The organism is Massilia sp. LXY-5, assembly GCF_059801075.1.
On the sequence record NZ_JBNNEH010000005.1, the window covers coordinates 55,942 to 171,023 of the forward strand.

The following is a 115,082-nucleotide window of genomic DNA, read 5'->3' on the forward strand; positions in this document are numbered from 1 at the left end:
GGATAGGTGAGGCCGGGCTTGTAGATGCGCACGCCCAGCTCGTCCAGGCGCGCTGTCGTCAGGCCCATGCGCTCGAGCGCCTCCATCAGGTCCAGGTAGGCCTTGCCGGCGCTGAGGATGCCGACCCGTGCAGCGGGCGCGGCGACGATCGTGCGGTCGACCGAGTTGGCGGCGGCAAAGGCGGCGATTGCGCGCAGCTTTTCCTCGGTGCGCGCCTCGAGGGCGAGGCTGGGCAGGTCGGGCCAGCGCATGTGCAGGCCATCGGGTGGATACACATAGTCCGGCTTGGCCGCGAAGGGCGCCGGCGGACGCACCTCGATCACGGCGCCGCCTTCGACGGTCTCGGAGATCGCCTTGAAGCCGACCCAGGCGCCCGTGTAACGCGACATCGCCCAGCCGTAGAGGCCGAATTCCGTGTATTCCTCGATGTTTGCCGGGTTCAGTACCGGCATCGACCAGGCCATCAGCGCCTGTTCGCTCTGGTGCGGCATCGACGAGGAGACGCAGCCGTGGTCGTCGCCGAGCACGACCAGCACGCCGCCCAGGGGCGAGCTGCCATAGGTATGGCCGTGCTTGAGCGCGTCCGCGGCACGGTCCACGCCCGGGCCCTTGCCGTACCACATCGCGAACACGCCATCGACCTTGCGCTGCGGATCGGCGCCGACCTGCTGGGTGCCCATGACGGCGGTTGCGCCCAGCTCTTCGTTAATTGCAGGCAGGAATTCAATGGCGTGCTCCTGCAGGATCTTGCTCGCGCGCCAGGCTTCCTGGTCGACCGCGCCGAGCGGGGAGCCGCGGTAGCCGCTGATGAAGCCGGCGGTATTCAGGCCGGCGCCGGCGTCCAGCCGCTTCTGCATGATCGCCATGCGCAGCAGGGCCTGGGTGCCCGTGATGAAGACGCGGCCGGTCTCGCTGACGAGGTTGTCGTCGAGGCGGTAGTCGGGGTAAACCAGGTCCGCATCGAGCGGCGGGCTGAGTTGCTGGGCGTGCTTGGGGATGTCTCCCATCGATGTCTCCATTGTTTTCTTGTCTGCGGCGCATACGCCTGCGGGCTTGCGACAATCTTAATGACTCGTCAGGAACAATTTTTCCTGTTTTTGCGCTTTTGGCGCTAGAATCGGCAAATCATTCCTGAAGTGGCGGTCAAAATGGCAAATTCTTCCCTCGACAAGGGAGCGCTGAAAATACTGCGCGAATTACAGGCAAACAGCCGGATTCCTTCGGCCGAGCTGGCCGAGCGGGTGGGCATGTCGACCTCGCCCTGCTGGCGCCGCCAGAAGGAACTCGAGGAGACCGGCGTCATCGAGCGCTACGTCGCCCTGGTGAACCGCCGCAAAGTCGGGTTGCCGGTATGCTGTTTCCTGCACATCTCGCTGACCGGGCACACGGAGGGCACGGTCAAGACCTTCGAAGACGCCATGAACGTGCGTCCCGAGGTGCTCGAGTGCTACGAGGTGACCGGCACCTTCGACTACACGGTGAAAATGGTGTTCGGCTCGATGGACGATTACCACGACTTCCTGCACAACGTGCTCGTCAAATTGCCCGGCATCTCGCAGATCAACACCAGCGTCGCGCTGCGCGAAGTGAAGTACGAGACGGCCTTGCCTTTGTAGGGTGGGCCATGCCCACGCGGTACGGCGTCTGTACCTTGGTATGCATGCGTACGACCGCGTGGGCGGAGCACGATGAAACCGGAGAAAAGCCCGTCGGGCACAAGGAAAGCTCATGGAGAACAACACGATGACCACCCCCGCCGCGACCGTGGAGCAGGGCATACGCCTGGCAGGCGTCGGCCGCTTCCAGTACCGCCTGTTCCTGATCTTCGGGCTGGTGTGGATGGCGGACGCCATGCAGGTGCTGTCGATCGGCTTCAGCGCCCCCTCGATTGCGAAGACCTTCGGCATCGCGGTGCCGCACGCACTCGAGACGGGCACCCTGTTCTTCGTCGGCATGCTGGTCGGCGCCTTCGTCTTCGGCCGCCTGGCCGACCGCATCGGACGGCGTCCGGTATTGATGATGGCGGTGCTGATCGACGCCTGCTTCGGCGTGGCATCTGCCTTCGCCCCCGATTTCACCTGGCTGCTGGTGCTGCGCTTCCTGACCGGCATCGGCGTCGGCGGCACGCTGCCGGTCGACTACACGATGATGGCGGAGTTCCTGCCCAGCGAGCGGCGCGGGCGCTGGCTGGTGCTGCTCGAATCGTTCTGGGCGGTCGGCACCATCCTGCTGGCGGTGCTGGCCCTGTTCGCGCTGTCTTGGGGCGACGACGCCTGGCGCGTGATCTTTTTCGTGACCGGCATCCCGGCCCTGGTCGGCATCGTGCTGCGGCTCTCGATTCCCGAGTCGCCGATGTACCTCAATCGCAGCGGGAATGCCGAAGGCGCGCGCGCGGTGCTCGAGCGGATCGCCCGGGTCAACCGGCGCAGCGTGACGATCCCGGCACTGCATCCGGAACTCGCCGTGAAACGCTCGCTCGGCGACCTGTTTGCGGGCAGCCTGCGCCGCCGCAGCATCGCCCTGTTCGTCGCCTGGGCGCTGATCTCGATCGCCTATTACGGCGTGTTCGTCTACCTGCCGGTGAAACTCGGCGCGGCGGGATTCGGCTTCATGCGCGGCCAGGAATTCCTGATCGTGCTGGCGCTGGTGCAGCTGCCCGGGTTCGCGCTGTCGGCCTATGGCGTCGAACGCTGGGGACGCAAGCCCACCCTGGTCGGCTTCCTGCTGCTGAGCGCCGCGGGCTGCCTGTGCTACAGCCTGGGCAGCACCACCGCCGTGGTGGTGGGATCGACCCTCCTGATGAGTTTTGCGCTGCTGGGCACCTGGGGCGCGCTCTACGCTTTTACGCCCGAGGTCTATCCGACCGAGCTGCGCGCGAGCGGCATGGGCATGGCGGGCGCGGTGGCGCGCTTCGGCGGCCTGTTCGCGCCGATGATCGTGGCGCCGGTGATGGCGACCCATTTCACGCTGTCGCTGGGCATGCTGGCCGCCTTCCTCGCATTCGGGGCGGTCGCGATCCTGTGCGTCGACGTCGAGTCGCGCAACCGCGCGCTGGAGTGAGCCTTCAGCGCAGGTCGGCCGTCTCGTAGTAGACGGTCCCGGCCACCGGCGCCTGGCGCGCCAGATCGGCCAGGTTTTCCTCGACGCCGTGCTTCGCCACCGCGACCGGCGCGCCTGCTGCACGTTCGAGCAGCACGATATGGTCGAAGTCGGGCCGGCTGTCGACCAGCTTGACGAGGAAGGGGCCGACCGGCACGTAGCGCGCCAGCGCCTGCACCGCCGGCCGCGGCGACAGGGGGCGGTACAGCACGACCCGTTCGACGACCAGCTCGGCGCCCTGCACGCGCGGCGTCCCGTCGCGTTCAAAATGGCCCTCGACGACCGTGGCCTTGAATCCACGCAGGGGCGTATCCGTATCCGGCGCGAGGCGCCGCAGGGCGAAGCTTTCCGGTTCAAGCGTCCACAGCGCGGTCTTGCCGTCGAGGCGGGCGCGCATGGCGCGGTCCAGTTGCGGATCCTTGAAGCGCAGCTGGAGCACGACCTGGGCGTCGTGCGGCGCGTGGAACAGCGGCAGGTGCGAGGCGTACAGTCCGCCCTGGCCGCCGAACAGCACCATGCCGTGCACGCCATGGCTGGCTTCGGCCGCAAGCAGGTGCAGCGGCAGCAGGAAGGCGAACAGGGCGAAGCAGCGACGAAGCGAAGGCAGGCGGGCGAACATCATGGTTCCAGGAGGAGGGGGAAGCCGTGCATGGTAGGCGTCCTGCGCGCGGGCGTAAAGCAAAAAATGGCGCCGGAGGGAGCGGCGTTCATGCGTTTCCCCCTGGCGGCGGTGTTGCTTATATAATCAGAGTTTCGGTCCCTCAGCACGCCCGGTACAAGCCGATGACTTCGCGACCTCACCGCCCCAAGCCCGATGCAGCGCCGTCCGCCAGCCCCGGCCTGGGCGCGGACGCCGAGGCCGGCGTGTTCTCCTTCCTGCAGCACCGCATCCGCGACGTCATCTTCGTCCTCGAGGTCCAGGCGCCCGAGCGCTACCGCTTCATCCACGTGAACGCGGCCTTCGAAGCCACGACCGGCATACCGGCGGCGGCCGTGGTCGGCAAATGGGTCGACGAGGTGATTCCGCCGGAGTCGATCGCGCTGGTCCGTTCCAGGTACCGGCATGCCATCGAGACCGGAGACAGCGTGCATTGGGACGAGGTTTCGAACTATCCGACCGGGACCAAGGTAGGCGAGGTGACGGTGACCCCCGTCACTGGCCCCGACGGCAGCGTGACAATGCTGATCGGCACCGTGCACGACATCACCGAACGCGCCCAGGCCCAGGAGCGGCTGGCCGAGCTGGAGGAGCGCTCACGGCTGGCGCTGGAGGCGTCCGGTTCGGGCTCCTTCGACTGGCATGCGGACACGAACCGCGTCTTCCTGTCCGACCACTGCCGCCAGATCCTCGGCTTCATGGCCGACTCCTTCGAACTCGATACCGGCCGCCTGCCGCGCCTGGTGCATCCGGACGACCTGGCGCTGGCGCGCGAGACGATCGTCGGGGCCACCTCCGGCGCGGCCACCAGCTTCTCGGTCGAACTGCGGGTGCGCCACCTGTACGGGCACTGGGTCTGGCTGCGCTGCCAGGGCCGTGCCGTGGTGGCGGGCGGCGCCGCGAGCCGGGTGTTCGGCGCCTGTTCCGACATCACGCGCGCCAGGGAAGCCGAGGAAGCGATGGAACGCGCCTCGCTGGTGTTCGCGCACAGCAGCGACGCGATCGCCATCTCGGACGCCGCCGGCCGCATCATCATGGTCAACCCCGGCTTCACGCGCATGCGCGGCTACGGCAGCGACGAGATCATCGGCCTCACCGCCGACGTCTACAACGCCGGCATCGAGCGCGAGGGCGGCCACGAGGCATTGCGCTCGGAGGCGCGCGCCACCGGCCATTCGAAGGGGGAGGTCTGGAGCCGGCACAAGGACGGCCACCTGATCGCGGAGCAGCGCTCGGTCACCGCGGTCAAGGTCGCCGACGGCGCGGTGCGCCACTACATCGAGATCGCCAGCGACATCACGCGCGCCAAGAAGGACGAAGAGCTGCTCTGGCGCCAGGCGAATTACGACAGCCTGACCGGGCTGCCGAACCGCCACCTGTTCCTCGACCGCCTGCGCCAGGCGATCCGGAACACCCACCGCGGCGAGCACCCGGCCTTCTCGCTGCTGTACATCGACCTCGACCAGTTCAAGGAAGTCAACGACACGCTCGGCCATTCGGTCGGCGACCAGCTGCTCAAGGAAGCGGCCCAGCGCCTGCTGTGCTGTACCCGCGATACCGACACTGTGTCCCGGCTTGGCGGCGACGAATTCACCGTCCTTCTGGTCGACATGCACGACCAGGGCAACGAGGCGCCGCAGGTGATCGAGCGCGTCGCCCGCGAGATCATCGACGCGATGTCGCAGCCCTTCCACCTCGAGGGCGAAACCCTGCACCTGTCGGCCAGCATCGGGGTGACGCACTTCCCGGGCGACGCCGGCGACGCCGACAGCCTGCTGAAACACGCCGACCAGGCCATGTACGCGGCCAAGCAGCTGGGGCGCAACCGCTTCGCCTACTTCTCGCCGGCGATGCAGGCGCGGGCCCAGGAGCGGCGCCGCACCAGCGAAGAATTGCGCCAGGCGATAGCGCGCGGCGAACTGCATGTGCATTACCAGCCGATCGTGGAGATGGAAACGGGTAAGATCGTCAAGGCCGAGGCGCTCGTACGCTGGCGGCATCCCGAGCGCGGCTGGATCAGTCCCGTCGAATTCATTCCGCTGGCCGAGGAGACCCGCCTGATCTTCGAGATCGGCGAGTGGGTGTTCCGCACGGTGGTGACCGACAGCGCGCGCTGGATCCTCGAGCAGGGGCGCGAGATCCAGGTCGGCGTCAACGTCTCTCCGCTCCAGATCAGCAAGGGCGGAGCCAGCTTTGCGCGCTGCATGGACTTCCTCGAGACACATGCCTTGCCGCGCCATTCGATCGTCGTCGAGATCACCGAAGGCTCGCTGCTGCAGCACGACCGCACGGTGGAAGACCGGCTGCGCGAGCTGGGCGAGCGTGGCCTGGCGCTGGCGCTCGACGACTTCGGCACCGGCTATTCCTCGCTGTCCTACCTGCAGCAATACCGCTTCGAGTTCCTCAAGATCGACCGCGCTTTCGTGGGCAACATGAAAACGGGCAGCCGCCAGCTCGCCCTGTGCAAGACCATCATCGCCATGGCCCACACGCTGGACATGCGCGTCATCTCCGAGGGGATCGGCGACGCGGATGCGGCCGAGCTGCTGCGCCATGCCGGCTGCGACTATGGCCAGGGTTTCTTCTTCCATCAGCCGATGCCGGCCGAGGCTTTCGAGGCGCTGCTGCGGGCACGCGCCGCGCCGCCGGCGCTGCGCTAGGCTACCCGGCCGCGGGGCGCGACTGGAACAATGGGCGCCGATGCGCTATGCTCGCGGACTTCGAACGATGCGGACCGGGTGCAATGGTGGATAAAAACGACGCGGGCCCGGGGGGCCGGGAGCTGGGCCCGGCAAGTGCGCTGGAGCGCCTGCCGCCCTTGCTGGCGACATCGCTGGCGAACGGCGACGCGCAGGCAAAAATCCAGGCGCGCGCCCGCCGCGATGCGCAGATGCGCGGCGTGGACTCGATCGAGGCGCTGCGCGAGGCGGTCAAGGAGGCCGCCCGTGCGCTGCCGGTGCTCGCCGCGATCCCGCGCCTGGGCAAGCTCGATGCGGCCGGCTTCCGGCGCCAGGCGGCGCTGGGCTTGCCCTTCCTGGTCCCGGGCCTGGCGGCGCGCTGGCCGCTGGCCGCGCTCACCCCGCAGACCCTGCGCGAGCGCTTCGGCGCGCTGCCGGTGCGCGCCCGCGTGGGCGATTATGTCGGCACCGCCTTCGCGCCCGATCGCGCGATGCGCGACATGTCGATGCTCGACTACCTCGAGCTGGCCGCGGCCGGCACCGAGGGCCTGCCGCCCTATCTCGGCAACCTCGAACTGCGCGAACTGAATCGCTTCTGCCACTGGCCCGCGTTTTTCGACAAACCCGGCCCGCCGCGCTTCTGGCTCGGCCCCGCGGGCACGGTGACGCCGCTGCACGCCGACTACGACGACAATATCTTCGTCCAGGTCTGGGGCGCCAAGCGCATCTTCCTGGCGCCGCCGCACCACGACACCTTCCTGTATCCGCGCGAGGCGAACCCGCTGCTGTTCGGCTCTCCGTTCGACCCGGAAGCGCCGGATTTCGCGCGTTTCCCGCTGGCGCGCCAGGCGGCGCTGCTCGACTGCGTGGTCGAGGCGGGCGACCTGCTGTACGTACCGGCCGGATGGTTCCACCAGGTGCGCTCGCTGAGCTTTTCGCTGTCGTCGAACCGCTGGTCGCGCACCCGGCCGGTGGTGCTCGACCGCGCCTGATCAGCGGTTGTCGTCGCGCTCGTCCGCTTCGCGCTGGCCGCCGGCTTGCTCGGGCACCCGCGCGCGCGGCAGGTGCCAGTCGTAGCGCACCGCCGCCATGCGCAGGCCGAAGCACAGCGCCGCTCCTGCCACGGCGGTGGCCGTCGTCGGCAGCTGCAGGGCGTCGCCGATCACCACCACCGCGGCGCCGGCAAGCGCGGCGACCGCATAGATGTCCGACCTGAACACGGCCGGCACGTTCGACAGCAGCACGTCGCGCGCGATGCCGCCACCGATCCCGGTCAGCATGCCGAGCAGCGCCGCCATCACCGGCTCGAGGCCATACACCAGCGCCTTCTGCGCGCCGGCCACGCAAAACAGCGCCAGCCCGACGGCATCGAAGAACAGCACGGGACTGCGCAGGCGGTTGATGAGCGGGTACCAGAAGAAGATGACGATTCCGGCCAGCATCGAGACGGCGAGGTAGCGCCAGTCGCTGATCGCGGCCGGCGGGGTGGCGCCGATCAGGAGGTCGCGCACGATGCCGCCGGAGTTCGCCGCCACGAACGACAGCACCAGCACGCCGAAGATGTCGAGCCGGCGGCGCGCGCCGGCGGTGGCGCCGCTGAGGGCGAAGACGAAGGTGCCGACCAGGTCGAGCGTCAGCACGAGGGTCTTCATGGCGGCCCCCATATCGAGGGAAAGAACATCAAACACGGTGACTTGCCTTTGTAATTCGGTTGCCGCCTGGAGCAGGGCGGCGAAACCCGACATGATAGCCTGCCGCGGGCGTTTGCATTCCCGGATGCGAAGAAGCCCCTGCAGGCAGGGGCTTCCACGATCGATGCGCCGGCTTGTTTCTGCGCGACGAAGGCCTTCAGCCACTCCTATTCGACCCAGCTGAACCCATCACGCGCCAGCAGCGCGAACGACTCCGGCGGCCCCCAGGAACCGGCCGCATAGGCATGCGGCTTTTCGCCGAGCGTCGCCCAGCCGTCGATGATCGGGTCGGCCCATTCCCAGGCCGCTTCCAGTTCGTCGCGGCGCATGAAGTGGGTCAGGCGGCCGCGCACGACGTCGATCAGGAGGCGCTCGTAGGCTTCGGCGCGGCGCTGCTGGAAGGCCGATTGCAGGTCGAGGTTCAACGCCACCTGCTGCATCTGCATCCCGGTGCCGGGTTCCTTGGCCATGATCTGCAGCTTGATGGCTTCCTCGGGCTGCAGCTCGATCACGAGCCGGTTCGCCACGCCGCCGGGCGCGCCGGGGAACAGCGGGAACGGGGGATTGGCGAATTCGACGACGATCTTCGAGGAGCGGCGCGCCATGCGCTTGCCGGTGCGCAGGTAGAAGGGCACCTTCGACCAGCGCCAGGTATCGATGTGGGCGCGCAGGGCGACAAAGGTTTCGGTGCTGGTATCGGGCGGCACGTTCTTCTCTTCCAGGTATCCCGCCACTTCCTGGTTGCCGCTCACGCCATGGCCGTACTGGCCGCGCACAGTGTCGCGGGCGATGTCGGCCAGCTTGAAGCGGCGCAGCGAGCGCAGGACCTTGAGCTTCTCGTCGCGCACCGCGTCCGGCGACAGCGAAGTCGGCGGCTCCATCGCGACGATGCACAGCAATTGAAGCAGGTGGTTCTGGACCATGTCGCGCATCGCGCCGGTGCCGTCGTAGAAGCCGGCGCGGCTGCCGACGCCGACTTCCTCGGCCACGGTGATCTGCACGCTCGAAATGTTCGGCGCGCGCCAGATCGGTTCCAGGATCGAATTCCCGAAGCGCAGCACCATCAGGTTCTGCACGGTTTCCTTGCCGAGGTAATGGTCGATGCGGTAGATCTGCGACTCGGCAAAGTGCTTGCCGACCGCCTCGTTGATCTCGATCGCCGAGGCGAGATCGGTGCCGAGCGGCTTTTCCAGCACCACGCGCGCATTCGCGTCGACGAGGCCGGATGCCGCCAGCTTGTCGCAGATCGTGGTGAACAGGGAGGGCGCGGTCGACAGGTAGAACACGCGCTCGGCACCCGGGCGCGAGGCCGCGGCCAGGGCCGAGAAGTCGGGCGCGCCCTGGACGTCGAGCTCCACGTACTCGAGCAGCTGCAGGAAGCCGTCCCAGGTCTTCTCGACGAAGTTTTCCTTGGCGATGAAACCGCGCGAATGCGCTTCCACATGCGCCAGATAGGCTTCGCGGTCGATGTGCTGGCGGCCGGTGGACAGGATGCGTGTCGAGGGCGGCAGGTTGCCGTGCAGGTAAGCCATGTACAGCGCCGGGAGGAGCTTGCGCATGGCGAGGTCGCCCATGCCGCCGAAGATGATCATGTCGAGGGGCAGGGTGTTCTCGGGTGCGGATGCAGGTGCGGATGAATGAGTCATGGTCGGGTTCGAGCAGGTTTCGGTGGCGCTTACTATAGCCTAGATCGGAATGCACGATCGCCTGGCGGATCGGTTATGCTTTCGGCAACCGAACGACAATAATAGGAGACCCATGGAATCGACCATCCTGAACCGCCGCGACATCGACTTCCTGCTCTACGAATGGCTCGATGTCGAGTCGCTGACCAGCCGCGAACGCTACCAGGACCACAGCCGCGAAACCTTCAGCGCCGTCCTGGACACGGCCGAGCAGATCGCGACCGACCTGTTTGCCACGCATAACAAGCTAAGCGATGCCAACGAGCCGCACTTCGATGGCGAGCGCGTCGCCATCGTCCCGGAAGTGAAGACTGCGCTCGACGCCTTCTGCGCGGCCGGCTTCATGGCGGCCGGCCATGACTACGAATACGAGGGCATGCAGCTGCCCTACCTGGTCACGAAGGCGGCCGGTGCCTGGTTCACGGCAGCCAACGTGGCGACCTCCGCCTACACCTTCCTCACCATGGGCAACGCGAACACCCTGCTGAAGACGGCGACGCCGCGCCAGGTCGAGCGTTTCGTGCGGCCCCAGCTGGCCGGGCGCTTCTTCGGCACCATGTGCCTGTCCGAGCCGCAGGCCGGCTCCAGCCTGTCCGACATCACGACCCGCGCCGAGCCCGATCCCGTCGAGGGCCCGGAGGGCGAGCGCCAGTACCGCCTGCGCGGCAACAAGATGTGGATCTCCGCCGGCGAGCATGAGCTCAGCGAGAACATCGTGCACCTGGTGCTGGCCAAGATTCCCGGACCGGACGGCAAGCTGATCCCGGGCGTCAAAGGCATTTCGCTGTTCATCGTGCCCAAGTACCTGGTGGGCGAGGACGGCGCGATCGGCGAGCGCAACGACATCGCGCTGGCGGGCCTGAACCACAAGATGGGCAACCGCGGCACGACCAATTGCCTGCTCAATTTCGGCGAAGGCAAGTTCACCCCAAGCGGGAAAGCCGGCGCGATCGGCTACCTGGTCGGCGAGCCGCACAAGGGCCTGGCCAACATGTTTCACATGATGAACGAGGCGCGCATCGGCGTCGGCCTCGGCGCGACCGTGCTCGGCGTGACCGGTTACCTGCACGCGCTCGACTACGCGCGCAACCGTCCGCAGGGACGCCATCCCGCCGAGAAGGATCCGGCAAAGCCGCAGGTGCCGATCATCGAGCACACCGACGTGCGCCGCATGCTGCTGGCCCAGAAGGCCTATACGGAAGGCGCGCTGGCGCTGATCATGTACTGCGCGCGCCTGGTCGACGAACAGCGCACCGGCGCGTCGCCCGAGGCCCAGGCGCGGGCAGGCATGCTGCTCGACTTCCTGACCCCGATCGCCAAGTCCTGGCCATCGCAGTGGTGCACGGAGGCCAACAGTCTCGCCATCCAGGTCCACGGCGGCTACGGCTACACGCGCGAATACAATGTCGAGCAGTTCTACCGCGACAACCGCCTCAACCCGATCCACGAAGGCACGCACGGCATCCACGGCCTCGACCTCCTCGGACGCAAGGTATCGATCCAGCAGGGCGCCCTGTTCAAGGCGGTGAGCGAGGAGGTGGCGGCGACGGTGGCGAAAGCACGTGCGGCCGACGCTTCGGACTTGACCGCCCATGCCGGCCAGCTCGAGGCCCTGTGGGCGCGCATCGGCCAGGTGACGGCGACGCTGTACGCCGCCCGCGACATGAACAAGACCCTGGCCAACGCCAGCCTGTATCTGGAAGCGGTCGGGCATGTGGTGATCGCCTGGATGTGGCTGGAACAGGCCCTGGTGGCGGCGCGCCACCAGGAGGACGACTTCTATCGCGGCAAGCTGCAGGCCTGCCGCTATTTCTTCAACTGGGAATTGCCGAAGTCCGCCCAGCAGCTCGACCTGCTGGAGACCATCGACACCACGACGCTCGACATGCGGGATGCCTGGTTCTGATGGAGCCGCTTGTCATGGACAGATTCACGCTCAACGACATCGAGATCGGCGCGCGCCTGGTCGAGGCGCTGCTGCACCACCTGAAGAAGAACGGCGCCACGCCGATCGCGTATGCCGAGCTGCTCGAGCTGGGACGATTCCTCGATCCCAAGGATGCGGCCATGGACCGCGCCGAGGTGCTCGGCATCGGGATGAAGCTGCGCTTCGTGGCCGAGTTTTGCAGGCAGAACGGCTATCCGGACCTGGCCTGCCTGGCGGTGCATCCGGCCACCATGCGTCCCCTTGCCTGCGAGGGCGATTGGGGCGCGGCGCGCCAGGCGGTCGCCGCTTTCGACTGGGCGCCGGCCCTGGCCCGCCTGCCCGAGTACGCGCAAGCCGCGCGCGCCGCGGTGCCGCTGCGCTTCAAGCCACGCAAGGAGCGTCCGGCCGAAGTGTCCTGGTATGCCTGGTTTTGCGCGCACAGGGAGGCCTGCAAGAACATCGGTTCGGGCGACAAGAGGGAAGTCGTCAACCTGGTGATGGCAGGACTCGACCCCGAAACGGCGCTGCGCCGCTTCCTGGCCGCGAAAGCGGCCTTCGAGGCGGCCTTACCGGCGGCCTGACCCGCCTTCCGGCCGGGCGGATCAGTTCAGGACGCCGACGACGACACTGGCCTCGTCGATGGACGCCATTGCCGGGCGTCCGGCTTTGAGTGCGCCTCCGGCCGCGGCAAACCCGACCAGCTGGACGCCGCTTGCCAGGCGCAGCGTGACTTCGCCGCCGCTCGCGGACCGGCTCGCACGCACGATCTCCCCAGGTAATACGTTGCCTGCGGCCGACGCCTCGATGCAGTCGGCGACCCGCACGGCCGTCGCCTTGCACAGCGCCAGCACCTCGCGCCCCGGCTCCAGCCCCAGCAACTCGACGCTTTCCCGGGTAATGCGCGCATGCAGGGCGCTGCCGTCGACCAGCAGCAGCTGCACGCGGACCTGGCCCTTGTACGCCTTGATCGTCCCGACCGTGCAGGGAAACTGGTTGCGCATGCTGGTGCGCAGTGCCAGGGCCGCGCGGCCGCTGGCGTCGCCGTGCTCGAAGCTGTCGAGGATGCGCCGGCGGGCGCGCGCCATCTCGTCGGCCGCCTCCAGCACCCGACGGCCGGCCGGGGTGATGGTCGCGCCGCCGCCGCCGCTGCCGCCCACCGCTTTTTCCACCAGCGGCGTGCCGGCCAGGTTGGCGAGCGTTTCGAGGGCCTGCCAGGCAGCCTTGTAGCTGACGCCCGCTTCCCGCGCGGCCTCGGAAATGGAGCCGGCCTGGCCCACCCGGCGCAGGATGTCGATGCGCTTGTCGCCGGCCTGGAAGCCGAGCACTTCGTTCAGCGGGAGAGTGTGCTTGCTCATCCTTCCATGGTAGCAGGGCGAAGAGGTACACGCTATTCCCCATTTGAATAGCGCTCGCGGTTCTGTGCTAGAGTTTCGCTATTCGAATACGGAATAGCGGGACGGACCATGAAGCGATGGATGGGGATACTGTTTGCGCTCCTGGCGATCCCTGCAGGCGCCCGGGCGGGCGAGGTGCGCGTGGCCGTCGCCGCCAATTTCACGGCGCCGATGGAAAAGATCGTGCCCCTGTTCGAGGCCGAGACAGGCCACAAGGCCTTGCTTTCCTTCGGCTCGACCGGCAAGTTCTACGCCCAGATCAGGAATGGCGCGCCCTTCGAGGTGCTGCTCGCCGCCGACGACGCGACCCCGGCCAGATTGGAACGCGAAGGCCGGGGCGCCGGCCGATTTACCTACGCCGTCGGCAGGCTCGCGCTGTGGAGCCGGCAGGCCGGCCTGGTCGATGCCCAGGGCGCGGTCTTGAGAAGCGGCCGCTTCGCACGGCTGGCCGTCGCCGACCCGAAGCTCGCGCCGTATGGGGCCGCGGCCTATGCAACCCTCGGCAAACTCGGCCTGCTCGAGACGCTGCGGCCGAAGCTGGTCCAGGGCGAGAACATCGCCCAGGCGTATCAGTTCGTCGCCACCGGCAATGCCCAACTCGGCTTCGTCGCGCTGTCGCAGGTCCAGGCCGACGGCAAGTTAAAAGATGGCTCGGCATGGATCGTCCCGGCCTCGCTGCATGCGCCGATTCGCCAGGACGCACTCCTGCTCGGCAAAGGCAAGGACAACCCGGCCGCCGCCGCGCTGATGCGCTACCTGCGCGGCGAAAAGGCCAGGGCGCTCATTCGCTCCTACGGCTACGACATCTGACCATGCCCATCGAGAAGGAAGCCCTGCAGGCCATCTGGCTGACGATCAAACTGGCCGCCTCGACCACCGCGCTCCTGCTGCTGCTTGCCACGCCCCTGGCCTGGTGGCTGGCGTGGACCGGCTCGCGCTGGCGGGTTCCCATCTCGGCCCTGGTGACGATGCCGCTGGTGCTGCCGCCGTCCGTGCTGGGCTTTTATCTGCTCGTCGCCCTCGGCCCGGACGGTCCGGTCGGCCGGCTCACCGAAGCGCTGGGGCTGGGCGTGCTCTCCTTTACCTTCAGCGGCCTGTTGATCGGTTCCATCGTCTACTCGCTGCCGTTCGCCGTCCAGCCGCTGCAGCATGCCTTCGAGGCGATGGGCAGGCGGCCGCTGGAGGTGGCGGCCTCGCTGGGCGCTTCGCCGGTCGACGCCTTCTTCAGCGTCGCGCTGCCGCAGGCGCGCGGCGGCCTGCTGACCGCCGCCATCCTCAGCTTCGCCCATACGGTCGGTGAATTCGGCGTCGTGCTCATGATCGGCGGGAATATCCCGGGCCAGACGCGCGTCGTCTCGACGCAGATCTACGGCTATGTCGAGGCGATGGAATACGCGTCCGCGCACTGGCTGGCCGGCGGCATGCTGCTGTTCAGCTTTGCGGTGCTGCTCGCGCTCGCCGGGCTGCGCCGTCACGATGCGCGGGTGCTGCCGTGACGGGCGAACTCCAGGTCCGCCTGTCGCTGCCGCGCGCGGATTTCACGCTGGACGTCGACCTGCGCCTGCCCGCCAGCGGCATCAGCGTGCTGTTCGGGCCATCGGGCTCGGGCAAGACCAGCGTGCTGCGCTGCGTCGCCGGGCTGGAGAAGGGACGCGGCGCCCGCATCGTCGTGGGCGAGGAAGTCTGGCAGGACGACGCGGCCGGCGTGTTCCTGCCGACCCACCGGCGTGCGCTCGGCTACGTGTTCCAGGAGGCGAGCCTGTTCGCGCACCTGGACGTGCAGGGCAATCTCGACTACGGCCGGAAACGCAGCCGTTCGCCCGGAGCGGCGCGCACGCTGCAGGACGTGGTGGAACTGCTTGGCATCGGCCACCTGCTCGGGCGCCGCGTCGCCGGCTTGTCCGGCGGCGAGCGCCAGCGGGTGGCCATTGCGCGCGCCCTGGCGGCCATGCCGCGCCTGCTGCTGCTCGACGAGCCGCTGGCCGCGCTGGACGCGGCGCGGCGCCAGGAGATCCTGCCCTGGCTGGAAAAGCTGCGCGCCGAACTGAAGCTGCCCATGCTCTACGTGACGCATGCCGTCGACGAACTGGCGCGGCTGGCCGACCACGTGGTCGTGCTCGAGCAGGGGCGAGTGAAAGCGGCCGGCCCCGTCGACGAGGTGCTGTCCGCCATCGATGCGCCCGGCGTCGCGGGCGACGAGGCGGGCGCGCTGGTTCACGGCGTGGTCGCCGAGCGCAGCGATCAGTGGCAGCTGGCGCGCGTGGACTTCGACCATGGCTCCTTCTGGCTGCGCGACAGCGGGATCGCCGTCGGGCGCCAGGTGCGCTTGCGGATACTGGCGCGCGACGTCAGCCTGGCCACGTGCGAGCCGCTCGGCACCAGCATCCAGAACCATTTCCCCTGCATCGTCGAGTCGATCGCGGCGGACACGCATCCGTCGCAGGTGCTGGTGCGGGTACTGTGCGGGCATACCGCGCTGGTGGCGCGGATCACGCGCCGGGCGCTGGCCGGGCTGGACCTGAAGGCGGGCGGGCCGGCATGGGCGCAGGTGAAATCGGTGGCCCTGCTGTCCTAGGCCCGCTCAATGCCCCAGCAGCCGCAGGCTGCGCTCCCACTCCTCGCGCCACGGATCCAGGAAGTCGTGGGCGGAAAACGCACGCGACAGGCCGCGCAGCGGGACCCGGTAGACATCGTGCAGGCCGAGCGCCAGCACGACGGGGTTCCAGACGATTTTCGACTTCGCCTTTTTCGTGCTCGCCTTGACGCGCGCGCCGTCGTCGCCGAAGATGCCGCCGGCCTCCGCCAGCGCCGACTCGAGATTCTGTTTGACCAGCGGGCCGAAGGCGGCCAGTGCCTGCTCCTTGTAGATGCCGGCCGTCGATTCGGCCGCGGCCTTCGGTTCCGGCTGCGGCTGGGCCGCGCGTTTCAGGGCCTTGACCAGCTTTTCGAGGTCCTTCTTCTGGAAGCGCAAGGCCTGCAGTTCGCGCCGGAAGCCGGGCGCGGGCAGGGTGGCCACGATCTTGTACGCGTCCTTCGTTCTCGTGATCAGGACGTCCTCGCTGCCCGCCGCCAGGCGCGCGGTGTCGCCCGCGTAGAAGATCGGCGCGGCATAGCCGCCGTTGGCATCGCCGAACAGCTCCGGATAAGCGGCGTCGTAGTCGAGCCAGACATAGGGCGTGACTTCGTGTTCGATCAGGCGCGCCAGGGTCCAGGGCGTGCCCGTCTGCTGTTCCAGCCAGTCGCAGCTTTGTTCGAGCGTGGCGCGGTAGGGCAGGATGGTGATGGTCATGTGTTGGCTTTCAGCCGGCGCAGCTGCGCGGCTTGATAGGCGCCGAAGGCGTCGTTGAAGAGGCAGCGGATCAAGGGGTCGTCGACCAGCTCGGCGGTCTCGAGCTCAAGCTCGGTGGCCGCGTCGAAGCGGCCGTCGTTGATCCGCATGTACATCGAGGTGAGGGACTCGCCGAGTTCCAGTGCCGCGTACAGTTTGGCGGCCGGGATCTCGGTGGTCCAGGACAGGGGCGCGGCGTCGGCGGCGACCGGGTCGATGCTGTCCCCCTCGACGCGGTAGTGACGATGCGTGGCCACTCCCTCGTGATCGAAGACGGACAGGCGCCAGATGCGCGGCTGCTCGAAATAGCTTTCCTCGGGCAGTTGCATGTCGCGGTATTTGTCGAGCAGGCCGGTGCCGCACCAGGCCTTGACCCGTTCGGCCTGCTCTCCGGTCAAGGCGGGAAAGCGGCGCGCGATCTCGCCCGTCGATGGCGGCACTGCCTGCGGGTCGCAGGCGTAGTCGACGTCCTGGTCGCCGACGGGCACGACCCAGTCGAGGGCGGGCGCGGGTAGCAGCGCATTCCCGTCGAGCCGCATCGACACCCCGGGATTCATGCGCACCACGCGCGCAGCCGGCAGCGCGGCTTCGACCTCTTGCTGGAACTGGCGATAGCTGATCGGGAAGAAGGCCTGGTTGTACCAGGACCAGGGCTCCTGCAGGAACTGGCAGGAACTCGGCACGACGAAACGGGGATGCAGTACCTGCAGCTGCTCGATCCAATGCGGGGGCAGCGCCGGCGGCGCCGGGGCGGCCCGCGAAGGCGACAGCACCTCGATCTCGCGCATGGTCTGAAAGGGCCACAGCACCATGTCCCAGGGACCTTGGCCGGCCAGCGCCGGCAGCGTGTCCGGGTCGATCCAGGAATCCACGACGTTCAGCACCTTCAGTCCGGCCGCTTCGACCTGGAACATCGAATCGACGTCCGGATCCATGGCGATGCGCGGCGTGACCGTGAACGGACCGACGCTCACCGGCACATCGATGCGCAGGGGACGCACGTCGGCGAAACCGAGTGCGCGCACCATGTCGAACAGTTCCTCGAACAGGCAGTAGATGTGGATCGGCGTCGTGCGCTCCAGCAGGTCGAGGCTGTCGAGCGAGCAGTGGTCGTCGTGGAAGTGGGAGATGAAGACGGCGTCGAAACGCTGCCGCCGGATCTGTTCGTGGTCGAAACGCACGGGCGGAAACGCATGGCAGTTGCGGCTGAAGGGGTTCTCGAAGATCGGATCGAAGGCGATGCGCGTGCCTTCGCAGTCGAAGAGATAGCCGGCGTGCAGGATGCGGGAGATATGAAGCGGCATGGAGAGCGTGATAGTTGGGCCGGGGAGGGCGCTCCCCGGCCAGGGCGCATGTTAACACGCCGGCCCTGCCGCCAGCTCAGCTGAACAGGCCGTCGTCCGATCCGCCGTCATAATTGTCGCCGGCGAAGTCGTCCGATCCGCTGCCGACATCGTCGAGCAGGGAGTTGCCGGTGCCGCTGTCGACGCTGCTGTCGCCGAGCAGGCTGCTCGCGCTGTCCTGCCCGGCGCCGCTGTTGTGGAAATCCTCGATCGGCGAGGTCAGCGACGAGAAGGCGTCGTTATTGCCCAGGAAGCCGTTGCCGTCGTGGTTGTGGTGGCCGAGCAGATTGCCCAGTCCCTGGAACAGGAAGGCGCCCGCCGCCACGCCGGCCGCGGTCGAGGCGATATTGCCGAGCGCGCCGCCCATGCCGCCGCCCACGCCGCCGCCCCGGAAGAAACTGCTGGCGCGGTTCATCATCGACGGCTGCTGGTAGGGTTGCTGGTATTGCTGTTGCGGATACTGTTGCTGCGGCGCCTGGCCGCCATGGGCCTGGGTTTGCTGACGGGCGCCGGCGCTGTTGCCCCAGGCATTCGGATCGAGGAATTCGCCGCGCTGCGTTCCACCTTGCAACTGCCGCTGCAGGTCGGCGATCTCGGCCTTGGCGTTGTCCAGCGCCCGTTGCTGCAAGAGGGCGCGCTGCACCAGCAGGTAGGCGGCATCCGGCTGCATGGCCACGGCCTGCCGGATCATGGCCTCGGCCTCGGGATCTTTCGGCAGGTCGCGCGCCTGCACGAGCTGGTTCAGGAAATCCTGCAATAGCTGGGAATCTTGCGGACTCATGGTTTCACCCTCCACGTTGGTCGATATGGTCAATATTGCACCAGTTCGGCCAGTTTCAAGCGCGCGGGTGAGGGGCAGGTGCAGGACCGGGCGCCGGCAAGGGCAGGCTTGTGGCATGCTGCTTCCGGTTCGGCAACTTCATCGGCAAGGAGACACGCATGGCAAAGCGCCCCGGGATCTTCCCCACATTTTTCCTGTCCGGCTTCGAATGCTCCAGCTTTAACTGGAAAGAAGGCGTGCGCCGCAACCTGGTCGCGGAAACCGGGCACGACCGCCATGCCGCCGAGGATTACCAGCACCTGGCCAGCCTCGGTATCGCCGTGGCACGCGAAGGCATCCCGTGGCCGATGGTGGACAAGAGCGGCTGCTGCGACTTCTCGACCCTCGATCCCTACATCGAGGCGATGAAGGCGACGAAAATCACGCCGATCTGGGACCTGTTCCACTACGGCTACCCGGACGACCTGGATCCGTTTTCGGACGATTTCGTCACCCGCTTCGCGCAATATTGCCGCGCCGCCGCCGAATACGTGATACCCAAGTTGCGTGGACCCCATTTCTTCACACCAATCAACGAAATCACCTTTTTCTCCTTCTGCGCCGGCGAATGGGGCTGGGCCGCGCCCTTCCGCTGCAGCCGCGACGACCGCATGCGCCTGCGGCTGGCGCTGTGCCGGGCCGCGATCGCCGGCGTGAAGGCGATCCGCGAAGTCGATCCGGAAGCGCGCATGGTCCACATCGATCCGCTCGTGCGCGTAGTCGCCCCGCGCGACCGCCCGGACCAGGTCGAGGCAGCGCGCCATGAGACGGAAGAAGACACCTTTCTTGCCTGGGACATCATCAGCGGCCGCGCCCACCCCGAATTCGGCGGCTCTCCCGAGATCCTCGATATCGTCGGCGCCAACAACTACGCCTTCGGGCAGATGGAGTACCGCGAGCACGGACCGCATGCGGCGCTGCCGCCGGGCGACGACCGCATCGCCCCGCTGTGCGAAATGCTCGACACGGTATGGCAACGCTACCGCCGGCCGATGATCATCGGCGAAACCAGCGGTTTCGGCCACGGCCGAGCCGACTGGTTGAGGGATGTGATGGGGGAATCGCTGGCGGCGGTGCGCCGCGGGATGGACTTGCAGGGGATCTGCCTGTTCCCGGCGGTCGACATGCCGGACTGGCATACCGGCGAATGGCTGCACAACGGCATCTGCGACCTGGTCGAAGCCGACGGCGACCTGCGGCGCATTCCCGACGGGGCCTACATCGACGAACTGCGCCGCTGGCAGAAGGAGCTGAACCGGGTCACCGCGCTGGACGAGGATCCGTACAGCGACCCGGTCGAACTACAGGACGTGATCGATGCGGCGTACCGGCTCAATGTGCAGCCCGATAAAAATTGGAACTGAGGGACCGGAACCGGGGGCTGGGCTGAACGATCACGCGGCCCGGGCGCCCTCCAGGCGCGACACGGCGAAACGGCCCCGTCCTTCGCGCTTGGCCATGTACAAGGCCTTGTCCGCATCGGCGCCAAGCTGGTCGCTGTCCACCGGGAAGCTGTCCGCATAGGTCACGCCGATGCTGGTCGAGACATAACGTGCGCCGCCCTCGAGCTCGAACGCCGGCTCGAAGGCCTTCAGGATCTTGGCCGCGACCAGGGCGGCTTCCTGCGGCGACCTCAGGCCTTCGAGGATGACGGTGAATTCGTCGCCCGCCAGCCGGCACACGGTATCGGTCACGCGCACGGCACCCCGCACGCGCTGGGCGAACTCGTACAGCACCGTATCGCCGGCGGCGTGGCCCAGTGTGTCGTTCACCTGCTTGAAATGGTCGACGTCGAGGAACATCAGGCCGATGCCATGGCCGGCGCGCTGCGCACGCTGCAGTGCGCCGGTCAGGTGCTCCTGGTAGGCGCGCCGGTTCGGCAGGCCGGTCAGGGTATCGATGCGCGCCAGCTGCGCCAATGCCTCTTCGTGCAGCCTGGCCGCCGATATGTCGGCGCCGAGCACATAGAAGCCCTTGTACTGGCCTTCGTGGATGTCTGGAATGCGCGTGATCTCGACCGTGCGCAGGCCGTCGCCGAGCGGCAGGGCCACCTCGAAACGGACCGTCTCGCCGGCCAGGCTGCGCGCCAGCAGGGGTTCGTGTTCGCGGTACAGCGCCTCGCCCATCACCGCGCGCATGGTTTGCCCGACGATGCTCCGGGCCGGCACGCCGAACCAGGTTTCATAGGTCGCGTTCGCAAACTGGTAGCGCCCGTCGCGGTCGACGTGGCCGATCAGCACCGGCAGGTTGTCGGTAATGGTGCGCAGGCTGCGTTCGCTTTCTTCCAGGCGCCGCGCCGATTCCTTCAGCGCGGTCACGTCCTTCAAGGCGATGACGGCGCCGATGCCCGATCCGTCCCGTGCGTGCAGTGCGCGTCCGCTGGCGAACAGGAAGCGCGGCGCCGCAGCGCGCGGCTTGACGATGATCTCGGCGTTTTCGACGGTCTCGCCGCGCAGCGCGCGCAGCAGCGGCGTCTGTTCCGCGGTCATGGGCGTCTGGCCGTCGGCCGCGAACAGGCGGTAATGGGCGGCCCGTTCTTCAGGCGCCAGCAGCGAGGCCGGCAGGGTGAGGATCTCCCTCGCCGCGCGGTTGAACATGGTGACCTCGCCCGCGCTGGAGCAGACCATTACGCCGACGTCGATCGAATCGAGCACGGCGTCGAGCAGCTCGCGCTCGCGCGCCAGCTCGTCCTCGATCTCCTTGCGCACCGAAATATCCTGGATATAGGCGCCGAAGAACGAGGTCTCTCCGGCGTTGACCAGGCCGATGGTCATCTCGACCGGGAATTCATCCCCGTCGCGGCGCAGCGCGGATAGCTGGATGCGCTTGCCGACGACGCTGCCGCTGCCGGTGCTTGCAAAGCGCCGCATGCCGGCCTCGTGGGCCTCGCGGAAACGCGGCGGAACGATGGTTTCCGTAATCGTCCGGCCCAGCGCTTCCTCGCGGGTCCAGCCGAAGATGTCCTGCGCACGGGGATTCCAGTCGGTGATCCGTCCCTGTGCATCGGCGCCGACAAAGGCGTCGAGCGCGGTGTCGATGATCGCCTTGACCCGCTGTTCGCCCTTGCGCGTTTCCTCGACGGCGCGATGCAGTTCCGTGGTGCGTTCGGTCACCCGGGTCTCGAGCGTCGCGTTCAGTTCGCGCAGGCCCTGTTCGTTTGCCAGCAGCTTCGAGAGCAGGGCGTTGAGGGTGCTGCGCAGGATCTGCACTTCGGTCAGGCGGCTGCGCAGCGGCGGAATTTCGCGGGCATGGCCGGCGCGCAGCGCATCGGCGTGGCGGGTGATGGTGTCCAGCGGCCGGGTGATGTTCCTGGCGAACACCCAGACCAGCAGCGACACCAGGGCCGCGGCAAGCAGGCCGGCCCACAGGATCTTGTTGCGTAGTGCATCGACCGGCTTGAACGCCTCCGCGAGCGGCTGGCGCACGAGCACGACCCAGCCCATTCCCGGATACGATTCGTGGCCTGCGCTCTGGCTGTAGCCAACGAGGTAGCGCTGGCCGTCGGGCCAGGTTTCGATCACGGAACCGTTCTTGTCGCGCGCGGCGCGGCGCAGGCTTTCCTGGTCCAGCACCTTGTTCGCGTATTCCTTCGGGCCGAGCAGGACCGCGCCCTTGCGGCTCAGGATGACGGTATCGACCGCCTTGCGCTTTGCCAGCGTGCGCAGGACCGAGCGCTCGACGGCGGCCGCCCACTGCCAGCTCAGGTGGGTGCCGAAGACGCCGTTGATGACGCCGTCCGGGCCGCGGTAAGGGAAGGCAATGTCGAGGAAGCGTTTCGGTTCGCCGGTCGGGTTGGGCAGCAGCTTGGCGAGCAGGACGGCTTCGTGCACGTCATGCAGGTGCTCGCCTTCGTAGGCGGCGGCGAACCAGGGCCGGGCCGAGACGTCCTTGCCTTCCAACAGACCGCTCGACGCGACCTTTACCGTGCCGCGGTTGTCGGTCATCCCGATCCAGGCGAAATAGGGAAAGGTCCGCTGCATGCTGTCGATGGCGGCGCGCTTGGTCTCCGCCGGCACCGTCGGATCGGTGATGGCGAGCCGCTCGGACATCAGCTTGACTTCGCGGTAGCGCTCGAACATGCCGCGGTCGAGTTTGTCGGTGGTCTGGTAAGCCAGCTCGGCGAGATTCTGGCCGATGTCGGCCTCGGCCTGTTTCGCCAGCGTATGGCCGACCAGCTGCACGGTCACCAGGGTCAGGAGCAGCATCACGGCGGCCGTCACGGCGGCCAGCGTCGGCGCGAGCGACAGGCGGCCGGAACGGAGAGTAGAAAGCATGAATATTTATGTCTAGCAATAAAGTTGCAGCAGGGCAGCTTATCATGCGAAACCGGGCCGGCTGCACGCAGGCCCGATTGCCGAGGGGAAATGATGCCAACGATGCACGAATGTGTCGCGCGGGTGGGACAGTAAGCGGCGTTTGCTTACCAGGTGTTTCTGGACTGGCCTGGTTCAGGCCGCGCCGGCGGCTTCCCATTCTCGCGCATGGACCCGGTTGCGGCCGTTGCGTTTGGCCGCGTAGAGCAGTTCGTCTGCGTGGGCGATCAGGGCCTGGCTGGCAATGCCCGGCAGCTCAGGCGAAAGGCGCGCGCTGACGACGCCGAAGCTCGCCGTCGCGCTGATCTGTACCAGGCCGTGCTGGCTATTGGCTGCGGCAAGGCGTGTGCGCATGCGCTCGGCGAGGGCCAGGCCATCGGCCAAGGTAGTGTCGGGCAGGATCAGCAGGAATTCTTCGCCGCCGTAGCGCACAACCGTATCGATGCCGTCACGGGTCATCGACAGCAACAGGCGGGCGACATCCTGCAGCAGCGCGTCACCGGCCTGGTGGCCATGGGTATCGTTGATGGATTTGAAACTGTCCACGTCGCACATGATGATCGTCAACGAAGCATTCCGGCGGCGGGCGCTCTCGATCTCGCCATCGAGCAGCCCTGCGTTCAGGTGGCGCCGGTTGAAGGCCCCGGTCAGGGGATCGCGGACCGATTGGTTAATCAGGATCTGCTGGGTCCAGTATTGCCGGCGCGCCAGACGGGCATTGCGCCGCGCGGCAACGGCGCCGAACACGTTTGCGAGCAGCAGGAGCATGGTCATGGTCGACAGCTGGCGTGCGCTGACCGTGCCGAAGGAATACACGAGTGCGAGGAAGCTGGCGCTCGCGCAGAGTGCAACGATGGTCGCGTTGCGCAGGCGGTTCGGAATGAACAGGTAGACGATGATCAGCATGATGGCCATCGACATTCCGTGGAGCAGCAGTTCGCCCCGCGCATACACGACCAGCAGGAAGGTGAGCATCGCCAGGCTGGTGAATACGGTGGCTGCGCGATAGGCGGTTTTAGCTGGATTGGCGCTGCGGCGGGTCAGAACGATGCCCGTCAAGGCGACCATGGCGATCGCCAGGCGCGCCAGGAACAATACCAGTGTCTGGCTGCTCTGGCCCAGGTGGGCCACATCGGCAAGCGCGAATGCCAGGTAAGAGATGCCGCAAATCGAGAGCGAACGCGTCAACTCATGCCGAATGACGCCGCCCTGGTCGCGCAGGAACGCCGATTCGGTACTGGCGGATGTGAATTCACCGCGCCAGCGCGCAATGGCGCTGGGAGACTGCAGCTCGGACATTGTGGAAGCGGTGGGACGAGGACGAGCCCGACTGTAGCGACTTATTGAGTTGCTGTAAAGAACTTAGATAAAGATAGATACAATCCTTGCCGCAATGCCGCGTTGCACGGTCGGGCGGCGAGGGAGGGGGCGTTCGCCTTCATTGACCCATGCCGTCGTCAGTGCGGCGGGTCCGGGCGGACGCGGATGCCACCCCGCCTCCGCCCGTGCCACCGCCGCCGATCAGAAGGCGGCGATGCCGGTCTGCGCCCGGCCCAGGATCAGCGCGTGGATGTCGTGCGTACCCTCATAGGTATTCACGACTTCCAGGTTGACCATGTGGCGGATGATGCCGAACTCGTCCGAAATGCCGTTACCGCCCAGCATGTCGCGTGCCGTACGGGCGATGTCCAGCGATTTACCGCAGGAGTTACGCTTCATCATCGAGGTGATCTCGACCGCGGCCGTGCCCTCGTCCTTCATGCGGCCCAGGCGCAGGCAGCCCTGCAGGCCGAGGGTGATCTCGGTCTGCATGTCGGCCAGTTTCTTTTGCACCAGCTGGTTCGCCGCCAGCGGTTTGCCGAACTGGTGACGATCGAGGGTGTACTGGCGCGCCGTGTGCCAGCAGGCCTCGGCGGCGCCGAGCGCACCCCAGGCGATGCCGTAACGCGCCGAGTTCAGGCAGGTAAACGGACCCTTCAGGCCGCGCACGTCCGGGAAGGCGTTTTCTTCCGGGCAGAACACGTTGTCCATGACGATCTCGCCGGTGACCGAGGCGCGCAGGCCGAACTTGCCGTGGATGGCTGGGGCGGATAACCCTTTCCAGTCCTTTTCGAGCACGAAGCCCCGGATGGCGCCTTCGTCATCCTTGGCCCAGACGACGAACACGTCGGCGACCGGCGAGTTGGTGATCCACATCTTGCTGCCGGTGAGCGAATAGCCGCCCTCGACCTTGCGGGCACGGGTCACCATCGAACCCGGGTCGGAGCCGTGGTTCGGCTCGGTCAGACCGAAGCAGCCGATCCATTCGCCGGTGGCCAGTTTCGGCAGGTATTTCTGTTTGGTTGCCTCGTTGCCGAATTCATGGATCGGCACCATCACCAGGGACGATTGCACGCTCATCATCGAGCGATAACCCGAGTCGACGCGCTCGACTTCGCGTGCGATCAGGCCGTAGGCGACATAGTTCAGGCCGGGGCCGCCGTACTGCTCGGGAATGGTCGGGCCGAGCAGGCCCAGCTCTCCCATCTCGCGGAAGATGGAATTGTCCATGCGCTCGTGGCGAAAGGCCTCGAGGATGCGCGGCTGCAGCTTGTCCTGGCAATAGGAGGCGGCGGCGTCGCGGATCATGCGCTCGTCGTCGGTGAGCTGGCTGTTCAGGAGGAGGGGATCGTCCCAGTGGAAAGCGGCTTTGGTCATGATGGTCTCTTCAGTAGTTGATTAACGTGCAAAATACAGGTCGTGCAGGTGATCCAGGCTGACCTCGGACGCCGCCTGCGACAGCACGACTTTGCCGCTTTGCATCAGATAAACGTGATCGGCGACGCCGACCGCGCGTTGGGTGTTCTGTTCCACCAGCACGATGGTACGCCCGTCGCCCTTCAGGCGCCCGAGGATCTCGAACAGTTCATTGACCATCACCGGCGCGAGACCCAGCGAGGGTTCGTCGATGATCAGGAGTTTGGGGTCGCTCATCAGGCCGCGCGCCATCGCCAGCATCTGGGCTTCGCCGCCCGAAAGCGAGCCGGCCAGTTGCTTGCGGCGTTCGCGCAGGCGCGGGAACATCACATAGGATTTCTCCAGGTTGGCCGCCGCGCCGGCGCGGTGCTGGGGCGCGAAGGCCCCCATCATCAGGTTTTCCTCGACCGTCATGTCGCGAAACACCATGCGGCCTTCGGGAATCATGGCCATCGACACCAGGTTCATGTCCCAGGTCGGCGTGCCGTTCAGTGGCTTGCCGTCGAGGGTGATCGAACCCTGCATCACCGGTATCAAGCCCATGATCGCGCGCAGCAGCGTCGTCTTGCCGGCGCCATTCGGGCCGATGATGGTGGTCAGCTTGCCCGGCTGGACGGTCAGCGACAGGTCCCACAGCACGTTGATGGCGCCATAGCCGGCGCGCAGGTTGGAAATCTCAAGCATGGTCGGCTCCCGTATAGCTCTTCACCACCTCCGGATTGCTGAACACCTCCGAAGGCGTGCCTTCGGCGATCAACTGGCCGAAGTTCAGCACCGCCACCCGTGCGCACAGGTTGCTGATGGTCTCGATGTCGTGCTCGATGATGCAGATCCCGACCTGGAATTTCTGGTGCAGGCCCTTGAGCATGTTCATGAAAGCGCGCTTGCCGTTGGTTTCCAGGCCGGCCAGCACCTCGTCCAGCAGCAGCAGTTTCGGATCGGTCGCCAACGCCTTGGCGACTTCCAGCGCCTTCAGTTCGGTCAGCGCCAGGCCGGTGGAGGCATCGCGTTCGGCCTTGGCGGTGAGACCGGTGAATGCGAGGATCTCGTCGATGCGGCGCTCGTCCAGGCGTCCCGTGCCGAAGCGCTGCGACACCTGCAGGTTCTGGCGCACGGTCAGTTCGTGCATCGGCTGCGGGATCTGGAAGGTGCGGCCGATGCCCATGCGGGCGCGCTGGTACATCGGCGCCTTGAGCACGTCGACGCCGTCGAAGACGATGCGGCCGGCGGTCGGGCGCACCAGGCCCGAGATCGCATTGAACAGCGTGGTCTTGCCGGCGCCGTTCGCGCCCACCAGGCCGACGACGTCGCCGGTGCCGATGTTCAGGGACACGTCGTTCACGGCGATCAGGCCGCCGAAGCGCACGGTCACGTTTTCAAGCTGTAGCATCTTTTTTCCTCATGAACTTGCGCGCCAGGCCGAACAGGCCGTCGGGACTGGAGATGATCATGGCGACCAGCACCACGCCCAGCACCAGCTGGTGGCCGGTCGGCATCAGGTTCTTCACGAACAGCTGGTCGACGAGATACACCACGACCGCGCCGACCAGCGGGCCGGTGATCGTGCGGTAGCCGCCGAAGATGGCCGCGACGATCGGGATCGTCACCCAGCCGGCGGAGAATGCGTAATCCGGCTCCAGGAAGTTGATGTAGTGGGCGTTGAAGGCGCCGACCACGCCGCACATGAAGGCCGAGACCAGCAGCATCAGGCCTTTCAGCAGGGTGTTGTTGACGCCCACCACGCGCGTCGCATCCTCGCTGTCGTGCATGGCGCGCAGGGCCAGGCCGTGCGGGCTGCGCCGGATCATGTCGTAGACCAGGGCGAACACCAGCACGATGGTGAGGATCACCAGGTAGTTGCCGGTCTTGCTGGCGAAGTCATAGCCGAACAGGGTCGGCAGGCGCGGGATGCTGGCGATGCCGCCCGAGCCGCCCGTGACCGACTGCCACTCGGTGGCGAGGATGCGGAAGATGTGGGCATAGGCCAGGATGGCGAGCGCAAAATAGGGCCCGCGCAGGCGCAGCACCGGCAGCATCACCAGGGCCGCCACCACCGCGCCGACGCCGCCCAGCAGGATGCCGACGAAGACCGGCACCCCGTGCTGCATCGACAGCACGGCCGAGGTATAGGCGCCGACGCCGAAGAAGGCCGCGTGGCCGAAGCTCACCATACCGCCCAGGTTGCCGAGCAGGGCCCAGGACAGGGCGATGCCGCCGATGACGAGCGAGGCGATCACCAGGCTCATGACATAGGCGTTCGCGCCCAGCAGCAAGGGCACGCCGACATACACGAGGGCGAGGACCGCGATCAAAAGCTTGTTTGACTTCATATTCAGTTTCATCCGCGCCTCTTGGTAGCACCGAACAGGCCGTTCGGCATGACGAACAGCACCAGCAGGAACAGTCCCATGCCGGCCAGTTCCTGCAGGGCCGAGCTGGCCAGGGTCACGGTCAGCGATTCGGCGATGCCGAGCAGGACCGCGCCGATCAGGACGCCCGGAATCGAGCCGATACCGGCCAGCACCGTGATGATGAAGGCCTTCACGGTGAGCACGCTGCCGGTGGCCGGGGTGATCGTGCCGTAGCTGAACAGGGCGACCCCGGCGAAGGCCGCCAGGATGCCCGCGACCAGGAAGGAGACCAGTTCGGTGCGGCCCGGATTGATGCCCATGAGTTTGGCAGCGTCGCGGTTGCTGGAGACGGCGCGCACCGCGCGGCCATACCAGCTGCGCGACAGCCACCACCAGAGGGCGACGATCAGCACGATCGAGACGAAGAAGAACAGCACTTCGCTGCGCATGCTGTAGAGCTCACCGACCTGGAAGGCTTCCTGCATCCACGAGGACCCGGTGGCGCGCACGTCCGCGCTCCAGATCATCAGGACGATATTCGTGAGGATCACGCCCACGCCATAGGTGAGGGTGAGGGAATTGATTTCGCGGTTGGTCTTGATTTTGCCGACCACGAAGTAGAGGAGGGCGGAGGTGAGGCAGACGATCACCACTGCAATCGGAATCGCCATCGCCGGATTCCAGCCCATTTTCGTTTCGACCGTGTAGGCGATGTAGGCGGCCAGCAGCACCAGCTCGCCGTGCGCCAGGTTGATGACCTTCATCGCGCCGAACACCAGCGCCAGGCCCAGGGCGATCAGCGCATACGAGCCGCCCTGCAGCAGGCCGGAGTACACGGCCTGCAATATTAATTCCGTCATGTCTGCATTCCAATCAGTTCATGGCAATTTCGGTTTGGTGTGACAGGACCTCGAGAAACCGTAGCGAGCGGCAGGCCTGGTGGCCGAGACGCGCAGCTGTACGAGTAGTACAGCGAGCATCGCAGGCCGCCAGGACAACGCGCAGTAGGTTTATCGAGGTTCCTACCACGGCACGCCCGGGAAGACCGGCTTGCCATTGGCCGACTCTTTCGGCCACACGAGGACGACCTGCTTGCCCTGGTGCTGGCCCATGCGCTGGACGAAGTTCGGGTTGTCGCCCTTGGCGTTGAACTGGACGCGGCCGATCAGGGTCTGCTTGTCGGTCTTGCGCAGTTCCTCGATCACGCCGCCCTTTTTCAGCGTGCCCTTGTCGGCGGCGCGCGCGATCGCGTCGAACAGCAGCATGGACTGCACGTAGCCGAACTGGCCCAGGTAATCCGGCTCCTTGTTGTGCAGCTTCTTGTAGGTCTCGCCGAAGGTCTTGCCTTCGGGCGTGGTGAAGTTCACCGGGAAGGGCAGGACCGCGGTGCCGTACACGTTCGGCATCAGGTCGGGGAAGTCGGCCGCCATCTTCGGCGTGGCCAGCGACCAGACGCCGGCGATCGCCTTGGCCTGCGGTTTCAGAACGCGCGCCGCGCGCAGGATGCCGACATAGTCGTTCTCGTAGCCGACCATGGCGATGAATTCCGAGCGGTCCTGCAGCTTGACCTTGTTGATGATCGGCTTGAAGTCGGTGATCGCCGGATCGAAGGCGTGCATCGCGACCTTGATGCCTTTCGCGGCCAGGGTTTTCTGGACGTCGGTCGCCAGGCCTTCGGTGGCGTCCTTGGTCGAATAGATGATCGAGACCGATTTCACACCCAGGTCCGAGATCAGTCCGACCAGCGCCTTCTGGTAGCCGGCCGTGTTATTGATGCGGAAGAAGTTCTTGCGGCCGGCTTCGACCAGGCCGTCGTCGACGCCGCCCGAGGTCATGTAGGCCAGGCCCAGTTTGTTCGCCGCGTCCGAGGCCGGCGAGATGTTGTTCGAGCCGTAGCCGCCGGTGATCGCCACCACGCCTTCGCTGGCCAGCTTCTCGACCGCGGCGACCGCCTTGGCCGGGGCCGACTCGTCGTCCACCGTCACCAGCTTGATCGTGTGCTTGCCGTTGGTCTTGTTGAACACCTCGGCGGCGACGCGGATGCCTTCCTGGGTACCCATGCCGACCCGGGCCAGCGGGCCGGTCAGCGGAATCTGGACGCCGACCAGCAGCTCGTCGGCCTGCGCACCTGCGCACAGGGTCATGATTGCCAGGGCGATGCTTGTTGCCTTTTTCATGTCTCCACCTTTTCAGTTATGTTCACGATCTGGTCCCGTGGCGGGACCGGCGTTGTTGCGCCGGCGGCTGTCGTGCCGCCGGCAAGGTTCTGCAATACTGTGGGCGGGCCGCCCGCTACCCCAGGTTGCGGCCCATGCTCATTTCGACGTTGCGCACCAGTTGCACCAGGCGCGGGCCGAGGTCGTCGATCAGTTTTTCCTGCGGCAGGAGAAAAGAAGGGCCGCCGCAGTTGAAGGCCATGGTCTTGGCCGGGTCCGGATCGACCAGGGGCACGCCGACGGCGCTGATGTTCGCGTCCCACAGGCCCGAGGACAGGCAGAAGCCCCGGTCCTGGTAGTCGCGGAAACCCTGTTCCAGGTCGGCCTTGATCTTCGGCCAGTTGGTTTCGGTCTGCAGGCGGATATGGTCCATCAGGAAGTCGCGGTCGTTCTGCGGCAGGCCGCACAGGTAGGCCTTGCCCATCGCGGTGGTGGCCAGCGGGATGCGCGAACCGGCGTCGCGGCGCAGGGTCACGGCCGCGCTGCCGCGGCAGGCTTCCACATACACCATCGACAGGCGGTCGCGGATCCCGATCGCCACGCTGCACTGGGCGTATTCGGCCAGTTCCTGCATCGCGGGACGGGCAAGCTTGCGCACGTCGAGATTGGCCAGCAGCGTATAGCCGAGGGCCAGCACGGCCGCGCCCAGCTGGTAGCGGCCCTGGTCGGGCGAATAGCTGAGGTAGCCGAGCTTGGTAAGGGTATAGGTCAGGCGCGAAATCGTCGGTTTCGGCATGGCGGTGCGCTTCGCCATTTCGCTGTTGGTGAGATAGGTCTCGCCAGGGCGGAAGCAGCGCAGGATCTCCAGGCCGCGCGCCAGGGCCGTGACGAACTGGCGGTCCTTGGCTGCATCGTCTTCGAATGACTCGATCTCGTCTTGCATGGGTTCTTTCGTTGTCTCGGTGCCCAATCTGAGGCTGGGTCTGGGCGGATATTCACACACCGAAAACCGAAGTGTCAACAGTTTCGTGAAATGGTCGTTCGCACAGCGAAACATTTTGCCGCCGCTCCTATATGTCGCCTGTCGCGCTCACCGATGCCTCATGGAAATGCTCTGCATACCGACTGTAAAGACTCCCCAACAAGGGCATTTACACCGCCGTTGGAAATGCGGTATCGTAGTTTTTGCCGCAATCTGCAAAACATAATTCCGCACAGCGAAACGCTTGGCGAAAACCTACAAGGAGACAGGCTTGATGAATACCGCTGAAGCTGCTGGAGCCGCCGCCGTCGCGTCTGCCCGCCATGACGATATCCTCGTCGTCACGATCGACAACCCGCCCGTGAACGCGCTTGGCGTCGACGTGCGGCGCGGCCTGATGGAGGCCATCGAAGCCGCCGACGCCGACCCGGCCGTCAAGGCGGTGGTCCTGCTCGGCGCCGGCCGCAACTTCCTTGGCGGCGCCGACATCCGTGAATTCGGCAAGCCGCCCCAGGCGCCCGCGCTGCCGGATGTCTGCAACCGCATCGAAGCCTGCTCGAAGCCGGTCGTCGCCGCCATCCACGGCGCGGCCCTCGGCGGCGGCCTGGAAGTGGCGCTCGGCGCGCACTACCGCGTGGCCCTCGCCAACGCCAGGCTGGGCCTGCCGGAAGTGCTGCTCGGCCTCCTGCCCGGCGCCGGCGGCACCCAGCGCACGCCGCGCCTGATCGGCGCAGCTGCCGCACTCGAGCTGATGCTGAGCGGCCGCCACATCGGCGCGCGCGAAGCATTGAAGCTCGGCCTGGTCGACAAGGTGGAAGAGGGTGATGACCCTGTGGCCGCGGGCCTGGCCTATGCGCGCGAACTGATTGCATCGAACGCGGCGCCGCGCCGCACCAGCGAAGGCACGGCCCTGGCCGACCGCCCAGCCACCCAGGCCGCGATCGACGCCGCCCGCGCCGACACAGGAAAGAAGGCGCGCGGCCTGTTCTCGCCCCTGAAAATCGTCGACGCCGTGCAGGGCGCGCTCGACCTGCCATTCCTTGAGGGCCTGGCGCTGGAGCGCACGCTCTTCCTCGCCTGCCTGGACAGCCCGCAGCGCGCCGGCCTGGTGCACGCCTTCTTCGCCGAGCGCGAAGCGGCCAAGGCGCCCGAGACCCGCAGCGCGCAGCCGCGTGAAGTCAACAGCGTCGGCATCGTCGGCGGCGGCACCATGGGCGCCGGTATCGCCGTGGCGGTGCTGGACGCCGGCCTGCCGGTCGTGATGATCGAGCGCGACGACCCAGCGCTGGCGCGCGGCCGCGCCAACGTGGAAAAGGTCTACGACGGCCTGATCGCCAAGGGACGCATCAAGGCCGAGGCCAAAGAAGCGATCATGAACCGCTGGAGCGGCAGCACCGCCTACGATGCCTTGAGCCAGGTCGACCTGGTGATCGAAGCCGTGTTCGAGGACATGGCCGTGAAGCAGGCCGTGTTCAAGGAACTCGACCGCGTCTGCAAGCAGGGCGCCGTGCTGGCCACGAACACCTCCTATCTCGACATCGACCAGATCGCCGCCTCCATCACGCGCCCGCAGGACGTGATCGGCCTGCACTTCTTCTCGCCGGCGAACATCATGAAGCTGCTCGAGATCGTGGTGCCGGCGAAAGTGGCGGCCGATGTCGTCGCCACCGCCTTCGAGCTGGCGAAGAAACTGAAAAAGACCGCGGTGCGCGCCGGCGTCTGCGACGGCTTCATCGGCAACCGGGTGCTGGCCGTGTATGGCCAGGCGGCCCAGATGATGATGGAAGACGGCGCTTCTCCCTACCAGATCGACAAGGCGGTGCGCGGCTTCGGCTATCCCATGGGACCGTTCCAGGTCTCGGACCTGGCCGGCGGCGACATCGGCTGGGCCACCCGCAAGCGCCGCGCCGCCACGCGCGACCCGAAAGCACGCTATGTGCAGATCCCGGACCGCCTGTGCGAACGCGGCTGGTTCGGCCAGAAGACGGGCCGCGGCTACTACCTGTATCCGGACGGCGCCCGCGTCGGCACGCCCGACCCGGAAGTCGAAGCCATCATCGATGCCGAACGCCAGCGCGCCGGCGTGACGCCGAAGACCTTCACCGACGAGGAGATCGTGCGCCGCTACCTGGCGGCGATGATCAACGAAGGCGCGAACGTGGTGGACCAGAAGATCGCCCTGCGTCCGCTCGACGTCGACGTGACCTTCGTGCACGGCTACGGCTTCCCGCGCTACCGCGGCGGCCCGATGCATTATGCCGACACGGTCGGGCTGGACAAGATCCTGGCCGACATCCAGGAATTCGCGAAGGAAGATCCGCTGTTCTGGAAGCCGTCGCCGCTGCTGGTCGATCTCGTCGCGCGCGGCGCGAATTTCGCCAGCCTGAATAAATAAGAGAACACTCACAGGAGACTCGCCATGCGCGAAGCCGTCATCGTTTCAACTGCCCGCACCCCGCTCACGAAAGCGCACCGCGGCGAATTCAACATCACCACCGGCCCGCAACTGGCCGCCTTTGCCGTGCGCGCCGCGGTCGAGCGCTCCGGCATCGATCCGGAGCAGATCGAGGACGCCATCCTCGGCTGCGGCTACCCGGAAGGCACGACCGGGCGCAACGTCGCGCGCCAGACCATCATCCGCGCCGGCCTGCCGATTTCGATCGCCGGCACCACCGTGAACCGCTTCTGCGCTTCGGGCCTGCAGGCGATCGCCATCGGCGCCGGCCGCATCGTCGTCGACGGCGCCCCGGCCGTGATCGCCGGCGGCGTCGAGAGCATCTCGCAGATCCGCACCCGCGATTCGGGCGATTCGGGCATGGACCCGTGGATCCTCGAAAACAAGCCGGCCCTCTACATGCCGATGATCGAGACCGCCGATATCGTGGCCGCCCGCTACGGCATCTCGCGCGAAGCCCAGGACCGCTTCTCCTTCGAGAGCCAGCGCAAGACCGAGGAAGCCCAGCTGGCCGGGCGCTATGCCGAGGAAATCGTCGCCTGCACCACGACCATGGCGGTGACCGACAAGGAAACGAAGGAAGTCACGCAGCGCGAAGTGACCGTCAGCGAGGACACCTGCAACCGGCGCGGCACCACCTATGAAGGCCTGGCAAAATTAGCGCCGGTCATGGGCGAAGGAAAATTCGTCACCGCCGGTAATGCCTCCCAGCTGTCGGACGGCGCCTCGGCCTGCGTCATGATGGAAGCGAAAGAGGCCGAGCGCCTCGGCCTGGCCCCGCTGGGCGCCTTCCGCGGCATGGCGGTCGCCGGCTGCGAGCCGGACGAAATGGGCATCGGTCCCGTGTTCGCGGTGCCGAAACTGCTCAAGCGCTTCGGCCTGACGGTGAACGATATCGACCTGTGGGAGCTGAACGAAGCCTTTGCTTCGCAGGCCATCTATTGCCAGCAAAAGCTGGGTATTCCGGATGAGCGCCTGAACGTGGACGGCGGCGCGATCTCGATCGGCCACCCGTTCGGCATGACCGGCGCACGCCTGGCCGGCCACATTTTGCTGGAAGGCCGCCGCCGTGGCGCAAAATACGCTGTCGTCACGATGTGCATCGCGGGTGGCATGGGTGCCGCCGGCTTGTTCGAGATTTTCTAAGGGACGCATTTAAGGATACCTATGGACCTGAATTTCACCCCGCAAGAAGAAGCCTTCCGTGCCGAAGTGCGCGCCTTCCTGGCCGACAAGCTCCCCAAGCGCCTGTCCGATAAAGTCGCCGAAGGCAAGCACCTGAGCAAGGCCGACATGGAGGAGTGGCACGCCATCCTCAATGAACGCGGCTGGCTGGCGAACCACTGGCCCGAACAATACGGCGGCCCCGGCTGGACGGCCGTCGAAAAATTCATCTTCGAGAACGAGAGCGCCATCGCCCATGCGCCGCGCATCGTGCCCTTTGGCGTCAACATGCTCGGGCCGGTGCTGATCAAGTACGGCAACGAGGCGCAAAAGGCCTACTGGCTGCCGCGCATCCTGAACGGCGACGACTGGTGGTGCCAGGGTTATTCGGAACCGGGCGCCGGATCGGACCTGGCGGCCGTGAAGACCACTGCCGTACGCGGGACCGACGCCGAGGGCGAGCACTACATCGTCAACGGCCAGAAAACCTGGACCACGCTCGGCCAGCACGCCAACATGATTTTCTGCCTGGTGCGCACCGACCGCGAGGCGAAGAAGCAGTCCGGCATCAGCTTCCTGCTGATCGACATGAACTCCCCTGGCGTCGAAGTGCGTCCGATCATCACGCTCGACGGCGAGCATGAAGTGAACGAAGTCTTCTTCACCGACGTGCGGGTGCCGGTCCAGAACCTGGTAGGCGAGGAGAACGCCGGCTGGACCTGCGCCAAGTACCTGCTGACCTACGAGCGCACCAACATCGCCGGCGTCGGCTTCTCGGTGGCTGCGCTGGCGCGCCTGAAGCGCATCGCCGCGACCCAGACCCGCAACGGCAAGCCGCTGTCGGAAGACCCGGCCTTTGCCGCGCGCCTGGCGCGGGTCGAGATCGATCTCGAGAACATGAAGACGACCAACCTGCGCGTGATCGCGGCGGTGGCCGGCGGCGGCGTGCCGGGCGCGGAAAGTTCGATGCTCAAGATCCGCGGCACCGAGATCCGCCAGGAGATCACCTCGCTGGCCCGGCGTGCGATGGGCGTCCATGCACGCCCCTTCACCCAGGACATGCTCGATGCGGACTACCAGGGCCCGACTTTCGGCCCCGATTTTGCGCCAGCCGCATCGGCCCAGTACTTCAACAACCGCAAGCTGTCGATCTTCGGCGGCTCCAACGAGATCCAGAAGAACATCATCTCGAAGATGATCCTCGGACTGTAAGGAGTAGGTCAGATGAACTTTGAACATACCGAAGAACGGCGCATGCTCGCCGACAGCCTGAACCGCTTCATCGCCGAGCGTTACAACTTCGAGACGCGTAACAGGATCGCCGGCAGCGCCGAGGGCTATTCGCCCGAGATGTGGAACCACTTCGCCGAACTGGGCGCGGTCGGCGCCCTGATGCGCGAGGAAGACGGCGGCTTCGGCGGCGCCGGCTTCGACATCGCGGTGGTCTTCGAAGCGCTGGGCCGCGGCCTGGTGCTCGAACCGCTGCTGGCGAGCGCCGTGCTGGCGGCCGAAGCGATTGCAAGGAGCGGCAACGAGACCCAGCGCGGCCTGCTGGAGTCGATCGCCGACGGCAGCACGATCGCCAGTTTCGCGCATGACGAGCCTGACACACATTACGAACTGGCGCGCGTCGGCCTCATGGCGCGCCGCGAAGGCGAGGGCTGGTCGCTGAACGGCGTGAAATCGGTCGTGGCGGTGGGCGAGCAGGCCGGCGTCTTCGTCGTCTCCGCGCGTACGGCGGGCGCGGTCGACGAGCAAAACGGCATCTCGCTCTTCCTGGTCCCGGCCGGCACCGCTGGCCTGACCGTGCAGGGCACGCCGACCATCGACGGCGGCCACGTGGCCGAACTGCGCTTCGAGAACGTGCTGCTGGAGCGCGGCGCGCTGCTGGGCGAAGAGGGCGCGGCTTACGCGACGCTGGAACGCGCCGTCGGCCGCGGCATCCTGGCCCTGTGCGCGGAAAGCCTGGGCGCGATGGAAGCGGCCAAGGAAGCGACCCTCGACTACCTGCGCACCCGCAAGCAGTTCGGTGTCCCGATCGGCAGCTTCCAGGCCCTGCAGCATCGCATGGCCGACCTGCTGCTGGAGATCGAGCAGGCACGCTCCGCCGTCATCAACGCGGCCGCCGCGCTGGACAGCGAAGACCGCATTACCCGCGAGCGCGCCCTGTCCGCCGCCAAGATGTCGATCGGCCGCATCGGCACCAAGGTGGCCGAAGAGTGCATCCAGCTCCATGGCGGCATCGGCATGACCTGGGAATTGCCGCTGGCGCACTACGCCAAGCGCCTGGTGATGATCGACCACCAGCTGGGCGACGAGGACCACCACCTCGAGCGCTACATTTCGCTCGGCCGGCAGCCGGCATGAGCGGGCTGCTGATCCGCACCGAGGGTGCGGTGCGCATCCTCGTCAACAGCAATCCGTCGGCACGGAATGCGATCACGCCGGCGCTGTACGACGCCTTGCCCGCCGCGCTGAACGAGGCTGCGGACGACCCTGCGATCGGCGCGATCGTCTTTGCCGGCGACGGCGACTTCTTCTGCGCCGGCGGCGATTTGCGCCAGCTGGCGACGCGGCGCGAACTCCCGGTGGCGGGGCGCCTGGAGAAAATCGGGCGCCTGCACGACCTGATCCGCGCCTTGCGCGCCTGCCCGAAGCCGGTCATCGCGGCTGTGGAAGGCGGCGCGGCCGGCGCCGGCATGTCGATGGCGCTGGCCTGCGACATGCTGGTCGCGGCCGAGAATGCCTTCTTCACGATGGCCTATGTGAAGGTGGGGCTGAGCCCGGATGGCGGTGCGACTGCCTTTCTGGCGGAGTTCCTGCCGCGCCAGCAGATGATGGAGCTGTGCCTGCTGGGCGAGCGGATTCCCGCGCAGCGCCTGCATGCGCTGGGCGCCGTCAACCGCCTGGTGGCGCCCGGAGCGGCGCTGGCCGAAGCGGTGCAACTGGCCGAACGCATCGCCGGCGGACCCGCCAACGCGGCCGCGCGCATCAAGCGCCTGTGCGACAACGCGGGCCACGCCAGCCTGGACCAGCAGCTCGACCTGGAAGCGCAGCTGATGGCCGAGTCGCAGGGCGACGACGAAGCGCAGGAAGGCATCAAGGCCTTCTTCGAGAAACGCAGGCCGGATTTCGCTTCCCTACGCGGACGCACTGGAGACTGAACGTGACAACACAATCGAATCTGCCGCTGGCCGGCGTGCGCGTCCTCGACCTGTCGCGGGTGCTGGCCGGACCCTGGTGCGCGATGGTGCTGGGCGACCTCGGCGCCGAAGTGATCAAGGTCGAGCACCCGCAGCGCGGCGACGACACCCGCGACTGGGGCATGCGCGTGGGCGCCACCGAGACCGCCTATTTCAACAGCGTCAACCGCAACAAGCGCTCCATTTGCCTCGACCTGAAGACCCCGGAAGGCCAGCAGATCGCGCGCGACCTGATCCGTAAAAGCGATATCGTCATCCAGAACTTCAAGTTCGGCGACATCGAGCGCCTGGGCCTGGGCTACGAGCAGATGAAGGAAGAGCAGCCTGGCCTGATCTACTGCTCGATCACGGGCTATGACCGCACTGGTCCGGAAGCGGCCCGTCCCGGCTACGACCTCGTGATCCAGGGCGAGGCCGGCCTGATGGCCCTGAACGGCGAACCGACCCAGCCGCCGCTGAAATTCGGCGTCGCCGCGGTCGACATGATGACCGGGATGTACGCGGCCCAGGGCGTGCTCGCGGCACTGTACGACCGCGAGAAGACGGGCCTGGGACGCCACGTCGGCATGGCCCTGTTCGACTGCGGCCTGATGATCACGGCGTATTACGGGCTGGAAGCCCTGCTGCGCGGGAACGACCCGCCGCGCTACGGCAACGCCCATCCGTCGATCATGCCGTATGGGGTGTACGAGGCCGAGGACGGTCCGCTGGTGATTGCAGTCGGCAACAACAGCCAGTATTTGCGCTTCTGCACCGAGGTGATCGAGCGGCCCGACCTGGCCGAGGACGAGCGTTTCAAGACCAATCTCGAGCGCACGAAACACCGCGAGGAACTGGTGCCCCAGCTGCGCCAGGCCGTGGGCGCGCGCAAGCGCAAGGAGCTGCTGGAGCGCATGACCCGGGTCGGCATTCCCTGCGGCGAGGTGGCGGGGCTGTACGAGGCGATGACCTCGCCGCGAACGGTCGAGGCGGGCCTGGTCAACAAGATGCCGCATCCGGTGGCGGGCACGGTCGATGTGATGTCGTCGCCCTACCGCTTCAACGGCGAACGCCTGCCGGTGCGCAGCGCGCCGCCGACGCTGGGAGAAGGCACGAACGAGGTGCTTGCCGATTTGCTGGGTTTGTCGGAAGAGACCTTGAAAGCCTTGAAGAAACGCGGTGTCGTGTGATCATCCGGGTGCAATCGCCTGGTGAATGCGCCCGTCCCGCGACATTTTATTTTCCTATGCCGCTTACATTCCGCGCTCCGGGAGCTAGATTGAATGGAGAATCTTCTGGTTTTCCTTTGGAGCGCATCATGACATCCCGTCTGTTTGTTCCCGCCGTCGCCGCAGTGCTGGCGACGGCCTGCATGTCGGCCAGCGCGGTCGAACCGCGTCCTGACCTGCTCGGCTCGCGCGTCCCAAGCGCAGCCGCCGTCCGTACCGTCAACCTCGGCTCAGGGGTACAGTCGATCAACGTCGTCAGCGGCGACACTGTCCGCTTTGTCGGTAGCGGGGGAGAATTTGCCTGGACCTTCAATACCAGCCCCATCGTCCAGGTCTTCAACCTGAGCCAGGTGGCGCCGAACGGCACCGTGGGTCAGGAAACGCGCGTGTATGTCGCGCCCAGCCCGCTGTATTCCGAACGGGCGCAGTTCAACGACAACGACCGCCAGGATACGCGGCTCCCGGCGGTCGTCAGGTAGTGCGCGTGTTGCTTATTTTCCGGCGTTCAGGGCGCGCAGGAACTGCCCCTTGATCTTGCCGCCCTCGACCGTGCCCAGGATGGTATTGGCGATCGTGCCGCCCTTGCTGTCCAGGCCGTCGATGTCGTTCGGGTTGTATTCCGGCGGCAAGGTCGTGAAGGCCTTCTGCATCTGCGCCCGGATCGCCGTGGCATCGGTCGTGGTGCCGGCCAGCTTCATGGCGGCAACCGTGGCGTGCACGGTCGAATAGTTCAGGCTGATCTCGGTGCTCGGATCCTTGCCCGGATTGAGCTTGCGGTAGCGCTGGGTGAAGGCGACCGCTTCCGGACGGTCGTCGTTTGCCAGCGGCATCACGCCGATCGAGCCTTCCAGCGGCGCCAGGCCGCCCACGACCTTGGCCATCTCATCGATCTTGGCCTGGTCGAGGATGATGAAGCCGCCCTTGAAGCCCAGTTCGCGGGCCTGCTTGGCCACCAGCGCGGTCGGCTCCGAGGCGCCGCCGATGAACATGACGTCCGGCTTGGCCTGCACCGCACGGCTCACGCCGCTGTAGAAATCGGTCGCCTTGTTGTAGGACATCGGGTTTTCCGCGACGATCTTGCCGCCGGCGCCTTCCCAGACCGGCTTGAAGGCCGCTGCCCAGGCCTTGGCGTAATCGTGGTCGGCTTGCAGCATGGCCACGTTCTTGCCGTGCTTGGCCATCATGGCCTTGGTGAAGGGAGCGATGTAGCCGGTGAAATCGGGCGGGATGCGGATCGTCAGCTTGTTGCCGCGCTCGGTCACCTGGGGCAGGCTGGTGTACGCCAGCAGCAGCGTGTTTGCCTTTTCGTTGAAAGCCTGGACCGCGAACACGCCGCCCGAGTGCGGCACCAGCACGGCGGCCGTCTTGTGCTGCTGTACCAGGCGCTGGACGTTGATGGCGGTCTCGGCCGGGTTGTACTTGTCGTCGAGCGGGACGATCTCGACCTTGTAGTTCTTGCCGCCGATGGTGAGCGGCTTGGCATTGATTTCGGCGGCGGCCATTTCCATGCCGCTCAGGACGTTCTTGCCGTACAGCGCAGCGCCGCCGGAGAGCGGTCCGGAGTAGCCGATCTTGATGACTTCCTGCGCCTGGGCGCCGCCGGCGGCGAAGGCGAGGGTGGCTGCAGCGGCTGCCAGCAGGGTGCGGCGGGTGAACTTGGCTTGCACTTTCATGTGTGTGTCTCCTGAGAGTTGCTTGTTGTGGGTGCTACGCTTTACTTCTTCATCCCGGGATCTACGCCCCGATATACGCTTTGCGCACTTGCGCGTTGTTCAGCAATTCCTCGCGGCCGCCTTCCATCACGATGTGGCCCTGTTCGATCACATAGGCGCGGCTGGCGATGTTCAGCGCCGCGTACGCGTTCTGCTCGGCCAGCAGCACCGTCGTGCCGGCCTTGTTGATGCGCGCGATCACCTCGAACATCTGTTTCACCACCAGCGGCGCCAGGCCGAGCGAGGGTTCGTCCAGCAGCAGCGCCTTCGGGCGGCCCATCAGCGCGCGGCCGATCGCCACCATCTGCTGCTGGCCGCCGGACAGCGAGCCGGCCGCCTGCTCCTTCTTCTCATGCAGGATCGGGAACAGCTCGAACACTTCGTCCAGGGTCTTTTGCGTACCCTTGCTGTCGCGCCGGTGCACGTAGGCGCCCAGCGTCAGGTTCTTCAGCACCGACATGCCCGGGAACAGCTTGCGGCCTTCCGGGCAGTGCACCAGGCCGTCGGCCACGATCTGCGAAGGCTTGCGCCCGACCAGCTCGTGGTTGCCGAAGCGGATGCTGCCCGCGTCGGCGCGCTGCAGCCCGCTCATGGTGAGGAAAATCGAGCTCTTGCCGGCGCCGTTCGAACCGAGCAGCACCACCAGTTCGCCTTCTTCGGCGTGGATGGAGACGTCGTGCAGCGCGCGGAAGCTGCCGTAGGAGAGGGAGACCTTGTCAAGCCGCAGCATGTTCGCTCCCCAGGTAGGCTTCGATCACGACCGGGTTGGCGCGGATCTCGGCGGGCGTGCCCTCGGCGATCTTTTCGCCGTAATTGAGCACCAGGATCTTGTCGGCGAGGTTCATGATCATGTCCATCTTGTGTTCGATCAGGCAGACGGTCAGGCCGCTGTCGGCCATCTTGCGGATCAGCGCCGCAAGGCCCACGGTTTCCTCGGGATTCACGCCGCCGGCCGGTTCGTCCAGCAGCAGCAGGGTCGGATCGGTCGACAGGGCCAGTGCAAAGGCGACGCGCTTCCTTTCTTCCTGCGAGATGTCGCCGGCGATGCGGTTCTCGACATGGCCGAGCCCCACGAAATCCAGCGCCTGGCGTGCCTTCTCGCGGCAGATCCGTTCCTCGTCCTTCAGGCGTTTCGTCCCCAGCACGACGTCGAGCAGCGAGGATTTCGTCCGCAGGCGGTGGCCGACGATCAGGTTGTCGAGGACAGTGGCCGTGTCGAACAGGGTCGTGCTCTGGAAGGTGCGCGCCATGCCGAGGCGTGCCACCTGGTCGGCGCGCAGGCCGGTCACGTCGCGGCCGTCGAAGACCACCTTGCCCGAGGTGGGCGCGATCGCTCCGCTGACCAGGTTGAAGAAGGTGGTCTTGCCGGCACCGTTCGGGCCGATGATGGCGTTGATCGTCCCGCGCGCGAAGCTGACGCTGACGTCGTTCACGGCCGCCAGGCCGCCGAAGCGCTTGGTGAGCGAATCGATTTCAAGCATGGGTCGCTCCTTTCGCGGTGGAGACCGAAGACAGGTCGCGTGGTGCGGACGAGGCCGCGGCTTGGGCCGCCAGCGCTTCCTTCCTGCGCTTGCGGTTCATCCAGGTGCCGACGATCCCGTAGGGCAGGAAGATCACGAGGATCACCAGCAGCGGGCCGAAGACGACGAAGCGGTAGTCCTGCAGCACCTGCAGGTACTGGGTCAGCCAGGGCACGCCGATCGCGCCCAGCAGGGGCCCGAGCAGGGTGCCGATGCCGCCGACCAGCATGTACATCGTCATGTCGAAGGTATGCTCGACGCTGGCCACGCCGGGGCCGATGAAGCGCACGAAACCGGCATACAGGCCGCCCGCCAGGCCGGCGAAGAAGACGGACAGCATGAAGGCGAGCAGCTTGTTGCGCATCAGGTTGATGCCGAGCGCCTGGGCCAGGTCGTCGCCATTGCGGATCGCCATGAAGGTGCGGCCCAGCAGCGAGCGCACGATGCGGTGCATGATCCACAGGCTCGCCACCAGGAACAGCAGCACCAGGTAGTACTGCGGACGCGGCTCGGTGAAATCGATGCTGCCGATGCTCGGTGGCGCCGGGATGCCGATGATGCCGACCGTGCCGTGGGTCAGGCTTTCCCATTTCTCGATCAGCAGGTACATGATGTAGCCGACGCAGAGGGTAAAAATCGAGAAGAAGTGGGTCTTCAGGCGCAGCGACACCAGGCCCACGAAGAAGCCGAGGGCGGCGGCGACCACGCCCGCGAGCAGGAAGGCGATCCAGAACGGCACCTGGTGGTCGACCGTCAGGATGCCGACCGTGTAGGCGCCGACCGCCATGAAGCCGCTGTGGGCGAGGTTGTACTGGCCGGTGTAGCCCGTGATCAGGTTCAGGCCGATGGTGGCGATCGCGTAGATATAGGCGGTCGACATCACGGTCAGGTGGTAGTCGTTCCCGGCCAGGAAGGGGAAGGCCAGGGCGAGCGCCAGCAGCAGGAGCCAGCCGGTGGTGGAGTTAAGAAGCTTCATCAGTGCGCCCCTTTCGCGAACAGGCCCTGCGGACGCACCGACAGGATCAGCACCAGTAAAGCGAAAGCGATGATGTCCTTGTAGTCGGTCGAGATGTAGAAGGCGCCGAAGGCTTCCGCGAAGCCGATGATCAGGCCGCCGACGATGGCGCCCGGCACGCTGCCCATCCCGCCCAGCACGATGATGACGAAGGCCTTGGTGATGACCAGGTTGCCCATCGAGGTATAGACCAGGTTGATCGGCGCGTACAGCACGGCGGCCATCCCGGCCAGGGCGCCGGCGATCGCAAAGGTCAGCATCGCGACGCGGTTGGCGTCGATGCCGACCAGGGCCGCGCCTTCGCGGTTCTGGGCCATGGCGACGATCGTCGCGCCGGTGATGGTCTTTTTCAGGAACAGCTGCAGGAGCGCCACCAGCAGGAAGGCTGCGCCGATGATCAGGAGGCGCTGCGCCGGCAAGGTGAGGCCGCCGAATTCGAGCAGCTGGGTGTAGGGCGTCTCCATGCGGTGGAAGTCCGCGCCCCAGATCGCCTGCGCACCCGCTTCCAGGAACAGCAGGATGCCGATCGACGCAATCATGTGGTGCAGGTAGGGCGCCTTGCGCAGCGGGTGGAACACCAAACGCTCGGACAGCACCGAGATCAGCGCAACCACGACGGCGGCGCCCAGCATGCCCCACCAGTAGTTGAGGCCGAGTTTCGTCATGATGAAGAAGGCCGAATAGGCGCCCGCCATGTAGAAGGCGCCATGGGCAAAGTTCGGCACGTGCAGGATGCCATAGACGAGCGTGAGCCCGAGTGCGACCAGGCTGTAGACCCCTCCAAGGGTCAGCCCGTTGAGGACTTGTTGCAGGAAAAGCTCCAAAATCGTGTCTCCGTTATTGGTGTGATCGTGTTGATTTGGATGCTGCCGGCGCGGGACGTGTTACTGCATGGGCGCACCTCGCGGCGTGGAGCGGGCCGCTGCCGGCCGGAAGGGGGAGAGGGAAACGAGGATGGCGCGGCGGGCAGGACCGCTTGCGGCCTGCGCTGCCTTCGTATTCGCCAGCACATGGTCTGTAATCATGCGACTCCTCGAAGTGGGCGCGCTTATGCGTACCCGATGAACCCAGCGATTTTAGTTTTACTCTGCGAAACTGCAGGGTGTAAAATGGAACAAAAAAAGGATACGATACTTTCAGATGAGTAGCAACGTTTTGTTCGCGAACCGAATTTGCTGCCCAGTTCCTTGCCCGTGAGCGGCGCGCGGGGCCTGGAGGGACGGGTGATCATGGGTATGCCGCATCGAACAAAACTGCCCGCTCAGTGTGCCATGCCTCGCGCATCCCGCAAAGGCTCTTTTGCGGCGGCGGTCCGCCTCGTATTCCCAACGTCCAGACTGGGGTCCAACCATGCAGCTTAGCGACACGAACACCACCGGCCCGGGTCACGATTCCGGCGAGCTCATCGAGGGCGCGCGCAAGGGCGAGGAACGTTATTTCATCACGGCGCTGGCGCGCGGACTCGAGGTGCTGGCCTGCTTCCGCTCGGCCGACAAGGGGCTGACGAATCAGCAGATTGCAGAACGCTGCGGCCTGCCGAAATCGACGGTCACCCGTTTCACCTATACGCTCACGCGCCTCGGCTACCTGGTGCAGGACACCAGCGGCCGCTACGTGCTCGGCACGGCGACGCTGGGCCTGGGCAGCGCGATGCTGGCGCGGCTCGACATCCGCCAGCTCGCCCGTCCGATGATGCAGGAACTGGCCGAGTTCTCCGGCACCACGGTCTCGATCGCGGTGCGCGACCGGCTGTCGATGATCTACATCGAGGTCTGCCGCAGCACGGCGGCCCTGGCCCTCGCGCTGCAGGTGGGCTCGCGCATGCCGCTCGCGGTCTCGGCCATCGGGCGCGCCTACCTGGTGAAAGCGAGCGAGCAGGAACGCAAGGAAATCCTGGCGCGCTACCAGGAGCTCGACGAGATGGCCTACGAAGCGGTGCTCGAGGCGATCGCGCGCGGCCAGCGCGACTATGCGCAGTACGGCTGCACCACCTCGTTCGGCGAGTGGCAGAAGGACGTCAACGGCATCGCCGTCGGCTTTTATCCGATCGGCGGCAACCAGCTCATGTCGATCAACTGCGGCGGACCATCCTCGAGCGTGTCGAAGGAGTTCCTGCTCGAGGAAGTGCGGCCGCGCCTGATCGAGATCGCGGCGCGGCTGGAGTCCTAGGGTGGGCTCCGCCCACGCGGTGCTACGCGACCGCGAGATGGTCGAGCACGAAATCTGAACCAGTAACAATCTGACGCCCGAGCGGGACGACCAAAGCTCCCGCGCATCGGCTATTCGCGTCAGGATGGACGCCATGAGCGTGTGAACAGATTCTCATGGCTGCCTTGCATCGGCTACGGAAATTGCACGGCTTGGCAGCCGCGTTTGGACCGCTATGGGCAAGGAGGTAGAGATGCTGACGTTTCGCGTTGACGTATTCGCATGGATACCGCAGGCCGATGTTCCGAATCCAATCCAATCCACTCATTGCCGGGAGGCGTTGCGCGCTGGGGCCCGGGAGCATGCGGCCCACGCTTCGGCGGCGACGGCTTCGTCACGCCGCCGGCCACCCATGCCGGCTGGACCAGGCCCAGCTACAGGGCGAAACAGACGCTGGCGTTCAAGATACAGCGCTTCGGCGCCAGGCCCGACGCGGATGCCGGCACCGCCGTGGTGCCGGGACTGACGACCGTGTTGACCGGTCCCCGATCCGCCGGTGGGCGCGTGTGCACGTCGCTCACGCCAACCGTGACCAGATCGCAGGCGAGCGCCATGTGGATGGACAGCGACGAGTGGTATGAAATGCGCCTGCAGGGAGCGGCGCACGACCCGATACCGGAGGCCGCCCTGAAGTTTTTTTCCGGCGGTGCCGGTTCCACGGTCGGCTCCGCGCTGACGCCGGACCTGGAATGGGACCTGACGATCCGCATCCAGCTCGACAAGGAAATCAGGTCGCGCCTGACGAAATTGCGTTACGGCGTGGCCGATGTCATGAACCTCGACGTATCCGAACAATTGACTGCTCCCCAGAACTTTGGCGGAACAGCCAATCTGGTGCATGGGCTGGCGTATGTCCGCCGCTTTCCGAGCTATGTCGTGTACGTGTCGGTGTCCGGCGACGGCAGGGCGCCGGCCTGCCTTCCGGTTTATTTCGCCGATGCCAGTCGCCGCAGCCTGGGTGAAATCATCGTCGGCCAAAGCGACCTGATTCGGCAGCTGGCGTGGTGAAGCCGGGGCAGCTGCTCAATACCCCGCGTCCAGCTGCGCCGCCGTCAAGGCCTTCATCACCGCAAACACGCCGCTCGCGCGCAGGATGCGCTTGTCCTTCACCATCAGTTCGCAGTCGGCAAAGGCCACGCGCGAGCCGATGCGGCCGATGTGGATGTGCGCCTCGACCCAGTCGCCGGGACGGGCGGCGTCGATGAAGTCCGTGCTCAGGTTGACGGTGACGAAGGAGTGCCTGTGGTCGCAGGAGAGCGTCAGCCCCAGGCCCAGGGCCGAATCGGCCAGGCTGGCGAGCATGCCGCCGTGGACGATGCCGCGCATGTTGGTGTGCTGGTCGGCCATGCGCATCGCGATCGTGATCTTGCCGGCTTCGCGCCGGCAGTACAGGTAGCCCAGGCCGGCCATGTAGGGGCCGCCGCGCTTGAGGCGTTCGAAGCCTGCGGGCACGTCGGCGATATCGGTGTGTTCTCGTGTCATGTGAAACAGTATCTACTCAAATGAACACGGCGGCCAGTGGCCGCCGTGTTGCTTCAGCTTAGCTTGTCAAGACAAGCCGCGGCATCAGAACATGTGCATCACGCCGACGACGAAGCGGTTCGCGCTGTCGCTGCCCACGCTCACGATACCCTGTGCCAGGTTGATGTTGCCGGCGGCGATGCCGGCCGCGGTGCCCGACGCCGCCTCGACCACCAGGTCGGTATTGGCGCGGGTGTAGGCGGCGTACACGGTGCTGCGCTTGCTCAGCGCATAGCGGGCGATCGCATGGTACTGCTGCGAGTCGTCACGGCGTGGGCCGGTGAGCTTGGTGTTGTAGAAGGCGCCGGTCAGCGTCAGGGCTGGGGCGACAGGGAAGTCGACGCCGACGCCGGCGACGGCGATCTTGCGGTTGTTGCTGTCGACTTCGTTGGTGATGTAGGTCGCCTTGATCACGGCCACCGGCAGCGTGTACTTGGCGCCGATGCCCCAGGAGGTCAGCAGGTCGGTGTTGACGCTGTTCTTCATGCGCGCATAAGCGCCGGCGGCGCCGAACGGGCCCGCATTGTAGAAGACCGACGCGCCCTGGTAGGAGCCGCGCTGGATGCCGCCGGCCTGTTCGCCGAAGGCGCGCATCAGCGCGAAGCCGGCGCCGCCCATGGTCGGCGAGACATACTTGATGGAGTTCGACTGGCGCAGGGCGCTGTTGCCTGGGCCGTTGGCGCCGAAGCCGCCGTAGACGGCGCCGTTGTTCATGGCGCCGTACAGCACGTTCGGGCTGGTGGCGGCGAAGGCCAGGCCCATCGGGTCGGCCAGGCCGACCGAGCCGATACCCAGGATGTTCTGGCGGCCGATGTCGATCGAACCGAAGGCGCTGCTGACGCCGACGGTGGCTTCGCGGTCGAACAGGGCGGTCGAGTTGGCGGTGCCGCCCGGGGTGCCGGTGTTGACGCCGGCGCCGCCGACGTCGTTCAGCAGGGTGCCTTCGAGGGCGAAGCGGGCCTTCATGCCGCCGCCCAGATCTTCGACGCCCTTGAAGCCCCAGCGCGAGGTCTGCATCAGGCCTGCATCCACCGTGGTGCGGTCGTTGGCCGAGCCGTTGTTGTTGTCCACGTGGGCGAGGCCGGCATCGACGATGCCGTAGATGGTGACGCTGGTCTGCGCCGACGCGGTCGACATGCAAGCAGCAAGCACGGCCATTGCAAGGATGGTCTTCTTCATATTAATGCGGTCTCCTGGTTTTCGAGGTGCTCCGGCCCCGACGAGGCCGGACGGCGGGTAATTCAGGTATAGCGGCGGCGTTTCTCTTGGTGGAACTCAGCCATCTATTCTGAAACTGTATTTTCTTGCATCAATATTGTCAACGACTTCGTGGCACTTGCGACCTGTTTGTGCAATTTCGCACAGGAAGTGTGTTCAATAAGCGAAAGAAGTGGACAGGAGCGTCCGATTCGGCACGCCGACGGGCCGTGTAAGGAAGGAGAAAGGAAGGAGAGGTAAGGCGGCGGGCAAAAAAAAGCCCCCGGCATCCGCATGCCGGGGGCTTCTGGTCTGATCATTCCGCGATCAGTCTTCCTGGAAGGCTTCCTCGCGTTTCTGGCGCAGCGAAGGCAGCAGGACGACGGCCATCGCGATGGCGGCCAGGGCCAGCATCGTGGCGCTGATCGGACGCTGGACGAAGACCAGCGGGTCGCTGTGCGAGAGCAGCAGCGCGCGGCGCAGGTATTCTTCCATCATCGGTCCGATGATGAAGCCCAGCAGCATTGGCGCCGGCTCGGCACCCAATTTTGCGCAGATGTAGCCGAACAGGCCGAACAGGGCCATCAGGTAGACGTCGAACTCGCTGTTGTTCAGGCTGAACACGCCGATCGCGCAGAACATCAGGATGGCCGGATACAGGCGGTGGTAAGGCACCATGATCATCTTGACCCAGAGGCCGATCATCGGCAGGTTCAGCACGACGAGGAACAGGTTACCGATCCACATCGAGACGATCAGGCCCCAGAACAGGGCAGGCTGCTCGGTCATCACGGCCGGACCCGGCTGGATGCCCTGGATGATCATCGCGCCGATCATCAGCGCCATCACCGGGTTCGACGGAATGCCGAGGGTCAGCATCGGGATGAACGAGGTCTGGGCGCCGGCGTTGTTCGCCGCTTCCGGCGCCGCGACGCCTTCGATGGCGCCCTTGCCGAAGTTGGCCGAGTTCTTCGACACCTTCTTCTCGATCGAGTAGGAGGCAAACGATGCCAGCATGGCGCCGCCGCCCGGCAGGATGCCGAGGGCCGAACCGATCACGGTGCCGCGCAGCACCGGCGCGGCGATGCGCTTGAAGTCGTCCTTGGTCAGCATCAGGCCCTTGACCTTCTTCATCATCAGCGTGCGCGATTCGTCGTGCTCGAGGTTGCGGATGATTTCGCCGATGCCGAACATGCCCATTGCGACGATCACGAAGTTGACGCCGTCGGCCAGTTCGGGCATGTCGAAGGTGTAGCGCGCGGCGCCCGAGTTGACGTCGGTACCGATCAGGCCCAGCAGCAGGCCGAGGATCACCATGCCGATCGCGTTGAGCAGCGAACCGCTGGCCAGCACGACCGAGGCGACCAGGCCCAGCACCATCAGCGAGAAGTATTCGGCCGGGCCGAATTTCAGCGCCAGTTCGGCCAGCGGCGGCGCGAACAGGGCCAGCAGGATGGTGGCGACGGTGCCGGCGAAGAAGGAGCCCAGCGCCGCCGTGGCGAGCGCCTTGCCGGCATTGCCCTGGCGCGCCATCTGGTAGCCGTCGATGGCGGTCACCACCGAGGACGATTCACCGGGCAGGTTGACCAGGATGGCCGTGGTCGAGCCCCCGTACTGGGCACCGTAGTAGATACCGGCGAGCATGATCAGCGACGAGACCGGCGGCAGGCCGAAGGTGGCCGGCAGCAGCATCGCGATGGTGGCGACCGGGCCCAGGCCCGGCAGCACGCCGACGGCGGTGCCGACGAAGACGCCGATCAGGCAGTAGAAGAGATTGGTGAGGGTGAAGGCCGTTTCCAGGCCCAGCCCGAGGTTATGCAGGATTTCCATGTTGTCTTCTTCTTAAAAACCGAGCCAGGGGCCGAGGATGGGCATAGGCAAGCCGAGCAGCTTGACGAACACGACGACCGCGAAGACCGCCAGGCCGATCGCCAGCAGCAGCGAAGGGCCCCAGGTGAACTTGGGACTGGCGTAGGCGCTCATCAGCACCAGCACCAGGACGGCCGGCACCAGGCCCGCATTGCGCATCAGCAGGCCGAACAGCAGCACGGCGAGCAGGATCAGGACGATTTCCCTGATGTGGAACTTGCCGATGGCCTCGCCCGCACGCAGGAAGGAACGGATGACGCCGATGGCGCCGATCAGGGTCAGCAGACCGCCGAGCACGCTCGGGAAATAGGCCGGGCCCATGCGGCCCGCGCTTCCCATCGGGTAGTCGAGGCCGATGACGATGGCGGCCATGCCGATGGTGAGAAAGATGATGCCTGTCCAAAAGTCCTTCGGATGGCGGATGAATGATGGCACTGCGCGCTCCTTTTTATTGCTTGTCGTTGGCTGGCCGCGGATTCCCTGCGCCGTCGCGGTCGTACGGCGGCCGCCGTACGGATGCGCAAAACTGCCGCGGGAAGCATCCCGCGGCAGTTCCGCCACCCGTGCGGCGGCGGTGAATCAGTCGGCGTAGACGCCGGCCTTGCTGATGATCGGCGACCAGCGCTCGATTTCGCTCTTCAGGTGGGCACGGAGCGCTTCCGGACGGGCGCGCGCCTCGCTCACCGGCTCGGTGCCGAGGTCGGCGAAACGCTGCTTGACGTTCGGATCCTTGAGCGCGGTCTGCAGGGCGCCGGCAAGGGTGTCGACGATCGGCTTCGGCGTGCCCTTCGGCGCGTACAGGCCGTGCCAGACCGCCACTTCGAAGCCCGGCAGGCCGGCTTCGTTCAGGGTCGGCAGGTCGGGCATGTTCGCCAGGCGGGTCTTGGTGGTGACGCCGTAGGCCTTGACCTTGCCGCTCTTGATCTGGCTGGTGGTGTTGGTGGTCTGGTCGCACATGAAGTCCACCTGGCCGCCGAGCAGGTCGTTCATCGCCGGGCCGGTGCCCTTGTACGGCACGGTGGTGAGGTCGGTGCCGATCGCGGTCATGAACAGCATGCCGCACAGGTGCGAGGCCGAGCCGACGCCGGCGTTGGCGTAGGTGACCTTGTCCTTGTTGGCCTTGACGTAGGCGAGGAATTCCTTGAAGTCGCGCGCCGGGAAGTCCTTGCGCGCCACGATGGTCATCGGCACGTCGGTGACGAGGCCGATCGGTTCGAAGTCGGTTTGCGCGTTGTAGGACAGCTTGCGGTACAGCGACGGCGCGGTGGAGTGGCCGATGTGGTGCATGAACAGCGTGTAGCCGTCCGGGGTCGCCTTGGCGACGCGCGCCGCGGCGATGGTGCCGCCGGCGCCGTTGACGTTCTCGATGATGATTTGCTGCTTGAGCTTGTTACCCATCGACTGGGCCACCAGGCGCGCAACCGTATCGGTAGGGCCGCCGGCCGCGAACGGCACGATCATCGTGATCGTCTTGGTCGGATAGGTCTCGGCGTGCGCGAATGCGCTGCCGAACAATGCCAGGCATGCGGCGGCGCGCATCAGGGTGATTTTCATGGTGTCTTCCTCGGTCTCTGTTTATAAGTTATCTGCTGCCGTCGCACCTGATCAGTGCATCGCGTGGCGCATGGCGCCACCGTCCTGCCCTCTGCGGGGTTGGAATTTATTCATCAGGTATGTACGCAGGCTTGTTGTACCAGTAAATAGTCTCATTTGCAACTAAGGGAAAACCGCAATAGCCAGTTGTCGAAAGGCTCATCCATATTAGCGCGGCGGCTGGAAGGACGGCGCCGGATCGGCCCGCGGTGCGGCTTCCCGCGCCGGTAAGCGGCGCGTGGTGCTAGCTTGTGGCCTGGAGGCCCTCATGTTGCGCGCGCTCTTACTGTTGCTTCCGCTGGCGACAATGGTCTGGCAAGACCCGCTCGAGTTCGCCGCTGGGCGCGGCGAAAAGGGGCCGTGGCGCCAGAACGACACGCGCTACGATTATGTGGACGACGCCACCGTCGCCTTCGTTCCCGGCGGCGAGCTCGTCCTCGCCTGGGCCGACCAGAAGGGCAGGGATGTATGGCTGCGCAGCCTGTCCCGGGGCCGCCTGAGCGATCCGGTGAACGTCTCGCGCAGTCCGGACACGTTTTCCTGGTTGCCGCGCATCGCCGTCGGCCGCGACGGCAGCCATCTCTATTTGCTGTGGCAGGAAATCATTTTTTCGGGCGGCTCGCACGGCGGCGACATCCTGTTCGCCACCTCGAACGACGGCGGCAGGAGTTTCTCGCGTCCGTTGAACCTGTCGCGCTCCCGGGGTGGCGACGGCAAGGGACGCCTCAGCCGCGAGGTCTGGTCGAACGGCAGCCTCGATATCGCGGTCGGCGGCGATGGCGTGCTGATCGCCGCCTGGACCGAATATGACGGCGCGCTGTGGCTGTCTCGTTCGCGCGACGGCGGCGCCAGCTTCGAGGCGCCGCGCCGGGTCGCCGGCGACGATGCACGGCCGGCGCGGGCGCCGGCGCTGGCCGCAGGCAGGGGATCGGCCGTCTACCTGGCCTGGACCGTGGGCGAGGACCCGGCGGCGCGCATCCGGGTCGCGCGCTCGGGCGATGGCGGCGCCAGTTCGGCCCGCCGCGGCTGGTGGGCGATCCGCAAGGGCGAGCCGATGCGCCATCGCTGGCGGTCGACGGCACGGGCAGGGTGCACCTCGCGTTCGCCTTCCATCGGGCCGGGCGCGCCGAGCTGCGCTACACGGCCACGCTTGCCGGCGGCGCATTTGCAGCGCCGCGCACGCTGGCGGCGTCCACGGCGGACGGCGGCGCAGCCTATCCGTCGCTGGCAAGCGACGATCAGGAAGGCCTGGTTCTGATCTGGGAAAACCTGGACGTGCATGGACGTGCGCGCTCGCTCGGCCTTGCAAGCTCGCACGACGGCGGGCGCCGGTTCTCGGCGCCGGCCCTCGTTCCGGGCAGCGCGCCGCCCCCGGGCGGGAGCAACGGCAGCCAGCAGGGGCTGCTGGGCAGGAAGTTCGCCGTGGATGGGGCGGGAAGGATCGCGGTGGTCAACAGCAGCCTGGTGCCGGGGCGTCGCAGCCGGGTCGTGCTGATCCGGGCGGACAGCCTGCTACGGTAATTCTACGTATTTCAAATACGTCAACGATCGCCAATAATCATGCCGGCTCCGCAGTCCGTCCCGCGTGGCCCATGCAGCGGCAAGCCGCCGCGCATGCAGCAAGACGCATCAAACCGCCGCCCGCATCGCACCAGGCGCGCGCAGGCGGCACATAAAAGAGAAGAGGAGCACCCGTGTCATTTCTGATTGTTCTCGCCGCCCTGGCGTTCCTGATGTTCGCCGCCTACCGCGGCTACAGCGTCATCCTGTTCGCACCGATCGCCGCCCTCGGCGCGGTGCTGCTGACCGATCCATCCGCCGTCGCGCCGGTCTTTTCCGGCATCTTCATGGAAAAAATGGTCGGCTTCGTCAAGCTCTACTTCCCGGTCTTCATGCTGGGCGCCGTCTTCGGCAAGCTCATCGAACTGTCCGGCTTTTCCGAGTCGATCGTGGCCGCCGCCGTTCGCTACATCGGCCGCTCGCGCGCGAATGCCGTCATCGTCGCCGTTTGCGCGCTGCTGACCTATGGCGGCGTGTCGCTGTTCGTGGTCGTGTTCGCGGTCTATCCGTTCGCCGCCGAACTGTACCGCCAGTCGAACATCCCGAAGCGCCTGATGCCGGGCGCGCTGGCGCTGGGCGCCTTCTCGTTCACGATGGATTCGCTGCCGGGCACCCCGCAGATCCAGAACATCATCCCGACCACCTTCTTCAAGACCACCTCCTGGGCGGCGCCGGTGCTCGGCACGATCGGCTCGCTGTTCATCATCGTGGTCGGCCTGGCCTACCTCGAATGGCGCCGCCGCGCCGCGATGGCGGCGGGCGAGGGCTACGGCTCCGACCTGCAGAACGAGCCGGAACGGGTGCAGGCCGCGTCGCTGCCGAATCCAATGCTGGCGCTGCTGCCGCTGATCGTGGTCGGCGTCGCCAACTTCGTGCTGACCAAGATGATCCCCGAGTGGTACGGCGCCTCGTTCACCGTGGCCCCCGACATCCTGCCGGGCTTGAAGGCCCCGGTGACGACCCCGATCAAGACCGTGGTCGCGATCTGGGCGGTGCAGGGCGCGCTGCTGATGGGTATCCTGTTCGTGGTCGCCACCGCCTTCGGCCGCATCAAGGACCGCTTCGCGGCCGGCTCGAAAGCGGCCGTCGGCGGCGCGCTGCTGGCCGCCATGAACACCGCCTCGGAATACGGCTTCGGCGGCGTGATCGCCGCGCTGCCCGGCTTCGTCGTCGTCGGCAACGCCCTGAAAAGCATTCCCGATCCGCTGGTCAATGCCGCGGTGTCGGTCAGCTCGCTGGCCGGCATCACCGGTTCGGCCTCGGGCGGCATGAGCATTGCGCTGGCCGCCATGTCGGACCTCTTCATCCAGGGCGCGCAGGCGGCGCAGATCCCGCTCGAGGTCCTGCACCGCGTGGTCGCCATGGCCAGCGGCGGCATGGACACGCTGCCGCACAACGGCGCCGTCATCACGCTGCTGGCCGTGACGGGCCTGACGCACAAGCAGTCGTATCGCGAGATCTTCGCCGTCACCATCATCAAGACGCTGGCCGTGTTTTTCGTGATCGCCGTGTATTACCTGACCGGGCTGGTATAACCCGGACGCGGGACGCCTTGCGCGTCCCTTTTTCCGTTAGTTCCACCCTACGGCGCCGGCCACCTGCGAGGACACGTTGATCAGGTTGCCGCCGAAACAGGCGTTATCGGTAGGGTGGGCTCCGCCCACGCGGTAATCGCTACCGGCTCCGATTTCGTGCACGATGATCTCGCGGCTACGTATCACCGCGTGGGCGGAGCCCACCCTACGTGTCACGTTACCATTTGACGCTCGAGGAACACCTCGAAGGCCTCGCGCGGCACGGCCGGCGAGAACAGCCAGCCCTGGAGGTAGTCGCACCCGAAGGCCGCCAGGATGTCGCGCTGGGCCGTGGTCTCGACGCCTTCGGCGATCGCCTCGATGCCGAGCCGGTGCGCGAGGTCGACGATGGCCTCGGTCAGCGCCTTGTCGCTGCCGTCCCCGGTCAGGTGGTTGATGAAGGACTTGTCGATCTTCAGGTAGTCGACGTCGAAGTGCTTGAGGTAGGAAAGGGAGGAGAAGCCGGTGCCGAAGTCGTCGATCGAGACCTTGGCGCCGGCTTCGTGCAGGGCGTGCAGGCAGCGCGTGACCTGTTCGGCGTCGGAGACCAGCACCCCCTCGGTGATCTCGATGGTGATGCTGCCCGGCGGCAGGCCGGCGTTCACGACCCGGGTCAGCCAGGGCAGGCCGGAGCGCTGCTCGAACTGGACCGGCGACACGTTCACGCTCAGCTCGACCAGAAAACCGTAGGCGCGCCGCCAGCGCTCGATGCTGGCGATGCTTTCCGCCAGCACCCACTCGCCGATCTCGTGGATCAGGCCCGCTTCCTCGGCCAGCGGAATGAAGCGCGCCGGGCTGATCATGCCGTGCTCGTGGTGCTGCCAGCGCAGCAGGGTCTCGGCCTTGCGGATGCGGCCGGTCGACGTCTCGACGATCGGCTGGTAGTGCACCTGCAGCTGCTTGCGGGCGAGCGCGGCGCGCAGGTCGTTGGTGAGCGCGAGCTTGTCGCGCGCGTGCTGCTGCAGGGCCGGCGTGAAATACTGGAAGCGTCCGCGCCCGGCGCTTTTCGCGAGATACACGGCCTGTTCGGCGTTGCGCACCAGGTCGGCGGCGTCGGCGCCGTCGTCCGGGAAAACGCTGATGCCGACGCTGGCCGACACATAGGCGAGGTTCCCGGGACCCAGTTCGAGCGGTGCGCCGATCGCGCCGATCACGGCGTCGGCGGTCGTCGCGAGGTGGCGCCGGCCGTCGAATTCGCTGACCACCAGCGCAAACATGTTGCTGCCCAGGCGAGCGATGGTCGCGTCGTCCTGTACGCAGCGCGCCAGGCGCCGCGTCGTCTCGACCAGCGCGCTGTCGCCCACGGCATGGCCATAGCTGTCGTTGATCTCCTTGAAGCGGTCGAGGTCGAGCAGCAGCACGCCCAGGCCCTGGCCCGCTCCCTGTGCCTTCTTCAGGTCCTGCTCGAGGCGGTCGAGGAACAGGCGCCGGTTCGGCAGGCCCGTCAGGGCGTCGAAATTGGTCTGGCGCCAGATCAGCTCATCCTTCTGTTTCTGCTCGCTGATGTCGTGGAACTGCAGCACGTGGCGGTGCACCCGGCCGTCGGGATGGCGGATCACGCGGATGTCGGCGTACTTGGCCGAGAACGAGCCGTCCGGGTTGCGGTCGAGGATCTCGCCCTGCCAGTGGTCTTCCGCCAGCAGCGCCTGCCACAGGCGCTCGTAGAAGCCGGCGTCGTGCATGCGCGATTCGAACAGGCGCGGCGTGCTGCCGAGCACCGCGCCCAATGCGTCGCCGGTCTGGCGCGTGAAGGCCGGGTTGGCGTCGACGATCCGGTTGTCCTCTTCGGTGACGACGATCGCCTCCGGGCTGGTCTGGTAGATCAGGTTGGCCATGCGCATCGATTCCTCGAGCTCGCGGCGCTGGGTCACGTCCTGCACGGTGCCGCGCAGTTTCGCGGGACGGCCGCCCTCGAACACGGCGCTGCAGATCGAGCGTACCCACTTGCGCTTGCCGGCGCCGCTGACCATCTCGAGTTCGATCGTGAACGGCCGGCCGTGTTTCGCGGCGGCGTCGAGCGTGCGCCCGATCAATTCCCGGTCTTCCTCGGCGTAGCATGCCGTGCACAGCGCCGGCGTGATGGGCAGGCCCGGCGGGATCTCGTAGATCCGGGCCAGCTCCTCGGTCCAGTGGAAGGCCTCGGTGGCGAGGTCGATCTCCCAGGCGCCGATCTGGGCCAGCGCGCTCATTTCCTTCAGGAGCCGCTCCTGTTCGCGGATCGTGCGCTCGTGCTCGCGCCGCTCGCTGATGTCGCGCGCCACGCCCAGCACGCCGATGAAGGTGCCGTCGGGCCGGATGACCGGAGTCTTGATCGTCTCGAAGACGAGCTCCCGGCCGCGTCCCGTGGGGGCCGTCTCCTCGAAGGTCATCGGCCCGCCGGCGCGCACGGCCGCGGCGTCGTCGCGCGCGAATTGCTCCGCCGTGGCGGGGTCGAACAGTTCGCTGTCGCGCCTGCCGAGGATCTGCTCGCGCGGCCAGCCGAAGATGCTCGCGGTCGGGGTATTGCAGGCCTGGTAGACGCCTTCGCGGTCCTTCAGCCAGACCAGGTCGGGACTGTTCTCGAGCAGGGTCCGCAACTGGGCCCGTTCGCGTTCCAGTTCGCCCGTGCGCACGCGCACCGCGCGCCGCACCGAGGCCAGCCCCACGACCAGCAGCAGCACCAGGCCGCCGAGCGCCACCAGCACCTGGACCAGGCGCCTGGCGTAGCGCTCCGAGACCAGCGGCCGGCCCATCCATTTGTCGTGCAGGGCCTGGCGTTCGCTCGCGCTGATCTGCGCCATGCCGCGCTCGACCAAGGCAAGGGTGGCCATGTCTCCCTTGCGCACCGCGCGCCGCAGCTGGTCGCGGGTGAGGTCGAAGGCCTTGACATAGGTGCGGTGCAGGCCGAGCCGGTACAGCTGGTAGTCGGCCGAGAATTCGTCCAGGCACAGCAGCTTGACGTCCTGGCGCGCGGCCGCGGCCAGCAGCGCCTCGTAAGTGGGAAACACGTGCAGGGTCTTGATGCCGGCGCGGGCGAGCTGCTCGGCGCAGGCGTCGGCCGCCTGCACCCCGACCTCGAAGCCTTTCAGGCTGCGCATGTCGTGCATGCCGCCGATCGAGGCGTGGGCATAGATACTGGTCGAGACCAGGGCGTAGGAGGGCGAGAAATCGAAGCGCTCGACCCGGGCCGGGGTCAGGAAAATCGGATCGATCACGTCCGCCTTGCCTTCTTCGAGCATCGGCAGCGCCTGCGCCCAGTTGGCCGGGATCAGCTCGACCGGCTGTCCGGTCTTTTTCTGCCACAGTCGCCACAGGTCGACCGTATAGCCTTCCAGCTTGCCTTCGGCATTGCGCCAGGTATAGGGCGGGTAGTTCTGGTCCATCACGACGCGTAGCGGCGCCGCCGCCGCCAGCGCAGGCAGGACAAGACAGGCGAACAGCAGCAAGCGCAGGAGGGCCCCCGGCATCGTTTCTCCCCGAATCGCAGTTGGCGCGACGCGACCCGGTTCGAGACCGGCGTGGCACGCGCCCTGCAAGTGTTTTGGCCACGATACCATGAACCCGCTGTCCGGCAGCGCGCCGGCGGTGCGGAAACGACAACGCCCGGCCAAGGGACCGGGCGTCGATTTACGGCACTGGTGCGGGCTTAACCCGGGCTTAGCCCCTGAGCAGCTCCCCATTCTTCACGCGATGCAGCCCCAGCGGATTCGCATCCTGCAGCGCTTCTGGCAGCAGCCAGGCCGGCAGGTCCTGGTAGCTCACCGGACGCAGGAAGCGGTCGATCGCGCTCGCGCCGACCGAGGTCGAGCGGCTGTCCGAGGTCGCCGGGAAGGGCCCGCCATGCACCATCGCATGCGAGACTTCGACGCCGGTCGGATAGCCGTTGATCAGGATCCGTCCTGCCTTGCGCTCCAGGACCGGCAGCAGCGCCTGCGCCGCTTCCTTGTCCGCCTCGACCAGGAACACGGTCGCGGTCAGCTGGCCGTCCAGGTGCTCGGCCACTTCACGGAACTGCTCCAGGCTGGCGCAACGCACGATCAGCGAGGACGCACCGAAGATCTCGTCTTCCAGGGCCGGATTGGCGAGGAAGTTGGCGGCATCGGTCTCGAACAGCGCGGCCTGGCCGGCGCAGGCGGTGGTGCCGCACTGGCCGCGCGCGACCAGGCTGACGCCCGCTTCCTTGCCCAGCTTCTCGACGCCGCTGTTGAAGGCGGCGTGGATGCCGGGCGTGAGCATGGTGGTTCCGACCTTGCCCTGCAGGGCGGTCGATGCGGCCTCGCGGAAGCGGTCGAGCGCCGCGCCTTCCAGCGCGACCACCAGGCCCGGATTGGTGCAGAACTGGCCCGCGCCGAGCACCAGCGAGTCGATGAAGCCGGTGCCGATCTGCGCCGCTTTCTCGTCCATTGCGCCCGGCAGCAGGAACAGCGGATTAATGCTGCTCATTTCGGCGTACACCGGAATCGGCTCTTCGCGCGCAGCGGCGGTGCGCACCAGCGCCAGGCCGCCCTGGCGCGAGCCGGTGAAACCGACTGCCTTGATGGCCGGGTGCGAGACCAGGGCCTGGCCGATGGTGCGGCCGTCGCCGTGCAGCATCGAGAACACGCCTTCCGGCAGGCCGGCGGCCTTGACTGCCGCCTGCACGGCTTTACCGACCAGTTCCGAAGTGCCTGGATGGGCGCCGTGGGCTTTCACGACCACCGGGCAACCGGCTGCCAGCGCCGAGGCGGTATCGCCGCCAGCGACCGAGAAGGCCAGCGGGAAGTTACTGGCGCCGAAGACCGCGACCGGGCCCAGGCCGATCTTGCGCAGGCGCAGGTCGGGGCGGGGCGGGGTGCGTTCCGGCAGGGCCGAATCGAGGGCGGTGGCGAGGAAGTGGCCGTCGCGCACGACCTTCGCGAACAGGCGCAGCTGGCCAACGGTGCGGCCACGTTCGCCTTCCAGGCGGGCTTGCGGCAGGCCGGATTCCTGCATCGCGCGCTCGATCAGCTGCGGGCCGAGGTCGAGGATGTTCTGGGCGGCAAGCTCGAGGAAGGCGGCGCGCGCCTCCAGGCTGGTGTTGCGGTAGGTGTCGAAAGCCTCGCCGGCCAGTTCGCAGGCGCGTTCGACGTCGTCGACGGTGCCGCTGCTGAAAGACGGCTCGAATTGTTCGCCGGTGGCCGGATTGACGGCGCGGAAAGCGGCGGCGCTGCCCTTGACGGCGCTGGCGCCGATCAGCAGGTCGCCGTTGATGGTGATGGTCAAGATGGTTCTCCTTTTCGGATACAAGAAGGCGCGCCGGGGCTCGTTCCAGCCGGGGCGCGCCGCGAATCAGTTCAGTTCAGGTCAGCTCAGTTCGAAGCTCACTGTGGGCCGAGCTTGGCCATCAGGGCGGCCAGCTGCTCGGTTTCCTCGCCGGTCAGGTCGGTCAGCGGTGCGCGCACGGGACCTGCCGAGTGGCCGGCAATCGCCGCGCCGGCCTTGACGATCGACACCGCGTAGCCGGCCTTTTTGGCGCGGATGTCCAGGTAAGGCAGGAAGAAGTCATCGATCAGGCGGCCCTGGGTGGCGAAATCGTCGGTGCGTACGGCTTCGTAGAACTCGATCGCGGTCTTCGGAATGAAGTTGAACACGGCCGACGAGTAGACCGGCACGCCCAGCGCCTTGTAGGCCGCGGCATACACTTCCGCGGTCGGCAGGCCGCCCAGGTAAGTAAAGCGGTCGCCCAGCTTGCGGCGGATGGTGACCATCGATTCGATCTCGCCGATACCGTCCTTGAAGCCGATCAGGTTCGGGCAACGGTCGGCCAGCTTCAGCAGCGAGGCGGCGTTCAGCTTGCAGCGGTCGCGGTTGTAGACGACGACGCCGAACTTCACCGAATTACAGACGGCGGCGACGTGCTCGACCAGGCCGTCCTGGCTCGCTTCGGTCAGGTAGTGCGGCATCAGGAGAATGCCGTGGGCGCCCAGGCGCTCGGCTTCCTGTGCGTAGCGGATCGCCATGCGGGTCGGGCCGCCGGCGCCGGCCAGGATCGGCACCTTGCCGCGGCAGGTCTCGACGGCGACCTTCACGACCTGCGTGTAGTCTTCCGGGGTCAGCGAGAAGAACTCGCCGGTGCCGCCCGCGACGAACAGGGCGGTCGCGCCGTACGGGGCCAGCCACTCCAGACGCTGGGCATAGGTGTCCGGCTTGAAATCGCCATTGGCGTCGAAGTCCGTGATCGGGAAGGACAGCAGGCCGGAAGAGAGGATTTGTTTGACGTCTTGTGGAGTGAACATGCTTGTGTCTTTCAGTTCGGGTTGAAAGGATGGGGCTGTCTCGTGCCTCACCAGTTATCAGTCATCGTACAACTTAAAATAAGGGATTGCAAGCGGCCTGACCAATTTATTTGAATGGACCGTAGGGTGGGCTCTCGAGCCCACGCGGTACCACGGTTGCGTGTCGAAATGACGATTCGACGCGCGAACGCGGCGGAGCATGGGCACAAGTGCCCATCCTACGAGGACAAAGTCGAGTTATGCACCTTCCCACCCACCGTCACATTCGTCAGCTTCAGATTGCGCACGTTGTAGAGATAAAACGGCTGCGCACTATTCACCGGCGTCCCGAAATCGCAATCCGTGATCGTCACGTCACGGATCGACAGGATCTCCGCCCCCTGCGGCCCGTTGTAGTCGTAGGCCACCGGCCCCAGCAGCAGCAGCGCCTGGAAGCACGAGAAGGCCCCATCCTTCGTCTTCACATTCCCGACCTTCACCCCCGAAATGTGCACGTGCTCGACCACCGGCGGCCGGATGCGCACGTTGTCCGCCGTCGGCGCGTAGTCGCAATCGATCGTCACCACGGCCCCGGCCGAGGAGCCGACGGCATTCTTCGGGATCGGCGAACCGGGCAGGGGGTTGTAGTACTGCGGCTTCAGGTTGACGCCGTTCGGGATCGTCACGTTGCGCACGTAGAAGTGGCGCAGGAAACCGCCGCGGTTCATGTTGGTCTTCATGCGGATCGCGGTATTGAGCGGGTCGGTGGCCCAGTGCGTGTTGCGGAACTCGATGTCCTGCGCATACACGTGCTGGATCCCGCCCGACATCTCGCTGCCCAGGGTCACGCCGCCGTGGCCGCTGTTCATGATGCAGTTCTGGATCACGACGTTCTGGGTCGGCCCGAATTGCGTGTCCAGGTTCTTGCCGGCCTTGATGGCGATGCAGTCGTCGCCGCTGTTGAAGGTGCAGCCATCGACCAGCACCGTATCGCAGGCCTCCGGATCGAAGCCGTCGCTGTTCGGACCCATGCTGTCCATGTGGACGCCGCGGATTTCCAGCTTGCTGCAGTTGACCGGATGGTGCTGCCAGAACGGCGACTGGTTCACCTGGTAGCCCTGCAGCAGCACGTCCGTGCAGCCGATGAATTCGATCATGCAGGGACGCAGGTAGTGGCCGCGCCCGAAGACCCGCTTCGCCGCCGGCACGCCCGCTTCCGACAGCGTCGGCAGGTAGGCTTCGTCGGTGCGCCACTTGTCGTCCTTGCCTTCCATGAGCGCGACCTGGTCCGGGCTCAGGCCTGGCGCCACTGCGGTCACCGATGCCGGGTTCAGGGGATTGACGGCGTTCTGCGCCTGGTTCTGGTTCGGCCCCGCCTTGCGCTTGCCCTTCCAGTCCCACCAGGTGTCGCCGCGCATCGGGCCATCCTGGCGCGGCACGCCGCCCTGGCCGTCGAGGATGCTGGTCCAGTCCTCGCCGGTGAGGGCGATGTTGGTCTGGCCGTAGGCGTAGACCAGCGGCGAATAATTCAGGCAGTCGTTGCTCTGCCAGCGCGAGATCACCAGCTTGCCGTTGGCGCCGCAGTCATAGTCGCCGTACTTCGCGAAGTCGTCGGGGTCGGTGCTGAAGTAGACGTGGGCGCCTTTCGCCAGGTGGACGTTGACCTTCGATTTCAGGACGATCGGACCCTTGACCAGCCAGTTCCCGGCCGGGATCAGGACCCGCCCGCCGCCGGCCGTGCTGCAGGCCGCGATGGCCGCTGCGATCGCCGCGTAGCAGTCAGGCGCGCCCGGCACCGGCGTGCTGACCTTGCCGGACTCGTGGTGGGCGACGAAGCCCGTCACCTCGGTTGTCTTGCACGGCGCCGCGCCGTAGGCGGTGATCACGAAATCCTGCTTGCGGAAGACCAGCGGCTTTTTAAAACTGTCGACGATGCTCCGGGCGCGCGCCCAGGCATCACCCGCGGCCGGCGCTGCGCCGCGCCCGGCGCCGGCCGTCGTGCAGCCCCCCACCGTCAGCCCGGCGGCGGACACGGTGGCGGCGCGCAGCAGCGCGCGCCGTTGCGGGTTGATGTGCTTCGAATTCATCCTGTCTCCAATTGCGTATTGCTGTGTGTCGGGCCGGCCGGCGCGACCGGCCCGTGTAAGGCTGAAACCTGAAGCTCAGAACGTGTAGGTCACGCGCAGGTTGTACGAGCGCCCGATCGGATTGGCCGCGCTGCTCAGGTAACCATAGGTGTAGCCGCTGTGGTTCGTGATCGGCGGACGTTCGTCCGTCAGGTTCGTCACGCCGGCGGTGATGCCCACGTGCGGGATGCCGTTGTAGCTGGCCGTCAGGTTCCACACGCGGTACGGTTCGATGCGGCGATGGTACTGGGCGGCCACCAGGTTCTGGTCCTCATACGAGGAATTGTAATTCTGGGTCAGCTGGGCACCCATGTTCCGGTGGTTCCAGGCGAACTTCAGCGTGTGCTTCCAGCGATAGGTGATGATCGGGAAGCTGCTGGTGGTGCCGTTGCTGGCCAGGCCGAAGCGGCCGACGTTCGACTCGAAGGCGCTGTCGCGCTCGAGCTGGTTGTCGAACTGGGTCAGCCAGGTGCCGTCGAGCTCCGTTTTGAAGCTGCCGTATGCAGTCTTCGGGAAGCTGTAGCTGGCCGAGACGTCGATGCCGGCCGCCTTCTGCCCGCCCAGGTTCATCGTGATGTTCTTCACGTAGTTCAGGCTGCCGTCCGGATTGCGCACGAACAGGTCGGCGTACTTGGTCGGGTTCATGAAGATCGCCTGTTCCGGCAGGTTGGCCAGCATGTCGGTCATGCGGATGTTCCAGTAGTCGAGCGAGAGGGTCGCATTCCTGACCGGCTCCATCACCACGCCCAGGGTCCAGCCCTTCGATTTTTCCGGCTGCAGTTCGGGGTTGCTGCCGACCTGTTTCGGCAGCTGGGCATTACACACTTCCGAGGCGACGCGTCCTGGCGCCGCCGTGCCGGAACCGGCCACGCCGGGTTTGCCGCCCGGGCACAGCAACGGATCGTCCCAACGTCCATTGGTGGTGGCGTTGGCGCCCGCGGTACGGTAGCCGTAGCGGTCGAACAGGGTCGGCGCGCGGAAGCCGGTATTCGCCGAACCGCGGAACATCAGGCTCTTGGTCGGCTCGTAGCGGAAGCTGGCTTTCGGATTGAAGGTATTGCCGAAGTCCGAGAAATAGTCGTCGCGGGCGGCGAGGTTGAAGGTCAGCGTTTTGGTAACCGGGATGTCGAGTTCGGCGTACAGCGCCGAGACGTTGCGCGCGCCCTGGCCCTTGGCGGCGGCCGCATTGGCATAGGTGACGCTGTTGACGATCGGGAGTTTTTCGTCTTCGGTGGTGTCGCGGTGCAGGTCGACGCCGACCGCGAGGGCCAGCGAGCCGCCGCCGAGTTCCATCAGGCTGCGGCTGAGCGACGCGTCGACGCCGGCGAAGGTGCTCGTCGAATCGCGGTTCTGCCGGCCGTCGACAGAGATGCTCTCGAGGTAGGCCAGGCCGGCCGCGTCCTGCAGGCCGAAGGGATTGAGCGAGCCGTTGGCCAGGCCCGCATTCAGGCCGGCACCGGTGACATAGCCTTCCTTGTAGTAGTTCTTGCGGGTGCTGAGGCCGTAGACCAGGCCCGCCTTGTAGTCCCAGTTACCGACCCGGCCTTCGTCGCTCACCGCGAGGCGCTGGTTGACCTGCTTGTCCTTGGTGGCAGCCAGGCCGAGGTCGGCCACGCTCCAGGTGACGAACAGCGGCTGGCCGCTCAGGCCCGGCATGGCGGGAACGCCGCCGGCGCCGCCCGGATACCATTTGCTCGACGAGGGCAGGGTCGCGGCGGCGCCGTTCACGGCCACGCTCTGGGTCGGATTGCGGGTGGCGACGATGTATTCCTGGCCGCGCATGTAATCGATGGTCAGTTTATGGTCGTCGCTGAACTGGCGCGTAGCACGTGCATAGAAGGTGATCTGCTCGTTGGCATACAGCGCCATACCGTATTCCTGGTTGTTCAGGATACAGGTGTTCTTGCCGCCCTGGATCGAGTAGGGCGCCAGGCAGCCGCTCGCGTAATACGGGTTGGCCGCGGTCTTGTTGGTGGCGGTGGTGTAGTTGGCCGGCGCGGCGTAGCCGCCGCTGCCGAGTGTCGGCGCGCGGCCGATGCTGGCGAGGATCTCGGGCGTGGACAGCTCGGCGCGGTCGCGCGCGTTCAGGGCGCTGCGGCGATGCGCATCGACCGTGGCATACACGTTCCAGCCGTCGACGGCGAGGCTGCCTTTGCCGGCGGTGAGGGTGATGCGCTGTTCGTCGCCGCCGCCGTGCTTCTCGGGCTGGATGTATTGGGCCGTGACCTGCGCGCCTTCGAAGGTGGACCTGGTTATGAAGTTGACCACGCCGCCGATGGCGTCCGAGCCGTAGATCGAGGAGGCGCCGTCGCGCAGGATCTCGACCCGGGCGATCGCGCTCATCGGGATCACGTCGAGGTTGGCGTAGCCGTCGGCGATCGCCTCGTTGGCCAGGCGCCGGCCGTTGAGCAGGACCAGGGTGCGGTTCACGCCCAGGCCGCGCAGGTTGATGTTGGTGCCGGAGCCGGCGTTCGAGGGCGCCAGCGAGGACGATTGCGGCAGCGCCATCATGAGGTCGGCGAGGGTGGTCATGCCGCGCGCCGTGAGTTCCTGGGCGCTGACGGTGGTGACGGGGAGTGCCGCTTCGGCGGCCAGGCGTTTGATGCTGGAGCCGGTGACTTCGACCCGCTGCATCGGGCCTTCCTGGGCCCAGGCGGGGTTGGTCAGGGCCAGGACGGCCAGGGAAATCGCGGACAAGGCGAGGTTGCGGGCGGACTTGCGGGCGTGGTTCATGAAGCTGTCTCCTGAGATGATTATTGTTTTACTGTTTAAGAAGAGCCGGGCGCGAGCCGCGGCGCTGTCTGGACACCTCGCGTGTCCGGTGCCGGCGCGGCGAGGGCAGATGCCGGGGCCGCGCATGGTCAGTACTTCGGATAAGGCTGTGCTTCCAAACTCGTTCCGCTATCCGCGGGAAAAGGTCCGTGTCACCCGCTCCAGGTGGGCCCGCATCGCAGTCCGTGCGCTGGCCGGGTCGTGGGCGGCAATCGCCGAGAAGATGCGTCGGTGGTCGAGCAGGGTCTCCTGGCGCAGCTCTTCGGTCTGGAAGTGTTCCTTCAGCCGGTGCCACAGGCGCCCGCGCTGCTCCCACAGGTAATCGAAGGTGCCGACCAGGGCGCTGTTGCCGCTGGCGCGCGCGATCGAGAGGTGGAATTCGCGGTCGGCCAGCTCGTTGCTGGCGTAGATGTCGTGGTTGCGCTCCATCGCCTCGACGGCGCGCAGGATGGCGTCGATGGCGCCGTCGGTGGCGACGCGCGCGGCCATGGCGCAGACTTCGGGTTCGATCAGGCGCCGCGCGGCGAGCACTTCGAAGGGGCCGGGCCCGGCTTCGACTGGCTGGACCGGTTGAGGCTCGCAGACATACACGCCGGAGCCGCCGCGCACCTCGATACGCCCGCCGAGCTCCAGCGCGATCAGCGCTTCGCGCAGGGAAGCACGGCTGACGCCCAGGCGGGTGGCCAGTTCGCGCTCGGGCGGCAGGCGGGTGCCGGCCGCGATGTTTTCGCTGCGGACCAGGGCGTCGATGCGGTCGGCGACGACGCGGTAGAGGCGTGTCTCGACGGCCCCGGTCTCCTGTCCTGCATGCTGTCCAGTCGGTACTCTTCTTAGCATCGCTGTCCGATCGTGTTTTGGTCCGGCCATTCTAAATTGGTTTGACCAATTACGCAATGCGGACTAGCCAGATCGTTTTTTTGCTGTCATACTCGTTTCAAAAGAGGGGTGTGGCGGCCCATGTGCGCCACACCGCAACAATCACTTGGGCAGGTTTACTTATGCAAAGCATCCAAATCGTGCGCGCCGGGCAGGACAGCGGCAGCAGCAATCATGTGGGCGACACGCCGCGCTACATCCGCATGCACGCCAACGACAACGTGGCCATCGTCGTCAACGACGGGGGCCTGAAGCCGGGCGCCGTGTTCGCCGACGGCCTGGCGCTGCTGGAAGCCGTGCCGCAGGGGCACAAGGTGGCGCTGGCCGCCATCGGCGCCGGTGAGCCGGTGGTGCGCTACAACGTCACCATCGGCTTCGCCGCGCGCGACATCGCGGCCGGCTGCTGGATCTCGGAAGCGAACCTGCGCATGCCCGAGGCGCTCGAACTGAGCGGCCTGCCGATCGCCACCCGTGCCGCGCCGGTGCTGGAACCGCTCGAGGGCTTCACCTTCGAGGGCTACCGCAATGCCGACGGCTCGGTCGGTACGCGCAACATCCTGGCGATTACCACCACCGTGCAATGCGTCTCCGGCGTGGTCGACTTTGCGGTCAAGCGCATCAAGGACGAACTGCTGCCGCTGTATCCGAACGTCGACGACGTGGTCGGCCTCGAGCACTCGTATGGCTGCGGCGTGGCGATCGAGGCGCCGAACGCCGACGTGCCGATCCGCACCCTGCGCAACATCAGCCAGAACCCGAACTTCGGCGGCCAGGCCATGGTCGTCAGCCTCGGCTGCGAAAAGCTGCAGCCGGCGCGCCTGTTCCCGAAGGGGACGATCCCGATCCTGAACGGCCGCGAGCCGGCCACGGTCTGCCTGCAGGACGCCGGCCACGTCGGCTTCATGTCGATGATCGATTCGATCGTGCGCACGGCCGACGAGCAGCTGAAAGTCCTGAACGCGCGCCGCCGTGAAACCTGCCCGGCATCCGACCTCGTGGTCGGCGTGCAGTGCGGCGGCAGCGACGCCTTTTCCGGCGTGACGGCCAATCCGGCAGTCGGCTACGCCACCGACCTGCTGGTGCGCGCCGGCGCCAGCGTCATGTTCTCGGAAGTGACGGAAGTACGCGACGGCATCGACCAGCTCACCGCCCGCGCATCGAATCCGGAAGTGGCGGCCGCCATGATCCGCGAAATGGAGTGGTACGACGCCTACCTCAAAAGGGGCGGGGTCGACCGCAGCGCCAACACCACGCCCGGCAACAAGGCGGGCGGGCTGTCGAACATCGTCGAAAAGGCCATGGGGTCGATCGTGAAATCGGGATCGTCCGCGATCACGGGCGTGCTGTCGCCGGGCGAGAAGCTGAAGCAAAAAGGCCTGATCTATGCGGCCACGCCGGCGAGCGATTTCGTTTGCGGCACGCTGCAACTGGCGGCCGGCATGAACATCCACGTCTTCACCACCGGCCGCGGCACGCCTTATGGCCTGGCGGCGGTCCCGGTCATCAAGGTTGCGACCCGCGACGACCTGGCGCGCCGCTGGCACGACCTGATGGACGTGAATGCGGGCCGCATCGCCAGCGGCGAAGCGACGATCGAAGACGTGGGCTGGGAGCTGTTCCGCCTGATGCTCGACGTCGCCAGCGGCCGCAAGACCTGGGCCGAGCACTGGAAGCTGCACAATGCGCTGACGCTGTTCAATCCGGCGCCGGTGACCTGAGTTGCCTTGCCCGGCCGTTTGCGAATGGCCGGGCGATCCTTTGTTGTAACTTGTTTGTATATGCCTTACGCGCTGACGGGCGACACCGCAGAAGTGTCCCCGGCAGCCTGGCTCCATAACCATAACGACGAGACATCATGCGAACCGAGACCCGCACCGACACCCTCATGCAGCCGGCCGGAGCCGCCCAGGCCGATTCGGCTAGCGCCGCCGGCAGGATCGGCACCTACCGCTGGACCATCTGCGCACTCCTGTTCTTCGCCACCACGGTCAACTACCTCGACCGCCAGGTGCTGTCCCTGCTGGCGCCGGAACTGACGAAGGAGTTCGGCTGGTCGAACACCGACTATGCCAACATCACCGCCGCCTTCCAGTTCGTGTACGCGATCTCGATGCTGTTTGCCGGGCGCGTGGTCGACCGCCTCGGCACCAAGGCCGCCTTTGGACTGGCGATCGTGGTCTGGTCGATCGGCGCCATCATGCATGCCGGCGCGATCGGCCTGGGCACGAGCGCCAATTCGCTGCTGGCCAGCGTCGGCATCGCCGCGCTGCCGGTCTCGGTGATCGGCTTCATGCTGGCGCGCGCCGTGCTGGCGCTGGGAGAATCCGGCAACTTCCCGGCCGCGATCAAGGCCACCGCCGAATACTTCCCGAAGAAGGACCGCGCCTTCGCGACCGGCATCTTCAACTCCGGCGCCAACGTCGGCGCCGTGCTGGCGCCGATCAGCGTGCCCTTCATCGCCGCCCACTGGGGCTGGCAGTCGGCCTTCGTCATCATCGGCGCCATCGGCTTCATCTGGCTCGGCCTGTGGACCCTGTTCTACGAAAAGCCGGCCGCGCAAAGGCGCATGGGCGCCGCCGAACTGGCCTATATCACGGCCGACGACGCGCCCGCCGCCGTCGACGGCACGGCGACCGGCCGCGCGCTGAGCTGGTGGGAACTGCTCGGCTACCGCCAGACCTGGGCTTTCGCCTTCGGCAAATTCATGACCGACGGCGTCTGGTGGTTCTTCCTGTTCTGGCTGCCGAAATACCTGACCGCCCAGTACGGCATCTCCGGCACCGCGATCCAGGTGCCGCTCGCCATCCTCTACAGCATGACCATGATCGGCAGTATCGGCGGCGGCTGGTTTCCTACTTACTTCATCAACAAGGGCGCCTCGCCCTACGACGGCCGCATGAAGGCCATGCTCGTGATCGCGCTGTTCCCGCTGGCGGTGCTGCTGGCCCAACCCCTGGGCTACATCAGCTTCTGGGTTCCGGTGCTGCTGGTCGGCGTCGGCGCCGCCGCGCACCAGGCCTGGTCGGCCAACCTGTTCACCACGGTCTCGGACATGTTCCCGAAGCGCTCGGTCGGCTCGGTGGTCGGCATCGGCGGCCTGGCGGGCGGCATCGGCGGCGTGCTGGTCACGAAAGTGGGCGGCTGGCTGTTCGACTACTACGGCACGCTGGGCCACATCACGACCGGCTACACCATCATGTTCTCGTTCTGCGCGGTGGCTTACCTGATCGCCTGGGGCGTGATGAAGACGCTGGTGCCGCGCCATACCGAAATCCGCGAGCCGCAGGAGTGAGCATGGGACTGGCGATCGAACGCGTCGGCACGACGCGCAGCCTGGTGGGCGAATGCCCGGTGTGGAACAGCCTCGATGGCGCCTGGTACTGGGTCGACATCCCGGCCAGGACCATCTGGCGGCTCGACGGCGCCGGCCGCCTGCGCAGCTGGGTATGTAATGAAATGGTGGCCTGCATTGCGCCTGCGCGCGACGGCAGCATCCTGGCCGGGATGGAAACGGGGATCTTCCGCTTGACGCTTCAGGATGACGGCAGTGTCGGGGCGACGCGGCTGGCCGCGCCGCAGGGGCTGGAGGAGGGCATGCGTTTCAATGATGGACGCTGCGACCGCCAGGGACGATTCTGGAGCGGCACCATGTTCATGGATATGGCGGCCGAACGCGCCATCGGCGCGCTGTATCGCTACTGCGCGGCAGGCGGCCTGTCGGAGCCCGTGGTGTCAAGCCTGCTGACCCAGAACGGCCTGGCCTTCTCGCCGGACGGGCGCACCATGTACCTGTCCGACTCGCACCCGGCCAGCCAGCAGGTCTGGGCCTTCGACTACGACACCGATGCGGGCCTGCCGTCGAACCGGCGCAGCTTCGTGGACATGCGCGCGCACCCCGGCCGCCCCGACGGCGCCGCGGTGGACGCCGACGGCTGCTACTGGACTTGCGGGAACGACGCGGGCCTGCTCCTGCGCTTTACGCCGGACGGGCGCCTCGACCGCACGATCGCGCTGCCGATGGCGAAACCATCGATGTGCAGCTTCGGCGGCCCCGGGCTCGACACCTTGCTGGTGACCTCGATCGGCGCCGGCCAGGATCCGCACGACCCCTGGGCCGGCGCCACGATCATGCTGCGGCCCGGCGTGCAGGGTCTGGCAGAAACACCGTTCGGCGGCTAAGTCCGCAGGGGCGCCGGCGCCTCCTCAGGCGCCGCTGCGCTCCGCGTCGAGCGCGCCCTTCACCAGGTCGGCCAGCGCAGCCTTCGGGCGCACCAGGCCGCGCAGTCCTTCCACCGTGCCGAGCCGGTCGCGCACCGCCTCGTCCTGGCTCGCCTTGAGCTTGCCTTCGAAGCGTTCGACGGTGATCTCGATACCGACGATGGCGCGCAGCAGCCTGTCGATGTAGTCCGGCGGAGCGTCGGCGACGCGCCAGGGCGCCGGCTGCGCCGCTTCATGCGCGTTCGTCAGGCGGTCCAGCATGTCCATCAGCCAGGCCGGATCGTCGATCGCGCGCGCGACGCCGTGCGCGTGGACGACCGCATAGTCCCAGGTCGGCACCACCTTGCCGTGTTCCGCCTTGCCCGGGTACCAGTTCGGGGTGATGTAGCTTTGCGGACCCTGGAAGATCACGAGCGATGAAGCCTGCCCGTCCAGCATCCGCCACACGGGATTGGCGCGGGCAACGTGACCCACCAGCGTGCCGTGCGGACCCCGGCTGCGGTCGAGCAGGAAGGGCAGGTGGTTGGCGACCAGCCCATCCTTCCCCGCGACCACCCAGGCGCCCAGCGCGTGCTCGTCGATCAGCGAGAACATCGTGTCGACGTCGGTGAGCTGGTGGTCCTGCCTGATATACATGTGAACTCCTCTCGATTGCTTCAAAAAGCGTGCCGCACCAGCATGGCGCAGAGCACGAACATGGTCAAGCCGATCAGCGCGTCGAGCACCTGCCAGGCGCGCGGCCGGGCGAACAGGGGGGCGAGGCGGCGCGAGCCGAAACCGAGCAGCGTGAACCAGGCGATGCTGGCGCTGCTGGCGCCGAGCACGAACCAGCCACGCAGGGCGGCCGGCTGCCGGGCGCCGATGCTGCCGACCAGTAGCACCGTATCGAGGTAGACGTGCGGGTTCAGCAGGGTAAACGCGGCCGCTTGGGCCAGGACGGCGGTGCGCCCCAGCTGTTGGCCCCCTCCCGCTGCCTCGAGCCGGCCGGGGCGGCGCGCGCGTCCGAGTGCACGGTAGCCGTAGACCGCCAGGAACAGGGCGCCGGCGATGGCCAGGGCCCGCGCCAGGAGCGGGCTTTGTCCCAGCGCCTGTCCCATGCCCATGACGCCGGCGCTGATCAGGACCGCGTCGGCCAGCGCGCAGAACAGGACGACGCTGCCGACGTGCTCGCGGCGCAGGCCCTGGCGCAGCACGAAGGCGTTCTGGGCGCCGATGGCGACGATCAGGCCGAGGCCGAGCAGCAGGCCTTGCAGGAAGATGGGAAAGGCAGCAGGGTTCATGCAGCGATCTTGTCAGCCGGCGTGGATGAAGGCAAACTATCTTTCCTTCACACGCTTAAGCGGAACTTACGCCATGCTCGATTACGCCGCCCTCTCGGCCCTTGCCGCGGTCGTGCGCGAGGGCAGCTTCGAACGGGCGGCGCGCGCGCTGCACGTGACGCCCTCGGCCATCTCGCAGCGCATCCGCCAGCTCGAGGAGCGCGTCGGTTGCGCCCTCGTCGTGCGCGACCAGCCCTGCAGGCCGACCGAGACCGGGCGCCGCCTGTGCCAGCACGTCGACCGGGTGCGCCTGCTCGAGCAGGACCTGCAGGGCGCGCTGCCCGGACTCGATTTGCCCGGCCCGGCGCGCGTGGCACTTCCGGTCGCCGTCAACGCCGACAGCCTGGCGACCTGGCTGGCCCCGGCACTCGCCGCCTTCGCCGCGGCCAGTCCGGTGCTGATGGAAGTGGCGGTGGACGACCAGGACCACACCGCCGAATGGCTGCGCAGCGGCGCGGTGGTGGCCGCGGTCACCGGCCTGGCGCGCCCCGCCGCCGGCTGCAACAGCCGTCCGCTCGGGTCGATGCGCTACCTGGCCGCCGCCAGCCCCGCCTTCGTGGCACGCCATTTCGCCGATGGCGTCGGCGCGGGCAGCCTGGCGCAGGCGCCCAGCCTCGTGTTCAACACCAAGGACGAGCTGCAGGCGCGCTGGGCGCGGCGCCTCTGCCACCGTCACGTCGAGCTGCCGCGCCACACGCTGCCCTCGACCGAGGCGTTTGTCGCGGCCGGGCTGGCCGGCATGGGATGGGGCATGCATCCACAGGCGCTGATCGCCCCGCATCTGGCGGAGGGCACACTGGTCGAACTGGTGCCGGATGCGCCGCTCGATGTACCCTTGTACTGGCAGCACGCGCGCGCGGCCTCGACACTGCTCGATGCCTTGAGCGGCGCGATCATGGCGGCGGCAGGTGAAGCATTGCTGGCCCCGTGAGGCGCGGCGGCCGTGGAGGAGTCAGGGGATGTTGAAGACGATACGGGAATTGCTGCAGCCGCCGCCGGGCATGGCCTTCGATTTCAGCCTGCCGCCGGGCGAGCCGGCCCTGGCGCCGCAGGATGGCGTGGCCTGGCGCGTGTTCGCCAATCCGGTCTCGCTGTTCGTCGGCGGGGTGGCGGCGGTGCTGCTCGAGCTGGCCGAGCCCTCGGTACGCTCGGGCGTCTGGAGCCAGGGCGGCTTCCAGCGCGATCCCGGCATGCGCCTGCGCCGCACCGGATTCGCCGCCATGATGACCGTGTACGGCCCGCGCTCGGCGGCGGAAAAACTGATCGCGCAGGTGGTGCGGATGCACGGCCACGTCCAGGGCACGACGCCGGACGGGATCCCGTATCACGCCAACGATCCGCGCCTGCTCGACTGGGTGCAGGCGACCGCCGTGTTCGGGTTCAGCGAGGCCTATCACCGCTACGTGCGGCCGCTGTCGGCGTTCGACAAGGATCTCGCCTTCGTGGAAAGCCAGGCCTCCGCCCGCCTGTATGGCGCGACCGGCCTGCCGCGCTCCTGGGCCGCGTGGGAAGCGCTGCTGGCCGCGACCGCGCCGGGACTGGAAGGCTCAGGCATCCTCGCCGACTTCCTGAACACGATGTCGGAAGCGCCGCTCGTGCCCGCGCCGATGCGGCCGCTGCAGCGGCTGCTGGTGCGCGCCGCCGTCGAGATCAGCCCCGAACCGGTGCGCTCGCTGCCGCAGCTGCGCGGACGCGGTTTGCGCCTCGGCGAGGCTGCCGCCGTGCGTGCGCTGGCGCGCGGGGCGGCGCTGCTGCCGCTGGGCGATACGCCGCCGCGGCAGGCCGCCCGGCGCCTCGCAGCGGCAACGAAATGATCGCGCGCGTCCTCAGCGCGCGCCCAGGCTCACCCTGATCGGACTCTTCGCGCGCGCCGCGGCCTGCGCCACATGGGCCGCCCAGGACTCCTGCGACACGATCAGTCCCGCCCGGTCCCAGGCCGCGCCCGCGTAATAACGCAGCGGCTTGCCCGACTCCACCTTCGCCAGCACCAGGTGGTTCAGTGCGTCCTCGGCGAAGCCGGTGGCACCGGGCAGCACGATGGCGATGCCGATGGACCCATTGCTCTTCTGCCGGACCCACTGCAGCAGCGACGGATCGGCTTCGCTGCGCACGACGGCGATTTGCGGATCCTGCTTCTTGTCCGATGGTGTCTTGTTGAGGCCGATGCCCACGGTCAGCTGCTGTGGACCGGCGAAAGTAAAGGTGCTGTCGATCTGGTCGAGCTGGTGGCCGGCGTCGACCGTGAAGCGCTTCACCTCCGATACCTGCGTGCCGCCGGCATCCCAGGCGTCGTAGCTCAGTTCGAACACGGCGCGCACCGGGCCGTTGGCCAGCACTTTCCAGGACCGGTAATTCGTGCTGGTGAAGAGGGCGCCGCCGTCCCAGACGCCGCTGCCGCCGGCACCGCGCGACTTGCCGACGTTGTACATGTCCATGCCTTCGCCCTCGTCCTTGTGGTAGTGGTCGTGGCCCTTGTTGTACCAGCGGTCGATGATCGGATAATCGACGCGCTTGAACCACAGGTCCAGGCCACTGGTCACCAGCACTTCCTTGCCGCTGCCGGGCGGCGCGGGTGCGGCCAGCGCCGGGCCGTAGGTGCGGTGGCCGATGCGATCGTTTTCCCAGGCGAAGTCGTCGAGCCGTTCCTGCACGTAGCGTCCCCAGGCCTTGTTCGGGAAGACCGGAATCAGGGTGTCGGTTTTCTCGACCGTAAACGTCGCGCTCTTTTCGCCGGCCGCGAAGTCGTGCTGGAAAATCAGTTCGCCGTAGGCCGCACCCACGTTCTTCGGATCCTTCGCCAGCGGCGCCACATTCGTCACCTGGTGCGGCAGCACGCGCCCCTGCGCATCCTTCACCACCAGGCGCTGGATCAGGGCGCCCGGCAGGACGCGGTTCACTTCCGTCCACGGGACCGTGATCGTCTCCGAGGGCCGCGCCAGCGCCAGGTCATGGCTGACGGTCACGGTGAGGGCGTCGGCGGCGCAGGCGAAGCCCGGGACGAGGGCGGGGACGAACATGGCCGCCAGCGAAATGCGTTGCAGGGTCGATTGCATCAGGAGTCTCCAGTGGATCAGTGATGTTCGCGGTAGCTGGTCTGGCCGCCGTCCTTCGGCACGAAGTGGTAAGTACGCACCCGGTGCTCGATGGCGAAGGAGGGGTTCTGCACCAGGCGGATGATTTCGGCGCCGGCCAGCAGCGTTGGGCCGTAGCCGTGCAGGGCCGCGGTGCTGGTCGGACGGTGGTAGTAATAGACCTGGTCGCTGGCGAAGGTGGTGCCGACGCAGGTGCCTTCGACCTGGCCCTTGTCGTTGATCTTCGTGGATACGCCCGCCCAGCCGGCCAGGGCGATCGAACCGTAGGTGGTCGGGCTGATCCAGCCCTCGTTCACGGCGTGCGCGAAGACATAGGTGAAGATGGCGCTGGCCGACGTCTCGAGATAGGAGTCGTTCCGGTCCAGCATCTGATGCCACAGTCCGCTGCCCGACTGCAGCTGGGCGATGCCCTTCAGGGTCCGGCGCAGCTGCTCCAGCACCTTCGGATAGCCGGGATGGTCTTTCGGCAGCACGTCGAGCAGGTCGGACATGGTCAGCACTGCCCAGCCGTTCGCGCGGCCCCAGTAGAACTGCGGAGCGTCCGGGTTGTTGGCGTTCCAGCCGTGCGTATAGATGTTCAGCTGCGGGTTGAACATGTAGCCCGACATCTGCAGCACGTTCTTCACCGCGTCGTCGAAGTAGCTGCGCTGGCCCGTCATGCGGCCCAGTTCCGCCAGCGCCGGCACGCCCATGTACATGTCGTCGGCCCAGAGCGACACGGCTTGCGGACGCTGGCGCGCCAGGGTGCCGTCGGGCAGGCGGAACTGTTGTTTGGCGACCCAGTTGCCGCAGACGGCGATCTGTTGCGAGAGGTCGGGACCGATGCCGGCGGCGCGCGCCCGCATCATCGCCGCGCACATCGCGCCGGCGTCGTCGAGCGAGCGCGGATCGAGGAAGCGCGAGAAGCTGTTCGCGCGCTCCAGCCTGAAGCGTTCTTCCTGGGCGCGGAAATAGGGCAGCTTGTCGGCGATGAAGCCGAGGTGGCGCGCGGTCATCTCGGTAAAGCGCCTGTCGCCGGTGACCTGGGCGGCTTTCAGCATGCCGGCGTGGACCACGCCCATTTCGTAGACCTGCAGGCCGAAGTCGGCGTCGCCCTCGGCCAACACCGCGTCCTTTACCGGGGTCCTGAAATCGGTGACCGGCGCGCCGGTCGACTTGCGCACGACGCGCGTCGGCGTCTGCGCTTCCATGTAGCCGCGGATGCGGTGCAGGGCGGCGGTGATCTCGGCGGGGACCGGTTTCCTGTACGGGACCGGATAGGTGCCTTCGCCGGGATCGTTCGCGCTCTTGTTGTCGGGGTTGCGGTAGGGGCCTTCGGCGGCAGCGGTGCCGAGGACGGCGAGGCTGACGAGGGCGGCAAGCAGCTTGGCGGGCAGGGTCATAGCGTCTCTTGATGTGTTTTTTTGGTCAGGCCATTCTAATGTGGTCCGACCGCATTAGCAAGGCGGACTAGCCGGTTACGGATTGTTCATGGCATACTGGCGGCAGAGACAAGTTTTCGAACCCCAACAGGAAGAACCGGCAATGAACAACACCGTAGCGACGCAGCCAACCAAGCCAATCAAGCCTTTCAAGCGAATTCTGCTCACCGGTGCCGCAGGCGGCCTCGGGCGCGTCCTGCGCGAGCGCATCAAGCCCTGGGCCGAGGTCGTGCGCCTGTCCGACCTGGCCGAGATGGGCGAAGCCGGTCCCGGCGAGGAAGTCGTGCGCTGCGACCTGGCCGACAAGGCGGCCGTGCTGGCCCTGATGGAAGGCGTGGACGCCGTGCTGCATTTCGGCGGGATCTCGACCGAGGCCCCGTTCGAAGACATCATGCAGGCCAACATCCTGGGTGTCGCCAATCTCTACGAGGCGGCCCAGAAGCACGGCGTGCAGCGCATCGTCTTCGCCAGCTCGAACCACGCGGTCGGTTACTACAAGACCACCGACATGCTCGACGCCAGCATGCCGGCGCGTGCCGACAGCATGTACGGCATCAGCAAGTGCTTCGGCGAGACCATGTCGCGCTACTACTACGACCGCTTCGGCCTGGAGACGGTCTGCATCCGCATCGGTTCGAGCTTCCCGGAGCCGGCCAACAAACGCATGATGTCGACCTATTTCAGCTACGACGACCTGACCGAGATGCTGCGCTGCTCGCTGTTCGCCCCGCGCGTCGGCCACACCATCGTGTTTGGCATGTCGGACAACGACAGCGTCTGGTGGGACAACCGCTACGCGCGCCACCTCGGCTACAAGGCCAGGGACAGCTCGGCGCAGTTCGCGCACAAGTTCCCCGACACCGCCGCGTTCCCGGAGAAGGACGACGTCACCACGATCTACCAGGGTGGCAAATTCCTGCTCGACGGGCCGATGTTCAAATAAGGCCCATCATGGAGGCGATCTCGTTGCGCTGCGGCGCTCTCCACGCCGAAGTGCTGCCCGCCGCCGGCGGCGGCCTGGGCCGCCTCGACTGGCAACGCGGCGGCGCGACCCATGCGCTGCTGCGCCCCTGGATACGCACCGATGATGCGCCGCCGACCACGTCACAACTGGCATGCTTTCCGCTCGTGCCCTGGTCGAACCGGATCGACCCTGAGGGCTTCGTGTTCGAAGGCCGGCGCATCGCCCTGGCGCCGAACCGGCCGGGCGAACCCTGTCCGATCCACGGCGACGGCTGGCAGCATCCGTGGAGCGTGGCGGCGCGCTCGGCCACCGGCGTCAGCCTGCTGCTGGACCGGCGCGGCGGCGCGCGTGATGCGTCGCCTTTTGCGTCGCCTTTTTCATCGCCGTTTTCGTATGTTGCGCACCTGCGCTACGCGCTCACCGACTGCGCCCTGCAGGTCACGCTCGATGTCACCAACACCGGCCCCGCGCGCCTGCCTTTCGGCCTCGGCCTGCATCCCTGGCTCGAGCGGCGCGAGGGCGTGACCCTGCGTGCACGCGCGCGCGGCACCTGGACGCGCGATCCCCGCGGCCTGCCGGCGGACGAGATCGACCTGCCGCCAGAATGGGACTTTGCTGCCGGCCGGCCGCTGCCGCCGGCCCCGGTCGACCACGCCTTCTGCGGCTGGGACGGCAGGGCCGAGGTGCACTGGCCGGACACCGGTGTGTCGCTCGCGATCGAGGCCGACATGGACTACTACATCCTGTACGCGCCGGCCGGCCGCGACTTCTTCTGTTTCGAACCGGTCGACCATGCGGTCAACGCCCACAACCTGCCGCGCGGCGCGGCGCGCAACGGCCTGACGACACTCGCGCCCGGCCAGACCCTGAGCCGGCGCGTGGTCTTCCGCGTACGCGGCGAATCCTGAATCGAGGTGTGCATGACATCCCTGCGACCGAAACTGATCGCTGCCACGCTGGCGGGCGCGCTGTCCACCGCCGCGGCCCAGCCCGCGCCCGCGAGCTATACGGCCGAGACCACGTATGACAAGCTCGTCGCCAGCTACCCCTTCATCAGGGTGGCCGCCAGCGCGGTGCCGGCCTCGGTGGAGGCGGTGCGCGACATCACCTACGTCCGCCACGGCGAGCGCGCTTTACAGCTCGACCTCTACCTGCCGAAAGCACGCGCCGCCAAGGCCTTGCCCGGCATCGTGTTCGTCCACGGCGGCGGCTGGCGCAGCGGGGTACGCGCCAACTTCGCGCCGATGGCGATCCGCATGGCCGAACGCGGCTATGCAGCGGCCACGATCAGTTACCGGCTCTCGGGCGAGGCGCCGTACCCGGCTGCCGTCATCGATGCGAAGGCGGCCTTGCGCTGGATGCGCGCCAACGCTTCCCGCTACGGCATCGATCCCGCGCGCATCGCCATCGGCGGCGGCTCGGCCGGCGGACAGATCGCCAGCCTGGCCGGCGTCACCGAGGGCATCCCGCGCTTCGATCCAGGTGCCGGGCCGGGTGCCGTGTCGAGCGGCGCACAGGCGATCGTCAACATCGACGGCCTGTCGGATTTCACTTCGGAGGCAGCGCGCAAGTACGAGGACGATCCGAACAAACAGCCTTCGTCGGCCGGCGCCTGGTTCGGCGGGCGCTATGCGGAGAAGCCGGCGCTCTGGCGCGAAGCGTCGCCGACCTTTTACGTCAACCCGCGCACGCCGCCGATCCTGTTCATCGGCAGCGCGCAGGCGCGCTTTGCCGTCGGGCGCGAGGAGATGATCGTCAAGCTGGATGCGGCCGGGGTGCCGAACCGGGTGGTGCTGTTGCCGGAGACGCCGCACAGTTTCTGGTTGTTCGATCCGTGGCTTGGGCCGACGGTGGAGGCGACCGTGCGGTTTCTGGATGAGCATATGCGTGGGGCCGCGGGCAAGTAGTTGTTGGCGTCCTGCGCGGGTGTGCATGCGGTGAACCGCGTGGGCTCCCGAGCCCACGCGTTCTCGCCGCCCGAATATCGGCGCACTATCCAGGCCCGATTACGGCGCTGGATCCCACCCCTGCCCACCGTTAAACCCCGCAAACACCGCCTTCCTGCTGCCGAAGCGTTCCTTCACCTCGTCCGCACGCATGGTGTAGCCGCCCGCGCGGCGCGAGACATCCAGCGGCTTGCCCGCCAAATCCATCGACCCATACTCGCGCCAGCCCTGGCCGGCACTGGCCGTCGCCGGATTCGGCGCCGGCTCCTTGTTCACGCCCGCGCCCGCCCAGCCGACAGGCGCCACGTGCTCTCCCATCCGGGTATTGATGTAGGCAACGTTGTCCCAGGTCGACGCCGTCCCCGGACTGCGTGCCAGGTAGGTCGTCCCAGGCGGTACGCCATTGCCTTTCGGCCCCGGCCCCTGCGTCAGCACGCTGTTCAGGAACACGAACCCGGGGTCGTCCCGCGACACGGTGCGCGCCTGCACGACATAGCCGCCCGAGGCCGGGTTGCCGCTGTCGCCCACCGAACGCAGCTCGCTGTCCTCGAACAGCGCCGCCCGGTTCGCGCCCCAGATGAAGTCGACGTTGCCCTCGACCAGGGTGCGCCAGAACCAGGCATACCCCTTTACCTGGATCGTGTCCTGCTCGCTGAAGAAGCTGGCGTTGCTGGCCACCAGGCGCCCGCCGTCGCTGTTGAAGTAGACCGTCTCGGCCTGGCCGGAACGGGTATTTCCGCGCTGGGTCGTGTTGCGCAGCGTGAGGTTTTCCAGCGTCAGCATGTCGCTTTCCTCGACCGACAGCAGCGGACGTCCGCCGGAGAAGGAGGGTGAGCCCGCGCCCTGGCTGATGCCGGAACCGGGATTCAGGCCATCGTTGTTCATCTCCTCGATCACGACACCCTCGCGGCTCTCGCCGCGGATGGTCAGCCTGTCTTTGCCGAGGACGAAAAGCAGCTCCGGGTAGCGGCCCTTGCGCACGTCGACCGTCACCGGCGCCGCTCTCGGCCAGGCGCGCATCGCGTGGTTCAGGGCGCCCTGCACGGTGCGGAAGTCGGCCGGGCCGTCGTCGTCGACGGTGATCGTCGCACCCTGCGGCGCACGCGCGGCGGTGCGGAAGGTCCAGCCGGACGCCTTGCCGATCCCCCTGAAAGGCGCACCGCCCAGCGCGGCGTCGCGTACCACGCCGTCGCCGACCAGCACCTCGTATTCCTCGCCATACGCCAGCCTGCCCGCGTGCGGCCGGACCAGCAGCGTGTCGCCTTCGACCGTGATCGGCGTGAAGCGCACGTAGCGTGCGCGGGCCAGGCCGGGATCGCCGATGGCGCGCACTTCCTGGCCGAGGCGGACGATGTCGGCCAGCTTTCCGTCCGCCTTGCGGACGATGCGCACGGAACCGCCGGCGCCGAGCGTCGGGGTAGCGTCGAAACGGATGCGCAGCAGCGTGTCGACCGGCACGTCGCGCGCAGCAGCGGCCGGCGAGAGCGCACCCGCCGGTACGGCGCCGGAGGCGGTCGCGGCGAAGGGCGCGTCGACGGTGGCGTCGATCGTGCTGTGCAGGGCGGGGTCAAGCAGGCTCGCGACGACGATCTGCGCCGTGCCGGGCGCCCTCGGCGTGACCAGGATGCCGCCCGTGCTTAGCGCCACCGACGCCACCGCCGGGTTGCTGGAGCGCGCGCCGTAGGGCAGGCGCGTCACGCCGTCGCTGCCGGTGGCGCTGATGCCAATGAACTGGGGCGGATCCCCGGCCTCGGCGCTGAAGGATTGGCCAGTCAGGGCAGGCGCGATGCGCGCCGGCTGTAGGCCCGGCACCCCGGCGCGCAGGTCGTCGAGTTCGAACACGCCGCCCTGGGCCAGGAGGCCGACGCGCGCCTCGCCTGCCGTAAACGCTGGCTGGGGCGCGGTGGTGATCTTTTCGCCGTCGAGGTAAACGGCCAGCATGGCCGGCGCCATCTCGAGGCGCAGCGTGGCGAAGCGGTGTGGCGCCAGGCGCGCACGCGGCACCGTCTTCAGCGTCGTCAGGGCGCCATCCTGCATCTTCACCAGCTGGATCCGCATCGTGTCGCCGCCTGCCGGCAGGTCGATCCCGGCGCCGACCCAGTTACGGGCGTCGCGGTAGCGGCCGACGAGGAACAGCGAACGGGCCGGTCCGCCGCCCGCGGTGCGTACGCGCCCCTCGACAAACGCTTCCCGGCCTCCGGCGGAGCGCAAGCCCGCATTCCTTGACAGCGCCATTAGTCGACCGCTGCCGCCGATCTGCAGCAGGTGGTTCGCCGCGTCCGCGCGCAGCGCCAGCACGGCCGCGCCGCTGCGCTCCAGTTCCCACTGGCCGGCGCCGCGCTCGAAGCCTTCGCAGGCGAGGAAGTCGCTGGAAGGGCAGCCGGCGACGCCTGGGCGCTGCGCGATCCTGCCTGCGCCGGCCTGCGCCAGCACCCAGGCGGCGACCGTGGCGGCAGGGCGCGGCGTGAACGGGTAGGGCACGACCCAGGCCGGCGTGGCCGCCTGGCCGCAGGGCGCGATCGACGCGCCGTTGAGCAGGGAACCCGTGTCGGTGAAGAGACCGTCGTCGTGGGCCGGGTCCTCGAAAGTCTTGATGGCGTCGCGGCAGGAGCGCGCACCGGCGATCTCGAAAGCGTTCGCGTGCGAGACGATGCGCGCGCCCTTGGCCACGCCGACGCTGTAGTCGTGGCCATAGGCCGGATCGCGCCGGTCGCCGACGTGATAATTGTTGAACAGGTGGACCTGGCCGTAGCGCACCCGCGGCGCACGGCTGGCGACGCGCTCGAACAGGTTGTTGCTGATGCTGATGCGCAGGTGCCCGATGTCGCCCGTGGCCTTGTCGCCGGCGCCGATCAGCATGTTCTTCTGGTGCTGGGCGAAGCGGTTGTAGGAGACGGTGACGAAGTCGGACGCGTCGCGGATGTCGAGCGCGCCGTCGTGGCACTGCTTGTGCTTGCCGTTCTCGACCGGCAGCCGGTCGTCCGTGAACGGCGCATCGGTGAAGCTGTTGTGGTCAATCCAGACATGGGTCGATCCGACGATCGAGATGCCGTCGAATTGCGAATTCCAGTTGCCCTGGGCGCCGTCGTGCGGGTCCCATTCCGGCGTCACGTCGCAGGGGTTGCGCAGGTTCAGGTTACGGATGATGACCTGCGAGACCTTGACCACTTCCAGGTGCGCATTGACGAAACCTGCGTCCGCGCCGAGACCTACCAGGGTCGTATTGCTGGGAAGCGCCACCCGGCCGCGCCTGGCCTGGTCGGCATTGCTGGCATACGGCCGGCCTTCGCTCATGTCGATGGTGCCCGCGACCTGGACGATGCGGCTGCCGGTGTGCTTCGGGTCGAGCGCGCGCCGCAGCCCGGCGGCATCGACCACGGTGACGATGTCGGCCGCATCGGCGCCGCCGCGGGTGCCGCCGTCCTGCGCGGCCCAGCCGTCGAGCGGGGCCTCCTGGCGAGCGAAGAAAGCGGACGGCGCCGCCCAGGCGAGGCTGGTGGCGGCCGCCAGCATCAGGGCAAGGGCAGGTCGCTTCATTGGCTCACCGCCAACTGGTTCTTCAGGTCCGGGAACAGGCGCACCAGCTCGGACGCGACCATGCCTGAGAACAGCGCCGCGCCTTTGCCGCCGACGTGGGTGCGGTCGAATGCGCTCTTCGGCGTGCCTTGCGGCTCGGTGCCCGCCGGCGCCGCCGGTGCGCCGAAATTGGCGGGACGCGGCGCCTGCGCCAGGGTATCGGCCTCGTCCTGGCCCATCTTCTGGACCGCGGCGGCGCTGATCGCGTTCAGGTCGATGAGTGCCGCCTTGCGCTGCGCCGCCACCCGGCGGGTGGCGGCGGCCCAGGGCGCGAGGTCGTCCTTCAGGTAGTCGCCCTTGAAGCTGCGGCGGGTGAGCGGCGTCACCAGGACGGGCACGCCGCCGAGCGCCGCGACCTCGGCCGCGTAGCGTTCCATATTGGCCGGGAACTGCGTGACGAGGTCGGTCGAGCGGCCCGGCTTGCCCGGCTGGTCGTTGTGGCCGAACTGGATCAGGACATAGGTCTGTGCAAATGAAGCGCCATCCTTCAGCAGGCTTTGCACCTCGTCCCAGCGTCCTTCGGCGCGGAAGCTGCCGGAACTGCGCCCGCCGCGCGCCAGGTTGATGCAGCGGACCTGCGGCTTGAAGCGCGCGCACAGCGCATCGCCGTAGCCGGATTTCGTGGCCATGGTGGAGTCGCCGACAAGGATGATGCGGGCAGGCCTGGGTGGCGCGTCGGCGGCGAAGGCCGGTGCGGCGAAGAGGGAGAGGGACAGGAGCGCGGCAAGATGCTTCATTCGGGACCTCGAAAGAAAGGAAGCACGGTGGGCCGATTGGCCGCCCACCGTGCGAAGGACCAGCTTAGAACGTGTAGTCGGCCCGCACCGTGTAGGCACGCCCGATCGGCTTGGCGATATTGCGTGCAAAGACGACGCGCGAGGACAGGCGCTGGTTCGACAGCGGCGGATCGGTGTCGAACAGGTTGTTCACGCCGGCCGAGATCTTCAGGTTGCCATTCACCTTGTAGCTCGTCGTCAGGTTATAGACGCGATAAGGCTCGATCACGTTGTAGAACGGCTGGCCCGGCTTCTGGGTCGCCAGCGCGTTCGTGTCTTCGTAGCTCGACGAATACTGCTGCGTCAGCTGGGCGAAGAACGGGCCGTAGTTCCAGTTCACGCGTGCCGTGTGCTTCCATTTGAAGACATAGGTGTTCGACGAGGTCGAGCCGGTGGCGAGGGCGCCGACGCGGCCGACGAAGTCGATCCACTCGCTGCCTGCTTCGTTCTGGCCCTGGTACTTGTCCGTGTAGGTGCCGTCCAGCGAGGCGCCGAAGCGGCCCCAGTTCGCGGTCGGCAGCAGGTAGCTCATGCCGATGTCGATGCCCTGGGTCTTCAGGCCGCCCATGTTCAGGCGGGTCTTCGTGATGTACTGCAGGGTGCCGTCGGGGTTGCGCACGAACAGGTCCTGGTACTTCGCCGGATCGCGGAAGATGGTCGCTTCGTCGATCTGCGCGATCGTGCCCTTCATGTCGATCTTCCAGAAGTCGACCGTGGCCATGAAGTTCCTGAACGGCTCGACCACGAAACCGACGGTATAGGTCTTCGCCTTTTCCGGCCGCAGGTCCGGATTGGCGCCGGTCAGGGTCGTCAGGCGCGTGTTGCAGATGCGCGAAGGATCGAGGTTCAGGCCGGCGTAGCGCGGATCCGGGCTACCGGTGTTGGGCACGTTCGGCGTCGCGCCCGGGCACAGCAGCGGGTCGTCCCAGAGCGAGGTCGATGGGCTCAGGGTACGCGGCGTGCCATACAGCTCCGGCAGGGTCGGGGCACGGAAGCCGGAGCTCACCGTACCGCGGATCATGAGCTGCTTGAGCGGCTGGTAGCGGAAGCTGGCTTTCGGGTTCCAGGTCGAGCCGAAGTCGCTGAAATGGTCGCCGCGGACGGCGACGTTCAGGTTCAGCTCTTTCGTGACCGGTGCATCGAGTTCGACATACATGCCGGCCACCTTGCGCTGGCCGCTCGGGTTGCGGCCCGGCGTGCCGGTCACGTTGTAGGCGACCTCGTTGCCGAGCATGGTCGAGTTTTCTTCGTAGGTCTCGCGGTGCCAGTCGCCGCCGATCGCCACGCCCAGGGCGCCGCCGCCGAGCTCCATGAAGGTGCGCGAGAGGTTGAAGTCGCCGCCGTAGTAGCGCACGTCGCCTTCGCGGTAGACCTGGCCGTCGGCCGAGATGCTCTCGAGGTAGTCGCGGCCGGCCTGGTCCTGCGGTCCGAACGGGTTCAGGATGCCGTTGGCGACACCGGCGTAGACGCCCGGCGTGCTGACATAGCCGTCGCGGAAGCCGACGTCGCGGTGGCTGTACGCATAGGAAGTACCGACGCGGTAATCCCAGCCCTTGAATTCGCCTTCGTCGGCGACGACGACGCGGTGGTTGGTCTGCACGTCGTGGCCGATCGCGCGGCCCAGTTCGTCCAGGCTCCAGTTCAGCGCCAGGTCCTGTCCGGTCACGCCGGCCACTGCGGGCACGCCGCCGCTGCCGCCCGGGTACCACTTGCTCGACTTCGTCATCATCAGCGGCTTGCGCGAGGCCGTCAGGCGGTCGAAGTCGACGTTGGCGCCGAAGGGTTGCGGCGCGTCGCCCGCGTCGATGAAGGAGCGGGCCAGTTGCAGTTCGACGGTCAGCAGCTTGCCGTCGCCGTGCGCCAGCGAGCCCCTGGTGAACCAGGTCGTCTGCTGCGCTTCCGGCAGCAGTTCCGGGTAGATGGTCGGATCGGTGACGCAGACGCGGCTGCCGACGCCGGAGGCGCGGGTCGACGGGACCGTGGTCTGGGTCGCGAACGGGCTCGCGCAACCGGCGGCGAAGTACGGATTGCCGGTGGTGGCGGTCGCCTTGCCCGCGTTATAGACGGTAAAGTTGGCCGGCGAGGCCGCGCCGACACTCGACGAGTTCGGCACGAAGGCGGTGCCGCCGAGCGCGACGATGGTCGCCGGGTCGGTGATGTTCGGGCGGTCGCGCTGCAGCAGCGAGGCGCGTTTCTGGGTGTCGAAGGCGGTGTACAGGTTCCAGCCGTCGGTGGCGAGGTCGCCCTTGCCGGCGACCAGGCCGAAGCGGCGCTGCTCGCCGCCGCCCTTGTGTTCCGGCTGCACGGCGCTGGCGCTGACCGAGACATCCCTGACCGATTTTTTCGTGATGAAGTTGACGACGCCGGCGATGGCGTCGGTGCCGTACAGGGCCGAGGCGCCGTCGCGCAGTACCTCGACGCGCTCGATGGCCGCCATCGGGATCACGTCGACGTTCACCGAGCTGTCGCCGATGGCTTCGTTGGCCAGGCGGCGGCCGTTGAGCAGGACCAGGGTGCGGTTGGTGTTCAGGCCGCGCATGTTGATCATGGTGCCGCCGCCACCGCCGCCGACCGGCTCGTTGGTCGAGGCGACCGTGAGGGCGGTCGCCACTTCCGACATCGTGGTCAGGCCGCGGTTGACCAGTTCTTCCGACTTGATGGTGGTGAGGGGCAGGGCGTTCTCGCTGGCGAGGCGCTTGATCGAGGAGCCCGTGACTTCGACGCGCTGCATCGGGGCTTCCTGGGCGCCGGCGCTGTTGGCCAGGGTCAGGACCGCGACCGCGACGGCCGACAGGATGAAGCGTGGTTGCGTAATGCCGTTTTGGTGTTGCACTGCGTGTCTCCTGCGTGTGATCGTCAATCGCGTCCGGGTGTACCCCCCGGATCGCTCGAATGGGATACCTCGCGTATCCCTGCCGTTGCGACGAGAGCCAGTCTGGCCGAGGTCACCACCGGTCGATTATTGCGCGCCGTCAGGAATGCCTGCGGCGCAATTGTTGTGCGGGAATTGTACTTTGGTCTGGCCAGTTCTGCAATCTGGCTGTGCCAGTTAATTTTCCGGCCTGAACGCTGTACGTACGTGGTCAGCCAGCGGCGGCAGCAGGCGGGGCGGGCGGGGACGGCAGAGGAGGGGAGGAAGACTGAGGCGGCCGCAGTCGTTCGCGCGGCCGCCTTGCGTGCGGCGTGGATCAGCCGCGCGAGAAGGTGCGCGTGACGCGGTCGAGGTGGGCGCGCATCGCGGTGCGGGCGCCGGCGACGTCGTGCGAGGCGATCGCCGAGAAGATGTTGCGGTGGTCGAGCAGGGTCTGCTGGCGCAGTTCCTCGGTCTGGAAGTGTTCCTTCAGCTTGTGCCAGAGCGAGCCGCGCTGGCTCCACAGGTATTCGATGACGCCGACCATCGCGCTGTTACCGGTGGCGCGCGCGATCGCGAGGTGGAAGTTGCGGTCGGCCGACTCGTTGCCGCTGCGCTCCTCGTGGTGCTGCTCCATCTCGAGCACGGCGACCAGGATGGCATCGATTGCCGAATCGCTGGCGTGCTTGGCGGCCAGGGCCGCGACCTCGACCTCGATCAGGCGGCGCGCGGCCAGCACCTCGAAGGGGCCGGGACCGGCGGTCGGCACCTCGGCCTGCGGCGTGGCCTGCTCGCTGACGTACACGCCCGAGCCGCCGCGCACCTCGACGGTGCCGCCCAGTTCGAGGGCGATCAGCGCTTCGCGCAGCGAGGTGCGCGAGACGCCCAGCTTGGTCGCCAGGTCGCGCTCGGAGGGCAGGCGCTCGCCCGGCTGGATGTTCTCGGCCCGGATCAATTCCTCGATCTTGCTCGACACCACCCGGTACAGTCGCGGCTCGTTGGCACCGGCTTCGTTCGGGGCAGGGATCTTCTTCATTGTGCGGGTTCGTCCTGGAATGGTGGTGTGATCAAAAACTAGTGGATCTTAGTTGGCCGGGCGGGATGTTGCAAGTGGGTCAACGAAAAATGGCAGACGCCACTACACGCCGGCCGCGTCGCTCGCTTCCTGCGCCCGCCGCAACCTTTCGCGGCTGTTACTCAAATGCGTCCGCATCGCCGCCCGCGCGCTTTCCGCGTCGCTGCGCGCGATCGCACTGTAGATGTCCTCGTGCTCGTTGATCACCCGCTCCAGGTACTGCGCCGGATCGTCCTGCGCGATGCGCGCCGAATTCAGGCGCGCGCGCGGGATGATGTTGGTGCCGAGGTGGCTCAGGATGTCGTGGAAGTAGCGGTTGCCCGAGCTCTGCGCGATCAGCAGGTGGAAGGCCATGTCCGGCGCCACCGTCCCGACGCCCTTGCGCGCGCAGTCCTCGAAGCTGTCGAGCGCCGCGCGCAGCTCGCGCAGCTGCTCGTCGCTGCGGCGGCCGGCAGCCAGCCCCGCCGCTTCGGTCTCGAGGCTGATGCGCAGTTCCAGCAAGGCCAGCACGTCGCGCATCGTCACCACCGTCGCCGGGTCGAGCCCCATCGGCGCGGCCGCGGCGGGTTCGAGCACGAAGGTGCCGATGCCGTGGCGGGTCTCGACCAGGCCGGCCGCCTGCAGGTGCGAGATCGCCTCGCGCACGACAGTGCGCGACACGCCCAGGATGCGCATGATTTCGGACTCGGTCGGCAGCTTGTCGCCCGGCTTCAGGCTGCCGCTCTTGATGCTGTCGGTGAGGTGGGCGACGACGCCCTGGGCCAGGTTGCGGTGGCGCTTCAGGGGTGCTGCTGTTGGCGAGGATGTATTCATGATCGGGAAATTGGTCGCGCGCCGCCTGGTCGACGGGCGACGGGATTATACGCCGGGCGTTTGTCTGATGACAGACGATAGCTGCTTTAATAATGACGCCAGACCAGGCGGGCATGCTGCAGCTCGCGTTCAGGCCCTGGATCGACCAGCCAGGCGATCTTCCCCGCCACCACGGTCGCCACCGGAACCCCGTCGCGAAACAGGATGCGGTTGCCGCCGAGCGCCGGCACCTTGTCGCCGGGGAGCAGGGTGCCGCACAGGTTCAGTGGGTCGACGCCGGAGATGAGGACCAAGGCGCCGTCGAGCGGGCGCCGGCGCACTTCACGCAGCAGGGGAATCGCTTCCGGCAGCGCGAACTGTTCGCCCGAGAAGCCGGCGACGAAGCGCCCGCCGCGGATCTCGCCGCGTGCTTCCAGCCGGTGGTAGACCGGCAGCAGCTCGCGCCAGGACGGCATCCAGGCCGCCTCGCGTTCGAGCAGGCGCCAGAACATCACGCCGTAGCGGCGCAGCAGGGTCATGGCGACATGCTCGAGCGTCTCCGGATCGAGCTTGCGCCGGCGCGGCGGCGTGGCGGGGTGCTCGTCAGACGGCTGCGCGCGCCGCACCAGCGCCCAGCGGCCCGCTTCTTCCATCGTCGGGCCGGCGCCACGGCGTTTTTTACGATCATTGCTGGCGCGCTTCGATGCCGGGAGCAGCATCGCGCGCAGGCCGGCAAAGCTGTCGGCGTTTACGAATCCGGTCGCCACCAGTTCGCCCAGGGCGGTTTCCAGTTCCACCGGGAGCATGCGCGCATCGAACTGCAGTTCGTCGAAGAACATGGCGCCGTCGCGCCGCAGCGCCTCCAGCACTTTCGAGGCACGCGGCGAGATCTCGGGCGGCCCGCCCGGCAGCGGCAGCGCATGCCAGAGCGCGACCTGGCGCCGCGGCAGCAGCACGATCGGCGTGCCGCGCACCGGGCCGCCGGCGGCTGCGCGCGGGGCATCGATGCGGGTCCAGACCAGTTTGCCGGAGCGGCACAGGTCGTCCAGCCAGAGCATCGAATAGTCGCGCAGGCGCAGGCCGAGCAGGTCCGCCTCCCAGGCGCCGGCCGCGGCCTCGTAGCCTTCGAGCTGGGCCAGCAGCAGGGGCAGGGCGTCCTGGCCCTGCCATTGGGTGTCCTCGGTCAGGTGCTGCCAGTCGAACAGGAAGCGCATGTAGTCGCGCAGTTCGACCGGCTCGATCTCGCGCCGCAGCCGCTTGATGGTGTAGCGGTGGATGCGCGCCAGCAGGTGCCGTTCGCACCATTCTTCTTCCTCCGCACCCGGGGTGAAGCGGCCACGCATCACATAACCCTGTGCTTCCAGCGCACCAAGCGCGATCGCCGCCGTCGATTCCGGCAGCGCCAGCGCGGCCGCGATGTCCGGCAAGGTCTGCGGCCCGAAGCCGGTCAGGCGCGCACGCATGATCTCGACCAGGGCCTCGTCGCGCGTCCACGGTTCGCCATCGTTGCCGCGGTGGCTGTCCGGGATCCTCAGGGCGGGCGTGCATTCGGCGCCCGGATAGGCAGCCAGCACGCAATCGAGGCGTTCGAGCGCGACCCAGGCCTGCAGCCCGGCGCCGCGCACGCGGGTCGCGCGGCCGGCCTCGGCCAGCTCTTCCAGCCACTGCGGCCAGCCCGCGCGCGCCAGGGCCTCCTGCTGCGTCACGAGGCTCAGGGCCACTAGCGCTTCCTGGACCTCGTCGCTGTTCCTCGTCTGCGGCCAGGCTTCCTCGGCGACGCCGGCGATCGCCTCGAGGTCGAGCGCGCCCATGTCATCCGTTGTCGCCGGGTCGCTCCAGCGCCGGTTGATCACGGCCTGGGTGCGCCGTTCTTCCAGCGGCGCATCGTCGAGGAAGGCGTAGGGACGGGCGTTGAGGATTTCCGCCGCCAGCGGCGAGGGCGCCGGCAGGTCGCGCGCGACCAATGCGATCTCGCCGTTCTCGATCCGGCGCAACAGGGCCAGCCAGCCTTCGCTGTCCATCGCCTCGTGCAGGCAATCGTCCAGGGTCTGCTCGACCAGCGGGTGATCCGGCAGCTCGCGGTCACCGGCGATGTTTTCCAGGCAGGCGGCGCCGTCCGGGAAGATCGAGGCCAGTAAATCGTCGCTCTTCATGCGCTGCAGCTGGGGCGCGACTTTACGGCCGCCGGCGAAGCGCGGCAGGGCCAGCGCCGTGGTCGCGTTCCAGCGCCAGCGCACGTTGAACAAGGGTGCATCGAGCAGGGCCTGGACCAGGATCGGTTCGGCGGTGGCGGACTTCAGGTAGCGCCAGACCTCGTCCAGCGGGAAGCTGTGGCTGGTCGAGAGCGAGAGGATGATCGCGTCCTCGGTGGCCGCGGCCTGCAGCTCGAAGTTGAAGGTACGGCAGAAGCGCTTGCGCAGGGCGAGGCCCCAGGCGCGGTTGATGCGGCTGCCGAAAGGCGTGTGGATCACCAGCTGCATGCCGCCGGACTCGTCGAAGAAGCGCTCCATCACCAGCGTGTCGTGGGTCGGCAGGGCGCCCAGGGCCGCGCGCGAACGGGCCAGGTAGTCGACGATCTGGCGTGCGGCATCCTCATTCAGGCCGAGGTGCTCGAGCAGCCAGTCGACGGCCAGGTCCAGCGCGGCCTCGCCCGAGCTGCTGGCAAGCTGCGCTTCAATCTCGGCGCGCAGGCGTGCCACGCCCATCGACAGTTCATCGCTGCGACCGGGCGCTTCGCCATGCCAGAAGGGGATGTTGGGCGCGGCGCCGCCGGCGTCTTCCACCCGTACCTTGCCGCTTTCGACCTTCATGATCCGGTAGGAGGTATTCCCGAGCTGGAAGACGTCGCCCGCCAGGCTCTCGACGGCGAAGTCCTCGTTCACGGTGCCGACCGAATGGCCCTGCGGTTCGAGCAGCACCGTGTAGTCGGCATTCTCCGGGATCGTCCCGCCCGAGGTGACGGCCGCCAGCTTGCCGCCGCGCCGGCCGCGCAGCGAGCGGGTCGCGGCATCGCGGTGGATGTAGGCGCCGCGCACGCCGTTGCGGGTCGTGTAGCCCTCGGCCAGCATGCGCAGCAGGGCGTCGTACTTGTTCCGTTCCAGTTCCGCATACGGCGCCGCGCCGCGCACCAGTTGGAACAAGTCGTCCTCGCCCCATTCGCGGCTGCCCACTTCGGCCACGATTTGCTGGGCCAGCACGTCGAGCGGCGCGCGCGGGATGCGCAGCAGGTCGAGTTCGCCGCGCCGCACGCAGTCGAGCAGGGCGGTGCATTCGATCAGGTCGTCGCGCGAGGTCGGGAACAGGCGCCCCTTCGGCGTGCCGCCGACCTGGTGGCCCGAGCGGCCCACGCGCTGCAGAAAGGCCGCGATATTCCGGGGCGAGCCGACCTGGCAGACCAGGTCGACGTCGCCGATGTCGATGCCCAGTTCCAGCGAGGCCGTGGCGACCAGCACCTGCAGCTCGCCACGCTTCAGGCGCTGCTCGGCCTCCAGCCGGAATTCCTTGGCCAGGCTGCCGTGGTGGGCGGCCACGTGTTCGCTGCCCAGCCGGTCGCCCAGGTGGCGCGCCACGCGTTCGGCCATGCGCCGGGTGTTCACGAAAATGAGCGTGGTCCGGTGCAGTACCACGAGTTCCATCATGCGGTCGTAGACCCGCTCCCAGACTTCGTTCGGCAGCACCGCCTCCAAGGGAACTGGCGGCAGTTCCAGCCCCAGGTCGCGCGCGCGGACGTGGCCGACGTCGACCACGGCGCAATCGCCGCCGGCGCGCCCGACCAGGAAATCGGCCACCAGCGACAGCGGTTTCTGGGTCGCCGACAGGCCGACCCGCACCGTGCGCCGGCCGCACAGGGCATCGAGCCGCTCCAGGCTGAGCGCCAGGTGGCTCCCGCGCTTGCTGCCGGCCACGGCGTGGATCTCGTCGACGATCACGGTGCGCACCGTCGACAGCATCGCCCGGCCGCTGTCGGAACCCAGCAGCACATACAGCGACTCGGGCGTCGAGACGAGGATATGCGGGGCGCGCTTCCGCATCGCGTTGCGCTCGGCGGTCGTGGTGTCGCCCGTGCGCACGGCGGTGCGGATGCCGTGCGGCGGCAGGCCCATTGCTTCGAGCTGGGCGCCGATGCCGGCCAGCGGCCCCTCCAGGTTGACGCGGATGTCGTTCGACAGTGCCTTCAGGGGCGACACGTAGAGCACCTGGGTCTCGTCGGGCAGAGGGCCGTCTTCGCTCTCGCGCACCAGGTCGTCGATCGCGGCCAGGAAAGCGGTGAGGGTCTTGCCGGAGCCGGTCGGCGCCGCGACCAGGGTGGGGCGGCCGGCCTGGATCAGCGGCCAGGCGCGCAACTGCGCCTCGGTCGCGGCGGGAAAGCTGGCGGCGAACCAGCTGGCCACGGCGGGGTGGAAATCGTGGCGGAGATGTTTCACGGGGGCGCGATCGTTCATCGTCAGCAGATGGGGGCGCAAATGGAGAAGGCAAGATGGCTTGGAGGGCGGAAGCGCAGCCGTACACCGGATCGCGCTGTTCGGTGTTAGTCTGTGAAAGAGCGCCACCTGGGCGAAGGGCAAGCAGGAGGTATCGATGACCGTAAAAGTCTACCGCTACGCGCAATACGCATTCGACCATGACGAAAACTTGTCGCACGGCTACGCGACGATGGGGTATATCGTCCTTAACAAGCTCACAGCGATACCGGACAGCGAAATGGACGTCGATCCGGCGCACGTCGACGAAGAGGGGCGCTACCTGGGACTGAACGGCAGTCGTCCGGCCTGAAAAGCGGCCGGACAAGGTTCGCGGTGACGCGACGATGCTCACCTGCCTGATCACCTGCGTGATCGCCTGCGCGAACGAAGATCCGCCCGGACGCGTGCCACTGCCCGCATCCTGTTACGATGTCCCTTCCACCAGGAGACGCGCCATGGACCGAGTGGGCACCTACCGCGGTTACGATATTGCAGTCAGCCTGCACTCGGACGGGCGACCGAAGACGCCGAAATGGCATTCCTCCATCCAGATCAGTCCTATCGGCAGGGCGGCGACAGAACCATGCTTTACCACCGAGCCATCGTACGGCACGGTGAGCGAAGCGAGGAACCGGGCCATTCGCATCGCCCGGTTTGTCATCGATGAGCGTCCAAATGCCGCGCCGATCGGCGACGACGATTTGTTGGACGAATAGCGCAGCTGAGGGCCGAAGCCGGTCCTTCGCCAGGCGGTGACGACCCTCCAGTCCCCTCAGCCCGCCGCTTCCTCGATCACCCCCGCCTCCACGAACCCATCGATCTCCGCATCGCCGTACCCATACTCGCGCAACAGTTCGCGCGAATGCTCGCCCAGCATCGGCGCCGGCCGGTCGATGCGCGTCGCCGTCTTCGAGAAATGAATGGGGCAGCCGAGCGCGCGGGTCGGTCCGGCCTGCGGGTGCACCAGGTCCACCACCATCTCGCGCGCCAGCGTTTGCGGGTGCGTGAGCGCCTCGGCGATCGTGTGCACCGGGCCCACGGGCACGCCCGCTTCGTCGAGGAGGGCGATCCACTGCGCCCTGGTGCGGGTCGCGACGATCTCGCTCATCATCGAGACCAGCGCTTCGCGGTTTTCCATGCGCTGCGTGTTGGTCGCAAAGCGCGGATCTTCGCGCCATTCCGGGCGCCCCAGCGCGACCGCGATGCGCTCCCAGTTGCCCTGGTTCGCGCCGCCGATGTTGATCCAGCCGTCGCTGGCTTTGAAGGCCTGGTAGGGCGCGGTGAGCAGGTGGGCGGAGCCGGTCGGGCCCGAGGATTCTCCGGTCGCGAAATAGATGGCCGCCTGCCAGTAGGTCTGCTGCAGGGCGGCCTCGATCAGCGAGGTGTCGACGATTTGCCCTTCGCCGGTTTTCAGCTTGTGGACGTAGGCGGCGGTGATGCCGGCCATCGCGAGGATACCGGCGTTGGTATCGGCGATCGAGTTGCCGGTCTTGACCGGCGGTCCGCCCGGCTCGCCCGTGACCGACATCAATCCGGAAAAGCCCTGTGCGATGAGGTCGAAGCCCGGCTTGTCGGCGTCGGGACCGTTGCGGCCGTAGCCGGACACGGCGCAGTAGATCAGGCCCGGGTTCACCTTGCTCAATACGTCGTAGCCGAGTCCCAGTTTTTCGAGGGTGCCGCGGCGGTAGTTCTCCGTCAGGACGTCGGCTTCCTTCACCATGCGCAGCAGGATGTCGCGGCCCTGCTCGAGTTTCAGGTTGAGGGCGATGCCGCGCTTGTTGCGGTTCAGGATCATGAAGGGCGCCGAGACGCCGTTCACGCGCGGCTCGCGGTAGGCGCGGGCGTCGTCGCCGCCCGGCAGCTTCTCGACCTTGATGACGTCGGCGCCCATGTCGGCCAGCATCATGCCGCAGGTCGGCCCCGCCATGATCTGCGCCAGTTCGAGCACGCGCATGCCGGCCAGGGGACCGGTGTGTGTTGGTTTGGTCGTCATGCTCCGGTCCATTGAGGGCGCTGTTTGTCGAGGAAGGCGTTCACGCCGATCTTGAAGTCGCTGCTGCCGTAGGCGGCGCGGATCAGGTCTTCGCCGTCGGGCAGGCCCGCATTGACGAGGCGGCGGATGGCTTCCTTCGACACCCGCATCGTGACCGGCGCATGGCCGGCGAGGCGCTTGCACATGCCGGCAACTTCGGCGTCCAGAGCGTCCGGCTCGGCCACCCTGGTGACGAAACCGCTGGCCTGCGCCTCGGCGGCGCTGATGGTCTCGGCCAGCAGCAGCAGGCGCTTCGCGGTCGGCACGCCCACCGCGGCGACGACCCGCGCCGTGTTCTTCATCGACAGGCAGTTGCCGAGCGTGCGCGCGATCGGCACCCCGAAGGCCGCGCTCGGGGTGGCGATGCGAAAGTCGCAGGCGGCGCTGAGCGCCAGGCCGCCGCCGATCGCCCAGCCTTCGACGATGGCGATGGTCGGCATCGGCAGGCTTTCGACCTGGCCCACGCGCTCGTCGATGGCCTGTTCGTAGGCGATGCCGTCGTCTCCGCCTTTGAAGGTGGAGAACTGTTCGATGTCGGTGCCGGCGACAAAGGCTTCGCCGCCGGCGCCGCGAATCGTCGTTACCCGGATCGACGGGTCGCCCGCGATCCGCGTACAGATGCTCCCCAGTTCTTCGTACATCGCCCAGGTCATTGCGTTGCGCGCCTGCGGGCGGTCGATCAGGATGGCTGCCACGCCGTCCTTGATCGTCAGGTGTACTCTGCCATTCTGCTCGGTCATGATGTCCTTTCAGGTGTAGGGTGGGCACGGGGCGCCCACCCTACGGATTACGCCTTCAATGAGCGCGCGAGCACGCGCGCCACGTGGACGGCTTCGCGCTGGGCGCCGTCGGCGATCTGGTGGCGGCAGCTGGTGCCGTCGGCCACGAGCACGGTGTCGGCGCCGGCGGCGCGCACCGCCGGCAGCAGGGACAGCTCGGCCATCTGCATCGACACGGCGTAGTGTTTCGCTTCATAGCCGAAGCTGCCCGCCATGCCGCAGCAGCTCGATTCGATCAGTTCCACCTTCAGGCCCGGGATCAGTCCCAGCACCGTCTGCACCGGCCGCACGGCGTCGAAGGCCTTCTGGTGGCAGTGGCCATGGAGCAGGGCGCGCGCTTCCGGCAGCGCCTTGAGGTCCAGCTTGAGCTTGCCGGCCGCGTGCTCGCGCGCCAGGAATTCCTCGAACAGCAGTGCCTGCGCGGCCAGTGCTTCGGCATCCGCGCCCAGCCCCATCACCAGGAATTCGTCGCGCAGCGTCAGCAGGCAGGACGGCTCCAGCCCGACCACGGGCACAGCGCGCGCCACGAAGGGGCGCAGCGCCTCGACCACGCGGCGTGCTTCGGCCCTGGCTTCGTCGACCAGTCCGCTGGCCAGGTAAGTGCGCCCGCAGCACAGGGGACGTGCGGGTTCGGCGTCACGGGAAGCCGGCCGCGCCACGTGCACCTTGTAGCCGGCCGCCTGCAGCACCTGCAGCGCGGCCATGGCGTTCTCGCTCTCGAAATAATTATTGAAGGTGTCGGCGAACAGGACGACGTCGGCCTGCTCCGGCGCCAACGCAGGCGCCTGGACGCGGGCCATGAAGGTGTCGCTGCGCCAGGTCGGCAGCGAACGCCTGGCCGAGAAGCCGAACAGCTTCTCGGACAAGCCGGCAGCACCCGGCACCGTATCGCGCAGGTTGGCCAGCCAGGGCAGGCGCGCCGCCCACGGCGCCCAGCGCGGCAGGTTGGCGATCAGCTTGTCCTTGCGCGACAGGCCGTGCTTCTTCTGGTAGTGGTAGAGGAATTCGGTCTTCATGCGCGCCATGTCGACTCCCGTCGGGCAGTCGCGCTTGCAGCCCTTGCAGCTGACGCAGAGGTCGAGCGTCTCGCGCATCGCCTCGGAGGTAAAACCGTCTTCGCCCAGCTGGCCGGACAGGGCCAGGCGCAGGGTGTTGGCGCGCCCGCGCGTCAGGTGCTGCTCGTCTTTCGTCACGCGGTAGCTCGGGCACATGGTGCCGGCGTCGAACTTGCGGCAATGGCCATTGTTGTTGCACATGTCGACCGCCTTGGCGAAGCCGCCGGCCGGGTCGCCGCCGGCGCCGGGCGCCGTGCTTTCTTCCGTCACCGGATCGACCTGCACGTTCCAGGCCGACCAGTCGAGCGCCGTCGTCAAGGCCGCCGGCTGGTAGCCCGGCTTGTAGCGGAACAGGGATTTGTCGTCCATGCGCGTGGTACGGACGATCTTCCCGGGATTCATCAGGCCGGACGGATCGAACAGCTGCTTGATCTCCTCGAACGCGCGCATCAGGCGCGGGCCGAACTGCCAGGCCACCCATTCGCTGCGCACCAGGCCGTCGCCGTGTTCGCCCGAGAAGGCGCCCTTGTACTTGCGCACCAGCGCGCCCGCTTCCTCGGCAATCGCCCGCATCTTTTCGGCGCCGCCGCGGCGCAGGTCCAGGATCGGCCGCACGTGCAGGGTGCCGACCGAGGCGTGGGCGTACCAGGTGCCGCGGGTGCCGTAGCGTGCGAAGACTTCGGTCAGGCTGCTGGTGTACTCGGCCAGGTGCTCGAGCGGCACGGCGCAGTCTTCGATGAAGGAGACCGGCTTGCCGTCGCCGCGCATGCTCATCATGATGTTCAGGCCGGCCTTGCGCACTTCCCACAGCGCCTTCTGGGCGCCGGCGTCGACCATTTCGACCACGCTGCCGGGCAGTCCCAGCTCGGCCATCAGGCTCACCAGCCGGGCCAGGCCGGCGCGTTGTTCGTCCATCGATTCGCCGGCGAATTCCACCAGCAGGATCGCATCGGGCGCGCCGATCAGGGCTTTTTCGATCACCGGGCGGAAGGCCGGGTTGTCGCGCGCCAGCTCGATCATGGTGCGGTCGACCAGCTCCACCGCCACCGGGGCGAGCTTGACGATGTGCTGCGTCATTTCCATCGACTGGTGGAAGGTCGGGAAGTTGACGACGCCGAGCGTTTTATGTTTCGGCAGCGGCTGCACCTTGAGCACGATGCGGCGGGTGGTCGCCAGCGTACCCTCGCTGCCGACCAGCAGGTGGGCCAGGTTGACGCTGCCGTCCTGGGTATAGGGCCGTTCGCTCTGCGGGTGCCAGATGTCGATGTTGTAGCCGCCGACGCGGCGCATCACCTTCGGCACCATGCGCGCGATTTCCTCATGTTCGCGGGCGGCGATGGCGCGCAGGCCGGCCATCAGTTCGCGTACGCGCGGCGGCGCATCGCCCATCGCCCGTTCGTCCTGGAAGCGGGCTTCGGTGCCGTCCGACAGGATGGCATCGATCGCCACCACGTTGTGCACCATGTTGCCGTAGGCGAGGGAGCGCGAGCCGCAGGAATTGTTGCCGGCCATGCCGCCGAGCGTGCACTGGGCCGCCGTGCTGACGTCGACCGGGAACCAGACGCCGTGCGGCTTCAGCCAGGCGTTCAGGTGGTCGAGCACGATCCCCGGCTGCACCGTCACCGTCATCGCGGCCGGGTCGAATTCGAGCACCTGGTTGAGGTATTTGCTGTTATCGATGACCAGCGCTTCGCCCACGGTCTGGCCGCACTGGCTGGTGCCGGCGCCGCGCGGCAGGATGGGCACGCCCATCTCGCGCGCGATGGCGATCGCCAGCTCGACGTCGCGCTCGGTGCGCGGCACGAACACCCCGACCGGATCCACTTGGTAGATCGAGGCGTCGGTGGAGTAGCGGCCGCGCGAGGCGGCGTCGAACAGGACTTCGCCCCCCGTTTCGGCCGCCAGCCGCCTTGCCAGTCCTTGCCCATTCATTCGGGAAGCGAGTTGTTCGCTCAGCTTGATCGGTGCGGCGGCGGGTGCGTTCATGGGGCTAGGCCTTTTGGGTGGCTTCGTATGCGCGCAGGTCGGACACGACCGTGAAGCGCTTGGACTGGAGGTGATGTTCAAGGATGGCGCGCAGGGCAGGGCCGTCGCGCCGCTCGAGGGCGTCGAGCATGATGCCGTGCTCCTTCATCGCCGCATCCCACTTGTCCTGGTTGAAGTTGGAACGGAAGCGCAGGTTCTGGATGCGCGCGTTCAGGTGCAGGTAAGTGGTGGTCAGCACCGCATTGCGGGCCGCGGCGTTGATGCGGTCATGGATTTCGTGGTTGATCTTGTAGTAGGTCGCCAGGTCGCGCCGCGCATGCGCCGCCTGCATCTCGTAATGCAGTGCGCGGATCTCGACGACTTCGGCATCGGTGATGCGTTCGCAGGCCAGTTGGCCGGACAGCGCCTCGAGCGCGCCGAGCACCTCGAAGGTCTGCTCGATGTCGGCCATCGACATTTCGGCCACCTGGGCGCCGCGGTTGGGAAGAAGTTCGATCAGGCCTTCGCCGGCCAGGACCTTGAACGCTTCGCGCAGCGGCGTGCGCGAGACCATCAGCTGTTCGCACAGCACCCGTTCGTTGAGGCGGGTGCCCGGCGCCAGGGTGCCCTCGATGATCATGTCGCGCAGGCGTACCGTGACGGCGGAAGCGAGACCCTGGCGGTCGATGACCGCCGGACGGGCTGGGGGTGGGAGTAGTGGTTCGTGAATCATGAAATATATTGTATACGATTTTTCGAGCGTCAAATGATTCTTTCGACACCGGCCGCCCCGGCTGCCAGGCTCGCCACGCCTTGCGCATCGACTATAGAGTAGCGGAAAAGACTGCGATTGCCGCGCTGCGGCGCAACACGATATTTTCTTGACACTGCCGCGTTTAAGTATATTGTATGCAAAGTTGCTCGTCGCTCGAATATCTCTGACTGCGTTGGCCCTTCTCTAGGAGTTGCAATGTTGAAGCTGAATTCCCACCCGTCCGGACGGCATTTCCTGCAGATCCCCGGCCCGACCAATGTCCCCGACCGCATCCTGCGTGCCATGGACTATCCCACCATCGACCACCGCGGTCCCGAGTTCCAGCAGCTGGGCAAGAAAATCCTGGGCGAGATCGGCCAGATCTTCGGGACGACGCAGCCGGTGGTGATCTATCCGGCCTCCGGCACCGGCGCCTGGGAAGCGGCGCTGGTCAACACGCTCTCGCCAGGCGACACGGTACTGATGTACGAGACCGGTCACTTCGCCACTCTGTGGAAGAAGCTGGCCGAGCGGCTCTCCCTGAAACCCGAATTCATCGGCGACGACTGGCGCCGCGGCGCCGACGCCGCCCGCATCGAAGCGCGCCTGCTGGAAGACACCGCGCACCAGATCAAGGCCGTCTGCGTGGTGCACAACGAAACCTCGACCGGCGTCACCTCCGATATCGCCGCAGTGCGGCGCGCCATCGACAAGGCCGGCCACCCGGCGCTGCTGCTGGTCGACACGATCTCTTCGCTCGGCTCGCTCGACTACCGCCACGACGAATGGGGCGTGGACGTCACCGTGGCCGGCTCGCAGAAGGGCCTGATGCTGCCGCCCGGCCTGTCCTTCAATGCGGTGTCGCAAAAGGCAATTGCCGCTTCGCGGACGGCGAAGCTGCCGCGCGCTTTCTGGGCCTGGGACGAGATCATCGAAGCCAACAAGAACGGCTTCTGGCCCTACACCCCGGCGACCAACCTGCTGTATGGCCTGTCGGAAGCCTGCGACATGCTGCTGGAAGAGGGCATGCAGAACGTGTTCGCGCGCCACCAGCGCCATGCCGAGGCGACCCGCCAGTGCGTGCGTGCCTGGGGCCTGGAGATCCTGTGCCAGAACCCGGCTGAATACAGCGGCGTGCTGACGGCGGTGGTCATGCCGAATGGCGCGAACGGCGAACGCCACAACGCCGACGCGTTGCGCAAGCTGATCCTGACGAATTTCAATATGTCGCTGGGCCAGGGCCTCTCCAAGCTGAGCGGTTGGGTGTTCCGCATCGGACACCTGGGCGATTTCAACGACCTGACGCTGATGGGCACCCTGGCCGGGGTCGAGATGGGCCTGGCGCTGGCCGGCGTGCCGCACCAGGCCGGCGGGGTGGCCGCGGCGATGCGCTCGCTGCGGGAATCGCTGCCTGGCCCGAAGCTGCAGCAGGCGGCATAGCACCCGGCATTCGCGCTGCGGCGCGACTCACCTCTGGAACAACACTAAAAACAAGGGCCACGGCCCGGACAGGAGACGGTTCATGAACAGCCTCACCCCGAATTTTAAGCTCAAGCATGCTCTCGCAATCGCAGCTCTGACGGCCGGCATGGCGCACGGCGCCATGGCCAAGGACTGGGAACCCACCAAGTCGATCGAGTTCATCGTGCCCTTCGGCGCTGGCGGCGCCACCGACAACATGGCGCGCGCCATCCAGGGAATCATCGCCAAGCATAAACTGGTCAGCCAGCCGATCGTGGTGCAGAACAAGGCGGGCGCCGGCGGCGCCGAAGGCCTGCTCGACATCAAGAGCACGCCGGGCGACGCCCACCGGCTCGTCGTGTCGTCCTCCGGTCTGTACACGGTGCCGCTGGCAACCGGCCTCGATTTCAACTGGCGCGATCTGACGCCGGTGGCGATGGTGGCGCAGGACGAATTCGTTTTCTGGGTGAACAGCGAAACCCCCTACAAGACGCCGCTCGAGTACCTGGCGGCGGTGAAAAAGGAACCGTCGAAATTCAAGATGGGCGGCACCAGCTCCAAGCGCGAAGACCACATCATCACCGCCCTGGTCGAGAAGGCGGCGGGCGTCAAGTTCGTGTACATCCCGTACAAGGGCGGCGGCGAGGCGGCCACCCAGCTCTCGGGCAAGCATATCGACTCGAACCCGAACAATCCGTCCGAATCGATCGCGCAATGGCGCGCCGGCCAGCACCGCGCCCTGTGCCTGTTCGCCGACAAGCGCAGCGCCTATACCGAAAAGGTGACCGATACCCAGAGCTGGGCCGACATCCCGACCTGCAAGGAAAAGGGCCTCGACGTGCAGTACCAGATGCTGCGTGTCTTCATGTTGCCGGGCAAGGTCGCGCCGGAGGTGACCAAGTACTACACCGACCTGATGATGAAGGTGGTCGCCACCCCTGAGTGGAAAGAGTACGTGACGAAGAACGCCCTGAAGTCGACCGTCATGGTGGGCGACCAGCTGCGTGCCTACCTGGGCAAGGACGAACAGAACCACCGCCAGATCATGAAGGCGGCCGGTTTCATGGCACCGTAAGGGACGCGTCATGAACTCCCAGGAAGACATCGACGGCAGCGTCGCGCCATCGGCGGCCGTCATCACCAGGCGGACCGCGGAAATCGTGGTCGGCATCGTGGTCGCCGCGTTCGCGCTGCTGGCCATCGTCAGCAACTACAAGCTCGGCGCCGGCTGGGCGGACGACGGCCCGCAGCCCGGCTACTTCCCGATGCGCATGGGGATCGCCATTTTCCTCGCCAGTCTCGTGGTGCTGGTCCAGGCGCTGCGCAAGAACGACCGCTCGGCATTCCTCGAGCAGGCCCAGGCCAAGCTGGTGGCGATCGTGCTGCTGCCGCTGATCGTCTACATCGCGGCGGTCCAGTTCATCGGCATCTACGTGGCCTCGGCGCTGTTCATCGGCATCTTCATGTGCCTCGTCGGCAAGTTCAGCTGGTACCGGTCGACCCTCACGGGTGTGATCGTCAGCCTGATCCTGTTCTGGATTTTTGAAATCATGTTCACGGTGCCGCTGCCCAAGGGCCCGCTCGAACAGTTGTTCGGTTACTGATCGGATATCACATGGATGACTTCAACGCGCTGCTCAACGGTTTTGCGACCGTCCTGTCGTGGCATAACGGCGGGCTGATGATCGTCGGCATCCTGCTCGGGATCGTCGTCGGGGTGCTGCCCGGGCTCGGCGGCCCGAACGGCGTGGCGATCCTGCTGCCGCTGACGTTTACGATGAACCCGACTTCGGCGATCATCCTGCTGTCCTGCATTTACTGGGGCGCGCTCTTCGGCGGCGCCATCACCTCGATCCTGTTCAATATTCCGGGCGAGGCCTGGTCGGTGGCCACCACCTTCGACGGGTATCCGCTGGCGCAGCAGGGCAGGGCGGGCGAAGCGCTGACCAGCGCCTTTACCGGCTCCTTCATCGGGGCGCTCGTCGGCGTGCTGATGATCACCTTCCTGGCGCCGCTGGTGGCGAAATTCGCGCTGCGCTTCGGGCCGCCCGAATTCTTCGCGGTGTATTTCCTCACCTTCGCCAGCTTCATCGGCATGGGCAAGGAATCGAAGGCGAAGATCGTGATCGCCATGTGCATCGGCTTCGTGCTGGCGGCCGTCGGTCTCGATACCATCTCCGGCCAGCTGCGCATGACCTTCGGCGCCCCGCAGCTGCTGCGCGGCTTCGACTTCCTGGTGGCGGTGATCGGCCTGTTCGGCATCAGCGAAATCCTGATCACGATCGAGGAAGGGCTGGCCTTCCGCGGCAAGAACGGCAAGATCGACCTGAAGGTGGTGTTCAAGACCTGGGCCACGATGCCGCGCCACTTCGCCACCCTGCTGCGCTCGTCGGCGATCGGCTGCTGGATGGGCATCACGCCGGGCGGCGCCACGGCGGCCTCGTTCATGGGCTATGGCGTGGCCAAGAAATTTGCCCGCGACCAGGACAGCTTCGGCAAGGGCAATATCGCCGGCGTGCTGGCGCCGGAAACGGCGGCGCACGCTGCCGGCACCAGCGCCTTGCTGCCGATGCTGGCGCTGGGCATCCCGGGCTCGGCCACCGCCGCGGTGCTTCTGGGCGGCCTGATGATCTGGGGCCTGCAGCCGGGTCCGCTGCTCTTCGTCGAGCAGAAGGATTTTGTCTGGGGACTGATTGCCAGCATGTATCTCGGCAACCTGTCGGGCCTGATCATCGTGCTGGCGACGGTGCCGCTGTTCGCCGCGATCCTGCGCATTCCGTTCTCGATCATCGCCCCGGCGATCCTCGTGGTCTGCGCGATCGGCGCCTTCACGGTGCACAACGCCCAGTTCGACATCTGGCTGATGCTGGCCTTCGGCATCGTCGGCTACGTGTTCAAGAAACTCGACTACCCGCTGGCGCCGCTGGTGCTGGCCCTGGTGCTGGGCGACCGCGCCGAGGACGCGTTCCGCCAGAGCATGCTGGCCTCGCGCGGCGGGTTGGGGATTTTCTGGAGCAACGGGCTGGTCGGCACCATCATGACCCTCGCCGTGGCCGGGCTCGGCTGGTCGTTGCTGGGTTCGCTGCGCGAGCGCTTCTTTCCGCGCGCCGCCGTGACTGAATCGACGGGTAGCGGTGCGACCCAGCCGCAGGGCTAATGTAGGGTGGGCTCCGCCCACGCGGTGATACGTAACGGTTCCGATTTCGTGCTCGACGATCTCGCCGTCGTGTATCACCGCGTGGGCCGAGCCCACCCCACGCATTGCTGCTACCAGCTCGTCTCGCGCTCGGCCGTCGCGCTGATCTTGTGGATCGACAGGTCGGCGCCGTTGTACTCCTCTTCCGGATCGAGGCGGATGCCGACGGTCTTCTTCAGCAGCCCGTAAATGATCCAGCCGGACGCGGACGCGATTCCGATGCCCATCAGCGTGCCGAGCAGCTGCGCGAAAAAGGACACGCCGCCCAGGCCGCCGAACGCGTGCTGGCCGAAGATGCCGGCCGCAATGCCGCCCCAGGCGCCGCACAGGCCGTGCAAGGGCCACACGCCGAGCACGTCGTCGATCTTCCACTTGTTCTGTGTGAGCGTGAACATCCAGACAAAGACGCCGCCGGCGATGGCCCCCGTCACCAGCGCGCCCAGCGGATGCATCAGGTCCGAGCCGGCACAGATGGCGACCAGGCCGGCCAGCGGTCCGTTGTAGGCGAAGCCCGGGTCGTTCTTGCCGGCCAGGACGCCGGCCAGGGTGCCGCCCACCATCGCCATCAGTGAATTGAGCGCCACCAGCCCGTTGATCTTGTCCAGCGTCTGCGCGCTCATCACGTTGAAGCCGAACCAGCCTACCGCCAGCACCCAGGCGCCGAGTGCCAGGAAGGGAATGCTCGACGGCGGGTGGGCGGAAATCGCGCCGTTTTTCGAATAACGGCCGCGACGCGCGCCGAGCAGGATCACCGCCGGCAGCGCCACCCAGCCGCCGACCGCATGCACGACCACGGAGCCGGCGAAATCGTGGAACTCCGCGCCCAGCGCTCCCTTCAGCCAGGCCTGGATGCCGTAGTTATGGTTCCACACGATGCCTTCGAAGAAGGGATAAACGAAGCCGACCAGCAGGGCCGTGGCGACGAGCTGCGGGTGGAAGCGGGCGCGCTCGGCGATTCCGCCGGAAATGATGGCCGGGATGGCCGCCGCGAAGGTCAGCAGGAAGAAGAATTTCACGAGCTCGAAGCCGTTGCGCTGGCTGAGCGAGGCGGCGTCCGAAAAGAAGTCGACGCCATAGGCGATGGTGTAGCCGATGAAGAAATAGGCAATCGTCGAGACCGCGAAATCGACCAGGATCTTGACCAGCGCATTGACCTGGTTTTTCTTGCGCACCGTGCCAAGCTCGAGGAATGCGAAGCCGGCGTGCATGGCCAGGATCAGGATTGCGCCGAGGAGAACGAACAGGGTGTCGGCGCCGTGTTTGGGTGCATCCATCCGAAAAACTTTCTAAAAAAGTGCATGGTTGAGACGTAAGCGTGTTTCTAAGCAAGTTCCGGGCCGCCTGCCGCACCATGCCAAGTCCTTGATTTGACAAGGGAGTCGGCCTGGACTGAACATCATGCACTGGAATCGTGCGTTGGCCGCACCATATTGGACAGAAAGCCGCACCAGTTGTCGCACCAATAATGAGCGTACTGCGGCTTTGCAACAGAGACGGGCAAAACACCTTCAACATCGGTTTTGCATGGGCCGCTTGCTCTACAATGTTGAAGTAATGACGCGCGGCAAGCGTCCGCTCACGCAGTCAATCGCCCAGGAAAACGGAACACGATGCTTCATCCGCAAAAAAGTCGGCAGCGCAAGGTATGTGTGGTGGCCAGCCTCATGCTGGCGTTGGCCGCGCCCACGCTCGCGGCCGCATCGGGACCTGCCAGCGTCTATATCGAAGACCTGACTTCGCCCGAGCTGCGCGACCGCATCGCGGCCGGTGCCACCACGGTGCTGGTGCCGATCGGCGGCACCGAACAAAGCGGTCCGCATATCGCCCTCGGCAAGCACAATGTGCGCGCCCGGGTGCTGGCAGGCCGCATCGCCCAGGGTCTCGGCAATACGCTGGTGGCGCCGACCATTGCCTACGTGCCCGAGGGGGCGATCACGCCGCCGGCCGGCCACATGCGCTTTGCCGGCACGATCTCGATACCCGACGCTGCCTTCGAGTCGGTGCTGGAAGCGACGGCGCGCAGCTTCTGCCAGCATGGGGTGCGCGACGTATTCTTCCTCGGCGACCACGGCGGTTACCAGAAAAACGAAGAAAAGGCCGCGGCACGCGTCAACCGCGCGCCATCTTGCCGCGTTCACGCCTTGCTCGACTATTACCGGGCAACGCAGAGCAGTTATGTGGCCGAGCTGAAGCGGCGCGGCCATGGCGATGCCGAAATCGGCATGCACGCCGGGCTGGCCGATACGGCCCTGTCGCTGGCAATCGATCCGGCGCTGGTGCGCCAGGACGCACTCGCGGCCGGCGCAAAGGCAGGCAAGGCAGGCGGCGTCGACGGCGATCCGCGCCGGGCGACGGCCGAACTGGGCCGGCTCGGCGTCGACCGCATCGTGTCCGCTTCGGTCGCCGCCATCCGCGCCAGTCTGCAAGAACACCCAATCCAGAACCCATCCAGGCAACCGTAAAGAACTCCATCGTGCCATCGAAAAAAGTAGTCGTCGCCGCCGTCCTTGCCGCCGCCATCGCCGCCGGCGCCTTCAGTGTCCTCCGTGTGCGGGACGTCGCGCCTCCCGTCGCCGCTGTCAAAAAAACGCCCGTCGTCACGGAGGCGGGCATGCCGCCGGTTGTCGATTCGCTCAACCTGTACAGTGAAATCGGCTCGACCCACCTGAGCGCAGCGGTCAGCAAGGACCTCGAGCGCGTCTACGTGCCGAACCTGCGCTCGAACGATGTCAGCGTGATCGATCCGGCAACGATGAAGGTGGTCGACCGCTTCAAGGTCGGCATCAGTCCCCAGCACGTGATCCCGTCCTGGGACCTGCGCACGCTTTGGGTAGCGAATAACGCCGAGCGCAAGAACACCGGAAGCCTGACGCCGATCGACCCAGCCACCGGCAAGCCGGGTCCCGAGGTGGAGGTCGACGACCCCTACAACATGTACTTCACGCCCGACGGCAAGTCGGCCATCGTGGTCGCCGAGGCGCGCCGCCGGCTCGACTTCCGCAACCCGCACACGATGGCGATGCAGTACGCGATCGACGTGCCCCAGTGCGGCGGCATCAACCACGCTGAATTCTCGATCGACGGCCGCTACGCCATGTTCACCTGCGAATTCGACGGCTCGGTCGCCAAGATCGACCTCCCCAACCGCAAGGTGCTGGGCTACCTGAAGCTCAGCATGCCGGCCACGCGCGTGCGCGAAGGCTTCGATCCGCGCAACCCGGGCGCCAGCGAGATCTGCACGAGCAAGAAGGGCATGCCGCAGGACGTGCGCATCTCGCCCGACGGCAAGCGCTTCTATATCGCCGACATGATGGCCGACGGCGTCCACATCGTCGACGGCGCGAGCTTCACCAAGGTCGGCTTCATCCCGTCCGGTCCCGGCACCCACGGCCTGTATCCCAGCCGCGACGGCAAATTCCTCTACATCACCAACCGCGGCACCCACCGCATCCACGGCAAGCGCAAGGGCCCGGGCAGCGTCGACGTGCTGGAGTTCGCAAGCGAAAAGATCGTGGCCCACTGGGCGATTCCGAACGGCGGCAGTCCCGACATGGGGAACGTCAGCGCCGACGGCAAATGGCTGTGGCTGGCCGGACGCTTCGACGACGTCGTCTACCGCATGGACACCGCCAACGGCGACGTGCGCCAGGTAAAAGTCGGCGGCGAGCCGCACGGGCTGACGGTGTGGCCGCAGCCGGGGCGGTATTCGCTGGGGCATACGGGCAACCTGCGCTAGCGTGCGGGTCGGTCCTTCGGTCGGCGCTCAAATCTCCATCCATAACACGCGAACACCGGGATGAGAGTGCAAAGCGCCGCGCGCTACCAGGGAAAAATCACGTCCTGGAAGGATGAGCAGGGATTCGGGTTCATCACCCCGAACGGTGGCGGGCCGGCGGTGTTCGTCCACATCAAATCGTTCTCCGATCGCGGCCGCCGTCCGGCAGCCGGCAACTTGGTGAGCTATGAGCTGAGCGCAAACGAAAAAGGGCAGCCGCGGGCGAAGAACGTCGCTTTCGTAAGGGCAGGAGCACCGCGTCCGGCGACCGCCCGGACGCGTGGCAAGGCCTTGATCACGGCATGCTGTTTTCTCGTCCTGATGGCCATCGCTGTGATAGCGGGGAAACTGCCTGCTGCCGTGTTGGGTGCGTATCTCTGCGCGAGTGTCCTTACCTTCATCGCTTACGCGCTCGACAAATCCGCCGCGCAGACCAATCGGTGGCGAACCAGGGAAAGTACGCTGCATATGCTCTCATTGTTCGGAGGCTGGCCGGGCGCTCTCGTGGCGCAACAACTGCTCCGGCATAAGTCGAAGAAAGCATCCTTCCGCATGGCGTTCTGGCTGACTGTGCTTGTCAATTGCGGCGCGCTCGGCTGGTTTCTGTCTTCGTCCAGATTCGCGTGGTCGTACGCGGTTTGGTGAAGGCCGCTATCAAATATTCATATCAAACAAGTTTAAATTCGAGTGGGCCGGTTATCCCAACAAGTCGTCCTTGAGGCAAAATGCGCAGATTTTTGTTGATAGGTTGTCTATTCCTTGGTGTGATGCTCTCTGCTAGAGCTGAAAAGCCTCAGCTGTTATGTTTGCAATCAGAAAATACTCTTGACGAGTCGGAGTGCTTGAACCAGGAACTTCGTAAGGAGGACAAGATCCTCAGTGAGTACCTGGCGATTGCAGCGGGAAGAATAAGCAGAGAAAACAGTGGCAAGCCTCAGATCACCGCTTCGCAGGAGGCTTGGCTTAAATATCGTGACGCCCACTGTGGTGATGTGTACGCATACGAAGAGGGTGGAAGCTATCGATATCGTGCCGAACTGGAGTGCCGAATCGAAGCAACTCGTTCGCGAACGCACGCGATTTGGTCTGCATACATAAGGATGTTTGGTACAGACGTACCCGCGCTTCCTGAACCGGACTGGTATCAGAAAAAAACGTCCGGTTAGGGTCGGTTGGAGACATTTGTGACACTCCGCGAGACTTTTCGACTTGGCAAGATGCTATGCTGACCCGATCGTCTGCAATCGGCCAGAAGCGGACGCTTGCAAACGCGTGCTTTAAGCTCAGCTACACGACGGCGAACGACTGTAAGGAAGGGTAGTGATGACCAACGAACCAACACGCCGAATAATGACTTTGGTATAGGAAATTCAGCTTCTATACGTACGGCGACAACGGTATACGAGAGTGTGAATGCAGCAATTGAACAAGAATCCCATAGAGGTTAGAGGCAACTTGACTCAGCATACTGTGCCTGACCTGAATGCTTTTACGCCTGCTCAGCCAATACAGGGCGAGCTTATATAGCAAGATGTTGCAACCATGAAAAAATTAGAAAAGCACATTGTTATGTCCGCAACTCGGCTGGACGAGTTGCTTCTAGAAGCATCAAGGAGCGACGCAAACATTGCAGACTTTTATGAAACACAACTGCGTTCAATATTAATAGATTTAAAAATTGCGCAAAAAAAGCCGCCTAGCGACTTCTTAAATGGATACTGGTACTATTTTTCTCCGGAAGGACCATGGGGGCTATGGGAGAGAATTCCTTTGCTAGCCCAAGTAATGTCGGAACTTTTAAATTTGCTTGGATTGCAAAGCGACGAAGAATTCGAAGCCTATACCACGCGACATGGGCTTTCCTAGAGCAACCTTCGAGCCAGGCCAGCTGCATGATTGAGTCCGATGCGCATGAGCTGAGCCGACGCACCCAAAATTAGAACTCCTGACAAAACGCCTTTAGTTGCTCTCCGGGAATCAGCCGGGTAAACTGAGCCGTGTCAACCGTCCGCAACCGGCCAAGAGCGGTCGTTAACCATTTCAGCTTGAGGATGTTTATGTCGGGAAGTATTGAAGAGATTCGTCCGGTTTTCGAGCAACTGGCACGTCATATGTTCGACGTTGTGAACGGCGTACAGGATTGTAAGGAAATCAGAAGATCCGCTTTCGAACGGACAGAGCAGCTAAGCAAGCAACTAACTGCGCTGCTCAAGGGCCAAGAGCTGCTACCCCGATACATCTTGCTGCAGCTAAGTCAAGCCGCGAACATTCTTCAGAATGAGGCATCGTACATGCCGGCCACTCCAGACAAACAGGAGGCGCTCCGGATGGCAAACGCATTTCAGCTCACGTTGGATTTGATCCTGAGAGGCGAATGTCACGATGATCGCCGCCCTGGAATTCCTCGGATTATCTAAGGCATATCGCCGCGTTGTACGCGTCCGCTTTGGGTCGTAAGCAGACGATACAATAGGTCCGCAATCGGCCAGAAGCAGACGTTGTATTGAACCCAATCTCATGTGGACAGATGATGGCAGGTACGTACATTCGGAACACATTGCTATCACTGCTTTTTGCGTCGATCCTCGCTTGTTCATATGAAACGCGGCACGTTCAGTACACGCTTGCTGTGCGTTCAATGAACGAAGATGAGGCAGCCTTGATGAGGGTTGCAGTCAGAGATTTCGCGAACGCCAACGGCTTCTCGGCGTTGAGTGAGGCGGGCATAGCAGATTATTTGCGAGCAGGCGGAAGCTATGTGTATTCGTTCAAAAGCGCAGATGAATCGTATATATCTGTCATCAGTCTTGTGAACCCTGGCTGCTACGACATTGGCATTCATTCAAATGTGAGCGCGACAGCTGCCCAGGTATTAGGCGAACGCCTGAAGAAAATCTTGCGCTCGACGGTTTCGACTGAAGTTACTGCCGAGTCGACATGTAATACAAAGCACTGACGAATGAGTCTGCCGTGACAGTCAGCTTCGGGTCGTAAGTGGACGCTACAATAGGTCCGCAATCGGCCAGAAGCGGCCCTAAGAAGAACTCTTTAGAACAGTGCCATGGATGAGCCAAGTTTCAAGCCTGAGCAGTTCATACGTCGGTCCGGTACTGCCCAGGTTGATACCGAACTTCGCCGATGGTTGCGTTCGATACCTGTACCGCAGCGCATCGAGTTTATTAAAGAGCTGTATAGCCATAACTACAGATACGCGGTCGCACTTGTACGGTCTTCTCAGCTTCCAACCGACGAAGTCACTCAACTGCTGAAACACTGGCTGGTCTCATCTAGTCACAACGCCAGTCGCCTACTGATTGAAGGGCTTGTGCCTATGATGGGCGAAGCCGGGTTCTGGAAGATCACGGCGCAAGTCGAGGTGGCGCCTGCTATGGCTGAGTTCCTCAACTACTACGGCGCTGGGAAGCTGGACCAGTATCGAGCCGAAATCGCTTCCAAGGATTAGTTTCAGTGGACGACTTCGTGCTCGACAATTTCGAACGGCCGGAATGGGTCGTAAGCGGCCCTGCTGCCTCCACAGCACATTCGGATTATTCGGTTGGAGGCGTCCCGGACGGGCACCGCGACTGCGTGCTGTTCCTGATGGGCGTTCCCTGTCTTGGTGTACCAAGGCCGAAAGCCTGCACACCGAGATCCTGGCCACAGCGCGCCCCTTCACCCCCTCGCGCTTCATCAGACCCATTGATGAGTGCGTGCAAGACAGAAGCACCTAGGCAATTATCGGAGCAAAGCTAGTTACGCTGATTTGCGGCGGCGTGCGTTGAGGAGGCCTACAACCCCCAAGCCAAGTAGGGCTAGCGAACCAGGCTCTGGCACGTCGGTCGCAGCGTCTTTGATATCAATCTTCAGATCATCAAGTGCAATTGCCTGTCGGCTACCAAATGACGCCCAAGTCCATGTCGAGCTCACTCGCAGTTCATCAAAGCCAGTTGTATCTGCAAATTTGATAAGCCCGTTCGTCATTTCGATCTGGCCTCCGTCGATCGTTGCTCCATCCAAGTACGCTTGGAAGCGCAGATAGTTGATGTTTCTTGCCCATCCATTTCCCACAAGAAAACTAACAGCAGAGAAGACTTCTTTATTCGCGCCCTTGATCGTTACGTAAGAATAGGTACCAGAAGCGACGTAATGAAAATCAGAGTTGCGGTTGTCGTATCCGACAAATGGTGTGAAGGCGGCGTAGGAGTAAGACTCCCCATCACCGTTCACGATAATTCCGTCCTCCTGGTAGTTCACTAAGCTAGTCCAGCGCTCCAGATTTGTAAACGTGAGGCTCCTATCGGGATTAGTTACAGCCTCGCCTATGGTGTACATAGGAGAAGCGGTAGCAGACATGCATACGGAGAAGGCGGTCACAGAGATTACCGCCAAAAGTGTCTTTTTCACTGTATTCCTAGTCAAGTGGATTGATGCATCATATATTCTCTATAAGCAATATTCATGCCACTATGCATCTCTCCTATAGGAACTAGCAATTTTTTATCCACTTCATTTTTGGATGTAAGTTTTTCCGACAATAAATACATTGGTACCAAGCAGCTACCCACTAGGATAGCTAGCTAGCTTGCTTTCAGGCATCCTTTCATTTCAGCCCAATAACCCCGTAAGAACTACAACGCCAGCGCCCTGGACCCACGCCGGTTGCTTCCTCACCGACCAAGCGCCTATTGGACGGTACCCTGCACCGTCCGCTTTGGGTCGGAAGCGGACGTTAAAATAGGTCCGTAATCGGCTAGGCGCAGACATTAGCGGTTGATGCGGTTTGCCTCATTAGCTCCCAGGACTTCTTTCTACTACCGGGTATGAGAAAACTATTCATTCGCTTTTTGCTGGCATTTCCACTTATGGCAAGTGCAATCGCGGTTGCCGCCCCTGCGAAATGTCCCGTTGCAGGAGAGGTGGAACAATGGATTGCGGACTTCTGCATGTACTCTGTTGCAACGGACGACCTCGCCAATCCAGGCGTTGTTGCACGCATAAACAAGCAGCCTGAGTCGCGCACAGTCACGGCTTGTTCAGCAAAGACGAAATACAAAGCCAAGATCTGCACCATTGCTGTGCAAGGCGGTTCATATCCCGGAAGCGTCAGGCAGTGCCTGAAGGACAAGTCATTTTCCGGCCCGACAGTACGTGGGGGCGAGTTGTAGCCAAGGTCTCCCTGGGTCGTATACAGCCATAAGCTGAACGTTCGCCCGGCGCGTGCCCGATGGTCAACCGGTTGGCCCGATTTGCTACACTCCCGCCTTTATACGCACGAGAACGACAATGCGAGACTTCCCGGAGCTGCGGGCCGGCGCACTGCGCTGCCTGCTGGAGACCGATCCGCTCACGAAAACGGCCATGGTGGCCGCCCTGGCGCAGGACTTTGCACGGGGTGCCATGACGCTCGACAGCGGCGCCCAGCTGCAAACCGACGGCGCCATCCCCGGCCGTCCCGCGCGCCCCGAGCTGGTATCGCCGCGCCTGGTCGGCCGCCGCTCGATGACGACCGTCGAGGGCCGCGCCATGCTCGCGCACGCGCTGGCCCATATCGAATTCAACGCCGTCAACCTGGCGCTCGACGCCCTGTGGCGCTTCCCCGGCATGCCGGACGCCTATTACGCCGACTGGCTGCAGGTCTCGAAGGAGGAGGCCTACCACTTCACGCTGCTGTCCGACCATTTGAAGACGCTGGGCTACTCCTACGGCGACTTCCCCGGCCACGACAGCCTGTGGGAGATGGTCGACAAGACGAAAGGGGACGTGCTGGCGCGCATGGCGCTGGTGCCGCGCACGCTGGAGGCGCGCGGCCTGGACGCCATTCCGCCGCTGCGCGCGAAACTGGCCCAGGCCGGGGACATGGCGGCGGCGGGGATCCTCGACATCATCCTGCGCGACGAGGTCGGCCACGTGGAAATCGGCAACCGTTGGTACGGCTTCCTGTGCGCCGCGCGCGGCCTGCCGCTGCGCGCCACCTACGACGATCTGGTCGTGCGCTACAAGGCCCCGGTGCTGAAGGGGCCGTTCAACCTGGAGGCGCGGCGGCGCGCCGGTTTCACTGAAGAGGAGCTTGCGCGCTTTGCGTGAGGCGGCGCTCGGCCGCCCACTCGCTCGTCCAGTAGACCAGCGCGGCTGCGGGGAAGGCGAGGCCGGTCAGTAGCGCGGCCTGCCAGCCGTGGCGGGCATACACCCAGGCGCCCAGCGCCGAACCGACCGCGCCGCCGGCGAAGAACAGGGCGAAGAAGATGCCGTTCAGGCGGCTGCGCACTTCGGCGCCGAGCGCGAAAATCGTTCTCTGGCCCAGCACCAGGTTGGCGGCCACCCCCATGTCGAGGATGATCGAGGCCAGTACCAGCAGGCCGAGCGCGACCTCGCGCGAGCCCGGGGCGAACAGCGGCAGGACGAAACTGACGACGCCCAGCAGCAGCGCGGCGGCGGTCGCGAACAGGGTGTGCCCCTTGTCGGCGAGACGTCCCGCGACCGGCGAGGCGACGGCGCCGGCCATGCCGACCAGGGCGAAAATCGCGATCCCGGTCTGCGACAGCCCGAAGCCGGGACCGGCCAGCACCAGCGGGGTGACGGTCCAGAACAGGCTGAAGGAGGCGAACATGGCCGCATGATAGGCGGCG

General features: G+C 66.3%; 96 protein-coding genes (2 of these 96 only partly in view). 44 read left to right on the forward strand and 52 right to left on the reverse strand.

Features of this window, described 5'->3' with window-relative positions; genetic code table 11:
• Window positions 1–1,007, reverse strand: partial view of an indolepyruvate ferredoxin oxidoreductase family protein gene (locus tag ACI48I_RS15330; protein WP_498574669.1) — the beginning only. It extends 2,554 nt beyond the left edge of the window; 1,007 of the gene's 3,561 nt are visible here — the first part of the coding sequence; its start codon is at window positions 1,005–1,007; its stop codon lies off the left edge, out of view.
• A gap of 141 nt (window positions 1,008–1,148) precedes the next feature.
• Between ACI48I_RS15330 and ACI48I_RS15335 the strand changes: the two genes are divergently transcribed.
• Together ACI48I_RS15335 and ACI48I_RS15340 are read left to right on the forward strand one after the other, a co-directional pair.
• Entirely contained in the window at window positions 1,149–1,616 is a 468-nt protein-coding gene (locus tag ACI48I_RS15335; RefSeq protein ID WP_193685605.1) for an Lrp/AsnC family transcriptional regulator, read from the forward strand.
• Between the two features lie 127 nt (window positions 1,617–1,743).
• Window positions 1,744–3,060, forward strand: a complete 1,317-nt coding sequence (locus ACI48I_RS15340) for an MFS transporter (RefSeq protein WP_498575033.1) — start codon at window positions 1,744–1,746, stop codon at window positions 3,058–3,060.
• A 4-nt stretch (window positions 3,061–3,064) separates the two neighbouring features.
• On the opposite strand, the gene ACI48I_RS15345 is transcribed toward ACI48I_RS15340, so the two are convergent.
• The gene (locus ACI48I_RS15345) at window positions 3,065–3,721 is read right to left on the reverse strand and encodes a hypothetical protein (protein WP_193685606.1); all 657 of its coding nucleotides are present in this window, start codon (window positions 3,719–3,721) and stop codon (window positions 3,065–3,067) included.
• A gap of 161 nt (window positions 3,722–3,882) precedes the next feature.
• On the opposite strand from ACI48I_RS15345, the gene ACI48I_RS15350 reads away from it, so the two are divergent.
• Together ACI48I_RS15350 and ACI48I_RS15355 are read left to right on the forward strand one after the other, a co-directional pair.
• Entirely contained in the window at window positions 3,883–6,417 is a 2,535-nt protein-coding gene (locus ACI48I_RS15350) for an EAL domain-containing protein (protein ID WP_498574670.1), read from the forward strand.
• An 83-nt stretch (window positions 6,418–6,500) separates the two neighbouring features.
• Entirely contained in the window at window positions 6,501–7,427 is a 927-nt protein-coding gene (locus ACI48I_RS15355; protein WP_498574671.1) for a cupin-like domain-containing protein, read from the forward strand.
• On the opposite strand, the gene ACI48I_RS15360 is transcribed toward ACI48I_RS15355, so the two are convergent.
• Window positions 7,428–8,180 (reverse strand): trimeric intracellular cation channel family protein, encoded by a 753-nt coding sequence (locus ACI48I_RS15360; protein ID WP_498574672.1) that lies wholly within the window; start codon window positions 8,178–8,180, stop codon window positions 7,428–7,430.
• 113 nt (window positions 8,181–8,293) lie between these two features.
• Window positions 8,294–9,772, reverse strand: a complete 1,479-nt coding sequence (gene zwf, locus ACI48I_RS15365) for a glucose-6-phosphate dehydrogenase (protein WP_498574673.1) — start codon at window positions 9,770–9,772, stop codon at window positions 8,294–8,296.
• A 112-nt stretch (window positions 9,773–9,884) separates the two neighbouring features.
• Here zwf and ACI48I_RS15370 point away from each other — a divergent pair, with 112 nt between their 5' ends.
• Window positions 9,885–11,717 carry an acyl-CoA dehydrogenase gene (locus ACI48I_RS15370; protein ID WP_498574674.1) on the forward strand — a complete coding sequence of 611 codons (1,833 nt, stop codon included), beginning with the start codon at window positions 9,885–9,887 and terminating at the stop codon, window positions 11,715–11,717.
• Window positions 11,718–11,731: 14 nt separating this feature from the next.
• Window positions 11,732–12,319: a hypothetical protein gene (locus ACI48I_RS15375; protein ID WP_498574675.1), complete on the forward strand. Its 588-nt coding sequence runs from the start codon at window positions 11,732–11,734 to the stop codon at window positions 12,317–12,319.
• Window positions 12,320–12,340: 21 nt separating this feature from the next.
• On the opposite strand, the gene ACI48I_RS15380 is transcribed toward ACI48I_RS15375, so the two are convergent.
• On the reverse strand, window positions 12,341–13,093 hold the full coding sequence (locus ACI48I_RS15380) for a TOBE domain-containing protein (protein WP_498574676.1): 753 nt from the start codon (window positions 13,091–13,093) through the stop codon (window positions 12,341–12,343).
• Between the two features lie 108 nt (window positions 13,094–13,201).
• Between ACI48I_RS15380 and modA the strand changes: the two genes are divergently transcribed.
• The 3 genes from modA to modC are packed head-to-tail and all read left to right on the forward strand — an operon-like array spanning window position 13,202 to window position 15,707.
• Window positions 13,202–13,942, forward strand: a complete 741-nt coding sequence (gene modA, locus ACI48I_RS15385; RefSeq protein ID WP_498574677.1) for a molybdate ABC transporter substrate-binding protein — start codon at window positions 13,202–13,204, stop codon at window positions 13,940–13,942.
• Between the two features lie 2 nt (window positions 13,943–13,944).
• Window positions 13,945–14,628 (forward strand): molybdate ABC transporter permease subunit, encoded by a 684-nt coding sequence (gene modB / locus ACI48I_RS15390; RefSeq protein WP_498574678.1) that lies wholly within the window; start codon window positions 13,945–13,947, stop codon window positions 14,626–14,628.
• A complete protein-coding gene (gene modC / locus ACI48I_RS15395) occupies window positions 14,625–15,707 on the forward strand; it encodes a molybdenum ABC transporter ATP-binding protein (RefSeq protein WP_498574679.1) in 1,083 nt (360 codons plus the stop codon). Before modB ends, modC begins: the two co-directional genes overlap by 4 nt.
• Before the next feature lie 6 nt (window positions 15,708–15,713).
• Here the strand turns inward: modC and ACI48I_RS15400 are convergent, their stop codons facing one another.
• The 3 genes from ACI48I_RS15400 to ACI48I_RS15410 form a co-directional block, all read right to left on the reverse strand.
• A complete protein-coding gene (locus tag ACI48I_RS15400) occupies window positions 15,714–16,421 on the reverse strand; it encodes a hypothetical protein (protein WP_498574680.1) in 708 nt (235 codons plus the stop codon).
• A complete protein-coding gene (locus tag ACI48I_RS15405; RefSeq protein WP_498574681.1) occupies window positions 16,418–17,764 on the reverse strand; it encodes an MBL fold metallo-hydrolase in 1,347 nt (448 codons plus the stop codon). The genes ACI48I_RS15400 and ACI48I_RS15405 overlap by 4 nt, the downstream gene beginning before the upstream one ends.
• 76 nt (window positions 17,765–17,840) lie before the next feature.
• On the reverse strand, window positions 17,841–18,584 hold the full coding sequence (locus ACI48I_RS15410) for a DUF2076 domain-containing protein (protein WP_498574682.1): 744 nt from the start codon (window positions 18,582–18,584) through the stop codon (window positions 17,841–17,843).
• Between the two features lie 158 nt (window positions 18,585–18,742).
• Between ACI48I_RS15410 and ACI48I_RS15415 the strand changes: the two genes are divergently transcribed.
• On the forward strand, window positions 18,743–19,987 hold the full coding sequence (locus tag ACI48I_RS15415) for a glycoside hydrolase family 1 protein (RefSeq protein ID WP_498574683.1): 1,245 nt from the start codon (window positions 18,743–18,745) through the stop codon (window positions 19,985–19,987).
• 30 nt (window positions 19,988–20,017) lie between these two features.
• On the opposite strand, the gene ACI48I_RS15420 is transcribed toward ACI48I_RS15415, so the two are convergent.
• From ACI48I_RS15420 to ACI48I_RS15460, 9 genes are all read right to left on the reverse strand, one after another.
• Window positions 20,018–22,897, reverse strand: coding sequence for a sensor domain-containing diguanylate cyclase (locus ACI48I_RS15420; RefSeq protein ID WP_193685622.1), 2,880 nt, complete (start codon window positions 22,895–22,897; stop codon window positions 20,018–20,020).
• Between the two features lie 174 nt (window positions 22,898–23,071).
• Window positions 23,072–24,235, reverse strand: coding sequence for a GGDEF domain-containing protein (locus ACI48I_RS15425; protein WP_498574684.1), 1,164 nt, complete (start codon window positions 24,233–24,235; stop codon window positions 23,072–23,074).
• 222 nt (window positions 24,236–24,457) lie between these two features.
• Entirely contained in the window at window positions 24,458–25,633 is a 1,176-nt protein-coding gene (locus ACI48I_RS15430) for an acyl-CoA dehydrogenase (protein WP_193685624.1), read from the reverse strand.
• Window positions 25,634–25,654: 21 nt separating this feature from the next.
• Window positions 25,655–26,356: an ABC transporter ATP-binding protein gene (locus ACI48I_RS15435; RefSeq protein ID WP_193685625.1), complete on the reverse strand. Its 702-nt coding sequence runs from the start codon at window positions 26,354–26,356 to the stop codon at window positions 25,655–25,657.
• Complete coding sequence (locus ACI48I_RS15440; RefSeq protein ID WP_498574685.1) at window positions 26,349–27,062, reverse strand: ABC transporter ATP-binding protein; 714 nt, start codon at window positions 27,060–27,062, stop codon at window positions 26,349–26,351. Before ACI48I_RS15440 ends, ACI48I_RS15435 begins: the two co-directional genes overlap by 8 nt.
• The gene (locus tag ACI48I_RS15445; protein ID WP_498574686.1) at window positions 27,049–28,002 is read right to left on the reverse strand and encodes a branched-chain amino acid ABC transporter permease; all 954 of its coding nucleotides are present in this window, start codon (window positions 28,000–28,002) and stop codon (window positions 27,049–27,051) included. The genes ACI48I_RS15440 and ACI48I_RS15445 overlap by 14 nt, the downstream gene beginning before the upstream one ends.
• 8 nt (window positions 28,003–28,010) lie before the next feature.
• Window positions 28,011–28,883: a branched-chain amino acid ABC transporter permease gene (locus tag ACI48I_RS15450; RefSeq protein WP_193685628.1), complete on the reverse strand. Its 873-nt coding sequence runs from the start codon at window positions 28,881–28,883 to the stop codon at window positions 28,011–28,013.
• Between the two features lie 162 nt (window positions 28,884–29,045).
• Window positions 29,046–30,200, reverse strand: a complete 1,155-nt coding sequence (locus ACI48I_RS15455; protein WP_193685629.1) for an ABC transporter substrate-binding protein — start codon at window positions 30,198–30,200, stop codon at window positions 29,046–29,048.
• 115 nt (window positions 30,201–30,315) lie between these two features.
• Complete coding sequence (locus ACI48I_RS15460) at window positions 30,316–31,122, reverse strand: IclR family transcriptional regulator (protein ID WP_193685630.1); 807 nt, start codon at window positions 31,120–31,122, stop codon at window positions 30,316–30,318.
• A 313-nt stretch (window positions 31,123–31,435) separates the two neighbouring features.
• Between ACI48I_RS15460 and ACI48I_RS15465 the strand changes: the two genes are divergently transcribed.
• From ACI48I_RS15465 to ACI48I_RS15495, 7 genes are all read left to right on the forward strand, one after another.
• Entirely contained in the window at window positions 31,436–33,556 is a 2,121-nt protein-coding gene (locus tag ACI48I_RS15465; RefSeq protein ID WP_498574687.1) for a 3-hydroxyacyl-CoA dehydrogenase NAD-binding domain-containing protein, read from the forward strand.
• 24 nt (window positions 33,557–33,580) lie between these two features.
• Window positions 33,581–34,762: an acetyl-CoA C-acyltransferase gene (locus ACI48I_RS15470; protein ID WP_193685632.1), complete on the forward strand. Its 1,182-nt coding sequence runs from the start codon at window positions 33,581–33,583 to the stop codon at window positions 34,760–34,762.
• 21 nt (window positions 34,763–34,783) lie between these two features.
• A complete protein-coding gene (locus ACI48I_RS15475) occupies window positions 34,784–35,992 on the forward strand; it encodes an acyl-CoA dehydrogenase family protein (protein ID WP_498574688.1) in 1,209 nt (402 codons plus the stop codon).
• 12 nt (window positions 35,993–36,004) lie between these two features.
• Window positions 36,005–37,147, forward strand: a complete 1,143-nt coding sequence (locus ACI48I_RS15480) for an acyl-CoA dehydrogenase family protein (protein ID WP_498574689.1) — start codon at window positions 36,005–36,007, stop codon at window positions 37,145–37,147.
• A complete protein-coding gene (locus ACI48I_RS15485; protein ID WP_498574690.1) occupies window positions 37,144–37,944 on the forward strand; it encodes an oxepin-CoA hydrolase, alternative type in 801 nt (266 codons plus the stop codon). Before ACI48I_RS15480 ends, ACI48I_RS15485 begins: the two co-directional genes overlap by 4 nt.
• Window positions 37,945–37,946: 2 nt before the next feature.
• The gene (locus ACI48I_RS15490; RefSeq protein WP_193685636.1) at window positions 37,947–39,152 is read left to right on the forward strand and encodes a CaiB/BaiF CoA transferase family protein; all 1,206 of its coding nucleotides are present in this window, start codon (window positions 37,947–37,949) and stop codon (window positions 39,150–39,152) included.
• Between the two features lie 128 nt (window positions 39,153–39,280).
• Entirely contained in the window at window positions 39,281–39,670 is a 390-nt protein-coding gene (locus ACI48I_RS15495; protein WP_193685637.1) for a CzcE family metal-binding protein, read from the forward strand.
• Between the two features lie 12 nt (window positions 39,671–39,682).
• On the opposite strand, the gene ACI48I_RS15500 is transcribed toward ACI48I_RS15495, so the two are convergent.
• The 6 genes from ACI48I_RS15500 to ACI48I_RS15525 form a co-directional block, all read right to left on the reverse strand.
• Window positions 39,683–40,864: an ABC transporter substrate-binding protein gene (locus ACI48I_RS15500; RefSeq protein WP_193685638.1), complete on the reverse strand. Its 1,182-nt coding sequence runs from the start codon at window positions 40,862–40,864 to the stop codon at window positions 39,683–39,685.
• Window positions 40,865–40,925: 61 nt separating this feature from the next.
• Window positions 40,926–41,633 carry an ABC transporter ATP-binding protein gene (locus ACI48I_RS15505; protein ID WP_193685639.1) on the reverse strand — a complete coding sequence of 236 codons (708 nt, stop codon included), beginning with the start codon at window positions 41,631–41,633 and terminating at the stop codon, window positions 40,926–40,928.
• Window positions 41,620–42,384, reverse strand: coding sequence for an ABC transporter ATP-binding protein (locus ACI48I_RS15510; protein ID WP_193685640.1), 765 nt, complete (start codon window positions 42,382–42,384; stop codon window positions 41,620–41,622). Before ACI48I_RS15510 ends, ACI48I_RS15505 begins: the two co-directional genes overlap by 14 nt.
• Window positions 42,377–43,399 carry a branched-chain amino acid ABC transporter permease gene (locus ACI48I_RS15515; RefSeq protein WP_498574691.1) on the reverse strand — a complete coding sequence of 341 codons (1,023 nt, stop codon included), beginning with the start codon at window positions 43,397–43,399 and terminating at the stop codon, window positions 42,377–42,379. Before ACI48I_RS15515 ends, ACI48I_RS15510 begins: the two co-directional genes overlap by 8 nt.
• The gene (locus tag ACI48I_RS15520) at window positions 43,399–44,262 is read right to left on the reverse strand and encodes a branched-chain amino acid ABC transporter permease (protein WP_193685642.1); all 864 of its coding nucleotides are present in this window, start codon (window positions 44,260–44,262) and stop codon (window positions 43,399–43,401) included. The genes ACI48I_RS15515 and ACI48I_RS15520 overlap by 1 nt, the downstream gene beginning before the upstream one ends.
• A 60-nt stretch (window positions 44,263–44,322) precedes the next feature.
• Window positions 44,323–44,463, reverse strand: coding sequence for a hypothetical protein (locus tag ACI48I_RS15525; RefSeq protein WP_193685643.1), 141 nt, complete (start codon window positions 44,461–44,463; stop codon window positions 44,323–44,325).
• A gap of 325 nt (window positions 44,464–44,788) precedes the next feature.
• On the opposite strand from ACI48I_RS15525, the gene ACI48I_RS15530 reads away from it, so the two are divergent.
• Window positions 44,789–45,607, forward strand: a complete 819-nt coding sequence (locus tag ACI48I_RS15530; RefSeq protein ID WP_193685644.1) for an IclR family transcriptional regulator — start codon at window positions 44,789–44,791, stop codon at window positions 45,605–45,607.
• A gap of 261 nt (window positions 45,608–45,868) precedes the next feature.
• Window positions 45,869–46,654: a hypothetical protein gene (locus ACI48I_RS15535; RefSeq protein WP_498574692.1), complete on the forward strand. Its 786-nt coding sequence runs from the start codon at window positions 45,869–45,871 to the stop codon at window positions 46,652–46,654.
• A gap of 15 nt (window positions 46,655–46,669) precedes the next feature.
• Here the strand turns inward: ACI48I_RS15535 and ACI48I_RS15540 are convergent, their stop codons facing one another.
• From ACI48I_RS15540 to ACI48I_RS15560, 5 genes are all read right to left on the reverse strand, one after another.
• Entirely contained in the window at window positions 46,670–47,128 is a 459-nt protein-coding gene (locus ACI48I_RS15540) for a PaaI family thioesterase (protein ID WP_193685646.1), read from the reverse strand.
• Window positions 47,129–47,212: 84 nt separating this feature from the next.
• Window positions 47,213–48,346, reverse strand: coding sequence for a porin (locus ACI48I_RS15545; protein WP_193685647.1), 1,134 nt, complete (start codon window positions 48,344–48,346; stop codon window positions 47,213–47,215).
• Between the two features lie 345 nt (window positions 48,347–48,691).
• Window positions 48,692–50,194 (reverse strand): tripartite tricarboxylate transporter permease, encoded by a 1,503-nt coding sequence (locus ACI48I_RS15550; RefSeq protein WP_498574693.1) that lies wholly within the window; start codon window positions 50,192–50,194, stop codon window positions 48,692–48,694.
• A 12-nt stretch (window positions 50,195–50,206) separates the two neighbouring features.
• Window positions 50,207–50,668 carry a tripartite tricarboxylate transporter TctB family protein gene (locus ACI48I_RS15555; RefSeq protein ID WP_498574694.1) on the reverse strand — a complete coding sequence of 154 codons (462 nt, stop codon included), beginning with the start codon at window positions 50,666–50,668 and terminating at the stop codon, window positions 50,207–50,209.
• A 144-nt stretch (window positions 50,669–50,812) separates the two neighbouring features.
• Window positions 50,813–51,787 carry a tripartite tricarboxylate transporter substrate binding protein BugD gene (locus ACI48I_RS15560; RefSeq protein ID WP_498574695.1) on the reverse strand — a complete coding sequence of 325 codons (975 nt, stop codon included), beginning with the start codon at window positions 51,785–51,787 and terminating at the stop codon, window positions 50,813–50,815.
• Window positions 51,788–52,094: 307 nt separating this feature from the next.
• Here ACI48I_RS15560 and ACI48I_RS15565 point away from each other — a divergent pair, with 307 nt between their 5' ends.
• Both ACI48I_RS15565 and ACI48I_RS15570 read left to right on the forward strand, forming a co-directional pair.
• A complete protein-coding gene (locus tag ACI48I_RS15565; RefSeq protein WP_498574696.1) occupies window positions 52,095–53,084 on the forward strand; it encodes a hypothetical protein in 990 nt (329 codons plus the stop codon).
• A gap of 436 nt (window positions 53,085–53,520) precedes the next feature.
• Window positions 53,521–54,921 (forward strand): GntP family permease, encoded by a 1,401-nt coding sequence (locus ACI48I_RS15570; RefSeq protein ID WP_498574697.1) that lies wholly within the window; start codon window positions 53,521–53,523, stop codon window positions 54,919–54,921.
• 36 nt (window positions 54,922–54,957) lie between these two features.
• Here ACI48I_RS15570 and ACI48I_RS15575 read toward each other — a convergent pair whose 3' ends face one another.
• The 7 genes from ACI48I_RS15575 to ACI48I_RS15605 form a co-directional block, all read right to left on the reverse strand.
• A complete protein-coding gene (locus ACI48I_RS15575) occupies window positions 54,958–55,083 on the reverse strand; it encodes a hypothetical protein (RefSeq protein ID WP_498574698.1) in 126 nt (41 codons plus the stop codon).
• Window positions 55,084–55,133: 50 nt separating this feature from the next.
• Window positions 55,134–58,406, reverse strand: a complete 3,273-nt coding sequence (locus ACI48I_RS15580; RefSeq protein ID WP_498574699.1) for an EAL domain-containing protein — start codon at window positions 58,404–58,406, stop codon at window positions 55,134–55,136.
• A gap of 190 nt (window positions 58,407–58,596) precedes the next feature.
• Window positions 58,597–60,174: an aldehyde dehydrogenase (NADP(+)) gene (locus tag ACI48I_RS15585; RefSeq protein ID WP_498575034.1), complete on the reverse strand. Its 1,578-nt coding sequence runs from the start codon at window positions 60,172–60,174 to the stop codon at window positions 58,597–58,599.
• A 104-nt stretch (window positions 60,175–60,278) separates the two neighbouring features.
• On the reverse strand, window positions 60,279–61,193 hold the full coding sequence (gene kdgD, locus ACI48I_RS15590; protein WP_193685658.1) for a 5-dehydro-4-deoxyglucarate dehydratase: 915 nt from the start codon (window positions 61,191–61,193) through the stop codon (window positions 60,279–60,281).
• A gap of 218 nt (window positions 61,194–61,411) precedes the next feature.
• A complete protein-coding gene (locus ACI48I_RS15595; RefSeq protein ID WP_498574700.1) occupies window positions 61,412–63,259 on the reverse strand; it encodes a glycoside hydrolase family 28 protein in 1,848 nt (615 codons plus the stop codon).
• Between the two features lie 75 nt (window positions 63,260–63,334).
• Complete coding sequence (locus ACI48I_RS15600; RefSeq protein WP_193685660.1) at window positions 63,335–66,031, reverse strand: TonB-dependent receptor; 2,697 nt, start codon at window positions 66,029–66,031, stop codon at window positions 63,335–63,337.
• 168 nt (window positions 66,032–66,199) lie between these two features.
• Window positions 66,200–66,907, reverse strand: a complete 708-nt coding sequence (locus ACI48I_RS15605; RefSeq protein ID WP_498574701.1) for a FadR/GntR family transcriptional regulator — start codon at window positions 66,905–66,907, stop codon at window positions 66,200–66,202.
• Between the two features lie 242 nt (window positions 66,908–67,149).
• Between ACI48I_RS15605 and garD the strand changes: the two genes are divergently transcribed.
• The 3 genes from garD to ACI48I_RS15620 all read left to right on the forward strand — a co-directional run bounded on the left by garD (window position 67,150) and on the right by ACI48I_RS15620 (window position 71,125).
• Window positions 67,150–68,664: a galactarate dehydratase gene (gene garD, locus ACI48I_RS15610; RefSeq protein ID WP_227496762.1), complete on the forward strand. Its 1,515-nt coding sequence runs from the start codon at window positions 67,150–67,152 to the stop codon at window positions 68,662–68,664.
• A 137-nt stretch (window positions 68,665–68,801) separates the two neighbouring features.
• Entirely contained in the window at window positions 68,802–70,238 is a 1,437-nt protein-coding gene (locus tag ACI48I_RS15615; RefSeq protein ID WP_498574702.1) for an MFS transporter, read from the forward strand.
• A gap of 2 nt (window positions 70,239–70,240) precedes the next feature.
• Window positions 70,241–71,125: an SMP-30/gluconolactonase/LRE family protein gene (locus tag ACI48I_RS15620; protein ID WP_498574703.1), complete on the forward strand. Its 885-nt coding sequence runs from the start codon at window positions 70,241–70,243 to the stop codon at window positions 71,123–71,125.
• A 24-nt stretch (window positions 71,126–71,149) separates the two neighbouring features.
• On the opposite strand, the gene ACI48I_RS15625 is transcribed toward ACI48I_RS15620, so the two are convergent.
• A complete protein-coding gene (locus ACI48I_RS15625; RefSeq protein ID WP_193685664.1) occupies window positions 71,150–71,800 on the reverse strand; it encodes an FMN-binding negative transcriptional regulator in 651 nt (216 codons plus the stop codon).
• Window positions 71,801–71,820: 20 nt separating this feature from the next.
• A complete protein-coding gene (locus tag ACI48I_RS15630; protein WP_193685665.1) occupies window positions 71,821–72,444 on the reverse strand; it encodes a LysE/ArgO family amino acid transporter in 624 nt (207 codons plus the stop codon).
• 73 nt (window positions 72,445–72,517) lie between these two features.
• On the opposite strand from ACI48I_RS15630, the gene ACI48I_RS15635 reads away from it, so the two are divergent.
• Entirely contained in the window at window positions 72,518–73,414 is an 897-nt protein-coding gene (locus ACI48I_RS15635; protein WP_193685666.1) for a LysR family transcriptional regulator ArgP, read from the forward strand.
• Between the two features lie 28 nt (window positions 73,415–73,442).
• The gene (locus tag ACI48I_RS15640) at window positions 73,443–74,297 is read left to right on the forward strand and encodes an oxygenase MpaB family protein (protein WP_193685667.1); all 855 of its coding nucleotides are present in this window, start codon (window positions 73,443–73,445) and stop codon (window positions 74,295–74,297) included.
• A 12-nt stretch (window positions 74,298–74,309) separates the two neighbouring features.
• Here the strand turns inward: ACI48I_RS15640 and ACI48I_RS15645 are convergent, their stop codons facing one another.
• Window positions 74,310–75,536, reverse strand: a complete 1,227-nt coding sequence (locus ACI48I_RS15645; protein ID WP_498574704.1) for a DUF4861 family protein — start codon at window positions 75,534–75,536, stop codon at window positions 74,310–74,312.
• Between the two features lie 17 nt (window positions 75,537–75,553).
• Window positions 75,554–76,957, reverse strand: a complete 1,404-nt coding sequence (locus ACI48I_RS15650; protein ID WP_498574705.1) for a glycoside hydrolase family 88/105 protein — start codon at window positions 76,955–76,957, stop codon at window positions 75,554–75,556.
• Window positions 76,958–77,099: 142 nt separating this feature from the next.
• Here ACI48I_RS15650 and ACI48I_RS15655 point away from each other — a divergent pair, with 142 nt between their 5' ends.
• Genes ACI48I_RS15655 through ACI48I_RS15665 form a run of 3 tightly spaced genes read left to right on the forward strand, consistent with a single transcriptional unit; the run spans window position 77,100 to window position 79,867 of the window.
• Window positions 77,100–77,939, forward strand: a complete 840-nt coding sequence (locus ACI48I_RS15655; RefSeq protein ID WP_193685670.1) for an NAD-dependent epimerase/dehydratase family protein — start codon at window positions 77,100–77,102, stop codon at window positions 77,937–77,939.
• 8 nt (window positions 77,940–77,947) lie between these two features.
• Window positions 77,948–78,868 (forward strand): aldose 1-epimerase, encoded by a 921-nt coding sequence (locus tag ACI48I_RS15660; protein ID WP_498574706.1) that lies wholly within the window; start codon window positions 77,948–77,950, stop codon window positions 78,866–78,868.
• Window positions 78,869–78,880: 12 nt separating this feature from the next.
• Window positions 78,881–79,867, forward strand: a complete 987-nt coding sequence (locus ACI48I_RS15665) for an alpha/beta hydrolase fold domain-containing protein (protein WP_498574707.1) — start codon at window positions 78,881–78,883, stop codon at window positions 79,865–79,867.
• Between the two features lie 99 nt (window positions 79,868–79,966).
• On the opposite strand, the gene ACI48I_RS15670 is transcribed toward ACI48I_RS15665, so the two are convergent.
• The 6 genes from ACI48I_RS15670 to ACI48I_RS15695 all read right to left on the reverse strand — a co-directional run bounded on the left by ACI48I_RS15670 (window position 79,967) and on the right by ACI48I_RS15695 (window position 93,418).
• Window positions 79,967–83,443 carry a pectinesterase family protein gene (locus ACI48I_RS15670; protein WP_498574708.1) on the reverse strand — a complete coding sequence of 1,159 codons (3,477 nt, stop codon included), beginning with the start codon at window positions 83,441–83,443 and terminating at the stop codon, window positions 79,967–79,969.
• Complete coding sequence (locus ACI48I_RS15675) at window positions 83,440–84,219, reverse strand: rhamnogalacturonan acetylesterase (RefSeq protein ID WP_498574709.1); 780 nt, start codon at window positions 84,217–84,219, stop codon at window positions 83,440–83,442. Before ACI48I_RS15675 ends, ACI48I_RS15670 begins: the two co-directional genes overlap by 4 nt.
• 64 nt (window positions 84,220–84,283) lie before the next feature.
• Window positions 84,284–87,091, reverse strand: coding sequence for a TonB-dependent receptor domain-containing protein (locus ACI48I_RS15680; RefSeq protein ID WP_498574710.1), 2,808 nt, complete (start codon window positions 87,089–87,091; stop codon window positions 84,284–84,286).
• Between the two features lie 355 nt (window positions 87,092–87,446).
• Window positions 87,447–88,145, reverse strand: a complete 699-nt coding sequence (locus ACI48I_RS15685) for a FadR/GntR family transcriptional regulator (protein WP_193685676.1) — start codon at window positions 88,143–88,145, stop codon at window positions 87,447–87,449.
• A gap of 102 nt (window positions 88,146–88,247) precedes the next feature.
• Window positions 88,248–88,997, reverse strand: a complete 750-nt coding sequence (locus ACI48I_RS15690; RefSeq protein WP_498574711.1) for a FadR/GntR family transcriptional regulator — start codon at window positions 88,995–88,997, stop codon at window positions 88,248–88,250.
• An 86-nt stretch (window positions 88,998–89,083) separates the two neighbouring features.
• The gene (locus tag ACI48I_RS15695; RefSeq protein WP_498574712.1) at window positions 89,084–93,418 is read right to left on the reverse strand and encodes a DEAD/DEAH box helicase; all 4,335 of its coding nucleotides are present in this window, start codon (window positions 93,416–93,418) and stop codon (window positions 89,084–89,086) included.
• A 136-nt stretch (window positions 93,419–93,554) separates the two neighbouring features.
• On the opposite strand from ACI48I_RS15695, the gene ACI48I_RS15700 reads away from it, so the two are divergent.
• Window positions 93,555–93,749, forward strand: coding sequence for a hypothetical protein (locus ACI48I_RS15700; protein ID WP_193685679.1), 195 nt, complete (start codon window positions 93,555–93,557; stop codon window positions 93,747–93,749).
• A 145-nt stretch (window positions 93,750–93,894) separates the two neighbouring features.
• Window positions 93,895–94,155 (forward strand): hypothetical protein, encoded by a 261-nt coding sequence (locus tag ACI48I_RS15705; RefSeq protein ID WP_498574713.1) that lies wholly within the window; start codon window positions 93,895–93,897, stop codon window positions 94,153–94,155.
• A 56-nt stretch (window positions 94,156–94,211) separates the two neighbouring features.
• On the opposite strand, the gene ACI48I_RS15710 is transcribed toward ACI48I_RS15705, so the two are convergent.
• From ACI48I_RS15710 to ACI48I_RS15725, 4 genes are read right to left on the reverse strand one after another with little or no spacing between them, the layout of a single operon-like run.
• Window positions 94,212–95,432 carry a CaiB/BaiF CoA transferase family protein gene (locus ACI48I_RS15710; RefSeq protein WP_498574714.1) on the reverse strand — a complete coding sequence of 407 codons (1,221 nt, stop codon included), beginning with the start codon at window positions 95,430–95,432 and terminating at the stop codon, window positions 94,212–94,214.
• Window positions 95,429–96,211, reverse strand: a complete 783-nt coding sequence (locus ACI48I_RS15715; protein ID WP_498574715.1) for an enoyl-CoA hydratase/isomerase family protein — start codon at window positions 96,209–96,211, stop codon at window positions 95,429–95,431. The genes ACI48I_RS15710 and ACI48I_RS15715 overlap by 4 nt, the downstream gene beginning before the upstream one ends.
• A 47-nt stretch (window positions 96,212–96,258) precedes the next feature.
• Complete coding sequence (locus ACI48I_RS15720) at window positions 96,259–99,237, reverse strand: FAD-binding and (Fe-S)-binding domain-containing protein (protein WP_498575035.1); 2,979 nt, start codon at window positions 99,235–99,237, stop codon at window positions 96,259–96,261.
• 58 nt (window positions 99,238–99,295) lie between these two features.
• Complete coding sequence (locus ACI48I_RS15725) at window positions 99,296–100,003, reverse strand: GntR family transcriptional regulator (RefSeq protein WP_498574716.1); 708 nt, start codon at window positions 100,001–100,003, stop codon at window positions 99,296–99,298.
• A 237-nt stretch (window positions 100,004–100,240) separates the two neighbouring features.
• On the opposite strand from ACI48I_RS15725, the gene ACI48I_RS15730 reads away from it, so the two are divergent.
• The 4 genes from ACI48I_RS15730 to ACI48I_RS15745 all read left to right on the forward strand — a co-directional run bounded on the left by ACI48I_RS15730 (window position 100,241) and on the right by ACI48I_RS15745 (window position 104,642).
• The gene (locus ACI48I_RS15730) at window positions 100,241–101,464 is read left to right on the forward strand and encodes a pyridoxal-phosphate-dependent aminotransferase family protein (RefSeq protein WP_498574717.1); all 1,224 of its coding nucleotides are present in this window, start codon (window positions 100,241–100,243) and stop codon (window positions 101,462–101,464) included.
• Window positions 101,465–101,546: 82 nt separating this feature from the next.
• The gene (locus ACI48I_RS15735) at window positions 101,547–102,560 is read left to right on the forward strand and encodes a Bug family tripartite tricarboxylate transporter substrate binding protein (protein WP_498574718.1); all 1,014 of its coding nucleotides are present in this window, start codon (window positions 101,547–101,549) and stop codon (window positions 102,558–102,560) included.
• 10 nt (window positions 102,561–102,570) lie between these two features.
• The gene (locus ACI48I_RS15740) at window positions 102,571–103,089 is read left to right on the forward strand and encodes a tripartite tricarboxylate transporter TctB family protein (protein WP_498574719.1); all 519 of its coding nucleotides are present in this window, start codon (window positions 102,571–102,573) and stop codon (window positions 103,087–103,089) included.
• A gap of 11 nt (window positions 103,090–103,100) precedes the next feature.
• Complete coding sequence (locus ACI48I_RS15745; protein WP_498574720.1) at window positions 103,101–104,642, forward strand: tripartite tricarboxylate transporter permease; 1,542 nt, start codon at window positions 103,101–103,103, stop codon at window positions 104,640–104,642.
• A 110-nt stretch (window positions 104,643–104,752) separates the two neighbouring features.
• Here the strand turns inward: ACI48I_RS15745 and ACI48I_RS15750 are convergent, their stop codons facing one another.
• Window positions 104,753–105,955, reverse strand: a complete 1,203-nt coding sequence (locus ACI48I_RS15750) for an ammonium transporter (RefSeq protein ID WP_498574721.1) — start codon at window positions 105,953–105,955, stop codon at window positions 104,753–104,755.
• Between the two features lie 390 nt (window positions 105,956–106,345).
• On the opposite strand from ACI48I_RS15750, the gene ACI48I_RS15755 reads away from it, so the two are divergent.
• The 8 genes from ACI48I_RS15755 to ACI48I_RS15790 all read left to right on the forward strand — a co-directional run bounded on the left by ACI48I_RS15755 (window position 106,346) and on the right by ACI48I_RS15790 (window position 111,919).
• Window positions 106,346–107,143 (forward strand): creatininase family protein, encoded by a 798-nt coding sequence (locus ACI48I_RS15755; protein ID WP_193689051.1) that lies wholly within the window; start codon window positions 106,346–106,348, stop codon window positions 107,141–107,143.
• 11 nt (window positions 107,144–107,154) lie between these two features.
• Window positions 107,155–108,417 carry a YncE family protein gene (locus ACI48I_RS15760; protein ID WP_193685689.1) on the forward strand — a complete coding sequence of 421 codons (1,263 nt, stop codon included), beginning with the start codon at window positions 107,155–107,157 and terminating at the stop codon, window positions 108,415–108,417.
• Between the two features lie 60 nt (window positions 108,418–108,477).
• Window positions 108,478–109,101 (forward strand): DUF1294 domain-containing protein, encoded by a 624-nt coding sequence (locus ACI48I_RS15765; protein ID WP_498574722.1) that lies wholly within the window; start codon window positions 108,478–108,480, stop codon window positions 109,099–109,101.
• A gap of 122 nt (window positions 109,102–109,223) precedes the next feature.
• Complete coding sequence (locus ACI48I_RS15770) at window positions 109,224–109,622, forward strand: lysozyme inhibitor LprI family protein (protein ID WP_498575036.1); 399 nt, start codon at window positions 109,224–109,226, stop codon at window positions 109,620–109,622.
• A 376-nt stretch (window positions 109,623–109,998) separates the two neighbouring features.
• A complete protein-coding gene (locus ACI48I_RS15775; protein WP_498574723.1) occupies window positions 109,999–110,322 on the forward strand; it encodes a hypothetical protein in 324 nt (107 codons plus the stop codon).
• Window positions 110,323–110,513: 191 nt separating this feature from the next.
• Window positions 110,514–110,873: a hypothetical protein gene (locus ACI48I_RS15780; protein ID WP_498574724.1), complete on the forward strand. Its 360-nt coding sequence runs from the start codon at window positions 110,514–110,516 to the stop codon at window positions 110,871–110,873.
• 221 nt (window positions 110,874–111,094) lie between these two features.
• Window positions 111,095–111,412 carry a hypothetical protein gene (locus ACI48I_RS15785; protein WP_498574725.1) on the forward strand — a complete coding sequence of 106 codons (318 nt, stop codon included), beginning with the start codon at window positions 111,095–111,097 and terminating at the stop codon, window positions 111,410–111,412.
• A 105-nt stretch (window positions 111,413–111,517) separates the two neighbouring features.
• On the forward strand, window positions 111,518–111,919 hold the full coding sequence (locus ACI48I_RS15790; protein ID WP_498574726.1) for a hypothetical protein: 402 nt from the start codon (window positions 111,518–111,520) through the stop codon (window positions 111,917–111,919).
• A gap of 290 nt (window positions 111,920–112,209) precedes the next feature.
• On the opposite strand, the gene ACI48I_RS15795 is transcribed toward ACI48I_RS15790, so the two are convergent.
• Complete coding sequence (locus ACI48I_RS15795) at window positions 112,210–112,860, reverse strand: PEP-CTERM sorting domain-containing protein (RefSeq protein WP_498574727.1); 651 nt, start codon at window positions 112,858–112,860, stop codon at window positions 112,210–112,212.
• An 879-nt stretch (window positions 112,861–113,739) separates the two neighbouring features.
• On the opposite strand from ACI48I_RS15795, the gene ACI48I_RS15800 reads away from it, so the two are divergent.
• Window positions 113,740–114,540 (forward strand): ferritin-like domain-containing protein, encoded by an 801-nt coding sequence (locus ACI48I_RS15800; RefSeq protein WP_498574728.1) that lies wholly within the window; start codon window positions 113,740–113,742, stop codon window positions 114,538–114,540.
• Here ACI48I_RS15800 and ACI48I_RS15805 read toward each other — a convergent pair.
• Window positions 114,509–115,082, reverse strand: the 3' end of a protein-coding gene (locus ACI48I_RS15805; protein WP_498574729.1) for an MFS transporter. Its footprint extends 656 nt past the window's final position; only the last 574 of its 1,230 coding nucleotides appear in the window; the start codon falls outside the window, past its right edge; it ends in the stop codon at window positions 114,509–114,511. The genes ACI48I_RS15800 and ACI48I_RS15805 overlap by 32 nt on opposite strands.

Coding starts and splice junctions, on each gene's coding strand:
- ACI48I_RS15640 (WP_193685667.1), top strand. CDS start 73,443: ATGTTGAAGACGATACGGGAATTGCTGCAGCCGCCGCCGGGCATGGCC.
- ACI48I_RS15720 (WP_498575035.1), bottom strand. CDS start 99,237: ATGAATGGGCAAGGACTGGCAAGGCGGCTGGCGGCCGAAACGGGGGGC.
- ACI48I_RS15480 (WP_498574689.1), top strand. CDS start 36,005: ATGAACTTTGAACATACCGAAGAACGGCGCATGCTCGCCGACAGCCTG.
- zwf (WP_498574673.1), bottom strand. CDS start 9,772: ATGACTCATTCATCCGCACCTGCATCCGCACCCGAGAACACCCTGCCC.
- ACI48I_RS15605 (WP_498574701.1), bottom strand. CDS start 66,907: ATGCTAAGAAGAGTACCGACTGGACAGCATGCAGGACAGGAGACCGGG.
- ACI48I_RS15400 (WP_498574680.1), bottom strand. CDS start 16,421: ATGACCATCACCATCCTGCCCTACCGCGCCACGCTCGAACAAAGCTGC.
- ACI48I_RS15345 (WP_193685606.1), bottom strand. CDS start 3,721: ATGATGTTCGCCCGCCTGCCTTCGCTTCGTCGCTGCTTCGCCCTGTTC.
- ACI48I_RS15595 (WP_498574700.1), bottom strand. CDS start 63,259: ATGAATTCGAAGCACATCAACCCGCAACGGCGCGCGCTGCTGCGCGCC.
- ACI48I_RS15765 (WP_498574722.1), top strand. CDS start 108,478: ATGAGAGTGCAAAGCGCCGCGCGCTACCAGGGAAAAATCACGTCCTGG.
- ACI48I_RS15755 (WP_193689051.1), top strand. CDS start 106,346: ATGCTGGCGTTGGCCGCGCCCACGCTCGCGGCCGCATCGGGACCTGCC.
- ACI48I_RS15420 (WP_193685622.1), bottom strand. CDS start 22,897: ATGCTTTCTACTCTCCGTTCCGGCCGCCTGTCGCTCGCGCCGACGCTG.
- ACI48I_RS15370 (WP_498574674.1), top strand. CDS start 9,885: ATGGAATCGACCATCCTGAACCGCCGCGACATCGACTTCCTGCTCTAC.
- ACI48I_RS15375 (WP_498574675.1), top strand. CDS start 11,732: ATGGACAGATTCACGCTCAACGACATCGAGATCGGCGCGCGCCTGGTC.
- ACI48I_RS15455 (WP_193685629.1), bottom strand. CDS start 30,200: ATGAAAAAGGCAACAAGCATCGCCCTGGCAATCATGACCCTGTGCGCA.
- ACI48I_RS15700 (WP_193685679.1), top strand. CDS start 93,555: ATGACCGTAAAAGTCTACCGCTACGCGCAATACGCATTCGACCATGAC.
- ACI48I_RS15650 (WP_498574705.1), bottom strand. CDS start 76,957: ATGACCCTGCCCGCCAAGCTGCTTGCCGCCCTCGTCAGCCTCGCCGTC.
- ACI48I_RS15600 (WP_193685660.1), bottom strand. CDS start 66,031: ATGAACCACGCCCGCAAGTCCGCCCGCAACCTCGCCTTGTCCGCGATT.
- ACI48I_RS15740 (WP_498574719.1), top strand. CDS start 102,571: ATGAACTCCCAGGAAGACATCGACGGCAGCGTCGCGCCATCGGCGGCC.
- ACI48I_RS15695 (WP_498574712.1), bottom strand. CDS start 93,418: ATGAACGATCGCGCCCCCGTGAAACATCTCCGCCACGATTTCCACCCC.
- ACI48I_RS15685 (WP_193685676.1), bottom strand. CDS start 88,145: ATGAAGAAGATCCCTGCCCCGAACGAAGCCGGTGCCAACGAGCCGCGA.
- ACI48I_RS15785 (WP_498574725.1), top strand. CDS start 111,095: ATGAACGAAGATGAGGCAGCCTTGATGAGGGTTGCAGTCAGAGATTTC.
- ACI48I_RS15435 (WP_193685625.1), bottom strand. CDS start 26,356: ATGCTTGAGATTTCCAACCTGCGCGCCGGCTATGGCGCCATCAACGTG.
- ACI48I_RS15730 (WP_498574717.1), top strand. CDS start 100,241: ATGTTGAAGCTGAATTCCCACCCGTCCGGACGGCATTTCCTGCAGATC.
- ACI48I_RS15340 (WP_498575033.1), top strand. CDS start 1,744: ATGACCACCCCCGCCGCGACCGTGGAGCAGGGCATACGCCTGGCAGGC.
- garD (WP_227496762.1), top strand. CDS start 67,150: ATGCACGCCAACGACAACGTGGCCATCGTCGTCAACGACGGGGGCCTG.
- ACI48I_RS15545 (WP_193685647.1), bottom strand. CDS start 48,346: ATGAAGAAGACCATCCTTGCAATGGCCGTGCTTGCTGCTTGCATGTCG.
- ACI48I_RS15530 (WP_193685644.1), top strand. CDS start 44,789: ATGCAGCTTAGCGACACGAACACCACCGGCCCGGGTCACGATTCCGGC.
- ACI48I_RS15380 (WP_498574676.1), bottom strand. CDS start 13,093: ATGAGCAAGCACACTCTCCCGCTGAACGAAGTGCTCGGCTTCCAGGCC.
- ACI48I_RS15800 (WP_498574728.1), top strand. CDS start 113,740: ATGCGAGACTTCCCGGAGCTGCGGGCCGGCGCACTGCGCTGCCTGCTG.
- ACI48I_RS15335 (WP_193685605.1), top strand. CDS start 1,149: ATGGCAAATTCTTCCCTCGACAAGGGAGCGCTGAAAATACTGCGCGAA.
- ACI48I_RS15410 (WP_498574682.1), bottom strand. CDS start 18,584: ATGAGTCCGCAAGATTCCCAGCTATTGCAGGATTTCCTGAACCAGCTC.
- ACI48I_RS15705 (WP_498574713.1), top strand. CDS start 93,895: ATGGACCGAGTGGGCACCTACCGCGGTTACGATATTGCAGTCAGCCTG.
- ACI48I_RS15780 (WP_498574724.1), top strand. CDS start 110,514: ATGTCGGGAAGTATTGAAGAGATTCGTCCGGTTTTCGAGCAACTGGCA.
- modB (WP_498574678.1), top strand. CDS start 13,945: ATGCCCATCGAGAAGGAAGCCCTGCAGGCCATCTGGCTGACGATCAAA.
- kdgD (WP_193685658.1), bottom strand. CDS start 61,193: ATGTTCACTCCACAAGACGTCAAACAAATCCTCTCTTCCGGCCTGCTG.
- ACI48I_RS15710 (WP_498574714.1), bottom strand. CDS start 95,432: ATGACGACCAAACCAACACACACCGGTCCCCTGGCCGGCATGCGCGTG.
- ACI48I_RS15670 (WP_498574708.1), bottom strand. CDS start 83,443: ATGAAGCGACCTGCCCTTGCCCTGATGCTGGCGGCCGCCACCAGCCTC.
- ACI48I_RS15615 (WP_498574702.1), top strand. CDS start 68,802: ATGCGAACCGAGACCCGCACCGACACCCTCATGCAGCCGGCCGGAGCC.
- ACI48I_RS15745 (WP_498574720.1), top strand. CDS start 103,101: ATGGATGACTTCAACGCGCTGCTCAACGGTTTTGCGACCGTCCTGTCG.
- ACI48I_RS15355 (WP_498574671.1), top strand. CDS start 6,501: ATGGTGGATAAAAACGACGCGGGCCCGGGGGGCCGGGAGCTGGGCCCG.
- ACI48I_RS15625 (WP_193685664.1), bottom strand. CDS start 71,800: ATGTATATCAGGCAGGACCACCAGCTCACCGACGTCGACACGATGTTC.
- ACI48I_RS15750 (WP_498574721.1), bottom strand. CDS start 105,955: ATGGATGCACCCAAACACGGCGCCGACACCCTGTTCGTTCTCCTCGGC.
- ACI48I_RS15660 (WP_498574706.1), top strand. CDS start 77,948: ATGGAGGCGATCTCGTTGCGCTGCGGCGCTCTCCACGCCGAAGTGCTG.
- ACI48I_RS15440 (WP_498574685.1), bottom strand. CDS start 27,062: ATGCTACAGCTTGAAAACGTGACCGTGCGCTTCGGCGGCCTGATCGCC.
- ACI48I_RS15580 (WP_498574699.1), bottom strand. CDS start 58,406: ATGCCGGGGGCCCTCCTGCGCTTGCTGCTGTTCGCCTGTCTTGTCCTG.
- ACI48I_RS15430 (WP_193685624.1), bottom strand. CDS start 25,633: ATGACCAAAGCCGCTTTCCACTGGGACGATCCCCTCCTCCTGAACAGC.
- ACI48I_RS15425 (WP_498574684.1), bottom strand. CDS start 24,235: ATGTCCGAGCTGCAGTCTCCCAGCGCCATTGCGCGCTGGCGCGGTGAA.
- ACI48I_RS15675 (WP_498574709.1), bottom strand. CDS start 84,219: ATGAAGCATCTTGCCGCGCTCCTGTCCCTCTCCCTCTTCGCCGCACCG.
- ACI48I_RS15715 (WP_498574715.1), bottom strand. CDS start 96,211: ATGACCGAGCAGAATGGCAGAGTACACCTGACGATCAAGGACGGCGTG.
- ACI48I_RS15505 (WP_193685639.1), bottom strand. CDS start 41,633: ATGCTGCGGCTTGACAAGGTCTCCCTCTCCTACGGCAGCTTCCGCGCG.
- ACI48I_RS15550 (WP_498574693.1), bottom strand. CDS start 50,194: ATGGAAATCCTGCATAACCTCGGGCTGGGCCTGGAAACGGCCTTCACC.
- ACI48I_RS15475 (WP_498574688.1), top strand. CDS start 34,784: ATGGACCTGAATTTCACCCCGCAAGAAGAAGCCTTCCGTGCCGAAGTG.
- ACI48I_RS15540 (WP_193685646.1), bottom strand. CDS start 47,128: ATGACACGAGAACACACCGATATCGCCGACGTGCCCGCAGGCTTCGAA.
- ACI48I_RS15525 (WP_193685643.1), bottom strand. CDS start 44,463: ATGATTACAGACCATGTGCTGGCGAATACGAAGGCAGCGCAGGCCGCA.
- ACI48I_RS15690 (WP_498574711.1), bottom strand. CDS start 88,997: ATGAATACATCCTCGCCAACAGCAGCACCCCTGAAGCGCCACCGCAAC.
- ACI48I_RS15725 (WP_498574716.1), bottom strand. CDS start 100,003: ATGATTCACGAACCACTACTCCCACCCCCAGCCCGTCCGGCGGTCATC.
- ACI48I_RS15465 (WP_498574687.1), top strand. CDS start 31,436: ATGAATACCGCTGAAGCTGCTGGAGCCGCCGCCGTCGCGTCTGCCCGC.
- ACI48I_RS15655 (WP_193685670.1), top strand. CDS start 77,100: ATGAACAACACCGTAGCGACGCAGCCAACCAAGCCAATCAAGCCTTTC.
- ACI48I_RS15535 (WP_498574692.1), top strand. CDS start 45,869: ATGGATACCGCAGGCCGATGTTCCGAATCCAATCCAATCCACTCATTG.
- ACI48I_RS15460 (WP_193685630.1), bottom strand. CDS start 31,122: ATGCAAGACGAGATCGAGTCATTCGAAGACGATGCAGCCAAGGACCGC.
- ACI48I_RS15630 (WP_193685665.1), bottom strand. CDS start 72,444: ATGAACCCTGCTGCCTTTCCCATCTTCCTGCAAGGCCTGCTGCTCGGC.
- ACI48I_RS15775 (WP_498574723.1), top strand. CDS start 109,999: ATGAAAAAATTAGAAAAGCACATTGTTATGTCCGCAACTCGGCTGGAC.
- ACI48I_RS15665 (WP_498574707.1), top strand. CDS start 78,881: ATGACATCCCTGCGACCGAAACTGATCGCTGCCACGCTGGCGGGCGCG.
- ACI48I_RS15485 (WP_498574690.1), top strand. CDS start 37,144: ATGAGCGGGCTGCTGATCCGCACCGAGGGTGCGGTGCGCATCCTCGTC.
- ACI48I_RS15360 (WP_498574672.1), bottom strand. CDS start 8,180: ATGTCGGGTTTCGCCGCCCTGCTCCAGGCGGCAACCGAATTACAAAGG.
- ACI48I_RS15350 (WP_498574670.1), top strand. CDS start 3,883: ATGACTTCGCGACCTCACCGCCCCAAGCCCGATGCAGCGCCGTCCGCC.
- ACI48I_RS15560 (WP_498574695.1), bottom strand. CDS start 51,787: ATGAAAATCACCCTGATGCGCGCCGCCGCATGCCTGGCATTGTTCGGC.
- ACI48I_RS15565 (WP_498574696.1), top strand. CDS start 52,095: ATGTTGCGCGCGCTCTTACTGTTGCTTCCGCTGGCGACAATGGTCTGG.
- ACI48I_RS15470 (WP_193685632.1), top strand. CDS start 33,581: ATGCGCGAAGCCGTCATCGTTTCAACTGCCCGCACCCCGCTCACGAAA.
- ACI48I_RS15450 (WP_193685628.1), bottom strand. CDS start 28,883: ATGACGGAATTAATATTGCAGGCCGTGTACTCCGGCCTGCTGCAGGGC.
- ACI48I_RS15770 (WP_498575036.1), top strand. CDS start 109,224: ATGCTCTCTGCTAGAGCTGAAAAGCCTCAGCTGTTATGTTTGCAATCA.
- ACI48I_RS15495 (WP_193685637.1), top strand. CDS start 39,281: ATGACATCCCGTCTGTTTGTTCCCGCCGTCGCCGCAGTGCTGGCGACG.
- ACI48I_RS15635 (WP_193685666.1), top strand. CDS start 72,518: ATGCTCGATTACGCCGCCCTCTCGGCCCTTGCCGCGGTCGTGCGCGAG.
- ACI48I_RS15790 (WP_498574726.1), top strand. CDS start 111,518: ATGGATGAGCCAAGTTTCAAGCCTGAGCAGTTCATACGTCGGTCCGGT.
- modA (WP_498574677.1), top strand. CDS start 13,202: ATGAAGCGATGGATGGGGATACTGTTTGCGCTCCTGGCGATCCCTGCA.
- ACI48I_RS15415 (WP_498574683.1), top strand. CDS start 18,743: ATGGCAAAGCGCCCCGGGATCTTCCCCACATTTTTCCTGTCCGGCTTC.
- ACI48I_RS15645 (WP_498574704.1), bottom strand. CDS start 75,536: ATGCAATCGACCCTGCAACGCATTTCGCTGGCGGCCATGTTCGTCCCC.
- ACI48I_RS15445 (WP_498574686.1), bottom strand. CDS start 28,002: ATGAAGTCAAACAAGCTTTTGATCGCGGTCCTCGCCCTCGTGTATGTC.
- ACI48I_RS15405 (WP_498574681.1), bottom strand. CDS start 17,764: ATGCCGCTTCATATCTCCCGCATCCTGCACGCCGGCTATCTCTTCGAC.
- ACI48I_RS15510 (WP_193685640.1), bottom strand. CDS start 42,384: ATGCTTGAAATCGATTCGCTCACCAAGCGCTTCGGCGGCCTGGCGGCC.
- ACI48I_RS15500 (WP_193685638.1), bottom strand. CDS start 40,864: ATGAAAGTGCAAGCCAAGTTCACCCGCCGCACCCTGCTGGCAGCCGCT.
- ACI48I_RS15620 (WP_498574703.1), top strand. CDS start 70,241: ATGGGACTGGCGATCGAACGCGTCGGCACGACGCGCAGCCTGGTGGGC.
- ACI48I_RS15735 (WP_498574718.1), top strand. CDS start 101,547: ATGAACAGCCTCACCCCGAATTTTAAGCTCAAGCATGCTCTCGCAATC.
- ACI48I_RS15515 (WP_498574691.1), bottom strand. CDS start 43,399: ATGAAGCTTCTTAACTCCACCACCGGCTGGCTCCTGCTGCTGGCGCTC.